The following is a 113264-nucleotide window of genomic DNA, read 5'->3' on the forward strand; positions in this document are numbered from 1 at the left end:
AGAGCCGCCGGCGGCGAACCGCCCTCGTTGATGACCGCTTTCTACGGATAAGCTCCGGCCAAGTCAACACGCCAAATCAACCTGTGCGAACTTTTTACGACAAAAATTACGTCACCTTGCGGAAGACCCAACGGAGCCCAGACAGCGCTCCACTGGGCTGCCGAACGCGGATCAGTCCGCTCTGCCGCGCTTCAATCGGCCGGCGGTTCCGCAATCCACTGCCCGCCGCGACGCGTTCGCCTTATCCCGCTACGTCGATCACTACCCGCCCCCGCACGTGACCATCGATGATCTCGTTCGCCAGATCCTGGATCTTCGACAAGGGCTCGACCTGGGTGATGGCTTCAAGCTTGTTCAGGTCGAGATCACGCGCCAGACGCTCCCAGGCCCGGTTGCGCTGATCCTGCGGCGCCATCACGGAATCCACCCCGATCAAGGCAACGCTCCTCAGGATATGCGGAAGCACCGTTCCGGGCAGATCGGCCCCCCCGGCAAGACCGCAACAGGCGATCGCCCCTCCCCTCATTGTTTGCGCCAGGGCATTGACGAGCGTGGTGGAACCCACGGCATCGACGCCACCCGTCCAGCGCTCCTTCTGCAAAGGTCCGGCTTTTGCGGCGAGCTCCTCGCGGCCGATGAAGGCACTCGCGCCAAGGCCGCTGAGGTAATCATGCGTTTCCGGCCTGCCGGTTGCCGCCGTGACCTTGTATCCCCGCGCGGCCAGAAGGCTGATCGCAACCGATCCGACGCCGCCCGCTGCACCGGTCACCAACACCTCACCTTCACCCGGCTGGATGCGGCCCCAGTCTTCGAGCGCATCGACGCAAAGCGCTGCCGTATAACCGGCGGTTCCGATCGCCATGGCCTGCATGGGCGTAAACGCATCCGGCAAGCGGGTCAGCCATTCCGGCTTCAAGCGCTGGAAGCGGCTGTAGCCACCCCATTCGGTTTCCGACAGGCCCCAACCATTGACCACGACCTTGTCGCCTTCTTTCCAGTCGGGCGAGCGGCTTTCCACCACCGTGCCGGCCAGATCGATGCCGGCCACCATGGGCAAACGCCGTGCGATGCGGCCCTTGCCGCTGACGGCGAGGCCGTCCTTGTAATTGAGTGTCGAGTACGCGATCTCGACGAGCACGTCATGATCCGGCAGGTCCGATTGCGAAAGATCGCGAAACGCGACGCTCTGGCTGTCTTCGGCCTTGTCGATAACGAGGGCGCGGAAAGTGTCGGACATGATGGTTCTCCCTAAACGTCTGTGAAACCGGACAATCAGCCGGCGCTGCGTGCCGCACGCGCGGAAAGCGTCGCGCTGTACATGGCACGGAGATAATCGAGCAGCTGCTCCAGGGCGGCGACGGCGGCCTCGGCATCGCGGCCGCGAATGGCTTCCAGCAGGGCGCGATGAAGCGTCACGACCTGCTGGCGCTCACGCATGCGCACCACGATCATGTTGGTGATCGGGATAAACGCCTCGATCACCGTATACATCATCAGGTCGAGCGGCCCGTTGCGGCTTGCCCGCACCAGAGCGCGATGGAAGCGAACATCGGACGCGCAGAACTCTTCGTCGCTGGTTGCGCTGTCGCTTTGAAGGGCGATCTCGGCTTCCATCGCTGAAAGCTCGTCCTGCGTATGATTGGCGGCGGCCAGGCGGCAGCAGATCGCCTCGGTTTCGCGCCGCGCCGTGATGATCTCGTCGATATCAAAGGCACCGACACCCACCAGCAGCGTTGCAGCCGCCGTGATCGTGCCGGACAAGCCAGCCGGATCCGGCCGCATCACGAAGGTGCCGCCCGATGGACCGCGCTTGGACTGAATGAGGTTCTGTGCCGCTAGGCGCTTCAGCGCTTCGCGCACCGTTGGACGCGAGATCCCATAGCGACGCGCCAGCTCTTCTTCGGTGGGCAGACGTTCGTTGATCTTGAGGCGGCCGTCCAGAATGGCCTCGCGAATGCTGTCAGCCACCTGCTTGGCAACGCTGCCGCGCACCACGCTGTCATAGTTCAGAACCATCGTCTTTCCTCGTTCCGGCCGAGCATGTCAGAGGCTGACGCTCGAATCCAGTTTAAATATAGGTCTGACGAATAGGTCTTTTTCTGCGTGCCGTCATGAAGGCCCCGCCCGAGCAGCTGAAAGGCTCCGCACGGGTTGCATGTGGAACCCGGTTTCCGTAAGAAAAGCGCCATCACATGGACCCGGTGCAAGAGCCGGGTGGCTATTCCGGCCGCCGATCCGCCGGACAACAGAACACGTGGCTCCTTCCTTTCTGGCTGCTTTCTTCGAGCAGCTCCATGTGCCTGCTTCCTGGTTTTACATGAACAATTTCGTTTCCCGCTCCCGCTTCGAGTGGTTCAACAGCGTGGCCGAAGCACGTCGCGACGTGCTGGCCGGCATCGTCGTTGCGCTCGCCCTCATTCCCGAGGCGATCGGCTTTTCCATTATCTCCGGCGTTGATCCGCGCGTCGGCCTTTATGCCTCCGTGGCCATCGCCATCGTGATCGCGTTCCTTGGCGGCCGCCCCGGCATGATCTCGGCCGCAACGGCCGCGGTGGCCGTGGTTGTGACGCCGCTCGTGCGCGACCACGGCGTCGAATATCTGTTTGCCGCCACCATCCTGATGGGTCTGATCCAGATCGTCGCCGGCGTGTTGCGTCTCGATCTCCTGATGCAGTTCGTGTCGCGCTCGGTGATCACCGGCTTCGTCAACGCACTTGCGATCCTGATCTTCATGGCGCAGCTGCCGCAGCTCACCGGCGTGACCTGGCACACTTATGCGATGGTGGCTGCCGGGCTTGCCATCATCTACCTGTTTCCGCGCCTCACCACGGCCGTGCCCTCGCCGCTCGTGGCGATCCTGGTTCTGGCAGCCGTCAGCATCGGCTTCGGGCTGCCTGTGAACACGGTCAGCGACATGGGCCAGCTGCCCGAAGGCCTGCCGTCCTTTGCCTTGCCCAACATTCCGCTGACGCTCGAGACGCTGTGGATCATCCTGCCCTACTCCCTGACCATGGCGGCCGTCGGCCTGCTGGAATCCATGATGACCGCGCAGATCGTGGACGACATGACGGATACCGACAGCGACAAGCAGCGTGAGTGCATGGGCCAGGGCGGCGCCAACATCGCCGCAGCCTTGGTCGGCGGCATGGGCGGCTGCGCCATGATCGGGCAGTCCGTCATCAACGTCACGTCGGGCGGCCGCAAGCGGCTTTCGACCTTCGTGGCCGGCGCCTTCCTGTTGTTCCTCCTGGCGGTTCTCGGCCCGATCGTCGGTCGCATCCCGATGCCGGCGCTGGTGGCCGTCATGATCATGGTCTCGATCGGCACGTTTAGCTGGAATTCGATCCCCAACCTGCGCCGCCACCCACCGACCTCCTCGATCGTGATGCTCGTCACCGTGGCGGTTGTCGTGGTCACGCATGATCTGGCGCAAGGCGTGCTCGCCGGCGTTCTCCTGTCGGGCATCTTCTTCACCGGCAAGGTGCGCCGCATGTTCACCGTGGAGCGGCTGGATGCAACGAGCGGAGCCTCGCCCGTGCTTTACCGGGTGAGCGGCGAGATCTTCTTCGCATCCGTTGATCGCTTCACCCGCGCCTTTGTGCCGGAAAACGGCCAGCGCGTGGTGATCGACGTGTCCTCAGCCCATTTCTGGGACATTTCCGGCGTCGGCGCGCTCGACAAGATCGTTGCCCGCCTGCGCCGCGACGGTTCGGAGGTCGAGGTCATCGGCTATAACCGCGCCAGCGCCGATCTGATCGACCGCTTCGCCCTTCACGACAAGACCGGCGTCGAGCTGGGCGTCGTGCCCCACTGACACCCTCTGATCGGCTGCTGATCCAAAACCGGCACCAGCAGCGCTCTTGAAGGCCAAATGCAAAAAAGCCGCCCCGGGTGCCCGGAGCGGCTTTTTCTTTGAGCCTGATGGTTCGAAGACATCAGCCCTCTGCAGCGGTGTCCATCCAGGCCTTGTGCTTGGTTTCGTCAGCCAGCGCCTTCTGGAAGAAGCTCTTCGCTTCCGGCGTCGCAGCCGTGTTCTTCGACGCCTGATCATAGGCCATCTTGGTCTCGATCTCGTTTGTCGACATCGCCTTCAGGATGGTCTTGTCGCCGATCATGGAGGCCAGCGCGACCTTGCCGGTGGTCAGATATTCCTTCATGTCGCCTTCCTTCGGCGCTTCCACGCCCAGCGTACCCGCCATGCGGGTGAGTTCGGCGACATGGCTGTCGTGATCTGCCTTGAACTCGCTGATCTTGGCCTTGAAAGCAGGATCTTCCAGCTTCTCGATGGTCGAGACATAGGCTGCAATCGCATCATGCTCGAGGATCAGCAGGTTCTGGATCAGCTTGGGAAAAGTGTCTTCCGTTCCAACAGTCGTAACCAATTCGATCTCCTGATGTTTGCTTGAAGATGCGGAACGCCGCCAAGCGTTCCGTTTGAAAATGATGCTCGTAATACCAGCCGACCAAAGGACTTGCCCGCCCGCGATCGCAGCCGCTTATTCGCCGCTGCTCACGCGTGCTTTGGCATCATCCAGGATGCGTTTGATCTCGCGCGTCTGCGCGCCTTCCACGGCAAAGGCCGCCTGCGGCACGGCGCCGGGGTCTTCCTGCTGGCTGGAAGGTGCGAGCCGCTCATCGAGCGCCTTGGTCAGCGCCTCGTCCGGATTTCGCAAAAGATGCGTCAGGATCAGCGTGAGCACCTCGCGCTGACCGTTGAGCGTACCTTCGATCTCAAAGGGGGTGAGTTCGGACATGGCTATTTGCGCGCCACATTGGTTGCGCCCGCGTCGCGAAACGCTGCCTCGGCGTCGTCCAACCGGTCACGGCTGATATCGGCGGACACGAGCAGCGCGCCGTTCAGCGCCGGTTCTTCCGCCGATCCGGCCTGCGGCTTGGCTTGCGCCACATCACCGCCCGAGGCCTTCGATCCGGCGCTGTTTTCAGATGACTGCGGCTCGATGAAAACGTCCGAGCGGTCCATTCCATATTCCTGAACCAGATGCTCGACGGCAATTTCCGCCTCGCGACGGGTCGCGAACGTGCCGGTGAGTGTCGTGGTGCTGTTGTCGGACATATCTGCCTCCATTGTGTCGCGGGAAGAAGCCACAAAACACCCTGTTGGTTCCCACGATCCATGTTGGGCCAGCGCCGTCGGACCGAGGCTGTCCGGTTGGAACAACAGCGTGGCGTTTCAGTTCTCCCAAGCACCCCATCACCACAACGCAGCACCGATCTCAGCTGGAGAACGACATGTCCGATACGCGCTATCCTGAACTCAAGGCGCCGCATCCCAAGCAGCAGCAATCCATGCCCGGCGAAACCGACAAGATGGATCCGCGTCCCAACCACGGTGAAGACAGCTACAAGGGCAGCGGCCGCCTGGAAGGCCGGGCCGCGATCATCACCGGCGCGGATTCCGGTATTGGCCGCGCCGTGGCGATCGCCTATGCCCGCGAAGGCGCCGACGTGCTGATTTCCTATCTCAGCGAAGACAAGGATGCGCAGGACACGGCAAAGCTCGTGGAAGAAGCCGGCCGCAAGGCGATCCTGATGCCGGGCGACATTGCCGAAGAAAGCCACTGCAAGGCGATTGTCAAACGTGCCGTGGATGCGTTCGGCCGGCTCGACATTCTCGTCAACAATGCCGCGCATCAGGCGACGATCGACGACATCGCCGATCTGACCGCAGAAGAACTGGACAAGACCTTCCGCACCAACATCTACAGCCAGTTCTTCCTGTCGAAGGCAGCGCTCGAGCACATGAAGGAAGGCGCGTCGATCATCAACACGACGTCCATCCAGGCCGAAGACCCCTCCCCCGGCCTGCTGGCTTATGCCGCCACCAAGGGCGCGATCTACAACTTCACGCAAGGACTGGCGCAGATGGTCGCCGAAAAGGGCATCCGCGTGAACGGCGTCGCACCCGGCCCGATCTGGACGCCGCTGATCCCCTCCACCATGCCACCGGAAAAGGTCGAGAAGTTCGGCGCCAACACCCCCATGAAACGCGCCGGCCATCCCGGCGAACTGGCAGCCGCCTATGTGTACCTCGCCTCCGACGACGCCAGCTACACCACAGGCGCCATCATCGCCGTCACTGGCGGTCGTCCGATGTAAGAACGGACTGCAGCAACGAACCGGCGGTAACCTCACCGCCGGTTCGTTGTCATCGCTCCATGAAAGCACGGGCCATGCTGTCGCGCACCGGCTTCGTCAGGTAATCGAAAAACGTACGCTCCGCCGTCTGGATCAGAATCTCGGCGGGCATCCCAGGCGTGGGATGGAAGCCGTGCACGCGGGCGATCTCGTCGGGCGATAACGCCACGCGAGCCAGGTAGACCTCCTTGGCACCGTTCGGCGTGCTCGATAGCGAATCTGCCGAAACATAGAACACTTCGCCATTCAGCACGGGCGTCGTGCGCGCGCTCAGCGCCACCAGCCGAACCGTCGCATGCTGCCCGACCTTCACATTGTCGATCTGATTGCGCGGAACCTGCGTTTCAATGATCAAAGGCGCATCGGAGGGCAGGATCTCCAGGATCGCTTTGCCGCTTTCGATCACGCCGCCGGTGGTATGATAATAAAGCCTGACGATCGTGCCCGCGACCGGCGCATCGATGGTGGATCGGCGCAACACGCTTTCGGCTTCGCGTGATTGCTCGCGGATCGAATCCAGCTCGCTCTGCGCCTTCTGCAACTCGTCGAGTGCTGCCTGCACATAGGTGTTGCTGACCTGCTCGATCTGCTGCCGCGACTTCACGACCTGCGCACCCGTTTCCGCGATCTCCGCGACCAGCCGGCCGATCTGCCCCTCGCTATCGGCAATGGCGCGCTGGATGGACTTGATCTCGGTCGCCCGCATCAGCCCCTTCTTCAGAAGTACCTGCTTGCCGTCGAACTCCTCGTTCAGCAACAGAAGCTGCTTTTCCATTGCTGAGCGCTGAAGGTCATAGCCCCGGCTGCGAAAATCGAGCGAAGCAATGTTTTGCTCGAGCAAGACAACATCGCTGTTGAGCTTGGCTGTCCAGGCCTCGAAGTTCAGCCGCTGTGTTTCGACGACTTCCACGATCTCGGCATCGGCATTGTCGCGCACGATGTCCGGCCACGTCACGGCAGGCGCGCGATGCACCTGTGCCCGCAACCGCGCCACCAGCGCTTCAAGCCGCGCGCGGCGCAGATAAAGCTGCCGACCATTCGCCTGCGCCGCCGTCTTGTCCAACCGCACCAGCGGCTGACCCGCAACGACCTTGTCGCCTTCGTTGACCAGAATTTCCTCGATGATGCCGCCTTCCAGATGCTGCACGATCTTGTTCTGGCCGGTGGCGACGAAGCTGCCCTGCGAGATCACGGCGGCCGCAAGCGGCGCGGTAAAGCCCCAGGCGCTGAAGCCGCCGAAGATCACGGCAAGAATTGCCATGCCGAAGATCGTGTGCTTGCGGATCGAACGCGGAACCTCCGCATACCATTCCCCTCCGTGAACTGTGGCTAGATCCGTCATCGCGTCACGCCTTCTGGCTCAATCGATCTGGATGTTGGAGAAAGGCCCGCCTTCGAGATTCATGCCGCGCGAAGCAAGCGCGCCCAGAACCTCCTGCCTTGGCCCGAACAGAACCACTGTGCCGTTGACCAGCACCAGCACCTTGTCGACGCTTTGGAGCAATGCCGGTCGCTGCGTGATCGTCACCACCGTGATCTTGTTCTGCTTGGCATGATCGAGCGCGCGCGCCAGCGCCTGCTCACCGAAACTGTCGAGGTTCGAATTCGGCTCGTCTAGGATCACCATCTTCGGCGATCCGAAAAAGGCGCGGGCGAGCGCAATGCGCTGCTTCTGGCCGCCAGACAACGGCGAGCCGTCCGACGCCACCACCGTCTCATAGCCATGGGGAAGCGAGGCGATCAGCTCATGCACATCCGCGAGCTTGGCGGCCTGGTAGATGTCCGCATCGCTGGCGTCCTCGCGCATGCGGCCGATATTGGCCTTGATCGTGCCGGGAAACAGCTGCACGTCCTGCGGCAGGTAGCCGATATTCTCGCCGAACTGGCGCTGATCCCAGTTCCTGAGATCCATCAAATCGAGGCGCACAGCGCCGGAAGTCGGCAGGATGGAGCCAACCAGCATCTTGCCGAGCGTCGTCTTGCCTGCCCCCGAATTACCGATGATCGCAAGCGAGTCACCCGGCTGCAGCGAAAAGGTCACGCCGTTCAGCACCACGCGCTTGGTGCCGTTCGGCACAAAAAGAAGACGCTCCACATCGAGCCGCCCTTCCGGCTTTGGCAGCTTCAAGCGCTCGAAGTTCATCGGCGACGACTTCAAAAGCGTCGCGATGCGCTGATAGCTCGCGCGCGATTGCACCACCTGATGCCAGCCTTCGATTGCGCCTTCGATCGGCCCAAGAGCACGCCCGGCAATGATCGACGCCGCGATCACCATGCCGCCAGTCAGCTCGCCCTCGATCGAAAGATACGCGCCCCAGCCAAGCATCGACACCTGCGTCAAAAGCCGGATCGCCTTCGACAGGGACGCAAAGCCGATATTGCGATCCTGCGCTTCCACCTGCGCACTGAGCGAAAACGCCGTGTCCCTTCCCCACAGCCGCACCGTTTCCGGGATCATTGCCAGCGCGTTGATGATCTGCGAATTGCGCGACATGGCATCCAGGTGAAGGTTCGACTTCACGAGATGACCGTTGGCTTCAGCAAAATGCGCATGGGTCGCGCGCTGGTTGAAGATCGCAACGATCAGAAGCAGCACGGAAGACAGGATCACGATCGAGCCGAGATGCGGATGCACCAGAAACACCGCCACCAAAAAGATCGGCGCAACCGGTGCATCGAGCAGCGAAAGAAGTGTCCCGGAGGTCAGAAAGGCCCGCAGCTGCTGCAGATCGCCGAGCACCTGATATTCACGACCGTTGCTTTGCAAGGACGCCCGCGCCGCCGCACTCAGAATGGGCGCGCCAAGTTGCGCCGCAACTTCCACCGCCGTGCGCATCAGGATAAACCGCCGCAGCGCATCCAAGACCGCCTGCATCAGAACCGCACCCACGATCACCGTGGTCAGCATGATCAGCGTATCGATTGATCGGCTGGACAGAACGCGGTCGGAAATTTGGAAAAGATAGATCGGGATCGCCAGAACCAGCACATTCGTGGCCAGCGTGAACACCATCACGATCGCCAGGTTATGCTTGACCGCCTTGATGCCGGCTTGCAGCGACTGGGAATAGTCGACCGGGCCGAGGCGCTTGTGAAAAGCACCACCACCGCCACCTCCCCCTCCACCTCGGCCAGTGTCGGAAGGGCCGCGCCCGCCATGCGCCGGCTCTTTCTTCGCCGTTTTCACCGGCCCCCGCTCGCCTTCGAGCACCACCATGCCAGACGGCTTGGCCTCGCTCTTCATCTCAGGCTGCGCTGGTTCCGTCGGAGTTTCGGGCTGAGCACGGTTTTCAGGCTGCGGCGAAACCGACGTGCTCGTTTCGGCGGCCGGTGTTGCTTGCGGCGCCACTTTTTCTCGGCTTCTGCCGCTGCGCTGGCGCATCTCCTGCTCGAACAATTGGTCAAGCATGCCGTCGATCCCCGACAGCGTTTCGTTGATCGCTTCCGTTGGCTGGCGCAGCATCTGCGTTAAACGCCTGGGCGCAGCGCTTGCAGCACTCCGATGCTCACGGTCTTGCGCCACGTCAACCGGCTCATCCTCGCGAAACGGTTGGAAATCTCCGCGATCAACCATCAAACACCACCTTCAACTCAACATGGAGTACATGGGATCGACCGCGCCGTGATGGTCGACGATCGTCGGCTTGCTCAAACCGTCGGTCCAGTGATCGGCGGGCGATGTGACGCTGCTGTCCTGCAAAAAGGCCACGGCCTCGTTCACAAGATGATCGGGGTTCTGCATCCCGAAGCCCGGCTTGCTTGATACGAATTCCGCCTGCACCAGCATGGCATCGGAATAGGTGTGACCACCGGCATAGATCTTGCCGGAGAAGTCCACATCGGTGATCCCGGCCAGGTTGATGACCTGATTGCTGCCGGTGGAAACCGTCCAATGCGCGCTCGTGTCGGCCTTCACCTTGTCCATCGCCAAAGCAATCTGGTCGCTGTCGCCCAGAATGTTGGTCTGCTTGATATATTGGAGGTTGAGGAAGTCGCCCGTGACGTAAAGCACGCGAAGGCCGGCCATCCCGGCAAACATTGCGTCACCCATTACGCCGGCCGGCAAGCTCTCATTGCCGGCAGCGAAGTTCGCAGCGGCCTGCCCATACGCATTCGGCAGGCCCTCGACCACACCGCTGCCCTGCAGGTTGTGGATCGTGGCCTGGTTCCAAAGGAGGTTGTTTTGCGTGGACAGCTGGAACTGCCCGGTGGTGTGAAAACCATCCACGCCGCCAACCAGATCATTGTCGAGCAGCACATTCGTTTGCTGGATGATGTTGGCGTCATAAATGCTGCCGCCAACGATGATCAGATCATAGAACCGGCCGATCTGCTGAAGAAACAGGTCGTTCAGCTGCATGTTGTCGCCCGTCGACAGAGTGGTGCGAAACCCGCTCGAAGACAGCACTGCGACATCGCTGTCGCTCATGAAGGAGAGTTGCTCCACCCAGGCCATGATGGTGAGGTCGCCATGCAGCGTCGTGATGGCCCATTGCGTTGGGAACTGACCGGGCGCGACGAGGTTCGCCTCATGCGGCGGGCCGAGATCCGTTTGCTTGAACATCGCGATGTTGAAGGCCTGCGTCGGATCGCTATCGGCCAGCTGCCAGCCATTCACCAGCGTGCCGATCGCATCCTGATCGGCAAAGACGTTGATCTGGATGATCGCGTCGAGCTGATGATAGTCGCCAACCGCGGCCATCACATGCGCAGCCGTCCACTGATTGGAAATCTGCGCGGTGTTCACCAGCGTATTGCCGCCGGCCGACACATCAACAAACGAGTCTGCCGAAGCGCCGGCGCCATGAGCCATGCTGCCGGAAGCACTCGTTCCAGTCGAAGCGGTGTCGCCGCCAAGCCGGATCGAACTCGGCAGCGTGGCATCACCCTCGCCCTCTTCGGGAGTGGTCTTGAGATAATCGTCCAGCTTCGGAAGCGGGTCGGTGACCGCGACGCCGTTGACGAAACTCTGGCCGAGCGGATCACTCGACACGAACAGCGACAGGCCCTCGCTCTCGACGCTCGGATGATGAACGGCAAAGTCGCGCAACATCACGGCAACATCATCGATGAAGCCGGCAAGAGCCGCCGTGTTGTCCGTCACCCCTGCCGTATCGAGACCCCACAACGGCGAAAGATCATGCGCGGCATCCATGAGATGCGCCAGTTGCGCATCGGGATCACCGATCCGGTGGAAATTGAGCCCGTGATTACCGACGGAAGCGTAATCCTCATCCGACAAAACGGCTGTCTGGTGGATCAAGCTTGCAATCGGACCCTGCGGGTCGAGCTGCCCATGGCCGCTACGCGATACAGGTGCGGCATGGAGCGAGCGCGTTGGATCATCATCGTGATCCGCCAAGCGCGCCGACTTTGTCGGAAGCGGCCGATAGGTCACCATCGTGTCGTGCACGACGCGAACCAGGTCGGTCGGCTGCGAAAGGTACAGAACGCCGGGATCGAAATCCTCGAGATCGAGCGGCGCTTTCAAGGAAACGGGAGACCCGCCGAAGTGTGTGGTATCCCGATCGTGCTGCTGCTTTGCCGTGAACTCCGTATAGGACTTACGAAGACGCCCGGCTTCAACGGTGACGTCGAACAAGCCGACGAAATGGGCGATGGCTTCGGTTGTCTTGTCGAGAAACACGGCTCAAGCTCCTTGTCGATCTCGCCACGAAGGCGATGTCTGGAGAAATAGGCCGCGCAGAAGCTGCGCGGCCCCGTCTTGATGCTTGCGATGCTTAGCTGTTGTGGTGATCGCCGTCTTCGCCGGCGGTCATGCTGGACAGGTTGCCACCGACCACCGTCATGTCGACGGCGTTCTGCTGCAGGTTTGCGCCCATCGACAGGTTCATGTTGAACGCATTGGTGTCGATGATCGCGTCCGCCGAGGCCGTGCTCGTGCCGGTGACATAGCCGTCATCGCCGTTGCTCGAACCCCAGGTGCCGCCAGCGCCGCCGAACCCGCCGTCGCCGTTGGTCGCCCAGCCGCCGAAGCCGCCATCGCCACCAGCGCCACCGAAGGCCGAGCCGCCGAGCGCCGAACCGCCGGTGCCGTCAGCCCATGCGCCGCTGAGCGCATCGCCACCCGAGCCGCCAAACGCCGAAGCCGGACCACCGAAGGCGTCGCCGGACTGAGCCCAGCCGCTATGTGCTGCGCCGCCGAAGCCATCGCCGCCTGCTCCGCCGTAGCCGCCGGTTGCACCAGCCGAGCCCGATCCGGAGCCGGAACCGGAGCCCATCGCCGAGCCCGAACCGCCCGTGCCCGAACCGCCGACATCGCCGCTGTCAGCACCGTGGCCACCGGCGCCCGAGGCACCGCCGCCACCGCCGCCGCCACCGCCGCCGCCGCCACCGGCACCGCCGCTGTTGGACGAGCCGGCCTGGTCGTTGCTGCCATTGTCATGTTGGCCGCCGCCGAAGCCCTTGTTGCTGAAGATGTCCCACGGATTACCGGATGAGGCATCATCGGCCCCAACGCTGTTGCTGCCGCCATCGCCACCGCGAGCACCGTCGCCGCCATCACCACCACGACCTGAATCGCCGCCGTCGCCGCCGCGTCCCGAGGAACCATGAGCATTGCTGTCGCCACCTTCGGCCCCGGCAAAGCCTGCGCCCAGACCAAGGCCCAGTCCCAGCCCGAGTGCTGCGCCACCGGCGCCGGCCATGCCGCCGCTTGCACCACCACCGCTGGCGCTGCCGGTCGATGCACTGCCGCTCAGACCCTGGCCACCGGTTGCGTTAGCCGAAGCACCGGCACCACCATTGGCGGTGCTGTTGGCCGAGCCACCCTGGCCCATGCCGCCCAGTGCGGTGCCGCCGAACGTCGTTCCGCCATTTGCTCCGGAACCGCCCAGAGCCTTGGCAAAGCTGCCGCCGTCGCCACCTGCGCCACCGCCACTGATGCCGTCGCTGGCATTGGCGTGACCACCCCAGGCGCTGCCATTCTGGTCGAAATCGCCATTATTGGCGACGGAAGCACCATCGGCGCTGTCGTTGTCATTGATGTTGGCAACCTGGTTGATCAGGGTTCCAACCGCATCGGCACCGGTCATGCCGTTCAGGGCATTGTCGAAGGTCGTGTTGAACACCGAGCCGATCGAGGCTTGACCGCTCAGATCAACATCGATCGTGTCATCGTCGGTGGGCTCCCAACCCGACATGTCCATGCCGAGATCGACATCAACCGACACATGGGTGTCGGTCAGGTTGTGATTGGCATTCAGATTGCCGTTACCGTTCAGGTTCAGGCTGCCATTGGCGTTGAGATTGCCGTTACCGTTCAGATTACCGTTTCCGTTTCCGTTGCCATTCTCATTGCCGTTGCTGTTGCTGTTCCAGGATTCACTGGACTGGCTCTGGCCCTGACCCTGCAATTGACCCTGGCCCTGCAACTGGCCCTGGCCCTGGCCTTGATCCTGGTTGTGCTGCTCGGCCGGAGGCGGTGTGGTTCCACCACCGTGATTGCCGCCATTGTGGCCGCCGTTGCCACCGTGGCCACCGCCGCCGCCTGCACCACCACCGCCACCAGCACCACCGTTGGTGGTCATGCCAAACACCGAGTTCTGCGTATTCTTCGTAGCCATCTTCATAATCCTGAATTAGGCCGCGGCACCGGAACGCCATTCATCTCATAGGGCGTTATGCGGACCCTGCGGCAGGTTCATTTTCACTGCCTTCCTTCCGGATATTCGATCGAGGGGACGAACGACCGCTGATCCGGCATGCGTTGATTGTGTGATCCTCCTCACCGGGAGAGCGCAGGTCATCAATCGCTCGCCCATTGGGACAAGCCGCAACCTGAAGTTCATGTGGATGTGTCCCGCTGCCCTCCAGATCGGAACGAGAGCAACCTGACAGGCCTTTACTCGCGGCGGAAGAGGTTAATTCGAGCTAGATCAGCACTAGTGCTTGCCGTACTTGTCTAGCAGCCAACAATAGTCAAAGGCACTGACCTATTACAGGTTTTCCACCACGCCGACCAATAATTAGATATCTAACGAACAATCGATCCTCACCCGACAGCCAGCCACTTTGAGCGTGCACTTTAGGATCAACTCATGGATAAATATCAGCTTTTGAGCTTCGTAAGCTGACTGAATGATTGCAGCACGAAAACTAAATCGTTCCGGCTATATCCAGCTTACAAGAAGAGCGTTACGTTGTTTTCAGTCTATCAGAGTTAAAGATATCTTAAAGATTTATAGGGAGTTGCGGAAGGCGAAGGTGTCTGAGGTTGGGGAACGCAGTACCGTGTAGAGGGGGAGTACCGATGTCTGATAAGATGCAATCTGATGCAGGAAGTGAACGGGATGGAGCGGGCCGCCTTGTCCGCAAGCGCAACACCTTCTTGTTTGTGAGCGCCAAGCCGGTTCTGTCCGACTGCCTGCTTCACGCCATCGAGGCGGAGTTTGCCGATGTGGCAGCCGTGCAGGTCGCTGACCTGACGCGTGCCTGCGAACCGTCGCAAACCAATATTCCATTGATCTTCATTGATCTGGCCATGTTCGATCAGCTTGCGGACTGGATCCCCAAGCTCACAAACGCGCATCCGGGGGCGCTGCTTGCTTTGGTGCAAACCGATGCAAGGCGCAGCGTTCCCATTGACGATATCCTGCAGTCAGATGCGATTTGCGGCGTTTTGCCGATGCACCTCAAGTTGGACATCTGGCTTTCGGTCATCCGCCTGCTGCTGATCGGCGGCGAATACATACCCGCCGCGCTGCTGCGGACACAGAGCCGCGAAAGGATCGACGCTCCACAAGTGCTGCCGAGGGCGCCTGCCCCACCTGGGCCGTTCGACCCGCGCGAACTCAGCGGTCTCACAGAACGCGAAATGCAGATCCTCGAAATGGTTGCGCGCGGTTTACAGAACAAGGTCATCGCAGCTCAGCTGCAATTGTCCGAACATACGGTGAAGATCCACCTCCACAACATCATCACCAAGCTTGGAACTTCAAACAGAACACAAGCCGCAGCCATCTTCCATCGAAGTCGCGGCGGCGACATGGACGGCGCTTCGTCCCTGCCTCTCTTAAGCGCTCGGTGACATCGTGCTTTTCAAGGATGTCCTCCAGCTCGTTGGTCATCTGAACTACACCTGGACCAACACGGAAAGCCTCCTGATCTACCTGATCGCCGGACTTGCGCGCACCGACAAAGAAACCGCGATCATCATCTTCCTGACCTTGAACACGACCAAGGCACGCATCGATCTGGTGGAGCGGCTGGCCAAGATGTCGAACACGGCGCCGGACGACCGCAGGGCGGTTCTGGAACTGACCAGCCGATTGAGCCGTCAGGCACGCCTGCGCAACAAATACACCCATTGCATCTATTCCTTCGACCAGACCGGCACACGCGCGAGCACGCAGTTGATGCGTCTGGTGGAAAGCAAGGACGCTGTGCGCTACGGCAAGGTCGAGGCGCTGGATAATCCGGAGATGCTGCGCATCTCGGAAACAATCGCGGCGATCCAGAGCATCAACAAGGACATCTGGACGCTGGTGGAAACCAGGGACTTTCCGCACTAAAGCCTGCACGGGAGGAAGATCGGGCTTGAGCAGACGCGACCTATATGCGCGTCCACTCCGCGCCCCCGCCCGCATTGGGCTTCTGGCGGGCATAAAAAGTGTAGGGCGTTTTCGACCACGGCTTGATTGCATCGGTGACATTGTCGAGCACCAGGTCACCATCAGAGGTGCGAACGGTCAAAACCGTATGCCCGGCGCCGCGCAACGTTCCCACCGTCAACAGAAGCGTGGATGCCGGCCAGCCACGCTTGAGAAGCTCGGCCTTCTTCATGATGGCGAGATCCTCGCAATCGCCTCCACCGGCTTTCGTCGGCAACTCCCAGCGGTCGCCGTCGAGCCCCGGTTTGTCGTCGCGCTGCCTGAAGCCGCGATTGACCTGCTCATTGACGGCCTTGAGCTCGGCCGATCGCTGCGCGGTCATGGTCATTGCCGCTTCATCACCATCGGTGGAGCACAAACGGGGCTGCTCGTCGCAGAACGTGTAGAAGGCTGGCGGGGCGAAAGCGTAGCCTAGCGGCTTCATCACTGATGGCGTGGGCGTAATGCTCCCGGTGGTTTCGGAGCAGCCTGCAACGGCCAAAAGGAAGGCAATGACAATCACGCTACGAATCATGACGATCTCCGGCCCCGTCCAATAGGCTAGATCGCATGGGTTAATCAAATATTAAGATTTACTTGCAGGCACCAAACAGAGCGACTAGCGTTTCTATGGTGTTACCGATGATGGTAGCATTCATCATACGCCAAAGAGGGGACGGGCGCATCATTCCTTTAGGAGGAAGAGCATGGACTCGTTCGCAAAAAAGGCGGGCAGCCTCGGTGCTGCACTGCTGATCTCAACAACATCTCTCGTGACCACAAGCCTGCCGGCCGCATCTCAGTCGCTGCGTCCCATCGTGGCGGCTGAGCAATGCAAAAGACTGACGCGCGCCAACATCGCCTTGTGCTGTGCCGCGCTCAACCGCACGACGATCCTGTCTCGCGCGCAGCTGGCGCAATGCCCGCCGCTCACGACATCGCTCGTGTCCCAGGCCCGACAAGCATCCGACAACGACACCATCGGACGCGGCAGCCGCGGCACAAGCCGCGACGACGGCCCCGGTGGACGCGGCAATACCGGCAACAATGGTGGTCCGGGTAACAACGGTGGTCCCGGCAGCAATGGCGGCCCCGGCGACAATGGCGGCCCCGGTGACAACGGTGGTCCCGGCGGTAACGGCGGCCCAGGCGACAACGGCGGCCCAGGTGACAATGGCGGTCCTGGTGACAATGGCGGTCCGGGTGGCAACGGAGGCAACGGCGGCTCCGGCGGAAACGGAGGCAACGGCGGCGGCGGCGGCTCGGGCGGAAACGGCGGCGGCTCGGGCTCCGGTGGTTCCGGAGGCGGCTCTGGTGGTTCCGGTGGTAGTGGCGGCAGCGGCGGCGGCTCCGGCGGAAGTGGCGGATCTGGTGGCACTGGTGGCGGTTCTGGCTCGAGTGGCGGAAATGGCGGATCCGGCGGCAGCGGCGGCGGTTCTGGCAATTCCGGTGGGGCTGGCGGCAGCGGCGGCGGTTCCGGCGGCTCGGGTGGTGCAGGCGGCAGCGGGTCCGGTGGTGCAGGCGGTTCCGGTGGAGCCGGCGGCTGAGCTCCGAGCAACAAAAAGGGAGGCCAACCAGCCTCCCCTTTCGTTCCATACCAGCGCTGTATCGCGCCCTACGCTTCCTGGATCGCTGACAGCTTCCAGTCCGCGCCGCGCTCGCGCACGAAGGTCCAGAGCTCCGTTGTTTCGCTGAGCTGTTCGTCGCCATCCACCAGCTTGCCGCTGTTGCGGTCGAGCAGGCGATCACGCGATTCATAGCGTAGCGCAGCCGTTGCGTAATCCTGTGTGCCTTCGTTCCAGCTTTCGGCGATATCGGCCTGCAGCAGCGTGACATCCGTGACCTCGTTAAGCACGCCGTTCTGGGCATTTTCGGCCAGTTCTTCGGAGAGGTAGGACACCATTTCCGGCGTCACCAAGCGGCGCAGTGCTGCATGATCTTCGCGCGAAAACGCGGCCTGCACTTCCGCCAAACGCTGCTCGAACGTGTCGAGATCGGCCTGGTCGAGCTGGATGTCGCGGCTTTGAACCGCAGCAGCTGATGCAGCCCCGCCGCCGATCGATGGGATCGGGAACGAACGATTGTTCTGCGGCTGTGCCTCGGCTTCGCGACGCGCCTGCCAGTTCGGGTTCTGGTTCGGTGCGCTACCGGCTGCCGAACGGCCGGCACCCGCATAAGCAGGGCTCGGCTGCGAGCGCGAGCGGAAGAAGCGCATCGCGAGCATGATGAGACCGCCGATCAGCAGGATTTGTAACAGCATGCCGAACATGCCGGCCATGCCGCCGAAGCCGTGGCCCATCAGCATGCCGAACAGGCCGCCGATCAAAAGACCGCGCATCAGGCCACCGCCCAGACCACCCAGCAAACCGCCGCGTTGCTGCTGCGCAGCGCCGTTTTGACCCTGACGCGAAGCAGCACCGGGCTGCGCCGTGTTGGGCGTCATCGAGCGCTCGACCGGACCGTTCTGCCGTGGCGCGGTGTTGGTCGCGGGTGCGGACTGGAAGGTCCGTCCGCCACGGCTGCCAAAGCTGCCGCCGCGCCGCGCTTCGGCGTGGTCAACCGCGACCATGGACAGGGCAAGAAACAGCCCCATGAATAGAGCAGTCAGGCGTTTTCCACGCGAACCAAGCACAGGCAGCATCCTCCATGATGATAGCTGTGCGGCATATAAGCGATCGCGATCGAAAATATTAGTGCGCGATCAGGCCAATCGCAGCGCCATGACGCCTCCGACGATCAAAATTCCGGCAACAAGGCGCCATGGACCCAGTCCTTCGCGCAAAACAACAACGGAAATGATCATCGCAAACAGGATCGAGCTTTCGCGCAAGGCCGCAACCGCGCCGATCGGCGCCAGCGTCATCGCCCACATCGCAATGCCATAGGATGCGGCCGACAGAGCCCCCACTGCCAGCCCGATCTTCCACGACCGCGCCATTACCGGCAGGATCACGGGTCCGCGAAGACACATGGCCAAGAGAAACGAAATCGTCCCATCCGTGATGAACAGCCACACCGCATAGGAATAAGCGGAGCTCGCCAGACGAACACCGTTGCCGTCGGCGAGCGTGTAGCAGGCGATGAAGAAGGAGGTCGAAAAGGCGTAAGCCAGCGCTTCGCGGTTGAGCTTCTGCAGGCCGCCGCCGCGCAACGACATGAGAATCGTGCCGGCGCATAGAAGCCCGATACCGAACACCGCCCAGCTGCCCGGATATTCGTTGATCAGAACCATCGCGCCGATCGTCGTCAGCAAGGGCGCGCTGCCCCGTGCGAGCGGATAAACCTGCGCGAGATCGCCGGCGGCATAGGCCTTGATCAGGCAAAGCTTATAGCCTTGCTGAAATGCGGCCGAAGCGAAGATGAAGGGCCAGACGCCCCAGTGGGGAAAGTCCACGAAGGGCGAGAGAATGAGCGCCATCGTGCCCATGCCGGAGCTCATCAGCGTGATCGAGGCGAAGCGGTCGAGCTGGACCTTCACCATCGCGTTCCACACCGCATGCATGGCGGCCGCCACAAGCACGGCCGTGAAGACGGCCGGGCTCAACCGCGTTTCCCGTGGAACCGAAGGCTGAGGCTTGGATGATGACTGGCTGATGGCATGCAGGAGGCTCGGTTCGCCGCCTGCATAACCAATGTCCCTCCTATCCGCAAAGGACAGGACGGGCCGATCTCTTCGGCCAGTTCACCTGCGATCAGTCCCTGCTTGCGATCAGTCGGCCAGCACCATGAGATCGCGCGGCGCGAAAGCGAGTTCGGCAGGTGTTCCAGATACCGGCGGCGGCATGGTCGGATCGTTGAACGTGTCGAGCGACACCGTACTGTCGCCGATCTTTGTGCGCACCCGGATCACCGAACCCAGGAAATGCACATCGGCGATCGTTGCTGCCAGAGCACCGGTTCGCGCGCCTGCCCGGCCAAGCGAAACGGCTTCGGGTCGAAGCGCCAGCGAGATCATGTCTCCCTTGCGCTTGGGCGCAAGGTCGCGATCAAGCGCAAGCACCTGCCCCGCGACATCGACCGAGCCTGCTTGCGCATCAAGAACGCGCGCTTCCAGCACATTGAGCGTTCCAACGAAGTTGGCGACAAAGCGGGTCGATGGCCGGTTGTAGATCTCGAACGGCGTACCGGCCTGATCGGCCCGGCCATTGTTCATCACCACGATGCGGTCGGATATCGACAGCGCTTCTTCCTGGTCATGCGTCACGAAGATCGTGGTGATGCCGAGTTCCTTCTGGATCGACCGGATTTCTTCGCGCAACGACACGCGCACCTTGGCATCGAGCGCCGACAAGGGTTCGTCGAGCAGAAGGAGCCGCGGCTTGGGCGCAAGCGCGCGCGCCAATGCTACGCGCTGCTGCTGGCCACCCGAAAGCTGATAGGGATAGCGATCGCCCAGCTGCGGCAGGCTGATCAGCTTCAGCATGTCCTGAACGCGCTGTGCGCTTTCGGCCTTCGGCATGCCGGCCACCCGAAGCCCGAAGGCGATATTCTGCGCCACCGTCAGGTTCGGGAACAGTGCATAGGCCTGAAACACCATGCCGATCTTGCGCTGGTTCGGCTTGAGATGGGTGACGTCCTTGCCGCCAACCACAATCCTGCCTTCGCTCGGTTCCTCGAAACCCGCCACCATGCGCAGCATCGTGGTCTTGCCGCAGCCCGATGGCCCGAGAAACGAAATGAACTCGCCGCGGCCGACATCGAGGCTGAAGTCGCGCACCACGGTTGTCGGGCCGAAGCTTTTCTTGACGCCCTGGATCGAAAGATAGGTCTCGGTCATGTCTTCTAGTCCGGGCGGTTGGCGGATTTGGGAGCAAAGCGGGCGAGCATCTGGATCACCGACATGCAGCCCCAGGTCACAACAAAGGTGATCACGGCAAGCGCCGCCGGCTCGTAAGCCCGGTTGGCGCCGATGTTCTGGAGATAAGGCCCAAAGGCCGGACGATTGAGCAGGCTTGCCACGGTGAATTCACCGATCACGATGGCAAAGGTCAGGAAGGCACCAGACAGAACGGCAATCAGCACATTGGGCAGGATCAACCGCATGATGATCGTGCCCCAGCCGGCACCGAGGATCTGCGCGGCTTCGGTCAACGTGCGCACATCGATGGTGCGCAACCCCGTATCCACCGCACGATACATGTAAGGCAGCGCCAGGATCGCGTAGCCGATCACCAGCAGCGCATCGGTCCCGCGCGCCGATCCGAGAAACGGCAGCGGCGAATTCGAGCCATACATCCGGATATACCCGAACACGATGACGATGGCCGGGATCACCAGCGGCAACAGCGTGATGAACTCGATCACAGGCCGAATATGCGGCATGCGCAAACGGATCCAGTAGGCGGTCGGCACCACGATCAACACGCCGAGCAGGATCGTGAAAAACGCGGCGACGACCGAATAGCCGAAGGTCTGCTGAAAGCGCGGATCACCGAACACGACGGCAAAAGCGTCGAAGGAATAAGTGCCGCGCCGCATCCGCATGGCAAATTCCATCGTCGCCAGCAGCGGGATGATGAAATAGGCCGCCCCGAGACCAAAGGTGAGCCAGGCCCAGAACTTGCCCGCCTTCATTTCAGCCACCGTTCCGAGCGCGTGCGGAACCAGATGTAAAAGACATTGGCCATCCCCGTGATGAAGATCATGCCGAAGGCGATGGCGTAGCCCAGATGCGGATTGTGCAGCACGTCACCGCGGATCTGCGCATAAAGCAGGATTGGCACGATGTTGAGCGACGAGCCCGTCAACGCATAAGCCGTGGCGATCGCGCCGAAGGCGTTGGCGAAAAGCAGGATCACCGTGCCGAGAAAGCTCGGCCACAAAACCGGGATCACCACCATGCGCCAATATTGCCATTGGGTCGCGCCCAGCGTCGCAGCCGCCTCGCCCCATTCCTTCTTCAAACCGTCGATCGCCGGTGTGATGATCACCACCATCAGCGGGATCTGAAAATAAAGGTAAGTGAGCGTCAGGCCCGAGAAGGACAGGATGTTGAAGCCCGTCGAATAAAGATTGAAGCCAAAGATGTCGCGCAGGATGATCGTCACAAGGCCAAGCCGCCCGAGCGTCGCAAGAAAGGCGAAGGCCAGCGGCACGCCGGCAAAGTTCGAGGCGACGCCGGAAAAGGTCATTGTTGCGCTGCGTACCCAGCGCGGCAGGCCGCCGCGCACGATCGCAATGGCAATCGCCAGACCAATCAGCGCGCCGATCACCGCCGAGGCAAAGCTGACCTTGATCGAAATCCAGTAGGCGGCGCGAATGGTCGGCTGCCAAAGCTCGGCCAGATTGTTCAGCGTGAACGCGCCGTTCGGCGTCTGAAACGCGCCGAGAATGAGGTAAGCGGTGGGCGCGATCAAAAACAGGATCGCGAACAAGAAAAACGGCGCCACACCCAGCCATTGCGTTGGCAGCCGAACGGCGCGCGCGGTTGGCGGAACAGCGCGCGCTGCATCCGGTTCTGACAGGCTGATCGTCGCCATGGTGGAAGATCCGTCGGGAATAAGGAAAGACCGGGCAGCCCGAAAGCCGCCCGGCCGATCATGCTTTGCTGTTCTTACTGGACGTTGGCGCCCACGACTTGGTCCCAGGCCTTGGTGATCGCTTCCTTGGCAGCGTTCTGGTCTTCAAGCGTCGGGAACTTCGCGGCTTCGTAGGCAGCGGCCGGCGGCAGCTTGTCGAGCATGGCCTGCGGAACCTTGCCCTTGGCAACGAGGTCGTTGAAGCGGATCGGGTGGCAGTAACCGGCGAGCCAGCCGAGCTGCCCTTCGTCCGAGTACAGGTGCTCCATCCAAAGCTTGGCGGCGTTCGGATGCGGCGCGTAGGCGCTGATGCCCTGAACATAAACGCCGGCGACAACAGCCGACTTCGGCACCACGACTTCAACCGGCGGATTGCCGTTGAGCGTATCGCGGCCGGTCAGACCATTGTAATCCCAGTTGATCAGGATCGGCGTCTGGCCCTGCGCCAAGGTCGCCGGCTTGCCGATCACCGGCACGAAATTGCCGGATGCGTTCAGCTCCTTGAAGAAGTCGAGCCCCTTCTCGCTGGCCGAAGCCGCATCCGTGCCGCCGGTGGCGAGACCGGCAGCGTACACGGCCTGGATTGCCTGGTTCGACGCACGCGGATCACCGGCGAGCGCAACGGCATTGGCATATTCCGGCTTCAGAAGATCGGCCCAATCCTGCGGCACGGTTTCAACGAGATCCTTGTTCACCATGAACGACAGGACGCCGTAATAATCGCCGTACCAGTAGCCATCGGCATCCTTGGCATCGTCCGGGATCGAGTCCCAGGTCGAAACCTTGTAGGGCATCAGGAGGTTGTCGGCCTTGGCAGCCGGGCCGAACGACAGACCGACATCGATCACGTCAGGCGCCTGCGGGCCCTTGTTGTCCTTGTTGGCCTTGATAGCCTCGAGCTCGTCGCCCGAACCGGCATCCGGGTTCAACTCGTTGACGGTGATCTCCGGATACTTCTTCTTGAAGGCCGCAATCACTTCGCCATAGCCGCACCAGTCATGCGGCAGCGCGATCGTGGTGAGCTGGCCTTCCTTCTTGGCCGCTGCAACCAGTTCATCCATGTTCTGAGCTGACGAAATCGCCGTTGTCGCCATCATGGCCACGGCCGTCCACGAAAGTACTTTCCCCACCAAACCCGTCATCGTAGCGCTCCGCTTGTTCCCGCCCCACCGGCGTTCGGAAGCGGCCTAGTCCCTGCACATGACAGCACGATGAAGGTTGAAGCAGCCCTCTGACAAAGCCGGGAAAGACCCATCGGCAGGGCCTTGATCACGAAGCCGTCAGAAGCTCGGGCACAACATTGCCGATATTTAACACAACTAGAATGCGGAGCATGGCATTGTGTGCTGCACAATGCGCGACACGAAGGGCTGCAAACGCCTGACGCATCGACGCGCCGACCTGATTTTTAAGCATCTTTTTTAGCCGGAGACTTCAATGGCGGTCTGGAAACAACTGATCCTCGGCCTCATCGTGCTGGTGATCGGCGCCGCCCTTTGGGTCCGCTTCGTGCCTGGCTCGGCTGAAACGCTGGCGAAGCTCGGTCTCGACGTGCCGGCCTGGGCCGCCGTGGAGCCGCAGCAACAGGCCGCCGGCGGCGGTGGCCGTGGTGGCAACCAGCGCTCCGACCGCGCCGCGACCGTTGTTGCACCGCCCGCCACCCGCGCCACGATCAATGATCGCCTGAGCGCGATCGGCACCGGCAACGCCATCCGCTCCGTCAACGTGATGCCCTTCGTGTCGGGCCGCCTCGTCGAGATCCCCGTCACCTCCGGCAACCAGGTCGCGGAAGGCGACGTGATCGCGCGTCTCGATGCCGATGCCGAGCGCATCGCGGTGGACCGCGCCAAGATCGCGCTGGAAAACACGCAGGCCGCGCTGGATCGCTCCAACGCATTGCGCAACTCCAACACCATCACCGCCGTGGCCCAGACCGACGCCAAGCTCGCCGTGGACAATGCGCGCCTTGAACTGGAACAAGCCGAACTGAACCTCGAGCGCCGCTCCATCACCGCCCCGATCGGCGGCGTGGTCGGCATCGTGCCGGTGGAGGTCGGCGATTACGTCACCTCGCAAACCGAGATCGTCACGCTGGATGATCGCTCGGAGATCCTCGTCGACTTCTGGGTGCCGGAGCGTTTCGCAGGTTCGGTCAAGGTCGGCGCGCCGGTCAAGGCCAGCCTCGTTGCGCGGCCCGATCAGAACTTCGAAGGCGTGGTGAGCGCGCTCGACAGCCGGCTCGATCCGGCAAGCCGCACCATGCGCGTGCAGGCCAAGCTGCCCAATCCCGATGACCGGCTGCGTGCCGGCATGTCGTTTGAAGTCAGCATGACCTTTCCGGGCGACACCTTCCCGGCCGTGAACCCGCTGGCCATCCAGTGGAGCACGGAAGGCGCGTTCGTTTGGCAGATCCGAGACAACAAGGCGGAGCGCACCCCGGTCCGCATCATCCAGCGCAACACCGATGCGGTTCTGGTTGAAGCCGATATACCCGAAGGCCGCCCGGTGATCACCGAAGGCCTCCAGGCCCTGCGCAATGGCGCAGCCGTGCAGATCGCCGGCGGCAACCAGCCCCAGCCGGTGGCAACCACTGAGACCCCGGGGAATGGCTCATGACGGACAAACCCGACATGAGTGAAAACGAAAACAAAGATCCGAACGAACCGAAGGTCGATCCGCAGGTCGAACCCAACCCCGAACCCCAGAGCGAGCCGAACGCGGCCAGCCAACCCAGCGGCCCCGCACCGGCACCATCCGAGCCCAAGCCGGAGCCGGAGCCCGAGCCCGAGCCCGAGCCCGAAAACAAAGCAGCGGACCCGATCGCCGATCAAGCGGTGACGCAGGAGCCTGTCTCGCCGGCGAAAGCGGAAACCGGCTCCACCGCGCTGTTCGTGCGCCGCCCGGTTCTGGCATTCGTGTTGAACGTGCTGATCGTGGTGGCCGGTCTCGCCGCCTTCTTCGGCATCGACGTGCGCGAACTGCCCGATGTCGATCGCCCCGTCATCACGGTCAACACCAACTATACCGGTGCCGCTGCCGAAACGATCGACCGCGAAATTACCGCCATTGTGGAAGGCGGCATTGCGCGTGTTTCCGGCGTGAAATCCATTTCCTCCTCCTCGTCCTTCGGCCGCAGCCGCGTGACGGTGGAGTTCAACGACGGCGTCGATCTCGATGTCGCGGCCTCCGACATGCGCGACGCGGTCAGCCGTGTCGTCAACCAGCTGCCCGACGACCTGCAGGATCCGCCAACCGTGGTGAAGGCGGACGCCAACGCCGACGCCGTGATCCGGCTGGGCGTGACGTCCGAAACCATGTCCGTCGAAGACATGACGGTTCTGGTTGAAGACGAGATCGTCGATTCACTGGCCGCCGTTCCGGGCGTCGCCGACGTGCAGGTCTACGGCGACCGCGAAAAGATCTTCCGCATCGACATCGATCAGGCCAAGCTTGCCAGCCTCGGCATGACGGTGGCCGACATCTCCAACGCCCTGAGCTCGATGGCCTTCGATGCGCCGGCCGGTGCCTTGTCGAGCAACGACCAGAACCTGATCGTGCGCGCCACCGCGTCTTTGACGACGCCGGAAGCGTTTGAAGCCGTGATCCTCAACGGCCGCACCCGTCTCGGCGATGTGGCGACCGTGACGCTCGGCCCCGATATCGGCCAGACACAGCTGCGCGCCAATGGCCGCACGGGCGTCGGCCTCGGCATCATCCGCCAGGCCCAGTCCAACACGCTCGACATTTCCGAAGGCGTCCACGCCGCCGTTGATCAGTTGAAGGAAACCCTTCCCGAGGGCATGGACATCTTCATCACCAGCGATGACGCGACCTTCGTTGAAGGCGCCATCCACGAGGTCGAGATCGCACTCGGCATTTCGGCCACCGTGGTTCTCATCATCATCTTCGCCTTCCTGCTCGATATTCGCGCCACCATCATTCCGGCTGTCGCCCTGCCCGTGGCCCTCATCGGCACAGTGGCCGGCATCTATATGGCCGGCTTTTCGCTCAACATCCTCACCCTTCTGGCGCTGGTGCTCGCCACCGGTCTCGTGGTCGACGACGCGATCGTGGTTCTGGAAAACATCGTGCGCCGCCGCAACATGAACATGGGTCCGCGCGCCGCAGCCGTGCTTGGCACGCAGGAAGTCTTCTTCGCCGTCATCGCCACCACCGCGACCCTGATTGCGGTGTTCGTGCCCTTGTCCTTCCTGCCGGGCCAAACCGGCGGCTTGTTCCGCGAATTCGGCTTCGTGCTCGCGTTGTCGGTGATCCTGTCGGCGATCGTGGCTTTGTCGCTTTGCCCCATGCTCGCTTCGCGCATGCTGGGCAACTATACCGAGCATGAGCATACCGGCCTGCTCGGCCGCATCGGCGGCGGTTTGTCCGCCTTCTACCGCCGCAGCCTTCATGCCGCCTTGAACGCGCCCTTGGTCGCGGTCATGGTCGCCTTGCTGGCGGCCGGTGCCGCAGGCGCCATGTTCGGCACCATCCGTTCCGAACTCACCCCGACCGAAGACCGCTCGCAGGCCTTTATCCGCGTTCAAGCGCCGCAAGGTGTCAGCCTGGAATATATGGGCCAGCAGATGCGGGCGATCGAAGACCGCATTCAGCCGCTGCGCGAAAGCGGTGAGATCCGCTCGATCTATTCCATTTCCGGCCAGGGCGGGAACTACAACAGCGGCTTCATGGTCATGTCGCTGGCCTTGTGGGGCGACCGCGAACGCTCGCAGCAGGCGATCCTGCAGGATATCCAAAGCCGCATCAGCGATGTTTATGGCGTGCGCGCCTTCGCCTTCCAGCCGAACAGCCTGGGCATCCGTGGTGCCGGCAGTGGTCTGCAGTTCGCCATCGTCGGCAACAACTATGCCGACCTGACCGCGGCGGCAGAAGCCACCGTGCGCGATCTCGAAAACACGCCTGGCTTCCAGACGCCCCGCCTGTCAACGGAATCCACGCAGCCACAGCTGTTCGTCTCGATCAACCGTGAGCGCGCATCCGATCTCGGCATCGAGATCAACGGTCTGGCCGCAGCCATGCAGGCCATGCTGGATGGGCGTGAAATCGGCTCCGTGTTCATCGAAGACCGTGCCTTCGACGTCAAGCTGGTGTCATCGGCCAACCCGGTCAACGATCCGACCGATCTGGAAAACATCTTCCTGAAAGCCTCCGACGGTCGCTTCGTGCCGATGTCCACCATTGCCACGCTGGAAGAACGCGCCGTGCCGCCTTCGCTTGCCCGCGAACAACAGTTGCGCGCGGTGGCGATCACGTCGTCGCTCGCACCGGATCTGGCTTTGGGCGATGCCTATGCCCAGGCGCAGGAAGTCGCCGCCAAACATATGCCGGCCGGAAGCCGCATCGTGCCCTTGGCCGAAGCCGCAACGCTTGGTGAAACATCGAGCGGCATGCTCACCATCTTCGGCTTCGCACTGGTGATCGTGCTTCTCGTGCTCGCCGCCCAGTTCGAAAGCTTCATCAGCGCCATCATCATCATGGTGACGGTGCCCTTGGGGCTCGCTTGTGCGGTGTTCGCCATGCTGCTGACGGGAACCAGCCTCAACGTGTACAGCCAGATCGGATTGGTCCTGCTTGTCGGCATCATGGCCAAGAACGGCATCCTGATCGTCGAATTTGCCAACCAGCTGCGCGACCAGGGTTACGCTCTGCGCGAAGCGATCGAGGAAGCGTCCAACATCCGGCTGCGCCCGGTCATGATGACCATGCTTTGCACCATTGTCGGCGGCGTTCCGCTGGTGCTGGCATCGGGTGCCGGCGCCGAGGCCCGCATCGCGCTGGGTTGGGTGATGGTGGGCGGCCTCGGTCTGTCTACGCTCGCAACCCTCTTCATCACGCCGGTCGCCTATCTTCTGCTTGGCCGCTTCGTGACACCGAAGGCGGAAGAAGCGGAACGTCTGGAGCGCGAACTTCAGGCTGCCAGCAAGGCGCATCCGACCGCCCATCACGGCGAACCTGGCGGTCATCCCGCTCCCGCCGAATAAGGATCGGCCTCGCGTCTCCCCGGCGCGAAGCCGCATCGAACGCGGCATAAGTCTTGACCGCGCTTGAAGCGTGCAGCATGGACCTCTTTCGATTGACTTGAGGAGCATGCCCGCGTGGTGATCAAGACCATTTCCTTTGAAAACGCGCAGGCCTTGATCGGCAAGGAAGCCGGGCTGTCGGAATGGCGCGATGTGTCGCAAACCATGATCGACCAGTTTGCCGATGCGACCGACGATCATCAGTTCATTCACACCGATCCCGTCCGCGCCGCCGCCGAAGGTCCTTATGGCGGCACCATTGCGCATGGCTTTCTCACCCTGTCGCTTCTGTCGGCCATGACCTATGAGGCCGTGCCAGCGCTGGAAGGCATGGTTGCCGGCGTCAATTTCGGCTTCGACAAGGTGCGCTTCATGTCACCGGTGAAAACCGGCCAGCGCATCCGCGCCCGCTTCATCCTCGATAAGCTGCGCGAACGTCCCTCCGGCATCGTCGAGATCAACTACAATGTGACGATCGAACTGGAAGGCAGCATCAAGCCTGCCCTCACCGCTTACTGGCTCACCCTGATGATGCCCGACCGCACGAAAGACCGCGCGTGACCTCCACCGAACAAGACGGCAGCCGGTCGATGATGCGCTTCGAGGGATCATCCGTTCTGATCACGGGTGCCACCGGCGGCTTCGGCCGCCGCGCCGCCGAGCGCTTTGCCCAGGAAGGCGCAAAGCTCGTTTTGTCCGACATCAACCCGGACGCGCTCCAAGCCTTTGCCAAAACCCTCGACTGTGAAACGGTTCTGCTGGCAGGTGACATCGCCCAGGAAAGCCTGTCCAAGGATCTGGTGAAGCTCGCCGTCGAAACCTTCGGCCGTCTCGACGTCGCATTGAACAATGCCGGCATCGCGCAAAGCTACGTCAAGCTGCCCAACGTTCCCTCAGACGAAGCCCGCCGCGTTCTGGAGGTCGATCTCCTCGGCGTCTTCTTCGCGATGTCCTATCAGATCCCGCAAATGGAACGTCAGTTCCGCCGCACCGGCAAAGGGGGCGCGATCGTCAACGTCGCTTCCGTCGCTGGTCTCACCGGCGCCCCTCGCCTGTCCGTTTATTCCGCCGCCAAACACGGCGTCGTCGGCCTGACCCGATCCGCCGCCGCCGAATGTGCTAACAAGGGTGTACGTGTGAATGCGGTCTGTCCGGCTTTCGCCCGGACCAAGATGGCGATGGACATGCTCGGCATGTCGACCGCTGGAACCGACGCCGCCATCGCCGACCTGACGCGTGGCGTACCGATGAAGCGGCTGGCCGAAGTGGACGAGATCGTCGAGGTCTTCCTGTTCGCCGCCGATCCCCGCAACAGCTTCATGACCGGTCAAGCCATCGCTGCAGATGGCGGCATAACGGCCATCTGATTTGACCGTTTTGCGTTGCCATATCGCTGTTTGCGCGCTCAGACGCCCCTTGCAGCGTCGGAAAGATAGCTGAACGCGTAGTCCGCAAACGACCGCCAGCACTCCACCCGGAACGTGTCGGGCGCAGTCCGCAGAAGCACGATCTCGATCTTGCCGAGCACCGTGCGCGAGCAGGCGCCGACAGGAAAGGCTTGCAAACCAAGGTCTTGCGGGCAACCGGCATTGATCACGTCCGCCGCTTTCGATCCCGAAACGATGATCGCGACATTGCGATGCGAGATATCCACCGCCGAATGCAGAACGGTGACCTCCGCCAAGTCCTTCAGCGGCTCGGCATCCTCGCTTTCGTCGATCACCAACCACTCATCCGGCCCCAGCCACAAGGCCGAACGGCCATCGGCCAAAGCGGAAGTCTTTGGTTTCGTTGGAAGATCCAGTCCCAAAGCCTTTGAGAGCGGAGCTAATCCATCCGGCTCTGCCCGCAGCGAAACACGCCGCGCCGGCTTCGCAGGCTGAAGAGAAACGCCGTTGATCGTCTCCAAGCGATGATCCAGCGCCCCACGACGCTTCACAGTGATCGCCTCAACCATTGAGCCGCTCCCCTTTTTCGTCGAAGAACAAGGGCTTACACACTTCCACCTCGATCACGCCATCAGGCATCGGCACGTGCAAGGTCTCGCCCATTCGGCCGAAGCCACCTTCCACCAGACCCATCGCGATCGAGCGCCCGCAATTCTCCGACCAGTAGCTGGACGTCACAAAACCGATCATTTTCATGGGGATAGGCTGCTTCGGATCATCAACGATCTGCGCGCCTTCTTCCAGAACGGTCTTGGGATCCTTGGTCCTCAACCCAACTAGCTGCCGCCTGCCTGGCGCCACGAGATCGGGACGCGTCAGACCGCGAATGCCGACAAAGTCGCTCTTCTTCTTGCCGATCGCCCAATCAAGCCCCGCATCACCGGGCGTGACCGTGCCGTCGGTATCCTGCCCGACAATGATGTAGCCCTTTTCAGCCCGCAACACGTGCATGGCTTCGGTGCCGTAAGCACAAACATCGTGCTTTTTGCCCTCCTCCCAGATGGCTTCCCAAACCGCACGGCCGTAATCAGCCGGCACGTTGACCTCAAAGCCGCGCTCGCCGGTAAACGACATGCGGAACAGCCGGGTCGGCACACCGCCGCAGATCGTGCCCTCGCGCACCGACATATGCGGCATCGCAGCGTCCGAGATATCGATGTTGTCGACCAAAGATTGCAGGATGTCGCGGCTCTTAGGACCCTGAACGGCGATCACAGCCCATTGTTCGGTGATCGAGGTCAGCCAGACATCGAGATGCGGGAACTCGGTCTGGAGATAGTCTTCCATGTGGTGCATCACACGCGGCGCACCACCGGTTGTGGTGGTCACATGGAAGCGATGGTCGGACAATCGGCCTACAACGCCGTCATCATAGATGAAGCCGTCTTCGCGCAGCATGATGCCATACCGGCAGCGGCCAGCTTCGAGCTTCGCCCATGGATTGGTGTAGAGCAGCTCCATGAACTTGGCCGCGTCCGGGCCCACGATCTCGATCTTGCCGAGCGTGGAGGCATCGAAGATGCCGGCGGAGGTCCGGACGGTCTTGCACTCGCGGTTGACCGCCGCATGCATGTCCTCGCCCTTGCGCGGGTAATACCAGGCGCGCTTCCACTGCCCGACATCTTCGAACACCGCGCCTTGCTGTTCTTCCCAGCCATGCATCGGCGTACGGCGTGTCGGGTCGAACAGCTCACCCTTGGCATGGTTGACGATCGACCCGAAGGTCACCGGCGTATAGGGCGCACGGAAGGTTGTAAGGCCGACAGCAGGGATCGGCTTGTCCAGAACTTCGGCAGCGATGGCGAGACCGTGCAGGTTAGATGTCTTGCCCTGATCCGTCGCCATGCCGTTCGTGGTGAAGCGCTTCACATGCTCGATCGACCGCATGCCTTCGCGCACCGCCTGACGAATGTCCTTGGCGGTCACGTCGTTCTGGAAGTCGACGAAAGCCTTCACGATCTGCTCTGGACCGGAGCCGGGCGACGCACCCAACATGCCGCCGCCCCAGGTCTCGCCTTTGTCGACCTTTGGCTTGGCAGAAATCGTCGCACGAACGGCCTTCTCGCCGGCAGCAAAGCCTTCATCCACGGTGGCATCCAGGCTGTCCGCGCCATTGCAGGCACCGACCGAGATGCAATCCTGAGCGTAGATGCCGGGCAGGAAGCGCAGTGTCGGCTCGTCGAAGGCAACTTTGCCGCGCGATTGCGAGAACAGGTGGACGGAAGGCGTCCAGCCCGATGACATTAGCAGTGCGTCGATCGGCACCTTACGTGCCGGGCCGCCGGACTTCGCCTGCACCGTCATGGAAGAAACACGCAGCCGCCCGTCTGTGCCGGTCACTGTGCGACCGGCATTGATCTCGATGCCCAGAGACCGCGCCTCTTCCACCAGCGCGCTGGATGGATTGTCGCGAATATCCACGATTGCAGCGATGTTGACGCCGGCCTTCTTCAGATCAATCGCGGCGGGGTAAGCGGAATCGTTGGCGGTGAAAACGCCGACATTGCGCCCGACGGCAACACCGTAGTGATTAAGGTAGGTGCGCGCGGCGGATACCAACATGATGCCCGGCCGGTCATTGTCGGCAAACACCATGTGCCGCTCGATCGCGCCAGCTGCCAGGATCACCTTCTTGGCGCGCACCTGCCACAAACGCTCGCGCGGGGTGGTCAGGTCAGGATGCGCGAGATGCTCGGTAACACGCTCCACCAGGCCAACCATGTTCTGCGCGTAATAACCGAAGGCTGTGGTGCGGGTGAGCACGCGGACATTGTCGCGTGCAAGCAGCGATGCCGCTGCAGCCTGCGCCCAGGTCCAACCATCCTGCCCTTCGATCGAGGCGCCGCTTTCATAACGCAGTGCGCCGCCGACATCCGGCTGCTCGTCGCACAAGATCACGCGCTGACCGGACTCGGCTGCGGCAAGCGCTGCCGCCAGACCAGAGGGACCTGCACCAACGATCAGCACATCGCAATGCGCAAAGCGCTGCGCGTAAGTGTCGGGATCGGGTCGCTCCGGCGCAACGCCAAGGCCCGCTGCTTCGCGGATGCGTGGCTCGTATATCTTGGCCCAGGCGTCCTTCGGCCACATGAAGGTCTTGTAGTAGAAGCCGGCCGAGAACATCGGCGACCCGATGTTGTTGACGGCGCCGACATCGTAAGCAAGCGATGGCCAGCGGTTCTGCGACACCGCAGTCAGTCCGTCATACAGCTCCTGCACGGTCGCGCGCACATTAGGCGTCTTGCGAGCAGCATCGCGATGAATGCCCACCAGCGCATTCGGCTCTTCCGGGCCGGCGGAAAGAAAGCCGCGCGGCCGGTGATATTTGAAAGAGCGGCCAACGAGATGCACGCCATTGGCAAGCAGCGCGGAGGCCAGCGTGTCTCCTTGGACGCCGGCATAGGTCTGACCGTCGAAGGTGAAACCAAGCGCGGCCGAGCCAGCAAGTCGCCCCTTGCCGGCGACGCGGTGCGTGGCTGCAAAACGCTTTGTGGTGGTGGTCGCCATCAGGCTTCTCCATCGGTGGATACGCGGTCGCGCGCCGGCGTTTCCACATTCTGATCCGCAGGCGGGATATTCTCCCAAGCGCTGTGTTCCGGCAGGTTCTTCATTACGTCGGCCGGCTTCGGCTCTCCGGCCTTGTAGACTCGGAGGAACTTGTCGGTAACGGAGTCGCGCACTGCGTTGAAGAACCGGCCGCAGCCGTGAATGTGCCGCCAGCGTTCGTAAACCAGCCCTTTCGGATTGGTGCGAATAAAGAAGAAGGCTTCGAAGGCCTCGTCGCTTTCAGCCGCGATGTCTCGAGAACGAGCGATATGCGCTTCGCCGCCGTTGCGAAATTCGAGCTCCGGCCGCTCTTCCTGACAGTAAGGACAGTGGATCAACAACATCGTTCAGTCCTCTAGAGTTCGCCTGGACCGATGGCCGTGCCACGCGGCTGATCGCAAAGCCGCCTTCCCACGGTCAGCAGCGGCCCCATCGCTGCGATACGTTCTTTCATCGACATGTCCGGCTTGACGAGCCCGCCGTCGCCCAGATTGCCGAAGCCGAGATCGAACGGATTAACGGACACCTGCGCCACGCGGACCTGATCGTTTTCGTCTTCCGCCTGTTCACTGAAATACACGACTGGCTGGCCGAGGATCTTCGCGCAAAGCAGATTACCGCGCTCGATGGTGAACGGCCATTGCGTTTCCGAGCCGGTGCGCTGGATGACCTGCACACGAAAATCACTGACCTCCGGCAAGAACGTTTTCCGTTCATCGTCAGCCATGAGAACAGGCCCTGCAACAGTCATGGCCGCAACCAAAGGGATCAATGCGCAACGGCCGCGGCGGCGGCCTCGTCGATCAGCCGACCGGTGCGGAAGCGCTCCAGAGTGAAGGGCGCGTTGATTGGATGCGGATTGTCGTTGGCGATCGTATGCGCAAATACATGGCCCGACCCCGGTGTCGCCTTGAAGCCGCCCGTACCCCAGCCGCAATTCACGTAAAGGCCCGGCACGGGCGTCTTCGCCAGGATCGGCGAGCGATCCGGCGTGACATCCACGATGCCGCCCCACGAACGCAGCATCTTCATGCGCGCAAACATCGGGAACATCTCGCAGATCGCATCAAGCGTGTGGTTGATGATGTGCAGGCCGCCGGTCTGCGAATACGAAATATACTGGTCAGTGCCGGCGCCGATTACCAGCTCGCCCTTGTCGGACTGCGAAATATAAGCGTGCACCGTGTTGGACATCACAACGCATGGGAAGCATGGCTTTACCGGCTCAGACACCAGCGCCTGCAGCGGATAGCTTTCGAGCGGCATGCGCACCCCCGCCATCTCCATCAGCACCGAAGTGTGCCCAGCAGCAACGACACCGATCTTCTTGGCTCCGATAAAGCCTTTGGACGTATCGACACCAATGACATGCCCGTTGGACGAGCGACGCACCGCCGTGACTTCGCAGTTCTGAATGATGTCGACACCGCGTGCGGACGCTGCGCGCGCATAGCCCCAGGCCACCGCATCATGGCGCGCCGTGCCGCCCTTTCGCTGCAAGGCCGCACCCACGATCGGATAACGGGCACGCTTCGAAATATCCAAGGGCGGGCAGAATTCCTTGGCTTCTTCTGGCGTCAGCCAGTCATTCGGAACACCGTTCAAGCGGTTGGCGTGAACATGCCGCTTGAGCACCTGAACGTCATGCACATTATGCGCCAGCATCATGACGCCACGCGGGCTGTACATGACGTTGTAGTTGAGATCTTGGCTGAGCCCGTCCCACAGGTTCAGAGCGTGATTATAAAGACCGGCGCTCTCGTCATAAAGATAGTTGGAGCGGATGATGGTCGTGTTGCGGCCGGTATTGCCGCCGCCAAGCCAGCCCTTTTCCAGCACGGCGATGTTGGTGATGCCGTGTTCCTTGGCAAGGTAATAGGCCGTCGCAAGACCATGCCCGCCTGCGCCGATGATGATGACATCATAGTCCTTGCGCGGTTCAGGCGATGTCCATTGCTGGTCCCAGCCTTTATGGCCACGCATTGCCTCGCGTGCGATCGCAAAGACCGAATATTTCCGCATGGCCGAGCCTCGTCATACCTGGTGGAACATCAAAGCCGACTTTGGAGAGCCGCACTTCATCGCCGCCGCTTGCTTAGCACTAATGAAAACCGGCTTCCATCTGTGCTCTGAATGCGACGGGTTAAGCCGCTTTGCGCCTTCCTGACACGCAGGATCACCAGCACCAAACAAAAGCGACGTAACGGAAAGCAGATGGACAGAATATCGGAAATTGGGTAAATACAGGAATATCGCAGGCAGGGCTGCCGCGATGGCCTGCCCCGCTGCGGCAAGCGGGGCTGAAACTTCATTGAACCCTTTGATCCGGTGGAACCCCGTGCAGGTACTCGTTCGCGACAACAATGTTGAACAGGCGCTTCGCGCCCTGAAAAAGAAGCTGCAGCGCGAAGGCGTTTTTCGCGAGATGAAGATGCGCGATCACTTCGAGAAGCCTTCGGAAAAGCGCACGCGCGAAAAGGCTGAAGCCGTTCGCCGTGCACGCAAGCTGGCCCGCAAGCAGGCCCAGCGAGAAGGTTTGATTGCAGCGCCGAAGAAGGCTGCAGCGGCCCGCCCGGCAGTTCGCTGACTGGCTAAAACAGCCGTTTGCCTAGATTTCGTCTCTTTTATGAGACTTTAACCCTGTGGTGGCGCAGCGTGACTTGCAGCGCTGCCATTTTCATTTTGCCTGGAGCTTTCCTTTCGTCAGACTGGCGAAACGCTCTTTGATTCGGATGCGCGGTATGTCGCGTGTTTTCTGGGGGACCAACTCCGATGCGCTTCTTCGCCGTGCCTGCCCGCCTGCTGCGTTCCACAATGCTGGCTGCAACCGTTCTGCCGGTGCTTGGGCTGGCTGCCTGTCAATCCACAGGACCATTGGGCGAAGTGGCGAACATCCAGACAGCACAGGGTTCCGACGAAAACATTTCCTCGCTGACCTCGGTGATCAACCGCAACCCGCAAGATCCGGAAGCCTACAATGTGCGTGGCTCTGCCTACGGCCGGGCCGGCGACTATCGTCGCGCGATCAAGGATTTCGACCAGGCGTTGGCGCTGAATCCCAACTTCTACCAGGCTTACGCAAATCGCGCGCTGATCAACCGCTATCTCGGCCAGCAGCAGCAGGCGATCGCCGATTACAACCGCTCCCTGCAGATCAACAGCAACTACGCCGCCGCCTATATCGGCCGTGGTGACGTGTATCGCCTGGCTGGAAACAGCCAGCAGGCGCTGCAGGACTATGAACGCGCGATCCAGATGAACACCACCGATCCGCGCGCTTATGCCGGCCGTGGCCTTGTTTACCAGACAGCCGGCCAGCACAGCCAAGCAATCGAGGATTTCGCCACCACCATCTCGCTCGCACCGGACCAGCCGAACGGCTATAACGGTCGCGGTTTGTCTTATCTGGCGCTCGGCGACGACGACAACGCCTTTGCCGACTTCAACGTCGCCATCAAGCTCGATGACGGCGTGGCAGAAAGCTGGACCAACCAGGGTCTGGTTTATGAAAAGCGTGGCGACAACTCACGCGCAGCCAAGTCTTATGCGCGGGCGGCACAGCTCGACCCGAATTACAAGCCGGCCGTCAATGGTCTGGCCCGCACCCGCCGGGGTGGCTGAGGCTTGAGCGGCGTTCGACACGACGTGTACCTCACGAGTTGAGAGGTTTGTAACAGCTTGTGACCTTCCGTCGCCCTCCCGCGGCGGAACCACATGGCTGCCGAGGGATTGTTGGGGCTTCTTCCGTTTGTTGGAGTAGCCATCATGAAATCAGTTATTGCCCTCACCGCCCTCGCTGCAGGCCTTTTCGCCGCACCATCTGCTTTTGCAAACGAACGCATCCAGCTCGGCGTGCTCAGCTGCGACATCCAGGGCGGCACGAGCTTTGTTATCGGCTCGAACAAGGCCGTGGATTGCGAATACACGCCAGCGCGTGGTGGGTCGGTGCAGCGCTATAGCGGCATGATCTCCAAGCTCGGCGTCGACCTCGGCATGACGCAGGGTGGAAATCTCCACTGGGCCGTGTTCGGCATCAACTACAACATCGGTGAAGGCGAGTTGGCCGGAAACTATTATGGCGCCAACGCTGAGGCGAGCCTCGTTGTGGGCGCAGGTGCAAACCTGCTGACCGGCGGTCCGCGCACCAGCTTCACGCTGCAGCCGCTGAGCGTGCAGGCTCAGACCGGCCTCAACGCCGCAGTCGCCGTTCAGGGCCTGGAGCTCACTTACTCCTACAAGTAAGCCTGCAGCCACATCACACATGGGAAAAAGGCCGGCATCGTTGCCGGCCTTTTTCTTTGTTCAGTGTTCCATCGCTTTGACGATGTCTTCGGTCATCTTCTTGGCGTCGCCTAGCAGCATCATCGTTCCGTCCTTGTAGAACAGCGTGTTGTCGATGCCGGCATAGCCGGAACCGAGCGAGCGCTTCACGAACAGACAGGTACGCGCCTGGTCCACGTTCAGGATCGGCATGCCGTAGATCGGCGACGACTTGTCGTCACGCGCCGACGGATTGGTAACGTCGTTGGCGCCGATCACGTAGGCCACATCGGCCTGAGCGAATTCCGAGTTGATGTCTTCCAGCTCGAAGACTTCGTCATACGGAACGTTGGCTTCGGCCAGCAGCACATTCATGTGTCCAGGCATGCGGCCGGCAACCGGATGAATGGCGTACTTCACCTCCACGCCATTGGCCTTGAGCTTGTCGGCGAGTTCACGAAGCGCATGCTGCGCCTGCGCCACCGCCATACCGTAGCCCGGCACGATGATGACTTTGGAGGCATTGGCCATAAGATAAGCGGCGTCATCGGCCGAGCCCATCTTGACGTTGCGCTCAATACCATCATCCGTGGCCGCAGCGGCTTCACCGCCAAAGCCTCCGAGAATGACGGAAATGAAGGAGCGGTTCATGCCCTTGCACATGATGTAGGACAGGATCGCACCCGACGAACCGACCAGCGCACCCGTGATGATCAGCGCGAGATTGCCCAGCGTGAAGCCCAATGCGGCCGCCGCCCAACCCGAATAGGAGTTGAGCATCGACACCACGACCGGCATGTCTGCGCCACCAATCGGGACAATGAGCAAGACACCGAGCGCCAAAGATGCAATCACGATCAGCCAAAACACGGCGTAGCTCTGCGTCGTCACCAGCAAGATGATGAGCAGAACAAGCGCTGCGGCCAGCGCAATATTCACCGCATGGCGGGCCGGCAAAAGGATCGGCTTACCGGACATGCGCCCATCGAGCTTCAGGTAGGCGATGACCGAACCCGTAAAGGTGATGGCACCGATGGCCACACCAAGACTCATTTCCACAAGCGCTTGGCCGTGAATGTCGCCAACAACGCCAATGCCGAAGCTTTCCGGTGCATACATTGCGGCAGCCGCAACCATGACGGCGGCTAAACCAACCAAGCTGTGAAAGGCTGCGACAAGCTGCGGCATGGAAGTCATGGCAATGCGGCGCGCAGTCACCGCGCCGATGCCGCCGCCAATCGCCAGGCCGAGCACGATCAGGGCAAAGCCACCCAGGCTCGGCCGCGCCAAGGCAAGGGTCGTGACGATCGCGATCGCCATGCCGACCATGCCGTAGATGTTACCTTGACGGCTGGTCGTCGGATGCGAGAGGCCACGCAGCGCCATGATGAACAGGACGCCGGAAACGAGATAAAGGAAGGAAGCGACGTTGATGCTCATCGAGCTAGCGCTCCTTCTTCTTGTACATCGCCAGCATGCGCTGTGTGACGAGGAAGCCGCCGAAGATGTTTACGGAAGCAAGGATCAGGGCAATGAAGCCGAAGCTGGTTGCCAGACCGGACGCGGAGATGCCGACCGCCAAAAGCGCACCGACCACGATGACCGAAGAAATCGCGTTCGTCACCGCCATGAGCGGCGTGTGCAGCGCCGGCGTCACCGACCACACGACGTAGTAGCCGACAAAGATCGCCAGCACGAAGATCGCAAGGCGAAACACGAAGGGATCGATCACACCGCCCGATGCGGCATGCACGGCCTGCGCAACATTCTCATGATGCGCGAGCGTCAGATGAAGGTTGGTTATCGCCGCATCAACACGGTCGAGCGCGTCCTGAACTGCTGTGGTTTCCATCACGCTGCTCCTTCCGGCTTCGTGGGCTGCTCGGCATCAGCCGCCAGGCTCTCTTCCGGCGCCGCATCGAGGCCAGGTTCGGTGCTGACGGGTTCGCTGGTCGCCGCTGGCGCAGCGGCGGGTGCCGCAGGCGCAAAATTGGCATGAACGACCGAGCCGCCATGGGTCAGCAAGGTTGCTTTCACAAGCTCGTCTTCTGGGTTCACGACGACCGTCTTAGACGTTTTATCGACCATCGATTCCAGGAAGGCATAAAGGTTGCGCGCGTAAAGCAAAGACGCGGAAGCTGCGATACGGCCCGCGACGTTGGTATGACCAACGATGGTCACGCCGTTGTCGAGCGTGATCACCGCATCCGCGACTGCGCCCTCGACATTGCCGCCGCGCTCGACGGCAAGATCGACAATTACCGAACCCGGCTTCATCGAGGCAACCATCGCGGCAGACACGAGCTTCGGCGCAGGGCGGCCCGGGATTAGGGCCGTGGTGATGACGATGTCCTGCTTGGCGACATGATCGGCAACCATGGCTGCCTGCTTTTCCTGATAGGCCTTGGACATTTCCTTGGCGTAGCCGCCGGCCGTTTCCGCTGCCTTGAACTCGTCGTCCTCGACAGCCACGAATTTGGCGCCAAGCGAAGCGACCTGTTCCTTCGCGGCAGGCCGAACATCGGTAGCGGTCACAATCGCACCCATGCGGCGCGCGGTGGCAATCGCCTGCAGGCCGGCAACGCCGGCACCCATCACGAACACCTTGGCCGCAGGCACGGTGCCGGCGGCTGTCATCATCATCGGCAATGCTCGTTCGTAAACGGCAGCGGCATCCACAACCGCCTGATAACCAGCAAGATTGGCTTGCGAAGACAACACGTCCATGACCTGCGCGCGGGTGATGCGCGGCATGAATTCCATGGCAAAAGCGGAAATGCCAGCGGATGCCATGGCTTCGACTTCGGCCTGCTTGCCATAGGGATCCATGGTGGCAATGACGAGTGCACCGGACTTGTAGCCGCGGATCTCATCGTCCGACGGGCGGCGGACCTTGAGCACGACATCGGCATGCTCACCATCGGCAACACTGCCGATTGCCGCGCCCATTTTGGTGAATTCACTATCGGGAATGCGCGATGACAGACCTGCGCCAGCCTCCACCACCACATCGAGCCCAAGCGCTTTCATGCGCTTGACCGTATCGGGCGAAGCCGCGACGCGCGGCTCCGATGGATCAATCTCTTTTGGAATAAAGACGGTCTGAGCCAACAGCGCGCCCCTTTCGCCGTTGATGTTTCAGGAAGGAAGCGGCTTCAGCTGTTGCTCAAGCCGTTCAAGCGGAGCGCAGGAAGAAAGTCCCACCAGCGCAGAGAATGGCGAACAGGATGATGGAGGAAATGAAGCCGCCGCCCATGAAGAAGCCGAAACCCATCGCGATCATCAAAGCAACAACCACAAGTGTGCCGTACTTGGTCAGCGCAAGGAAACCCTCATAGGTTTTCTCGTGCTCGGAATAATCCATCTCGGCGCCCATTTCGAGCGGCCCACTTGGCGTCTGATCAGCCATCTCTACCCCCACAAGAAAGATTGTTCTCGCACATAGCGAAACTCGGAGATCAGGGCAATGGCGCACTTGTGATGCCCCACGCCGGGATTGATGGTCGACTGCCCGCAGAATTATCCGCCAAGCTGCGGAAACAGACCCACCAGCCCGATGATGATCAGGTAAAGCGCCACGATGTAATTCAGCAGCCTAGGCATGATCAGGATAAGCACACCGGCAATCAGCGAGATCAGCGGCGTCAAAGTCAAAGCGGTTAGGGTCATGACATAATCTCCTTGGATCGCTCTCAAACGAGCGATCACGCCGAAGGTTCAAAGAACCCCGTGCACCCGCGCATGATAGATCAACAAGATCGTCTTGGCGTCGCGAATGCGACCGTCGGAGATAGCAGCCAGAGCATCATCGAAGCCCATCTCCACAACCTCGATGTCTTCGCCCTCATCCGCCAGCCCGCCGCCTTGGAACGGGCGTGACGCTGAATCATATTCGGCCAGAAACAGATGCAGGCGCTCTGTGACAGCACCGGGGCTGGCAAAACAGTCGGTGACCAGTTCCGGTACGCCGATCTCATAACCGGTTTCTTCGGCGACCTCGTGACAGATCGCATCAGCCGGGTCGCGATCGTCGAGAAGACCTGCAGGCACTTCCAGCATCATGCCATCGGCCACACCATTCAGGTAAGCAGGCAGTCGCAACTGGCGGGCCAGGATGATGCTGCGCCGCTTCTTGTTGTAAAGCAGGATGCCTGCACCGCTGCCACGGTCAAACACTTCACGCTTCTGCCGCTGCCATGCACCGTCCGAACGGCGCACATCGATGGTGTAGTTGCGCAGCGTATACCAGTTATCCGACAGGACCTGAACGTCGCGGATCACGACATCACCCTGCTCATCAGAAGCCGGTTCAACCGAGGGATTATGCTTCGGCGGCTTGGTCACGATTCCTCGCACTCGATTGCACAGATCGCACCACGCGCTTCCATCGCATCAACCGGGCGTTCCCGTGCTTTCCCTGCCCTCATTCATTTCCTCGTCGGAGATCACGCCGCCGGGCGATAATATTTCGCTGTCGGCAGGATCGTCAGCGGCGCCAACTCACCCGGCCCCGGTTGCGCAAACAACATCCGCCGCTCAGCCGCAGTGGAACGGAAGAAAGGAAAGCGACGAAGGGTGTTTTCCATGTTTTCCGACGTGCGGGATTGGAACAGGTGAACCGGCACCATCAATCCTGGATAGACACGCGGTGGCAATGCCTGACTGGCATTGAAGATACGCTTGTAGAAAGCTGCATGCTCTTCCTTGATCGCGGTCAGACAATAGGTCGGGTTGAAGTAGCCGCAGGCGACAACGGCAAGCCGCAATGTGAGATAGGGCAGCACGCGATGCTGCTTGGAAACATCAAGGTCGGCTGCAAAGCGGCTCGGATCAACAAAGGTTTCCCCGGCCTCAAGCCGTGGCCGCAACGCATCTCCAAAAACGGTCATGCTTGGGGAACACGGCTGCTCCGCGCTTACATGATGCAATCGTAAGGTGCTGACGAGCGCGCCGTCGATAAACACGCCGAAGCGATAGGAGTTCGGCAGATCATCGTACTCGTCTACCACCATCCGCGATGCGTTTGGTACAACCATCTCGGTTGCCAGATAGGAGTCATAGCGAAGCCGGTATATGGCTTCGATGTCTTCGCCGGTTTCACAGCGTCGATATTCAACGCGATCTAATAGTGCGGCAACGCTCTTCGTGAACGTGTCAGGTTCGCTGCTGGCGCGAACCACATTTGTGCCGGGCTGCTGAACTGCTGCCCCGCTGCATTGAATTCCCATCATGGCCCCCGTCTGCCTGGGCGCGACGTTAGCGTGCCCATCACATCAGTAAAGCCGAAAATTCGAATGGTGCTATTTACCTTTTGTTAACCTTAAGTTTTCTGCTGTGCATATCTATCCTGGAGATCGCGGGAGCAGGCTTGGCGCTCAACCTCGAGCATGTCGTCAGACGTGAAAGGCGTGTCGGCCTTGCCGTGACTTGTCAGCTCGCAGCTGCTTACCGAACGGCCACATGGTGGACGCGATCGTGTCGACGCCGGATGCCGTCAACACGGCTCCGAACAGAAAGCCCTGCAGCAAATCCGGCTCGACGGTATCTGAAAGGATGCGCAACTGCTCAAGCGTTTCAACGCCTTCCACGGTAACCTGCAAGCCGAGTGAACGAGATAGGCTGACGATGCCTTTGAGCAGTGTCAGCGACTTCTCGTCATGAGTCAGATCCATGATAAAGCTGCGATCGATCTTGATCTTGTCGAGCGGCAAGGTGTGAAGATAGCTGAGGCTGGAATAACCAGTTCCGAAGTCATCCAACGCGATCCGAACACCGAGCGCTTTCAGATCATCGAGATAGTGGCGGCTGAGCGACTTATCATCGAGCAGCGCGGTTTCGGTAACCTCTACCTCCAATCGGCAAGGTTCGAGACCGGAGTGATCAAGGGCCATCCTGACCTGCTCAACGATTTTGCCATCGCGCAAATCTTTTGCGGAAAGGTTGACTGACACCCCGATGGTGTCCGGCCAAGTCAGGCATTCACGACAGGCTGTATTCAGCACAAAGATGCTGATCTCGGAGATGATCCCAATCTCTTCCGCAAGCGGTATAAAGACAGCCGGCGATATCGGACCGAGTTCCGGATGATCCCAGCGGCACAGCGCTTCACAACCGTCAATCCGCATCGAGTTGAGACCTACAATCGGTTGGTAAAGCACGCGAAGCTTGCCATTCTCGACAGCGTTGCGCAGGTCAGCCTTCATGATCTGCCGGCTACGGAAGGCATCATCCATGGCGGTTTCGAACAAACGCCACCTGTTCTTGCCCTGCTCCTTGGCTTTGTAGAGCGCGAGATCCGCCTTCACGAACATGGAGTCGACATCGGTCTGCTGAACCTGCGAGATCACCGCTCCGGCGCTGACTTGCATCCGCAGATTATGACCAGCGACGTCAACATCTCCCGAGGCATTCAGGAATATCTCGTCGAGCAGACCGAGGAACTCTCCCTCATCCTCCACCTTGTTGAAGAACAACACGAACTCGTCGCCCCCGAATCGACTGACCATGACCTCTTCAGAGGAGAACGCGCTGAGCTTGCTCGCCACAGCGTAGATCAAGCCATCTCCGATTGGATGTCCCAGCGTATCATTGACGCTCTTGAAGTCATCCAGATCCACCACGACGAGCCCGCATAGACGGCTGCGGTCGCCCCCTGCCATGTGTTCTGTAACCAACTCGTGAAAATAGGCACGGTTCGGAAGCCCCGTCAGGCCGTCATAACGCGCCATGAAACGGATACGTTCTTCCGCATCGATCCTTGCTGTCACATCTTCGAATGTGATGACGCCGAGATCATTGGATCCTTCGCGGGCAGAAAACTCGACATGCTGACCATTGGCGAAACTGACAAGCAGCTTCCGGTCGCGCTTGTCTCGCAGGGCGCGGCCGAGTTGGCTTTCCACGTAGTAACAGTCTTTCGCTTCCATCAGGCCAGCGGCAACACTGCGCCTGAGAAGAGAATGCAGAGTGCGACCGATCATGCGATCAGCCGAATGCATCCGCAGCATGCCTGCAGCCTCAGCATTGGCCACGACAACGACATTGGCGGCATTCACCATCACCAAGCCGTGTGACATCGTGTTCAGCGCTCGATCAAAGCGCTGGGCGATCTGCCGGGCCTGTTTGTGCCCGATGATAGCCGAAAACAGGACGTACCGAACGTGGTCTGCGGTGCCTTTCAAGACGAAAAGAAAGGGAAAGATCAGGAGGCCAAGGACGACGTATGGGGTTTCGCCATGCAGGATCAGTCCGAGCGAGATCGGCGACACGATCGTGACCGCGAAAATGGCAACCATGCTGCGCGAGCCGTAGTTGCGACCTGACACAGTGACAAGTGAGCTAAGTGTGACGGCGAGAGACGCAATCTGCGAGAAGCGGTCGGGAACGATATAGAACGCCGCAAAACAATAGCTGCCCAGAGCCAAGCCTTGCAGGGAACCCAGCAGGATGTAGTTGCGCTCACACTTCCTTGCGCTGTCGTAATCAACCAGCAAGGACAAGCGCACGACGCGCGACATGCTCAGAAAGCGGCTTAAGCCGAGACCAGCCAGAACAATCGTCAGCCAGAGATAAGTCTCAGCACCAGATTTCCAGTACGACATGAACGTCGTGATCGCATGGCAAAAAGATCCGATCAGGATCATGTGCACGTTGTCGTACAAAGACCGTATGAACTGGACGTAGACGTCCTTCGGTATTGTGTCGGGCTTCGTGCTGCTCATTGCCTGGTGCCGCTACTCACCCTTTGATTGCACATCCTGCTTAAGAAAGGTTTAGAGGTTCCTCATCCAACGCAGGGTCGAAGCAGAGGCTGGAAGAAGCTGGCCTGTCGCGATTGCGGACGTCTTTGGCGCCCCTGTCAAGCCAACGGTGCCTTCGGCGTCGAGAACCCGCACCGCGACACTGCCACCTCCCCGGCATCCGCCCTCCTCTCCGACTTATCCATTCGCCGCACTTTTAAGCCTCGCACAACTCTGCTAGTGCGCGGAGTGATTGTTGGATGCTTGGCGTTGCGTAGGTTCCGACATCGCGGATACAATCGTTTCAAGTGCGCCGACACAACGATGCGCCACCGTGGGAGGAGGTCTTCATGAAAGCCTTGCTCGCTTTTGCGAGAGCCGTTGATCGCGTGAACGAATTGATCGGCAAGGTTTTTGCCTGGGCAATTCTGGCCGCGATCCTGGTCAGTGCCGGAAACGCCATTATCCGCAAGGCGTTCAACATGTCGTCCAACGCCTGGCTCGAGCTGCAATGGTATCTGTTCGGCGCCGCGTTCCTTTTGGCTGCCGCTTATACGCTGAAGCAGAACGAGCATATCCGCGTCGACATCGTCTATGGGATGTGGTCGCGCCGCACGCAGCATTGGATCGACCTGTTCGGGCATGTCTTCTTTCTCATGCCGTTCGTGCTGCTGATGATCTACTATTTCTGGCCCTATTTCCTCCTGTCGTACCGCAATGGCGAGACCTCATCGAGCGCCGGCGGTCTTCTAATCTGGCCGGCCAAGTCGCTGTTGTTGATCGGCTTCGTGATGCTGGCGCTGCAGGGCGTGTCCGAGATCATCAAGAAGATCGGGGTCATACGCGGGTTGATTCCCGATCCCGTTCCCTTCGTGTCGGCCCATGAAGCGGCCGAACTGGAAGGCAGTGCGACTGCGGAGGATCTCCGTCCATGATGGCGCTTATTGCCGAGAACATGGCGCCGATCATGTTCGTGTCGCTGATCGTGTTTCTGCTGCTTGGTTACCCGGTCGCCTTTTCGCTTGCAGCCAACGGCCTGCTGTTCTTCGTGATCGGTGTCGAACTGGCACCGCTTTCGGCCGGCAACATCAACCTATCCTGGCCACTCCTATACGCACTGCCCGACCGGTTTTGGGGAACGTTGGCGAATGAAACGCTGCTTGCGATCCCCTTCTTTACCTTCATGGGGATTGTGCTGGAAAAAAGCGGCATGGCGGAGGATCTGCTCGATACGATCGGGCAACTGTTCGGCCCGATCCGCGGTGGCCTGGCCTATGCGGTGATCCTGGTTGGCGCGCTTCTGGCGGCCACCACCGGTGTTGTCGCGGCTTCCGTGATCGCCATGGGCCTGATCTCGCTGCCGATCATGATGCGCTACGGCTATGATCGCAGGATGGCCTCGGGCGTCATCGTGGCGTCGGGCACGCTGGCGCAGATCATTCCGCCTTCGCTCGTTCTGATCGTTCTTGCCGACCAGCTCGGCCGCTCGGTCGGCGACATGTACAAGGGCGCGCTGATCCCCGGCATCATCCTGGTGTGCCTGTATCTCAGTTACATCATGATCATGTCGATCATCCGGCCGAAGTCGATGCCCGCCCTGCCGCCGGAAGCGCGCACGCTCGGTCACGGCGTGACGTCGCTGCTCGTGGCGCTACTGGTTTGCGCCGGCATCGGCTATGCCGCGCATGTGCTCCTGTCGCCGACGCAAGGCGCCGATGCCGATATTCTCGGCGGCGTGGTCGGCGTTCTCGTGATATACATCTTCACAATCGTCGACCGGGCGATGGGCCTGAACATCATGTCGCGCCTGGCGCAGCAGGTGATCGTGGTGCTCATCCCGCCGCTGGCGCTGGTGTTCCTGGTACTCGGCACGATCTTCCTCGGCATTGCGACGCCCACCGAAGGCGGTGCCATGGGTGCGGTCGGCGCCCTGATCCTGGCCGCCTTCAAGGGCCGGCTGAACATGAGCGTGATCACCGGCGCGCTGATGTCGACCACGCGGTTGTCGGCCTTCGTGATGTTCATCCTGCTTGGCGCACGCGTGTTCTCCCTGACCTTCTATGGCGTAAACGGCCATCTGTGGGTGGAGCATCTCCTGACCTCCATGCCGGGTGGCGAAACGGGCTTCCTGATTACGGTCAACCTGCTCGTCTTCTTCCTGGCCTTCTTCCTGGATTTCTTCGAGCTCGCCTTCATCATCGTGCCGCTCTTGGCACCGGCTGCCAGTGCGCTCGGCATCGATCTGATCTGGTTCGGCGTGCTGCTCGGGGTCAATATGCAAACGAGCTTCATGCATCCGCCGTTCGGCTTTGCGCTGTTCTTCCTGCGCTCGGTCGCGGCCCGCGTGCCCTATCTCGACCGGATCACGGGCAAGAAGATCGAGCCCATCACCACCGGCCAGATCTACTGGGGAGCCGTGCCCTTCGTGGGGATTCAGCTCCTGATGGTGGCGCTCGTCATCATCTTCCCGGGCATGGTGATGCACTACAAGGGCAATGCGGAAGCCGTCGATCCAAGCACGATCCAGATCGACATCCCGGGCTTCGGTGATCAGGGCGGCGGCATGCCGAGCTTCGAGCTGCCGGGGCTGGAATCACCGCCCTCCTTCGGTGCGCCGCCAGCCATTCCCGGACAGGATGGCCAGCCGGCCCAGCCCGTGCAACCGGCGGCCCCACCGCCACCGGATCTTTCCCAGCCGCCATCCTTCAACTGAAGATTGTTCGCTGATTAAACACGAGCCCCGGCTGAAAGGCCGGGGCTTTTTCTTGGCTGAAGCAGCTATCGGTCTTCCAGCCGGCGCCCTTCTTCTGCGTATGCGCTTCAAGCAGACACCGGATCGGCAAGTCGTGAAACCGCGCCTCCCAAACCCGGACACGCGCCGGGAATTGGCGGCATGTGCTGGGGTGTCAATCCTTGTCAAAGAACGGGAAAGAGCATGAAAGCACGCGCCGTTTGCGCGCGTGCATGTGCGCCTTCCCGCGCAGATGCTTGGGAAGCGGACGCAAGTTTCCGCGCCTCTTATTAAATATTATACGGCGCGGCCATCTCGCGTCCGTCGGTGCTTTCACCCCGATGCCGGTGGGCGGGCTCGGTGCAGACTAGTCGCCACCTCACCGAGTGCTCCCGCACTGACCAGCACAGGGTCCGGGTTTGGGGAGGGACTGACTACCCTCCAAGTCGAACTACCGTAGTTCAACCAACCCGGACACCGCCGCCCTCCCCTGATCCCCGGTGCGCACCAGAGTTCCCGTGAGGGCGATGGGGGAAGGATAGATGGGGTGGGTGGAGGCGTGGATAGATTTGATGACCGGATTTTTGTTGCGGAAGTAAAATCAAACGCTTGGCGGCAGCCTTCCCGCTTCGTCATCCTCGGACTTGATCCGAGGATCCATGCCGGGCCAGCCGAACCAGCACACCGCACGCATATGCACGGCCGCGCGAAATTCAGCCGTTCAGGCTGCCGCTCCGGCTCCGCCCAAGGATGACGAAGGTGTGGAGTGCGGGGCCTTCTCCCCTTGTGGGAGAAGGTGGATCGACCCGTCAGCGGAAACGGGGTAAGGGGTGCGGCGGTGAGCTAATAAACTGGAACACCGCTCATCCGATTTCGCCACGCTCAGCCATTACCCAAAGCGAGCCGCAGGTCTCATACCCCCTCCGAGCCTCACAATGGGAAAGGGGAAGCTGGCGTTTTCTCCGATGCTCACCGACGGGGAACGGGAAGTCGGAACCCTCTCCGCTTCGTCATCCTCGGGCTTGACCCGAGGATCCATGCCGCAAAAAGGCAGTAGTGAGCACCACTGATCCTTCCGCCACGCGCTGGCAAGCATTCAGGCATAGATCCTCGGGTCTACGCCTGCGCTCGCGCTCCGGCTCCGCCTAAGGATGACGAAGAACGCAAAACGTTTGAGCGCTCCTCCTTTCCAAAACTGAGAGAAGGGAGGTAGGTGGCAGCAGCTGCAGAATTTCTTCTTTCCACCTCTCCAACAAAAAACCCCGGCGCAATGGCCGGGGTTTTCCTGGTCGATTAAGGTTGTCGCTTACAGCTTGTTGGCGCGCTGGAGCGAGACCATGAAGCTGTCGAACGGGTAATCGGCGACCTGCGTGTACAGGTAGTTTTCCTTGCGGAACGCCTTGATCGAATCCCAGATCTTCTTGAAGTCGGCATTGTTGGTTTCGATCTCGGCGAACAACTCGTTCGTCGCATCGAAGCTTGCCTGCATGATCTCGGGGCTGAACGGACGCAGCTGGGCGCCGTTGGCGACGAGCTTGCGGATCGCGATCGGGTTCAGATAGTCGTACTTCTGCAGCATGTTCGCGTCGGTCGCCTGGCACGCCGTGCGCAGCAGCGACTTGTAGCGATCCGGCAGGCCGTCATAGGCCGACTTGTTGAACATGAAGTGGACAGTCGGACCACCTTCCCAGAAGCCCGGATAGTAGTAGAACGGCGCGACCTTCTGGAAGCCGAGCTTCTCGTCGTCATGCGGGCCGACCCATTCGGCCGCATCGATCGTGCCGCGCTCGAGCGACGGATAGATGTCGCCGCCGGCGAGCTGCTGCGGCACGACGCCGAGCTTGGTCAGCACCTGACCGGCAATGCCGGCGATGCGCATCTTGAGACCCTGAAGGTCGGCAACGGTCTTGATTTCCTTGCGGAACCAGCCGCCCATCTGGGTGCCGGTGTTGCCGCCTGGGAAGCCGATCAGGCCGCTCTTGCCGAGGAACTCGTTGTAAAGCTCCATGCCGCCGCCATGATACATCCAGGCGTTCATGCCGCGCGCATTGAGCGCGAACGGAACGGCCGAACCGAGCGCCCAGGTCGGATCCTTGCCGACATAATAATAGCCGACGGTATGCGCGACCTCGACCGTGCCCGCGGAAGCGGCATCCATGGCTTGAAGGCCCGGCACGATTTCACCGGCTGCGAAAGGCTGCAGGGTGAAGTTGCCGTCGGTGGCTTCGCTCATCATCTTGGCGAGATCCGGCGCGCCGCCATAGATGGTTTCGAGCGACTTCGGGAAGGACGAGGCGATGCGCCAAGTGATCTTCGGATTTTCCTGCGCAATGGCCGGTGCGGCAAGCGTTGTGGCTGCAGCGGCTGCGCCCGCGCCCGCAAAGCCTGCCTTGGTGATGAAACTACGACGATCCATGATATTCTCCTCCGCCATCGTCTGAATTCGTGAACACCGAATTCTTGTTTGAAACTCCTCGCGGCGCCAGTCCGGCTGCCGGCTTGGTAGCGCATAGATACACGCTCGACACAGCGTGTCCAGCAGCGCGCCTTAATCCCTTAGCCGCAAAAAGCATCAGGTTGCACAGAACGGCGCCGCAAGGTGGAAAGCCGATGCGCGTGATCTGGAAACAGGAACAAAGACCCCATATGAGGCGCGCAGTGGCCGCGTGCCGCAAACAACGAGAAGCGGCGAGCGGATGACGAGTGGATGACAGATTTTCAGGATAGTTCGGAATCACTGCGCGGCGCGCTGATGCGCACGATCAGCCAGATCCGCGGCGAGCAGGTGACGCTGCGCGAACTCGTGCAGATGATCGGCGAACAAGGGCTGCTTCTCCTATGCGCGCTGCTCACCATTCCGTTCCTGCTGCCCGTTTCGATCCCCGGCGTGTCCACCGTGTTCGGGATCGCCATCATCCTGATCAGCATCGGCATCATCACCAATCGCGCGCCGTGGCTGCCCGAGCGGCTGATGGATCGTCCGCTCGATGCCGACAAGCTGAACGGGATCCTCAAGCGCGGCGCCGACATGGTGGCGAAGATCGAGCGCGTGATCCGGCCGCGTCTGCGGGCCTTGACGGACGGAGCCTTCGTTAATCGGCTGAACGGCTTCGGCATCATGGCCGGCGGCATTCTGCTGATCTTCCCGCTGGGGCTGATCCCGTTTTCCAACACACTGCCGGCTTTCGCGACCCTGTTTCTGTGCCTCGGCATTTCGCAGCGCGACGGGCTGTTCGTGTTGTTCGGGTATCTGACACTCGTGGCGACCGTCATCTACTTCGCCGTGCTGGCCTACCTTGCCTTGGCAGCCGGCCAGGGTCTGGCTTCGTTTTTCAGCGGCTGAACAAGCTTGGCGCAAGGCGACGCCGGGCTTAAATGAGCGATCAAAGCGGTGGATCAGCATGCGCCGCGCCGGAGAGACTTCCATGACCCTGCCCATGATTGCGGTGCCCACCGACAAGCGCGACTTCGACGGTTACACCTGGCATGCCGCGCCGCATCAGTATCTGGAAGCGGCAATGAGCGTGTCGGGCGTGATGCCGGTTCTGGTGCCGGCCTTCGGCGACCGGCTCGACATCGACGCGCTGCTCGACCGGGTCGATGGCGTGATGATCACCGGTTCCAAGAGCAACGTGCATCCGACCCTTTATGGCCAGGAAGCAACGGAAGCGAACGGGCCTTATGATCCCGATCGCGACGCCACCTCGCTGCCTCTGATCCGGCGCGCGATCGAACGCGGCATTCCGCTCCTGGCGATCTGCCGCGGCATTCAGGAGATGAATGTGGCGATGGGCGGCTCGCTGGCGACCGAAATTCAGGAACGCGACGGATCGATGGATCATCGCGCGCCGGAAAGCGAGGATCCGGATCACCGCTTCGCCATTCGCCAGGCCGTGACGATCAAGCCGGGCTCCTGTCTAGCCGATCTGTTCGGCGACGGCGAGATCCAGATCAACAGCCTGCATCGCCAAGCCGTGGATCGCCTTGGCGAGCGCCTGCAGGTCGAAGCCGTGGCGCCCGACAACACGGTGGAAGCCGTGTCGGTGAGGGATGCCAAGGCCTTTGCCGTCGGCGTGCAATGGCATCCGGAATATTGGGCGGCAAGCGACGAGACATCCGCCAAACTGTTTCGCGCGTTTGGCGATGCCGTGCGGGATTACGCCAGCCGCGGGATGCAACAGGCAGCCGAATAAGGTTTAGGCCTTTCGGCTGATCGCAGCGGTTTCGGGAACGGGCGTCAGCGCCTCGCCCCGGTCGAACCAGCTTTCGAGATTGTCCACCAGAAGATCGGCCATTGCCTTGCGCGTATGCTGCGAGGCGGATGCGACATGCGGCAAAAGCACGGCGTTGTCGGCATCGAGCAGCGCCTGCGGCACATGGGGCTCGTTGGCAAACACATCGAGGCCAGCGGCGAGGATCGTCCTGGCTTGGAGTGCTTCGATGAGGGCTTCTTCATCAACCGTGGCGCCGCGGCCGACATTGATGAACACGCCATCCTCGCCCAGCGCCTGAAGGATGGCGGCATCAACAGCGCGGGTGGTTTGCGCGGTGGCAGGCGCGACGTTGATCAGCGTATCGCAGGCAGCCGCGAGATCCCCAAGCGTGGCATGATAGGTATAAGGCACACCGTCCACTGGGCGGCGATTATGGTAGGCGATGGCAACGCCGAAGCCTTCAAGCCGGCGCGCGATGGCCAGACCGATGCGCCCCATGCCGAAAATGCCGACCCGGCGATTGCGCAGCGTTCCCTTGGACAGGGGAAACGGACCATCGGGCCAGGATCCGTCGCGCAGATAGCGTTCGGCCCGGTTGAAATCGCGCAGCGTATTCAAAAGAAGCGCAATGGCCGTGTCGGCGACTTCGTCGGTCAAAACATCGGGCGTGTTGGTGACCACCACGGTCTTCTCGGCGGCATGGCCGGCATCCACCGCATCATAACCGACGCCGTAGCTTGCGATGATCTCGAGGTTGGGCAGCGCATCGATCAACGAAGCGGGCACGCCGAGAAAGCTCGCGGCAATGCCACGCACGCGCTCGCGATCGTCTGGTTGGAGGAGCTCGGCATCGGGACGCGCGATCTCCTTGATGTCGAACCGGTCGGCGAGCCGCGTCAGGACGTGCGAAATCAGCTTGCCGGAAACAAGGATCAAGGGACGATCATTAGTCATGAAGGACGCTCCGTTCGATCAAACATAGCGTTCAGTATGCCAAAGCAGTGATCGGCAACAGAGTCTTCTGCGGGGAATACGGAACCTTGGCTGGGGAGCGCCGTTATGTAAGCGATCGTCCGCTACGATGGTCAACCTGAGATCATGAAAGGAATTCTGCTATGAAGACCAAGCTTCTCGCACTCGCCCTCGCCGCTTCGATGACCGCCGGCGCCGCTTATGCTCAGACCGCTATCGAAACCCCGACCCAGTCGGGCGGCTCGGAAGCCACCACCGAAAACACCGGCAAGGGTGTTCCGGAACTGCCAGGTGAAACCGTTGGCAACAAGAGCGACGGCACGGCTGTTGCTCCGGCAATCCCGAGCGATGCCGTTGTTGGCAGCTTCTACACCGACTCCTCGATGGGCACGATGAAGTCCGACGAAGAGATCAACACCTACTGGCAGGGTCTGACCCCCGAAGAGCAGGCTGCTGTTCGCGCCGGCTGCACGGATGAATTCACCGCTCAGAACAAGGACCTCCCAGAGTCCACGCTGAACGTGTGTAAGAAGGTCAACGGCATGATGTAAGCTTCGGCTTACCCATTGCTTGAAAACAGCGGGCTTCGGCCCGCTGTTTTTGTATGTGCCGTGCAGATCACGCGCGATCACAGCTTTGTATATTACGGCGTCTCGTGAAACTTTTGCAGCGCAGCATCGTTTCTACTGCAGTTGCGAGATGACGATCTTATTTTTCGTAACACCCCTTTTTGAATGACAGGATATTCGTATGTCTATGAAGATGTTTGCTATTGCCGCCGCCGTTCTGAGTGCAACCGCTGGCGTTGCGTCGGCTCAGGCCGTCGGTACCCAGACTGAAGCCAATGTCGGCTTGTTCGACCAGGGCGGCGCCTACTATCGCGGTCCGGACAGCTCGCCGGGCGCTCGTATGGACGGCGCCAACATCGATCGCTCGACCACGTCGTCGATTGGTTCGGTGATGACCAACGGTTCGTCCGCTCAGCCGCGCATCCGCTCGGTTGTTCGCGACAACAAGGCCGTGCCGGCCGATACCCGCAACGAAAGCGGTCTCGGCATGTTCGACAGCGTCAACTAAGTCGATCAGTTCGGAACAAGAAAGAGCGGCCTCCGGGCCGCTTTTTTTTGGCCTCAGCTGCGCTCGACAGGCTCGCCCGTGGATTGGCGCACATGCAGCTCCGGCGTAATCAGATCCTGCGGCAGCTGCACGGTTGCCCCGTTCAAACGGTCGAGCAGCGCGCGTGCTGCCCTGCGGCCGACTTCCCGCTGACCGTTCCAGACGGTGGTGAGCGCCGGTGTTGCGATGGACGCTTCTTCCAGATCGTCATAGCCGGTGACGGAAACATCGACACCCGGCACCAGTCCGGCGCGCGCCAGGCCGTTCATCAGGCCGATGGCCACGAGATCGTTCCAGCACACGGCCGCCGTTGGCTTGTCCGCAATGTCGAGAAAGCGCGGCGCGGCTTCGAAACCGGCAAGCTTCGTGCGTGGTCCGGCGACCCGCCAGCTCGGATCAACGGGAATGCCGGCGCGTTCCATCGCGGCGACATAGCCCTGGTAGCGATCGCGGCCGGTCGAAGTCTGATCGGTGCCGCCCACCATCGCGATGCGGCGATGGCCGAGCGAAATCAGATGGTCAGTAGCGAGCCCGACGCCAAACGCGTCATTGCCGCGAAACACGGGCACTTCGGCTCCAACGACTTCGCGCGCGATCAGCACGACAGGCAGGCCGTTGTCTTCGGCCATTCCGATATCAGCGGCCGGCGTGCCGATCGCCGGTGACATGATCACGCCATCGGCGCCCAGCTGCAGCAGCGTATCGAGAAAGGTGCGCTGCTTTTCGAGCTGGTCGTAATGGTTGGACAGAATGAAGGTCTGACGGCTGCGGTCGAGTTCGGTTTCGATCGAGCGCAGAATTTCGGCAAAGAACGGGTTCATGATGTCGTGAACCACGACACCCACGATGCCGGAGCGCGACGTGCGAAGGCTGGCTGCGCGGCGATTATAGATGTAGCCGATCGCGCGGGCATGCTCCTTGATGCGCTCGCGCGTCGAGCCGGCAACGAGCGGACTGTCGCGCAAGGCGAGCGAAACGGTCGCCGTCGACACGCCAAGCGCATCCGCAATCGTCGACAATTTGATCTTCTGCGCCAGCTTGATCCTCCGAGCCGCACCAGGATCGGGGATAAGACTATGCCCCCTAAATCAGTTGTTGGGGCTTATGCCATGCGACAGACGAAGACGGAACTGTTTTTGCCAAGCACTGTCTGCCGCTATTCTGCGGCGACGGCTTCTTCCAGTTCGACGACGTCGTCTGCATCGGTGTCTGCGACCAGCGCGCCGGTGAGATTGCCCTCGATCTTGCTCAGAAGCTTGAAAAGGGTTTTCTGATCTTTCTTGTCGAGGCCCTTCAAAGCGAGCTTCTCGGTTTTGCGGATGGACTTTTCGATGGCCTTGATGGCATCGCGTCCGGTTTCCGTCAGCGACACATGGGCCTGACGGGCATCTTCGGTGGACTGTGCCTTGAGCAGAAAGCCCTGCCCCGCCAGACGATTGATCGTCTTGGTGATGGTTGGCGGACGCACGCCCAGACGCGCGGCGAGCTGGCTCGGCGTTTGACCATCATCCTGCGCGAGCGCCAGCATGATCTGGTCCTGACCGGCATAAAAGCCGTGAGCGAGCAGCCGCGAGGCAAGCGCCGTGCGCGAAAGCCTTGCACTGGACTGGAGGCGCGTCAGCACCGTCCCTTTTTCCGATTTTGCCATCTTTCCCTCGGGACCGCCTGACTGCGACTTGACCACCCGTGCATGCTACACCTTCTAGAGTGTGAAACTCTAAAGCTGCGCAGGCACTGGACCCTTTCATGGGCAAAGCTCGCTTGCCACGGTGATGTTACAAGCAGATGACGAAAACAGAAGCCGACAAACAAACAAGCACGATCGCCGTTCTGCCGCTCGGCGCAACCGAGCAGCATGGGCCGCATCTGCCGTTCGAAACGGACACGATCATCGCCCAGGGCGTGGTTGAACGGGCGCAAGCCTTGTTGTCGCCGGGCCTCGACGTTCATGTCCTGCCGGTCGAGCCCGTCGGGTATTCGCCTGAACATCTGCATGTCGCCGGCACGAAGAGCCTCACCTTCAACGAAGCCGTGGAACGCTGGATCGGGATCGGTGCAAGCTTGAACAAGGCCGGTGTCCGCCGCTTCGTTCTCCTTAACGCCCATGGCGGCAACTCGCCCTTGATGACGGTGGTGACAACCGAACTGCGTCAGCGCTTCAACATGCTGGCGGTGGCCACGAGCTGGACGCGCTTTTCATTGCCCGAAGGACTTGTGTCACCGGGAGAGAAAGCGCTCGGCATTCATGGCGGGCTTGTTGAAACGGCGGTGATGCTGGCGCTCGCACCGGATCAGGTCGACATGGGAAAGGCGCGGGATTTTCCCTCGCAGCAAAGCGAATTTGGCGCCCGCTTCAAGCATCTGCGTGCTTACGGGCCGCATGCCTTCGGTTGGCTGATGAGCGACCTTTCGGCGGATGGTGTGGTCGGTAATGCAGCCGCCGCAACGCCGGAACTCGGCAATCGCATTCTCGATCACGCTGCGCGCGGCTTCGTTGAACTGCTGGAGGATGTCGCGCGCTTCGACCTTGCGACCTTCGACTAGGGCAGCACTCTTCACCTGCGATCAGGTCGTGCAATCGCCATAACATCGTCCTATATGAACTGCGAAACACTATAACATCCCAAAGAGGTCCGCCATGAGCGAAGCCGCAACGCAGTCCGCATCACAGGCCGCATCACAGGCGCCGGCACAGATCCCGGTGACCGTGCTCACCGGTTATCTCGGTGCCGGCAAGACGACGCTTCTCAACCGCATCCTGAGTGAAGCCCATGGCAAGCGGTATGCGGTGATCGTCAACGAATTCGGCGAGATCGGCATCGACAATGACCTGATCGTGGAATCCGACGAGGAAATCTACGAGATGAACAATGGCTGCGTGTGCTGCACGGTGCGCGGCGATCTGATCCGCGTGGTGGAAGGCCTGATGCGCCGCCCTGGCCGCTTCGATGCGATTGTGGTGGAAACCACCGGGTTAGCCGATCCGGTGCCGGTGGCACAGACCTTCTTCATGGATGACGACGTGCGCGCCAAGACCCGGCTTGATGCCGTGGTGGCGCTGGTCGATGCCAAGCACCTGCCGCTGCGCCTGAAGGATAGCCGCGAGGCCGAAGACCAAATCGCCTTTGCCGATGTTGTCGTGTTGAACAAGGTCGATCTCGTGTCCGAAGACGAGATCCGCAAGGTGGAAGCCACGATCCGCGCCATCAATCCAAGCGCAAAGATCTACCGTGCAACGCGCTCGGGCGTCGATCTCGCCAATGTGCTCGATCGCGGCGCTTTCGATCTGAACCGCGTGCTGGAAAACGATCCGCACTTCCTCGAGGAAGCGCATGATCATGACCACCATCATGACCACGATCACGATCATGTCTGCGGTCCCGATTGCGGCCATGATCATCATCATCATGCGCATGACCATGGACATGATCACCATGGCCACGATCACCACCACCACGGCGATGTGTCGCCGATCCATGATGTGACGGTGCAGTCGGTTTCGCTGCGCGGCGGCGAAATGGATCCAAAGCGCTTCTTCCCGTGGCTGGACAAGGTCACGCAGGCCGATGGCCCCAACATCCTGCGCCTCAAGGGCATCATCGCGATCAAGGACGATCCGGATCGCTATGTGGTTCAGGGCGTTCACATGATCGTGGAAGGCGACCATCAGCGCCCCTGGAAGGACGACGAGAAGCATGAATCGCGCCTTGTTTTCATCGGCCGCGATCTCGATCGAGAGAAGCTGACGCGCTCCTTCGAAGCCTGCCAAGCCCAGTAAACAAGCCAGTCATCAAGCATGCCCACTGTTGCACCTCTCGACCTCAACGGTCACTGCGTGGCCGCCGTCTTTCTGGACGGCGTGCCGCATTTCGCTTTGGCCGATGGCACGATCCACCGGCTCGACCATGGTCATCAATGGACGGAGGTTCATGACGGGCTGCTTTGTGCGAGCGTCGAACAATCCGGCAAAGCGCTGCTGACTGGCGGCGAAGATGGCAAGGTCTGCCGTTCCGGCGGTTCAGCCGAAGTCGAGGTGCTGCACGAAGCGCCGCGCAAGTGGATCACATCAGTGGCTGCCGGACCGCAAGGCGTCGTGGCTTTCGGCAGCGGCCGGACCGCCTACGCGCGCCTTGCCAACGGGACAATCAAGCCGTTCGAGCATCCCCGTTCGGTGGAAGGCCTGGCCTTCGCGCCCAAGGGCCTGCGCTTTGGCGTTGCCCGCTATAATGGCGTAACGCTGCATTTCCCCGGCACGGAAGGCAAGCCGGTGGAGATGGAATGGGCGGGCGCGCATACCGGCGTGACCTTTTCGCCCAACGGCGACTTCCTCGTTACCACCATGCAGGAAAATGCGCTGCATGGCTGGAAGCTGTCGGACGGCCGCCATATGCGAATGACCGGCTATCCCGCCAAGGTGAAGAGCTTTTCGTGGAGCAACAAGGGGCGCTGGCTCGCCTCTTCCGGCGCGCCGGCCGCGATCGTTTGGCCGTTCCAGGGCAAGGATGGCCCGATGGGCAAGCCGCCGCTCGAACTCGGCACGCGCGGCAACACGATGGTGACCTGCGTTGCCTTTCATCCGAGCGAAGAGATCCTGGCTATCGGCTATGCCGACGGCATGGTGCTGGCGGTTCGTGTCGCCGATAACAAGGAAATCCTGCTCAAGCGCGAAGGCAAGGGGCCGATTTCCACGATGAACTGGGACAAGGACGAACGCCGCCTCGCCTTCGGCACCGAGACAGGCGACTGCGGCGTGATCGACATCGCGGGTTAGAACCGAGCTTCAGCGTCATCCCCGGATGTGTCAGGATGACGCTGCGGAATTTTCGTTTCTACTGGAACGGTTCGGCTGAGAACATATTATGAACGAATGGCCATTATCAGCACGCGCGAAAAGCTGGCGATCCTTTCGGACGCCGCCAAATATGATGCATCCTGCGCATCCTCGGGCGCTGCAAAGCGCAACTCTTTGAAGTCGGGCGGCATCGGCTCGACCGAAGGGTCGGGCATCTGCCACGCCTATGCGCCGGACGGTCGCTGTATCTCGCTTCTGAAGATCCTGCTGACCAACTTTTGCATCTATGACTGCTCCTACTGCATCAACCGCTCGTCCTCCAATGTGAAGCGCGCCCGTTTCACGGTGGACGAGGTCGTGCAGCTGACGCTGAACTTCTACAAGCGCAACTATATCGAGGGCCTGTTCCTGTCGTCGGGCGTGATCCGCTCGCCGGACGAGACCATGGGCGAGATGGTGGAGATCGCGCGGCAATTGCGCGAGGTGCACAAGTTCGGCGGCTACATCCACCTCAAGACGATCCCCGAATGCGCGCCCGAATTGCTGGATGCCGCGGGCAAGTATGCCGACCGCCTGTCGATCAATGTCGAACTGCCCACCGATGAAGGCGTGAAGCGGTTGGCGCCGGAAAAGAAGCCGGAAACAATCCGGCTTTCGATGGCCAATTTGCGCGCGCGCATCGAGGAAAAATCCGAGCCGACGATGAAGACCAAGCGCCGCCAACGCTTTGCGCCGGGCGGACAGTCGACGCAGATGATCGTGGGGGCCGACCAGACCACCGACGCGACGATCCTGCAAACCAGCGCGCGGCTTTACGGCTCCTATCATCTGCGCCGTATCTATTTCTCCGCTTTCAGCCCGATCCCGGATTCGTCGTCCGCCCTGCCGTCGATGAAACCGCCCCTGATGCGCGAGCATCGGCTGTATCAGGCCGACTGGCTGATGCGCTTCTATGGCTTTTCGGAACAAGAGATCGTTGCGGATCAGGCCGATGGCATGCTCGATCTGCAGGTCGATCCGAAGCTCGCCTGGGCGCTCGCCAATCGCGGGCATTTCCCGCTGGACGTCAATCGCGCGCCACGCGAAATGCTGCTGCGGGTACCGGGGCTCGGCACGAAGGCAGTGACGAAGATCCTGGAAGTGCGCCGGTATCGTCGCCTGCGGCTGGAAGATGTCGGCAAGCTCTGTGCGTCGGTTGCCAAGGTGCGACCGTTTCTCCTTGCCGAAGGCTGGTCGCCCGGCGGCATGACGGACACGCAGCATCTGCGCCAGAAACTGGCGCCCAAGCCGCAGCAGCTGAGCCTGTTCTGATGAGCGCGCAAGCCAAGCCCCTGCCCTTTTCCTTCGAGGTCCTGCTCGACGGGGAAACGGATTTTGCCGGTTGGCGTGATGGGGCGCGGCGGCTGGCGCTGAACGATGTACAGCCGGATCGCGTGACTTGGTCGACCGGCAGCAATGGCGATCTGTTCGGCTCTCGCGAACCGCTGCCAGACGTGCCGGAGGGCGCGACGATGAACGTGCCGCGCGCGTTCGTGGATCTCGCGGAACTCGTGATCTGCCATTCCGACCCGCAGCGTTTCGCCTTGCTTTACCGCGTGCTGTTCCGGCTGCGCGCCGACCACGACCTGATGAAGATCGCATCCGACCGTGACATCATTCGCTTGAACGAAATGGCGAAGAGCGTGCGCCGCGACATCCACAAGATGCGCGCTTTCGTGCGCTTCCGGCAGATCGTGGAAGCCGGCGAGGAGCGCTATGTAGCCTGGTTCGAGCCGCAGCATCATATCGTCGAGCGCAACGCGCCCTTCTTCCAGCGTCGCTTCACCGGCATGCGCTGGACGATCCTGACGCCGGAGCTTTCGGCCGATTGGGATGGCGACACGCTGCGCTTCGGTCCGGGCGCCGAAAAGCGCGATGCGCCGAGCGACGATGATCTCGAAGCGTTGTGGAAGACCTATTACGCCAACATCTTCAATCCCGCGCGGTTGAAGGTGAAGGCCATGCAGGCGGAGATGCCGAAGAAATATTGGCGGAACCTGCCGGAAGCCTCGCTCATTCCCGATCTGATCGCGGGCGCGGAAAAGTCCGCCCAAGAAATGATCGCCAGGATGCCCACCATGCCTGCTCCCCATCATGAAACCGTACGTGCCAAGCACTGGTCGAAGGCCGAGCCCGAGATCGGCGACGGCGCTGATGCCGACACGATCGACGAACTGCGCGACGCCGCAAAAGGCTGCCGCCGGTGCCCGCTCTGGTCCAACGCCACGCAGACCGTGTTCGGCGAAGGTCCGGACGACGCGCGCATCGTGTTTGTCGGCGAACAGCCGGGCGATCAGGAGGACATTGCCGGCCGGCCGTTCGTCGGACCTGCCGGCAAGATGTTCGATGGTGTGCTCGACGAAGCCGGTGTGGATCGCTCCATCACCTATGTCACCAACAGCGTGAAGCACTTCAAGTTCGAGCCGCGCGGCAAGCGCCGCATCCACGCCAAACCCAATGCCGGCGAAGTCAGCGCCTGCCGCTGGTGGATCGACCATGAATTGAAGCTGATCAAGCCGGATCTGGCGGTCGCACTGGGCGCGACGGCTGCCTTGTCGCTGCTCGGCAAGACCATCGCAGTTACGAAGATGCGCGGTCAGGTGGTGACGCGCGACGATGGTCTGCGTGTGTTCCTGACCATCCACCCCTCCTTCATCCTGCGCATTCCCGACCCGCACGACAAGGAAGCCGAGCGCGGGCGGTTCGTGGCGGATATGCAGGCGGTGAAAGCGCTGATGGCGGCTTGAGCGACCTGGCATCAATGACGGCGTAGATCGAACACGCATTCTCACGTCCGCGTTAGAACGGGTCGCCCTTTGGCTGAAAGCCCTTAGTTGCGATGGGGTAATCGAAAGAACGAAGGATACGACATGAAAAAGCTCGCACTCGCCGCCTCCCTGGTTCTCGCAGCATCGGCTTCCGCCTTTGCCCAGTCCGACATGAAGCAGGGCGTCACGGCTTCCGACCAGGATGTGTCCAACGGCATCGTCAGCGCCGACACCGTGATGGCGGCAAAGAACGGCTGGCTCGTTATTCACCGTACCGACGCCGAAATGAAGCCGGGTCCGGTTGTGGGCTATGCGCCGATCCGCGAAGGCACCACCAATGATGTGGCCGCCATTCTCACCGAAGATGTCGCATCGGGCGACATGCTCATGCTGATGGTGCATTCGGAAGACGGCGGCACGGAACGCGGCAAGTTCGAATACACGCTCGGCGCCACGGAAGACGGCCCGGTGCGTGTCGACGACAAGCTGGTCATGACGACGATCAAGGCGCAGTAACTGCTGCCTCATTCCAAAAGCCCGCTTCGCTTTAAAGCCGAAGCGGGCTTTTTTTTAAGCCGCTCGTTTCAAGGCGGCCGACAGGTTGGCTCAGCCTGTCGTCGGATCCGATTGCATGTCACCTTTGACAGCTTTGCCCGCCACATAAACCTCACGCACGGCGCGATCGTCGCCCAGCGTTTGCAGGAGGAAGAGTTCTTCCGCCAGCGAGCGAACCGTTTCCATGCGCAGCGCCATTGTGGGCGTTGCGGATGCGTCCAGAACAACCAGATCGGCATCGGTGCCGGCGTCCAGCGTACCCACTTTGTCGCTGATCGACAGCGCTTCGGCATTGCCCCTCGTGATCTGCCAGAACGAAAGGAGCGGGTTGAGCTTCTCGCCTTGCAGCGCGATCACCTTGTAGGCCTCGTCCATAGTGCGCAGCAGCGAATAGTTGGTGCCGCCGCCGACATCGCTGGCGACCGCCACGCACAGCGGCTTTTCGCGTTTGCTGTAGCGATGATAGGCAAACAGGCCGGAGCCGAGGAACAGGTTCGAGGTCGGGCAGAACACGGCAACGGAGCCGCTTTCCGACAGCGCATCCGCTTCGCGCTCCGAAAGGTGGATGCAGTGGCCGAACAAGCTTTTGGGGCCCGTTAGCCCGTAATGTTCGTAGATCGCCGTGTAATCCTGCTGGCCGGGATAAAGCGCCATCGTTTCGGCGATCTCTGCGTTGTTTTCGGACAGATGCGTTTGCACATGACAGTCCGGATATTCGCGCGCCAAGGCACCGGCGGCTTCGAGCTGTTCGGGCGTTGAAGTCAGCGCGAAACGCGGCGTGATCGCGTAGCGCTGGCGGCCGCGCTTGTGCCAGCTTTCGATTAGCGCCTTCGTGTCGTCGTAAGACGCCTGCGCGGTGTCGAGCACGGCATCCGGCGCGTTGCGGTCCATCATCACCTTGCCGGCAATCACCATCATGTTGCGCCCCTGCGCCTCGGCAAAGAAGGCCTCGGCCGAAGCCTTGTGCACGGAGCAATAGGCCGCAACGGTCGTGGTGCCGTGGCGGATGCTTTCATCCAGAAACAAGCGCGCGATGCGGCGGCCGTGCTGGGCATCGCGGAACTTGGATTCTTCGGGAAAGGTGTAGGTGTTCAGCCAATCCAGCAGTTCGGTGCCATAGGACGCGATCACCTGCATCTGCGGCATGTGAACATGCGCGTCGATGAAGCCGGGCAGGATCAGATGCGGACGGTGATCGATCACGACGGCATCCACACCAGCCATTTGCGATACCTGATCATGGTCGCCCGCCTGCACGATCATCCCGTCGCGCACCAGCACCGCACCGTCTTCCTGGTAGGAACAGGCGGCGAGATCGTCGCGGCTTTCGGGGCGGCGGTTGAAAAACAGGACGCGTCCGCGGATCAGCGTATCGGTCATAGGTAAGCAGTGTCCATTTCAGTGCGGGCCTTGGCCCTTGCGCGGCACATGGTTTGGCGCGGCAACAAGCCGGATGCAAGCCTTGTCGCCATGACAGGACATTGCAGCAGATGCAGACGAGCTATGCAGTTTGCATTGGAACAGTTCTAAACTGGCCTCGTTCATGTCGTGGAATGTTTCTTTTGAACAAGAAGGAGATTGCTATGAAAATGCATGAAACGAAGAACGACACGCCTTCCAACACGAAGCAGGTTTCAATCGAGCTTTTGAACGCGCGTCTTGCCGACGCCATCGACCTCGCGCTGATCACCAAGCAGGCGCATTGGAACCTCAAGGGCCCCCGTTTCATCGCCATTCACGAGCTCCTGGACACCTTCCGCGCGGCGATCGACGAGCATGTCGACATTATCGCCGAACGCGCCGTTCAGCTTGGCGGCACCGCTTTCGGCACGAAGGAAACGGTATCCGAAACGAGCAAGCTCAAGGCCTATCCGACCGACATCTACAAGATCGAGGCGCATCTGGCGGCCTTGATCGACCGGTATGCCGACACGGCCAATGCCGTGCGCAAGTCGATCGACGAGGCCGATGAAGCCGGCGACGCCGATACGGCTGATATCTTTACCGCTTTCTCGCGCTCGCTCGACAAGAACCTCTGGTTCCTCGAAGCGCATGTGCAGGAAAACGCCTGACACCAAGATGAAGAGCGGCTGGATCCAGCCGCTCTTTTTTTCATCTAAGTTGCTGATGTCGGCTTGCCCAGCCGTCTTTCAGGACCATTTCTAGACGCAGCGTGACGGGTGAATTCCGGTTACGGCCGTGTGATCGCTTGTTTGCGACATGGCCGACTTGCGCCCTTCTTTTCCCACCAATCCTGCGAAATCTTTGTCTTTCCTCATGAATTTTTCGAGGAAAGATCGCATTTTTTTGACCTCTTGGGGTTACGATCCCTTGTTTGCGACGGTATCAATTGCGCCACGCCATGTCGCATCCCATCGGGTGACACGCGCTCAGCGCCTTGTCATACTCGCCTTCAATGAAGCCGGTTTAATTGGCTCAACCACCAACAGAGTGAGGAACATACCGCATGTCAAAAGAACTCGATTTTCTCAGCCGCCACGTCGCTTCCGGCCGCTTGAGCCGTCGCGACTTTCTCGGCCGCGCAGCAGCACTCGGCATCAGCGCCACCTTCGCCAACGGACTTCTGACGAGCGCCGCAAGGGCGCAGACGCCGCAAAAGGGTGGCGCACTGCGCATGGGTCTGGTTGGCGGTGAATCCACCAACAGCCTCGACCCGGCCACCATTCTGACGCAGGTGCCGCAGAACTTTTCCTCCACCTGGGGTGAACTCCTGGTGATCCAGTCGCCCGAAGACGGCTCGCCACAGCCGGTTCTGGCGGAATCCTGGGATTCCTCGCCTGACGCCAGCGAGTGGAGCTTCAAGATCCGCAAGGGCGTGACCTTCCACAACGGCAAGGACATGACCCCGGAAGACGTGGCGCAGACCATTCGCCGCCATGCCGATGAAAACACCAAGTCGGCAGCGCTCGGCGTTCTGGGCGACATCGAAGACATCAAGGTCGACGGCGACAATGTCGTGTTCAAGCTTGCGCGCGGCAATGCCGACCTTCCGCTGCTTTTGACCGACTACCACCTGATCATCCAGCCCAATGGCGGCTTCGACGATCCGGCTGCCGGCATCGGCACCGGCCCCTACAAGGTCGAAGTCGATGAGCCGGGCGTGCGCCACATGTCGACGAAGTATGACGGCTACTGGCGCGACGATGTCGGCCATGTCGATTCCGTCGAGATCATCGTCATGAACGACAACACGGCGCGTATGGCCGCCCTTCAGTCGGGCCAAGTTCACATCATCAACCGCGTCGAACCGAAGACCGTCGCCCTTCTGGCGCGTGCCTCTGGCGTGAAGATCGAAAGCACCCCGTCCAAGGGCCACTACGTCTTCCTGATGCACTGCAACACCGCGCCGTTCGACAATGCCGATCTGCGCATGGCGCTGAAGCTGGCCATTGACCGCGAGCAGATGGTGCAGCAGATCCTGCAGGGCCACGCTTCGGTCGGCAACGACTTCCCGATCAACAAGAGCTATGCCCTGTTCCCCGAAGGGATCGAGCAGCGCGCTTATGATCCGGAAAAGGCGCAGTTCCATTACAAGAAGTCCGGCCACAGCGGTCCGCTCGTTCTGCAAACCTCCGACGTCGCCTTCCCGGGTGCCGTGGACGCGTCGCAGCTGTTCCAGCAGCAGGCCAAGCGAGCAGGCATCGACATCCAGGTCCAGCGCGAGCCAGGCGATGGCTATTGGACCGAAGTCTGGAACAAGCAGCCCTTCTGCGCTTCCTACTGGGGTGGCCGCGCAACACAGGATTCCATGTATTCGACGGCCTATATCGAGGGCGCCGACTGGAACGACACGCGCTTCTTCGACAAGGGCTTCGACAAGATCATCCTCGAAGCGCGCGCCGAACTCGACCAGACCAAGCGCGCAGCGCTTTACCGCGACGCCGCAACCAAGGTGCGCGACGATGGCGGTCTGATCCTGCCGATGTTCAACGATTTCATCGATGCGCGTCGCGAGGAAGTTCAGGGCTGGGTGTCCGATCCCAATCATGAAACCTCCAACCTCAAGGCCGCAATTCGCGTCTGGCTCCAGGCCTGAGCCATATGGGGGGCGCAACTGTCTTGAAACTGATCGCCCAGCGCATTGCGCTGGGCGTTCTCCTCCTTTTAGCCGTGTCGGTGCTGATTTTTGCCGGCACGCAGATCCTTCCCGGCGATGTCGCGCAGTCCATTCTCGGACAGGCCGCAACGCCGCAGGCGCTGGAAAACCTGCGCCGCGAGCTGGGACTGAACGATCCCGCTTACATCCGCTATTTCCGTTGGTTGTTCGGCATTCTGCAAGGCGACCTCGGCACGGCCTTGTCGAACAATCGCGACATTGCGTCGGCCCTGAGCGGCCGTCTCGCCAACACGCTGTTTCTTGCGGCCTGCGCGGCCGTTGTGTCGGTTCCGCTGGCCATTCTGCTCGGCTTGCTGGCGGTGCGCTATCGCAACGGCATCATCGACAAGGCGATTTCCGGTTTTGCGCTGGCGTCGACCTCGCTGCCGGAATTCTTCATCGGCTATCTGCTGATCCTGGTTTTCGCGGTGAAACTGCAATGGTTCCCGGCGAGTTCGACCGTTTACGACAGCATGGGCTTCCTGCAGCGGCTTCAGGCCGTGGTTCTGCCGGCAAGCGCGCTGACGCTGGTCGTGCTGGCGCACATGATGCGCATGACGCGCGCGGCCGTGCTCAACGTGATGCAATCCGCTTATATCGAGACGGCGGAGCTGAAGGGCCTCGGTCCGCTCAAGATCATTCGCCGCCATGCATTTCCCAATGCTATCGCGCCGATCATTAACGTGGTCATGCTCAACCTTGCCTTCCTCGTTGTCGGCGTGGTCGTGGTGGAAGTGATCTTCGTTTATCCCGGCATGGGCCAGTATCTCGTTGATCACGTATCCAAGCGCGACGTGCCGGTGGTGCAGGCGGTCGGCCTGATCTTCGCGGCCGTTTACATCACGCTGAACATGGTGGCCGACATTGCCGCAATCCTTGCTAATCCGCGCCTGAGGCATCCGAAATGAGCATCGCCCGCATTCCTATCGGCGCGTTGATCGGTCTGATCCTCACCGCGATGTTTCTGATCATGGCGATCTTCGCGCCCTGGCTGGCACCGTTCGGCAATGGCGAAATCGTTGGCGAAGTGTGGGCTCCGATGTCGGCGGCCCATTGGCTCGGCACCGACAATATCGGCCGCGATCTGCTGACGCGCATCATCTTTGGCGCGCGCACGACGATCTTTATCGCCGTGCTGGCTACAGCCCTGTCGTTTACGCTGGGCTCCGTGCTCGGCTTCACCGCAGCGGTGGTCGGCGGATGGTTCGACACGATCATGTCGCGCCTCGTCGATCTCCTGATGTCGATCCCTACCCTGATCTTCGGCCTGGTTGTTCTGTCGGTTCTGCCGTCTACCATGCTGACGCTGATCATGGTCATGGGCATCCTCGATTCCACCCGCGTTTATCGTTTGTCGCGCGCCGTTGCGGTGGACATCAACGTCATGGACTTCGTGGAAGCGGCACGGCTGCGCGGTGAAGGCACGATCTGGGTGATCTTCCGTGAGATCTTGCCCAATGCGCTGTCGCCGCTGATTTCCGAACTCGGTCTGCGCTTCATCTACGCCGTCCTGTTCTTGTCGGCGCTGTCCTTCCTCGGCCTTGGCGTACAGCCGCCGAATGCCGACTGGGGCGGCATGGTCAAGGAAAACAAGGATGGCATCGTGTTCGGCATCGGTGCAGCCCTCATCCCGGCTGCAGCCATCGCGGCACTGGCGATTTCCGTCAACCTCGTGGCCGACTGGGTGCTGAACCGGACCACCTCGCTCAAGGGAGGCCGTGGCTGATGGCTGAAGTGCAATCCAAAGCGCGTCCAAAAACGCGTGGCGACGGTCCCCTGCTCGACATCCGCAACCTGCGCATCGAGGCGACCGTTTATCCGCCCGGTGAAAAGCCCCGCAACGTCGTTCTCGTGGACGACGTGTCGCTCAAGCTCGAACGCGGCAAGGTGCTCGGCCTGATCGGTGAATCCGGGGCCGGCAAGTCTACCGTGGGCCTTTCGGCCATGGGCTTCGGCCGTGGCGGTGTCAAACTGACCGGTGGCGAAATCCTGTTGAACGGCCGCGACCTTCGCAAGGCGCGTGCCGGCGGCTTGCGTCAGATGCGGGGGCGCGAAGTCTGTTATGTCGCGCAATCGGCGGCAGCCGCCTTCAACCCCGCGCACAAGCTGATGGACCAGGTGGTGGAAGCCACGCTGGAACATCGCATCATGTCGCGTGCCGCAGCCGAAAAGAAGGCAATCGAGCTGTTTCGCAAGCTCAGCCTGCCCGATCCCGAAACGATCGGCGAGCGCTATCCGCACCAGGTTTCCGGCGGACAGTTGCAGCGCGTGATGACGGCTATGGCACTGTGTTCGGAGCCGGACCTCATCGTCTTCGACGAGCCGACGACCGCACTCGACGTGACGACGCAGATCGACGTGCTGGCGGCCATCAAGGAAGCGATCCGCGATACGCATGTCGCGGCCCTCTACATCACCCATGATCTGGCCGTTGTGGCGCAGGTGTCCGACGAGATCATGGTGCTGCGCCACGGCAAGCTGGTGGAATGGGGCGGCACGCGTCAGATCATCAAGGACCCCCGCCAGGCCTACACGAATGCGCTCGTTTCCGTGCACCAGATCGAGCATCAGGAGCATGCGCCGGGCGAAACCCCGGTTCTTTCCGTGAGAGACGTTTCGGCGTCTTATGGCGGCGGCACGGTCAAGGTGCTGAAGAAGGTCTCGGTTGACGTGTTTCCTGGCCAGACGCTCGCCGTGGTGGGTGAGTCCGGCTCCGGCAAATCCACGCTGGCGCGTGCGATCACCGGCCTGCTGCCACCGCTCGAAGGCTCGATCACCTTCAATGGCCGCACGCTTGCCAACAAGCTCAGCGACCGCTCGCGCGACGATCTGCGCGAGTTGCAGATGATCTACCAGATGGCCGACACCGCGATGAACCCGCGCCAGACGGTTGGCACGATCATCGGTCGTCCTCTCGAATTCTACTTCAACATGCGCGGGCGCGAACGCGATCAACGCGTGGCCGAGCTGCTTGAAAAGATCGAGATGGGCAAAGGCTATGCCGACCGCTATCCCGCCGAACTGTCGGGCGGCCAGAAGCAACGCGTCTGCATCGCCCGCGCGCTTGCCGCAAAGCCGAAGCTGATCATCTGCGACGAGGTCACCAGCGCGCTCGACCCACTGGTGGCGCATGGCATTCTCGAACTGCTGCTCGGGCTGCAGGCGGAAGAAGATGTCGCGTACCTCTTCATCACGCATGATCTCGCCACCGTGAAGTCGATCGCCGACTCCATTGCCGTGATGTATCGCGGTGAAGTCGTGCGCTACGGCTCCAAGAGCACCGTGCTGACGCCGCCATTCGACGATTACACGGATCTGCTGCTGCGCTCTGTTCCCGAAATGGAGATCGGCTGGCTCGAGAAAGCGATCCAGGGCCGAAAAATGGCCGGAGCAGGGAATTGACCTTAGTCGGCTAAGCGACAAATGTTGATTCAAGGACATTCAGCGTCGTTTCGGTCTCTGGTCGAAACGACGTTTTGCTTAGAGGAGTAACCATGTCAGACCTCGACCATCTCAGCCGCCGTGTTGTAACCGGCCAACTGTCGCGCCGTGACTTCCTGGGCCGGGCTGCAGCCTTGAGCGTCTCCGCCACATTCGCCAACACACTGCTGTCGAACGCCGCTCACGCGCAGACCCCCGTTCGGGGCGGTATCTTGCGCGCCGGTTTGCAGGGCGGCGAATCCACCAACACGCTTGATCCCGCGCTGAATCTGAGCCAGGTGCCGTTCAACTTCTGCAAGCAGTGGGGCGAGTTCCTGTTCCGCTTGAACCGCGACGGTGGGCTCGATAACCGCATTGCGGAAGAAGCCGGCCCGTCGGCGGATGCCAAGACCTGGACGCTGAAGATCCGCCAGGGTGTGGAGTTCCACAACGGAAAGATCGTCACGGCCGACGATGTCGCGGCAACCATCGAGCGCCATGCTGACAAGGATTCCAACTCGGGCGCGTTCGGCATTCTCGGCAATATCGATACGATCAAGGCGAGTGGCAACGAGGTTGTTTTCACCCTCAAGGAAGCGGACGCCGAGTTTCCTTATCTGCTTGCCGACTATCACCTGCTGATCCAGCCCAATGGCGGCAAGGACGATCCAACCGCAGGCATCTCGGCCGGCCCCTACAAGGTCACGATCGACGAGCCGGGCATTCGCTATGGCGGTGAGCGCTTCGAGAACTTCTGGGACAAGGAGCATATGGGCTTCGCGGACCAGGTCGAAATCATCGTCATGAACGATCCGACGGCACGCATGGCCGCGCTGCAAAGCGGCCAGGTGCAGTTCATCAATCGCGTCGAGCCCAAGATCGTCGATCTCGTGAAGCGCCTGCAGGGCGTGTCGATCGAGAACGTGTCCGGCAAGGGTTTCTACCCCTTCAACATGTTCTGCGACACAGCACCCTTCGACAACAACGATCTGCGTATGGCGCTGAAGCTTGCGATGGACCGCGAGCAGATGCTGCAAACAATCCTGCGCGGCTACGGCACTGTCGGCAACGACTTCCCGGTCAACAAGGCCTATCCGCTATTCCCCGAAGGCATCGAGCAGCGCGCCTTTGATCCCGATAAGGCCGGCGATTTCTACAAGAAGTCCGGTCATAGCGGCTCGATCCTTCTGCGCACCTCGGATGTTGCCTTTCCCGGCGCCATCGATGCAGCGCAGCTGTTCCAGCAGAGCGCGGCGAAGGCCGGTATCACGATCGACATCCGTCGCGAGCCGGGTGACGGCTACTGGTCGGAAGTCTGGAACAAGCAGCCCTTCTGCATGTCTTATTGGGGCGGCCGCTCAACGCAGAACCAGATGTACACGACCGGCTATGTGTCGAACGCCGACTGGAACGATACGCGCTTCAAGAACCCGCAATTCGACCAGCTGGTGCTGGCTGCACGCGGCGAACTCGACGAGGAAAAGCGCAAGAGCATGTATCGCGACATGGCGATCATGATGCGCGACGAAGGCGGGCTGATCGTTCCCTTCTTCAACGACTTCATCGATGCAGTGGCGACCAACAAGGTCGGCGGCTACGAAAAGCACACCGAAGGCGAACTGATGGACGGTTACGCGCTTGCGGAATGCTGGCTGACCGCCTGATCCACTTTCATCATCGACAAAACGAGGCAGCGGTGATCGCTGCCTCGCTGCTTTTCAGGGAGCCTTGATCATGGCGCTCAACACCAAACTTCTTCTGATCGTTCTCGACGGCCTGCCCTGGCGCAACTGGAAGCGCTTCATGGGCAATCTCGAGGGCTGGGTGCAATCCGGCGATGCGCGCGTATGGAAGATGCGCTCCGTACTGCCCTCGATCTCGGCCTGCTGCTATGCCTCCATCCACACCGGCACGCCGCCGCAGGTGCATGGCGTTTTGTCGAACTCGATCCGCCACCGCGTGACGCAGCCGGACATCTTTTCCGAAGTCACCAAGGCCGGCGGCAAGACAGGTGCGGTGACGCATTCCTACTGGTCCGAATTCTTCAAGCGCTTCCCCTTCGATCAAATCGAAGACCTCGAATATGACGAGCCGGGCAGCCCGATCACGCATGGCCGTTTTCATACGATGGGCGGCTACAATCTGCACAACCAGATGACGCCGAGCGACATGGACCTGTTTGCCCAGCTGACCATGCTGACCAAACGCCACGGCATCGACTACGGCATTCTTCATACCTGCACGCTCGATTCCATGGGTCACCGCTTCGGCCATGACTGCCATGAAATGGATGAGGCGCTGGCGATGATGGACGTGATGCTCGCGGCCTTCCTCCCCCGATGGCTCCAGGCGGGCTATGAAGTCATGGTCACCGCCGATCACGGTCAGACCGATCGCGGTCATCATGGCGGGCATGACGACGAGATGCAGGACTTCGCGCTCTATTACTTCGGCCAGGGCAAGGGCCCATCCGAAGACACGCTGCTCGACCAGCTCCAGCTCGCACCGACCGTGCTCACCCGTTTGGGCGTGCCGGTCCCGGACACGATGAAGGCGAAGTCGTTTTTGAGCTGAGTCCATTCAGCGTCGTGACAAACAAAAAGGCCGCTCATTCGAGCGGCCTTTTTGCCCTCCGATCTCGACGGGGCTTTAAGCCGCCTGTTCGAGATCCGTTTTCCAGGTGCCGGCTGCTGCCAGCGAGTTCATGCGGGCGCGGTGGGTGAAGGCGCGCTGACCGGCTGCGACATTCTCCGACTTGCCGCCCCAGGCCTGGAGTGCGGCGGCCTGCAAGGCGCGGCCATAGGAGAAGGTGAGCTTCCACGGCATGTCGTAATTGGCGTTCATCGCCGAAAGATGCGCAGTGGCTTCCTCATCGGACTGGCCGCCCGACAAGAAGGCGATGCCCGGAACGGCCGACGGCACAGTCGCCTTCAACACGCGCACGGTCTTCTCGGCGACTTCATCGACGCTGGCCTTGCGGGCGTTCTTGCCGTCGATGATCATGTTCGGCTTCAGGATCATGCCTTCCAGCGAAACGCGCGCATCATAAAGCTCGTCGAACACGGTCTTGAGGACCCATTCGGTGACTTCGGCGCAGCGGTCGATCGAGTGATCGGCAGGCGCGCCGTCCATGAGGACTTCCGGCTCGACGATCGGCACGATGCCGGCTTCCTGGCAAAGTGCGGCATAGCGGGCGAGCGCCTGCGCGTTCTGCTTCACCGCGCCCCAGGTCGGAACGCCTTCGGCAATCGCGATCACGCCGCGCCATTTGGCGAAGCGGGCGCCGAGGCCGTAATACTCGGCCAAACGCTCACGCAGGCCATCGAGGCCTTCGGTGATGCTTTCGCCGGGAAAGTTCGGGAGGTCCTTGGCGCCGGCATCGACCTTGATGCCGGGAATGGAGCCGGAAGCCTTGATGAGCTCGGCGAGCGGCGTGCCGTCGACGGCCTTCTGGCGCAGCGTTTCGTCGTAAAGAATGACGCCGGAAATGTACTTGCTCATCGCCTCGTCGGCGCGGAACAGCATTTCGCGGTAATCGCGGCGGCTGTCTGCCGTGGACTCGACCTGGATCGTATCGAAGCGCTTCTTGATGGTGCCGGAGCTTTCATCCGCGGCAAGGATGCCCTTGCCATCGGCAACCATGGCCACTGCGATGTCTTCAAGCCGTTCGCTCATTACCGTCTCCTGATGGGTTGGTTGCGCCAATACCAGAAGCAATGATGAAGTGGAACACTGACTAAAGTGTTGAACCGATTGAAACTTTGCTAAATCGTTTTAGGACAGTAAAGACGCCGCCCGCATCTGGCGACGTCTTCCGTTTTCACTCGCTCAGGCCTGCTTGAGAACCAGCACGCCCGGCAGATCCTTGCCTTCCATCCATTCAAGGAAAGCGCCGCCCGCCGTCGAGACATAGGTGAAGGCCTCTTCCACGCCGGCATGGTTGAGTGCCGACACGGTGTCGCCGCCACCGGCAATGGAAACGAGACCACCGGCTTTCGTGCGCTCGGCTGCATGATGTGCGGCTGCCACTGTCGCCTTGTCGAAGGGTGCGATCTCGAAGGCGCCGAGCGGGCCGTTCCAGACCAGCGTCTTGGCCTTGTCGATCCACTGATTGACCGCCTTCACGGTGTCCGGACCGACATCGAGGATCATGGCATCGGCCGGGACAGAATCCACGGGTACGACTTCGTTCGCGGCATTGGCCTTGAACTCGCGTGCGACGACTGCGTCGGTCGGGAGAACGATGGCGCAGCCTGCCTTTTCGGCAGCGGCGAGAATGGTCTTCGCGGTATCGGCGAGATCATGCTCGCAGAGCGACTTGGCGACATCCACCCCTTGCGCGGCGAGGAACGTATTGGCCATGCCGCCGCCGATGACGAGCGCATCCACGCGTGTCACGAGGTTCTGAAGCAGATCGATCTTGGTGGAAACCTTGGCGCCGCCGACGATCGCGACAACCGGCTTTTCCGGCGACCCCAGGCCCTTCTCCAGCGCATCGAGCTCGGCCTGCATGGTGCGGCCGGCATAAGCGGGCAGAAGATGCGCAAGACCTTCGGTGGAGGTATGGGCGCGATGGGCGGCCGAAAACGCGTCGTTGACGAAGATGTCGCCGGATTTGGCGAGCGCCTTGGCAAACTCCGGATCGTTCTGTTCCTCGCCCTTGTGGAAGCGGGTGTTCTCGAACAGGAGGATATCGCCGCCTTCGATCGCGTTGGCGGATGCTTCCGCCGTGTCGCCGATGCAGTCGTCCACGAAGGCGACAGGGCGGCCGAAAATGCCGGCTGCGGTTTCAGCAATCGGCTTCAGCGAATATTGCTGGTCGGGCGCGCCTTTGGGGCGGCCGAAATGGGCGAGCAGGATGATGCGCGCGCCCTTGTCGGCCAGTTCGGTAATCGTCGGCCTCACGCGCTCGATGCGGGTAGCGTCGGACACCTTGCCATCCTGCATCGGCACGTTGAGATCAACGCGCACCAGCACGCGTTTACCTTTGACATCCGCATCGTCCAGCGTCCGAAAAGCAGCCATATCTCCGAAACTCCCTACCTGATTTGTGCGCGGAATAGACCGCAGGCGCTTCCTTCGCGCAAGCCGCAGAACACAGCCAAAATCGATTAAACCCGGTGCCAAGAAAAAGGGCGCCCGGCTGGTGCCGAACGCCCTTCATTCAGGCTTATGGTCGAGCAGATCCTAGATCAGCTTACCCATCGCAACCGCCGTGTCGCACATGCGGTTCGAGAAGCCCCATTCGTTGTCGTACCAGGCCAGAACGCGCACGAAGTTGCCTTCGAGAACCTTGGTCTGGTCGAGCGCGAAGGTCGAGGAATGCGGATCGTGGTTGAAGTCGATCGAGACATTCGGCTGATCGGTCACGGCGAGGATGCCCTTGAGCTTGCCGCTGGCGGCAGACTTGATGGCGTCATTGATTTCCTCGACGCTGGTCTGGCGCGAAGCCACGAACTTCAGGTCGACCACGGACACGTTCGGGGTCGGAACGCGGATCGAGGAACCGTCGAGCTTGCCCTTCAGTTCCGGCAGAACGAGGCCGACGGCCTTGGCGGCACCGGTCGAGGTCGGGATCTGCGACAGCGCTGCGGCGCGGGCGCGGTAAAGATCCTTGTGCATCGTATCGAGCGTCGGCTGATCCCCCGTATAGGAGTGGATCGTCGTCATGAAGCCCTTCTCGATGCCAACGGCTTCATGCAGCACGTAGGCGACCGGCGCGAGGCAATTCGTGGTGCAGGACGCGTTTGAGATGACGACGTGGTCCTTGGTCAGCTTGTCGTCATTGACGCCGTAAACGACCGTCAGGTCGGCGCCATCGGCCGGAGCCGACACGATCACGCGCTTGGCACCGGCCTGGAGGTGGGCCGAAGCCTTTTCCTTCGAGGTGAAGATGCCCGTGCATTCGAGCGCGATGTCCACGCCGAGTTCGCCATGCGGCAGCTCGGCCGGGTTCTTCACCGCGGTGACCTTGATGCGCTTGCCATCAACCACGAGGAAGTCGCCGTCGACTTCGATCTTGCCAGGATATCTGCCGTGCACAGAATCGAAGCGCAGCAGATGCGCATTCGTTTCCACGGGGCCCAGATCGTTGATGGCGACGACTTCGATGTCGGTGCGGCCGCTCTCATGAATAGCGCGCAGGATGTTGCGCCCGATGCGGCCGAAGCCGTTGATGGCAACTTTGACTGTCATTCCACTCTCCCAAAAAGCCGTTGGATCAGGCGATCAGTTTCGGTGTTCGTGCGATCAGGCAGCGAGGCGCTTCTGCGCAGCTTCGGCCGCCGCATCCGCGGTGATGCCGAAATGCGGGTAAAGATCCTCGATCTTGCCGCTGGCGCCGAAGGTGCTCATGCCGATGAAGATGCCGTCCGAGCCGATCAGGTGATCCCAACCCTGGCGAACGCCAGCTTCGATCGCGATCTTGACCTGAGCATTGCCGATAATGGCGCGCTGGTATTCCTCGCTCTGCTTGGCGAAGAGTTCCATGCACGGAACCGACACGACACGGGCAGCAATGCCGGCAGCCTTCAGCTTGTCGAACGCGCCCATTGCGATCTCGACCTCGGAACCCGTTGCGAAGATCGTGACCTGTGCGTCGCTGTCGCCGGCAAGCTCGTAAGCACCGCGCGCCGACTTGTTCTCGTCGGTGTGTTCGGTGCGCAGAACCGGCAGGTTCTGGCGCGTCAGTGCCAGCGTCGACGGCGTGTCCTTGGACTCCAGAGCAGCCTGCCAGCATTCCACGGCTTCCACCGCATCGGCCGGACGCATGACATAGTGGTTCGGGATGCAACGCAGCGCAGCCAAATGCTCCACCGGCTGGTGGGTCGGGCCGTCTTCGCCGAGACCAATCGAGTCATGCGTCATGACGAAGGCGACGCGGATATGCATCAGCGAAGCCAGGCGCATGGCCGGACGAGCGTAATCCGAGAAGGTTAGGAAGGTGCCGCCATACGGAATAACGCCGCCATGCAGCGCCAGGCCGTTCATGGCAGATGCCATGCCATGCTCGCGAATGCCGTAATAGATATAGCGGCCGGAGTAATCATCCGCCGTCAGCGGCTTGGTCTGGCTGGTCTTGGTGTTGTTGGAGCCGGTCAGATCGGCCGAACCGCCGACCGTGTCCGGCACCACGCCGTTGATGACCTCGAGCGCCATTTCCGACGACTTGCGGGTCGCGACCTTGGGCTTCTCAGCTGAAAGCTTCTTCTTGTACTCGATGATGGCTTCGTTGAAGCCGGCCGGCAGATCGCCGCGGAAACGGCGTTCGAACTCGCCCTTCAGCTCGGCGTCGAGCGTGTTGAAGTGCTCCTGCCAGCTCTTGCAGGACTTGGCGGCGTTGAGGCCGGTCAGGCGCCAGGCGTCGAGCACATCGGACGGAACGGAGAACGGCTCGGAATCCCAGTTCAATGCTTTGCGGGTGCCGGCGATTTCTTCCGCACCCAGCGGCGAACCATGCGCCTTCGAGGTGCCGGCGCGCGTCGGCGCACCGAAGCCGATCGTGGTGCGGCAGGCGATCATGCTCGGCTTGTCGGAAGCTTGGGCTGCCTCGATCGCCTGGGCGATCGCTTCGGGATCATGGCCGTCGATGCGCTGCGTGTGCCAGCCGGATGCTTCGAAGCGGGCGCACTGGTCGGTTGAGTCCGACATCGAAACGGCGCCGTCGATCGTGATGCGATTATCGTCCCAGAACACGATCAGCTTGGACAGCTTCAGGTGGCCGGCAAGCGAAAGCGCTTCCTGGCTGATACCTTCCATGAGGCAACCGTCACCAGCCAGCACATAGGTGTAGTGGTTGATGAGGTCGTCGCCATAGGTCGTGTTCAGGTGGCGTTCGGCAAGCGCGAAGCCGACCGAGTTGGCTAGGCCCTGGCCGAGCGGACCGGTGGTGGTCTCGATGCCATCGGCATGCTTGTATTCAGGATGCCCCGCGGTCTTGGAACCGAGCTGGCGGAAATTCTTGATCTCGTCGATCGTCATGTCCTCGTAGCCGGTCAGATAGAGCAGCGAGTAAAGGAGCATGGAGCCGTGGCCGGCCGAAAGAATGAAGCGGTCGCGGTTCGGCCAGTTCGGGTTCTTGGGATCGAAGCGCATGAAGCGCGTGAACAGGACGGTCGCAACGTCGGCTGCGCCCATCGGCAGGCCGGGATGGCCGGAATTCGCTTTTTCGACCGCATCCATCGACAGGAAGCGGATCGCATTGGCCATCCGGTCGTGTTTGTCGCGTGAAGTCATGGCGATGCTCGCTCTCGTGATGCGGTTCAACGGGACAGGGTGGCCAGTCATTTTAAAGGCCACGGGATCGCCGGGACACATAGCAGGCAGCCATTGGGAGTCAATGAAAGCTCGCGCGAGCCGGCGGTGTTGGCCCTCGGTTCCAACAGATCGTGATGGCAAAATGATGAGGCCCTGCACGTCGCTCCTCATGCAGGGAAAGACCAGCGCGTCCTCTTTACGGGGGATAGCTTCACCCGTTGATTGACGTTGCACCCTCAAGCCGCCAAGATTCTTGCGCAATTGGCCGGCTGATCGTTATTCTTGATTCGGCGGAGAGGGAAAGCTGGATCGCAGCCCCGAACCGGGTCTTTGAGATGGGGTACATGTCGGAAGCCACTTTAAACGATGCCTTGACGCGGCTGGGTCATGCCATGACCGCGCTGGAAGATGCGGTGTCATCCCGCATCGAGCGCGAAGGCGATTACCTGGAAGCCGAGGCGGAAGTGCAGCGCATGAATGCCGACCGTGCCCGACTGGCCGGCGAGCTCGACAAGTCCGAAGCGCGCGCCGAACGTCTGGAAGACGCCAACAAGGAAGTTTCGCGTCGCCTTGTTACGGCGATGGAAACGATCCGCGCCGTGCTCGACCGATAGGAAGAACCGAGATGCCGCAAGTCACCGTGACAATCGATGGCAAGGCCTATCGGATGGCTTGCGACGAAGGTCAGGAAGACCACCTGATCGATCTTGCCGAACGCTTCGACCGCTATGTCAGCCACCTCAAGGGCAGTTTCGGCGAGATCGGCGATCAGCGGCTGACCGTGATGGCCGGCATCATGATCATGGACGAACTCACCGAACTGCAAAAGCGCATGCAGGGCATCGACAACGAGATGGACACGCTTCGTGCATCGCGCGACGAAGCGCTCACCAAAGCGAACCAGACCGAGACCGCTCTGACGGATGCTTTGGTCGATGTTGCCGGGCGCATGGAAACACTGGCTCAGCAGGTTTCAGCCAAGCCGGCTTGAACCGCCACTGCCGCACCACCATTCTCTTGTTATGACGCAGCGCCGCCATTGGCGCTGACAGGCGAGGTTTGCTCTTGGTGCGATTGGCGAACAGAACGAAACGGATGGGCCAAGCGCTCGGCGCGGCGGCTATGCTTTCCATCGCCACCCCGGTTCCTGTTCGCGCCGAAAGCTTCAAGGCTGAATATGTCGTCACCCTTTTCGGCCTGACGATCGCCCGCACCAGCTTCACCAGCACGCTCGATGCCGACAGCTATGCAGTCGACGGCACCATCTCGAGCTCCGGTCTTGGCGCGATCTTCGATGACACGAAGGGCGTCGTCCACACATCCGGTCGTTTGAGAAAGAACGAGCCGCAGCCGACCACCCATATGCTGGATTATTCGTCCGGCAAGAAAAAGCAGCGCACCACCGTGCGCTTCGAAAACGGGCAGGTCGTCGCCACGGAAAACGTGCCGCCGCCCAAGCCGCGCCGTCATGGCTGGGTGCCGCTGGGCGCCGGTGATCTCACCGATGTGGTGGATCCGCTGACCGCCACGCTGGTGCGCGCCGCTTCGCTCGACGAGGTCTGCAACCGCACCGTCCATATCTACGATGGCGAGCTGCGCGCCGACCTGACACTGACCTACGCCAGCAAGGCGCCTGTGACTGTCGGTGACTTCAAGGGCGAGAGCGTCACCTGCACCGTCCGCTTCAAGCCGATTTCCGGTTATCGCAAGGGCTCCAAGACGATGGAGTATCTGTCCGCTGGCCACGACATGAGCGTAACCTTCGCCAGGATGGGCGACACGTCCTTCTTCGTGCCGCTGCGCGGCGAGGTCGAAACTCGCATCGGCACCGTTTACTTCCGAGTCGGCAAGATCGGCTAGAGCGCCGTGCGTCCTCTTGCACGCACAAAGGACGCTTGAGCACTTTGATCCTTTGCATCGTGCTTTCCGAAAATCGAACATGATTTTCGGGCTGATGCCGTAGGCAGCCAACACCTCGCCTGCTACTGCGGCTTTGTAGCAGGAGGGCGATAGAATGGCACGAGCGACACTGATCGGCTTTACGGCCGTGGCGATGTGGGCCTTGCTTGCCATGTTCACGGCCGCTTCCGGTTCCGTGCCGCCTTTCCAGCTGTCCGCCATGACCTTTGCGATCGGCACGCTTGTGGGCCTCGCCGCTCGCGCCTTTCAGCCGGCACCGAAAGGCCTGGAGATTCCGTGGCAGGTCTGGCTGGTCGGCATCGGCGGCTTGTTCGGCTACCACTTCTTTTATTTCACCGCGCTGCGTGCCGCACCTGCGGTCGAGGCCAGTCTGATCGCCTATCTCTGGCCGCTGCTGATCGTGCTGGGTTCGGCCCTGATGCCCGGCGAAAGGCTGCGCTGGTTCCACATCGCCGGCGCGCTGCTTGGGCTGGTGGGAACCGCGTTGATCGTCACCAAAGGCAGCGGCATCGCCTTTGAAGCGCAATACAGCTTCGGCTACCTGATGGCCGCCGTCTGTGCCGTGCTCTGGTCCGCCTATTCGCTCCTGTCGCGCCGCTTTCCCGCGGTGCCGACAAGCATTGTGACCTGGTATTGCCTTGCCACCGCGATCCTCTCGCTGCTGTGCCATCTGCTTCTGGAAACCACGGTCTGGCCGCAGGGCGCGACCCAATGGCTCGCCGTGCTTGGCCTCGGCCTGATGCCGGTGGGTGCCGCCTTCTACACCTGGGATTACGGCGTAAAGCACGGCAACATCCAGGTGCTGGGTGCCGCCAGCTATGCCGCACCGCTTCTATCAACGCTGGTGCTGATTGCGGTGGGTGGCGCCGAACCGAGCGGGCGCATCCTTGCAGCCTGTCTTGCAATCACCGGCGGCGCCGTGCTGGCGTCCAAGTCCATGCTGTTTGGCCGCAAGTCCAAAGCGCCGGCATAGGCGCTCAACAAGCGTCAGAACGCCTAGGGCTTAGCGAAGAGATCGCGCAGCACAGCTTCGCGCGAGAAGGCCAGTTAGCTTCGCCGGTTTGGTGGCGTCCTTCAAAACTTATCCTTGAGACGCCGCAGTTCGGCGAAAACGCCGCTGTCGCTCGCATCTTCCATGCCGAGCGTCTTGCGGATCGCCGGATCGGCCCAGCGCAGAAAGGGGTTGGTGTCGAGCTCGTCACCGATCGTCGTCGGCAAGGTCATCTCGTTGCTTGCGCGCAGATGCTCGACCTCTTGCGCGCGCCGCTGCAGAACCTCGTTATCCGGATCGACACTGAGCGCAAAGCGGGCATTGGCTTGCGTATATTCGTGGCCGCAATACACAACCGTATCGCGCGGCCATTCGGCGATCTTCTTCAGAGACTCGAACATGACCGGCGGCTGGCACTCGAGCAATCGACCGCAGCCCATCGCAAATAGCGTATCACCGGTGAAGGCAAGCTTGGCTTCCGGAATGAACAGGCTGACATGGCCGGCCGTGTGCCCCGGTGTCGACACGACATGGATCGTGTAATCCCCGAACTGCAGCGTGTTGCCGTCATCATAGGTCTCATCGAGACCGGGAATGTTGTCGCGCTCGGCAGCAGGACCATAGATCGGCATGCCGTAGCGCTCTTTGAGCCCGAGATTGCCGGCAACATGATCCCCGTGGTGGTGGGTAATCAGCAGCATGGTCGGCTTCCAGCCGGTCCGCTCGATGGCGGCTACGATCGGCTCTTCTTCCGGCGCGTCGATGATCAGCGTCTGCTCGCTATCGGGATCATGCACGAGCACGCCGTAATTATCGCTGCGGCAGATGAATTGTTCGATCGAAAGCGGCATGGAAGATCTCCCTTGTTCAATCCATGACATATGGCGCTGGGGATGGGCTTCCAGCGCTTGGTTGAACTTGGCGCATGCCGCATCTAGGTTCGGTTGATGAACACCGACATCGTCGACCTGCGCGCGTTCTACGCTTCCGCTCTCGGACACCTGGCCGAGCGCGCCATTGCCATGGCGCTGGCCGCCGTTTGGGCGCCGCTGCCGAACGAACGACTGGTCGGGCTCGGATACACCCTGCCCTGGCTGGAACGCTTCGGCGGCGATGCAGAGCGGGTCTTCGCCTTCATGCCGGCGCGACAGGGCGCCGTGAATTGGCCGGCTGGCGCACCATCGGCCACGGCCTTGGTGTCGGAAGAAGATCTGCCGCTTCCCGACTCATCGGTCGACCGCCTGCTTCTCGTGCATCTGCTCGAACATTCCGAAAACCCAAACGAAACGCTGACGGAGATCTGGCGCGTTTTGGCACCCGGCGGGCGGCTGGTGCTCGTGGTGCCGCATCGCCGGGGCGTGTGGGCGCGCATGGAACAGACGCCCTTCGGAACGGGTCGGCCTTATTCCCGCACCCAGTTGATGACGCTTCTGCGCGAAGCCAATTTCACGCCGGGCGCCTGGGGCGACGCCCTGTTCTTTCCGCCCTCCACCAGCCGCTGGATGATGCGCCTCGCCCAGGTTCTGGAGCGCGCGGGCAGACGGTTCTGGCCGATCTTTTCAGGCGTGATCGTGGTGGAAGCGCAGAAGCGGTTGTACCAGGGCATCCCCGTGGCCAAGCGGGTAACCCGCCGTGTGCTGGTGCCCGCGCTGAGACCGCAGGGTGCGGTACGGGTGGCTCAATCCTCGCCAAGCAAGGCGCCGAGGTCCTGACCGGCGGAGAAGATGCGCAGGATTTCGATCTTGTCGGCCCGAACCTGATACAAGATTGTCTGACGCTTCCTGAACGAGAAAGAGCGACGACCTTCGCCGAGATCATCGCGAAGGCGGCCCAACTCGGGCATGTCACCGAGCTTCGCGCATGCGGCGATTACTTCCAAGACGTAGGCTCGAGCACGTATTGGATTGTCGCCAGCAATAAAGTCATGGATCTGATCAAGATCCTCATCCGCTTCCGAAGTGATCAATACAGGCAGATTCACTCCGCAGCTTCGCTTCCGGACGAGCGCTTGCGAAAACGGGCTTCGACTTCTTCGATTGAATAGCGTCGCGGATCGGCAGCGGCTTTATCCAACGCAGCTCTTAACCGAGCCAAATCTCGTTCCCGCTTTTGCAGAAGGTTTAAGGCGTCCGCCACCACATCAGCGGCGTTATCATCGCCGCGCCGTTCAACTTGTTCACGCACAAAATCAGCATGGTCGCCCGACAAATCCACAATCAACTGCTCGTCGCGCATGGGCATCGCTCCAGTTTGCTCCAGCCAAAATAGCACACCCGGCCGATCACGTCAGCGGCGCAGCATGAACACCGCTTGCTGGCCGAAGAAGTTCCAGAACCACCAGGGCATGGACAGGCCGATCTCCTGGCCGCTGCCGTTGAGGGCGGCTGCGCTTTCCACCTTGGCGCCGACTTCGTCGCAAAGTTTCACGAAATCGCGGATGGTGCAGAAGTGGATGTTGGGCGTGTCGTACCAGCTGTAAGGCAGATGGCGGTTGACGGGCATCTGGCCCTTGAAGGCGAGGCCGACGCGGTTCGGCCAATAGCCGAAGTTCGGGATCGACACGATGACCTTGTCGCCGATGCGCAGGAGATGCTCCAGCACGGCTTTCGGGTTCTTGGTCGCCTGCAGCGTCTGGCTTAGAATGACGTAATCGAAGCCGCGATCGGGATAGAACACCAGGTCGGTATCGGCATCGCCTTGGATCACGGAAAGGCCACGCGCCACGCATTCATTGACGCCGCGCTGCGACAGCTCCACGCCGCGTCCATCCACCTGTTTCTCGCCGGCGAGCTTTTCCAGAAGGAGCCCGTCGCCGCAGCCGACATCGAGCACCTTCGCACGCGGCTCGATGTAAGAAGCGACGACATCGAGGTCGAAGCGCGCCTGGCGCTCGCCGATGGTGAGTTTCGGTGGCTCCTGGCTCATTGATCAGCCTCCGGAAGGCCATAAGCGCGGGCGGCCGAGTTGATGAAGCCGTTGATAGCCGCAAACAGTTCCGGCTCGTCGAGCAGAAAGGCGTCATGACCGCGATCGGTTTCAATCTCAACGAAGGACACGGAAGCGCCGGCTGCATTCAGCGCATGTACCACCGACCGGCTTTCCGAGGTCGGAAACAGCCAGTCGGAGGTGAAAGACACGAGGCAGAAGCGGGTCGATGTGCCGGCAAAGGCGTCGGCCAGGCGGCCGTCATGATCCGCTGCCAGATCGAAGTAATCCATGGCGCGCGTCATGTAGAGGTAGGAATTGGCATCGAAGCGATCGACAAAGGTCATGCCCTGATGGCGCAGATAGCTTTCGATCTGGAAATCGGCATCGAAGCCAAAGGTAAGATGGGCGCGGTCCTGCAGGTTGCGCCCGAACTTGCGGTGCAAGGCCGCCTCACTGAGATAGGTGATGTGCGCGGCCATGCGCGCGACCGCGAGGCCCTTTTCGGGTCGCTTGTCTTCCTCGATATATCTGCCGCCGCACCAGTCGGGGTCGGCCATCACGGACTGCCGACCAACCTCGTTGAAGGCGATGTTTTGCGAGGAATGCCGCGGGCCGGTGGCGATCGGCAGGGCGCTGAACACGCGATCGGAATGGCTCGCCGCCCATTCCAGCACCTGCATGCCGCCCATGGAGCCGCCGATCACGCAAAACAGCTGGTCGATGCCGAAATGATCCACCAGCATCGCCTGCGCGCGCACCATGTCGGGAATGGTGATGACCGGCAGATCGAGCCCATATGGCTTGCCGGTCGCCGGGTTGATTGACGCGGGACCGGTTGAGCCGAGACAGCCGCCAATCACATTGGAGCAGATCACGAAGAAGCGGTCGGTATCGACGATCCTGCCCGGACCGATCAGCACATCCCACCAGCCGGCCTTGCCGGTGACGGGATGGGCGTTGGCGGCATGCTGATCGCCGGTCAGCGCATGACAAACCAGAACGGCGTTGGTTCGCGCCTCGTTGAGCGTGCCATAGGTCTGATAGGCGATCTGGAACGGCGTGAGTTCAACGCCGGCATCGAGCCTGAGGGGTTTGTCGGGGCCGAAGCGCAGAACCTCGCTGGTGGGATTATTCGCTTCATCGGCGGCAAGGAGCCGGCGCGAACGCGCGTCCTTCGGCATCGTAATCATGGTCGGGCAACCCCAGGGAAAGATCGATGTAGCTAGGGAAGGACGCCCCGTTCTGTCAATGGGTCGGCAACGGGCACGCGGCTTTCGCCTCGACAAGCGCTGACGCGAGGTTTATTGCGCCGGTGAACACTTTTGCATTGAAAAGACCTTCAACCGACACGAGCGCCGTCATGAGCACCGAAGCCGTCCAGGATCGTCCCACACCCAAGCCCGGCGTGATGGACATCGCGGCCTATGTGCCCGGCAAATCGAGCGCGCCGGCCGGCGTAAGCAAGGTTCACAAGCTGTCATCCAACGAAAACCCGCTTGGCGCTTCCGAGCAGGCGATGGCCGCCGTGCGCGATGCATCGGGTCACATGGAGTTTTACCCGGACGGTTCGGCCACGGTTCTGCGCGAGGCGATCGGGGAAGCCTATGGTCTGAACCCCGCCAACATCCTGTGCACCAACGGTTCGGACGAGGCGATCGGCCTTCTGGCGCAGGTCTACCTGCAGCCGGGCGATGAAGGCGTGTTCACCGAACACGGGTTCCTCGTTTACCGCATCTACATCCAGTCGGCCGGCGGAATACCGGTGGTGGTCAAGGAAAAGAACGAGACAGCCGAGGTCGACGCGATCCTGGCAGCGGTGACGCCGCGCACGAAGATCGTCTTTCTTGCCAATCCCAACAACCCGACCGGCACATACATCCCGTTCGACGAAGTCCGCCGCCTTCATGCTGGCCTGCCGAAGACCGTGCTTATGGTGCTCGACGCCGCCTATGCCGAATATGTCCGCCGCAATGATTACGAATCCGGCGTAGAACTCGTTTCGTCGGCGCAAAACGTGGTTATGACGCGGACCTTTTCGAAGATCCACGGCCTTGGCGGCATGCGCGTCGGCTGGCTGTACGGCCCGACGCACATCATCGATCCGCTGAACCGCGTGCGCGGTCCCTTCAACGTCAATGCAGCGGCGATCGCGGCGGGCGTTGCGGCGATCCGTGACCGTGCCCATGTCGAAAAAACCGTACACCACAACGAAACCTGGCTGCCGTGGCTGACCGAAGAGCTGACCAAGCTCGGCCTTCGCGTCACGCCCAGCGTCGGCAACTTCATCTTGATCCATTTCCCGTCTGCGGAAGCGCATTCGGCGGCGAAGGCGGACGATTATCTCAGCGCGCGCGGATATATTCTGCGGCGCGTCGCGGGATATGGCTTCCCTAACGCGCTGCGCATGACCGTGGGCTCCGAAGAAGCCAATCGTGGCGTCGTCGCGGCCTTGAGTGACTTTCTCAAGACCTGAAGAAACAATCCATGTCTGAAATCCTGTTTGAGAAGATTGCCCTGATCGGCATCGGTCTCATCGGCTCCTCGTTGGCGCGCGTGATCCGCCGCGAGGGCCTCACCAATCACCTCGCCATCTCCACTCGCAGCCAGGCGACGCTCGATGAAGCGCGCGCGCTTCATCTCGGGGACAGTTACTGCCTCGATCCGCGCGATGCCGTTCACGATGCCGACCTCGTCATCATCTCGGTGCCGGTGGGATCGTCGGGCGCAGTCGCCGAACAGATCGCACCGGCCCTTAAGCCCGGCGCGATCGTCAGCGATGTGGGTTCCACCAAGGCTTCTGTGATCGCGCAGATGCAGCCGCATATGCCCGATCACGTGCACTTCATTCCCGGTCATCCGATCGCGGGCACGGAAAAGTCCGGTCCGGCGGCGGGCTTTGCTGAACTGTTTCAGGGTCGCTGGTGCATTCTGACGCCCCTGCCCGGAACCGATCAGGCCGCGGTGGAGCGCCTCGGCCGCTTCTGGGAAGCGTGTGGCTCACGGCTCGACACGATGGATCCCAACCACCACGACAAGGTGTTGGCCATCGTTTCGCACCTGCCGCACATCATCGCCTACAACATCGTCGGCACGGCGGATGATCTGGAAACGGTCACGCAATCCGAGGTCATCAAATATTCGGCGTCCGGCTTCCGCGATTTCACGCGGCTTGCGGCGTCCGATCCAGTGATGTGGCGCGACATCTGCCTGCACAACAAGGATGCGATCCTTGAAATGCTGGCGCGGTTTTCCGAAGACCTGGCATCGCTTCAACGGGCGATCCGGTGGGGCGACGGTGACAAGCTGTTCGAGATGTTCACCCACACGCGCGACGTGCGTCGTTCGATCATCGAGGCAGGCCAGGAAGTGGACCTGCCGGACTTCGGTCGACAGGCTGCGACGAAGAACTAGGTTTCCGTCACGCAATATCCGAACGCGAAACCGCCTCGCGATTTTGCTGGAATTGCTTCAAGGCCGCAGCGGCGGAATATCGCCAAGCGTGATGAACGCGATCGATGCCCTGCCCTTGGCAATCGTCAGGGGCAGGGACGGAGCGCTGCCGAGCATCGTCAAACCAGATGACGCCATTTCAATTTCGCGGCGCTGCTCGGGAAACAGGGCACTCAGCACACGCGCGATCGCGACCGGCTGTCGCGCAGTCAGCGTCAGCTGCGCGTCGATCAGGCCCGATGAATCCACCGACAAGGGACCGGACAGGCCGATCGAGGCGTCAGGACCGAAAGACAGGGTCAAGGCGCGGATCTGGGTCTTGTAGCCGAGGTCGATCGCGCCCGGCGACGTGGCGAGCGTGACGCCATCGAACACGGTCATGTTGCCTTCCGCATTCAAGCTCGGCGCATCTTCGGCCTCCGATGCGCCGGTCAGCCGTAGGTTGGAGAAGCGGGCGGCAAGGTCCACGTCGTTGTTGTTGGCGCGCATGTGGATCTGGCTGTTTTCTGCCTTGAACAAGCCAGCCCCCCCATTGCCCTTTGCGACCACCACGTTGCGGCCTTCAACCGAAACAGCGGAGGGTAGCGGTTCGGCGAGCCTGATGCTGGCATGCATCAGGTCCCAGGAAAGAGACAGGGGAACGAGGCCGGGCAGAACGGCTTCCATCGGGCCGTCGAGTTCACCCACGATCGTGCGCGGATCATAAACCTGCGCAGCCGAGCGGAACGCGCCGGCCTTCAACTGCACGTCGCGCGCAGGCGTGGAATAAAGCACGCTGTTGCAGAACAGGCCGATGCGGAAGGGAAAGCCCTGCACGGTCTGATCGACGCAATCCGCCTCGCCGCCAGCCGCGCGGATATCGCGCAAGGAGTGGTTTGCCGAGCTTTCCAGCCGTCCGGCCAGATAATACCAGCCCGCGATATAGGCGCAGATGACCACGAGAACCACCAGCGCAAGCACCAACACGCGCCGGAAGATCGGGGAAGCCTGCTGGTTGCTTGACGTCATGGAAAGGTCTGCTTTTTCTTGTCGAACAGCGGAAAGATCGGGCTGGCTGGGTGGTTCTGGCGAAGGGCTCGAATCCGAATGGGAGTTCAAGATCATTTCTTCCGGCGATATGGGCGATTTTTGGGTGTTTGGCTATGGTTCGTTGATTTGGCGGCCGGGCTTTGCGCATGTGGAAACAAGACGGGCCCGTTTGCACGGCTTTCGCCGCGCTTTATGCGTTCGCTCCGTCGGGCATCGCGGCACGAAGGAACGGCCGGGCCTGGTTCTCGGCCTTGATCGCGGCGGCTCCTGCGTCGGCCTCGCCTTTCGTGTGCCGGGAGCGCTGCGCGAGGAGGTCATGGCCTATCTGCGCGAGCGCGAGCTGGTCACCAAGGTCTACGAAGAACGCGTGCTTTCCGTCACATTGGACGATGGAAGCCGCGTGCCGGCCCTTGCTTACGTGGTCGACCGCAACCATGCGCAATATGCCGGCGGGCTCGAAGCCCAGGAAGCCTGCGCCATCGTGTCCGGCGCTGTTGGTCACTCCGGCCCGAACGAAGATTACGTGCTCAACACGGTGGAGCACCTGAAGGCGCTGCGCATTCGCGATCCATGGCTGGAACAGGTGGCGGCCCTGCTGCCGCCGGTGAGGCACGTCAGCGTGTGATCGAAACGCCGAGTTCGTTCAGCCGCTTCACCGCCGTGGGCGGCAGCGGCGGCGGGTTGGGTCCGGTTGCCGCTTCCACCAGCATCTGATCACAGGCCGCTTCCGTTTCAGCGATCAAACGTTCGAGAAACGCCTTGCGGTCCAAACCCGGCGGGATCGGCGGAAGAAAGCGGGCATGAATCGTGCCGGGATAGCGCATGAACTTGCGGCGCGGCCAATAAAGACCGGCGGCATGCGCCACGGGAACCACCGGCACGTTCAGCTTGCTGTAAAGCTCGGCGATGCCCCATTTGTAGGCCGGCTCGTCGCCGGGCGCACGTCGGGTGCCTTCGGGATAGATGATCAGCTGGCGATTGCGCTTCATCTCGCGCGACGTTGCGGCGACAACGGCGCGCAGCGCCTTGGCGCGCTCGCCACGATTGACGGGTATCATCTGCATCTTGGCCACATACCAGCCGAACAAAGGGATCCACATCAGCTCCCGCTTGAGGATGAACAGGGGATCCTTCAGATAAGGAAAGAAGGCCAGCACGTCCCACAACGACTGATGCTTGGGCGCCAGGATGAAAGACGTCTCCGGCAGGTTCTCCTGTCCCGTGATCTCGCTCTTCGTGCCGGCGATGACGCGCTGCAGCCAAAGGCTCGAGCGGGCCCAGAACTTCGGCACGAACCACGCCTTCAAACGCGGCAGCAGAAAGTAGATCGGGGTGAAGACGATCATCAGAACGATGAGGTTCACATAGAAAGCGACATTGTAGAAGAAGGAGCGAAGTGCAGTCATGCGGTGCCCTGCAGCGGCAGATGGGTCCTGCTGGGTAGAGCATTTCGCGCGGCAGTGGAATGACCAAGGCCGCTAAATTTGCCTGATGGGCTGAGACCCGCGCCGATCAGTCCACCCCACTCGAAGTGCTATAAGGCAGGCCTGTCCAGCCACGGGTCAAAGCGCCGAGGAACTTGACATATTCGGTCGCGATCACGCGCAAAGCATCCGGATCGGTGAACCAGCTGCCAGTGCTCGGCGAGGTGTTCACCACCGGATAGGGTTGAATGTCCACATCATGCAGGATGCGCCGCATTTCCAGCAGGCTGCGCGGCATATGATAGTTGTTGGTCACGAGAATGACGCTGCGGTAGTGATTGGCCTGCATCCACTTGCCGCTTTCTTCCGCATTGCCGATCGTGTCCATCGCGGCATGGTCGATGTCGACGCAGCAGGAAAAAAGCTCACGATCGCCGCCGGTGGCAGCCCGCAGATCATCGCGCCCTGCCTTCGGATTGACGCCGCTGATCAACAAACGGTCGCCCCTGCCCTCGTTGAGCAGGCTGACGCCGGCATCGAGACGGTAGAGGCCTCCGGTCAGAACGATGATGGCATCGGCCTTGCGGGGATTTTCCGGTGTATCGAGGGTGGCCACATGGGTGGCAAAGGCGAGAAAGCCGACACCCAGCATGAAGATGGCAAACACGCAAAGCGACACAAGCCAACGCAGGATGCGCGGCATGCGCCGGCGCGGACGCCGTTCGCTTTGTCGCAAAACATCCAGGCCCCGTTGGGTCGCCCGGTCCCCTTCCATGCTTTTCATCACGCTCATTCTATACCCGAACGCTTGCCACGGAGATTTGCTCCCCTGCAGCCATTTGGCTGTACATGGTCGTTCTAGTCCGAAGCTTGCTGCGAGAGATCGATCTCGCTGAGATAGCGGACAACCGTGAAGTGGCTGGTGGCAGCGGTCAGCGCGCCGATCAGAAGCACGATCAAACCGACCCCGAGATAGCCCGACAGGCCGATGGCGAAGTTGCCGAACAAGGCGGTTGCCTGATCGGCTTCCGGCGTTGCCAGATTGCGCGACGACCACCAGCCGAACCCGACAAACACCAGAACCGCTAGCACGCCACCAACCAGCGCGCCCTTCATGCCGGTGAGCAGGAAGTGGCGGCGAAATTCGGCGGCAATGAAGCGGGCTTCCGCGCCCACGAAGTGCAGCACTTCGATGATGTGCCCGTTGCCGGCCATGGCGCCGCGCGTGGCGAACACGACCGACAGAACGGTGGCCGACAGCATCAAAACGAGAACCGATAGGCCGATCGTCACCGTGGTGCGCGCCATTGCCACGAGACGATCCACCCAGGTGCGGTGATCATCAAGCGATGATGTCGGGATTTCAGAGGCCAGCAGGCTGCGCATGGAGTCGAAATCCGGCGGATAGGATTCGTCGATCGTCACCACCACGAGACGCGGCACCGGCAGGTCGTCGATGTTCAAACCGGCTCCGAGCCATGGTTCCAGCAGGCGCGAGGTCGCAGCGCGATCCACCACCGTTGCGGACCGCACGCCGGCAAAGCCGGATGCGATGCGGCTGGCATCAACCAGCGCCTGTTCCATGTCCAGCCCGTCGCGTGGGCGGATCTGGATCGTTGCTTCGCGCGAAATCTGGCTTTCCCACATCGAAGCCGTGTCGCGCACGAGTGAAACCGCGCCAAGCGTGAGGCAGGACAGAAAGGTCATGATCGCGATCACGAAGATCAGCGCGCGTCCCGCGATGTTCTGTTCCGGCACGATCGGTGCCGCGCGGCGACGCGGCGGCGCAGGTGCTGCGGTCACACGGCCGCGCCGAACCTGGTTCGTTTCGGCAGCCACGTCCTCGTCGTCGAAATCGTCGTGAGGCTCAGTCATGGATATCGAGCCGCCCTTCCGACAGAATCATGCGACGCGCATCGACCTGTTCCATGAGTTGAAGGTCGTGCGTGGCAATCACCACGGCAGTGCCAAGGCGGTTCAGTTCGATGAATAAGCGCAGCAAACGGCGGGCGAGCGGCGGATCGACGTTGCCGGTCGGCTCGTCAGCCAGCAGGATTTCGGGCTGCTCGATCAGGGCACGGGCAATCGCCGCGCGTTGCTTTTCACCGCCCGACAGGATCGGCGGCAGCACATGCATGCGTTCGCCCAGTCCCACCCATTTCAGAAGATCGATAACGTCGTCGCGATAGCTCGATTCATCGCGACCGCGAATGCGCAACGGCAGCGCGACATTCTCATAGGTGGTCATGTGATCGAGCAGGCGGAAATCCTGGAACACGACACCGATGCGGCGCCGCAGATGCGGCAGTTCCTTGCGGGTGATCAGCGCGCGATCCTTGCCGAACACGGTGATCAGGCCGCGTGTCGGCTTCAGCCCGAGAAACAGCAGCCGCAACAAGGTCGTCTTGCCCGCGCCCGATGGGCCGGTCAGGAACTGGAACGACCGTTCGGGGATATCCAGCGAGATATCGCGCAGGATTTCCGGTCCCATTCCGTAACGCAGGCCGACATTTTCGAAGCGGAACACGGGGGCTTAATCGTCCTTCAAGGTTGCAGCTTTTCAGCCAATCGACAGGCTTCAGCATGGTTAAACGTGGTTAAGGCGACGTTAAAACCGATGGCGAATACGCAAATGGTTAACCATTCCGGCGTAGGTCAGCGGGCGTGAAGGAGCACGCCGCACCATGAGATCCGACGCGACACCACGCTTGGTTTCCGGCGAAATCATGACAGCTGCCGTCCGACGCGGCTTGCCGAAGCCCGTTGTCGAGGTCGTCAATGCCGAAATCATCGATGTGGCGGATGAACCTTCATCTGCCCCACCCCTCCAGCCGCGCCCGAACCCCACCTTTGCCGTTCTGCAAAATCAACCGCAGCCGAAAACGGCGCAGCGGGGTGGAATGCTGTTCTGGACGGCCGGTCTGACGCTGATTGCATCGGCCTTCTGGATTTCCGGCGGCCACACGCTGGCGCCCGGTGCCTTCGCAATGGGATCGCCCGTAAAGCTCGCCATCGCCCATGTGGAAAGCCGCGTTCAAACCCATACCGGCCATTCCACCTTGATGGTGGATGGGGAAGCGCGCAACGACGGCACGAGTGTTGCAGCCATGCCGCCAATCGCCATCACAGTCACCGGACCGGATGGCGCTGTGACGCACTATACGCTATCGACCAACGCGCAGCCGGTCGCGGCTGGCGACCTTTATCTGTTTTCCAGCCGGTTGCGGGTTCCGCCCGGCGGAGTAAAATCGGTCGCAGTCACCTTGAAGCCCGCCGAATAGGCGGGTTTGTTGTTTTCCCTGCCCGAGCGGCAGGTTTGTTGCTTGTGAGGTTCCATGCCGGTTGTTCGCGAAAAAGACATCGAGGTTCTGTTCAGCGCCGAGGAGATCGCGCGCCGCAACCTCGAACTGGCCAAGGAAATCACGGCGCATGAATACAAGGACCTCCTGGTCATCTCGATCCTGAAGGGTTCCTTCATCTTCGCCGCCGACCTGATCCGCGCCATGCACGAGATGGGTTCGGCTCCAGAAGTCGAGTTCATGTTCATCTCGTCTTACGGCGCCGGCACAACGAGCGGCGAAGTGCGCGTGTTGCGCGACATCGATAATGATGTCACCGGCCGCGACGTTCTTCTGGTCGACGACATTCTGGAATCCGGTAAGACGCTGAAGTTCACACGCGATCTGCTTCTGTCGCGCGGCGCTAAGAGCGTGTCGCTCGCCGTGCTGCTCGACAAGACGTCGCGTCGGCAGATCGAACTCAACGCCGATTATGTCGGCTTCAACTGCCCAGATTATTTCGTGGTGGGCTACGGCATGGATGTCGCGCATGCCTTCCGCGAACTGCCTTATGTCGGCATCGTCAAGGGCGACGCCGCTTAAGCGCGCACGTCTTCCCACTCATCCGCATGGCGCTTGAAGGCGCCGGCGACATACCAGCAGGTTGCGCGGATCTTCACGCCTTCCTGCCGCGCATCCGCAACCAGCCGGTCAACGAGCTTGGCTGCAAGATCGCCGCCGCGGTTGGCTGGAGGAACGAAGGTGTGGGTGGCGATCCACTGTGTGGGCGAGGTCTTCACGAGCGTCAGCTCCGCTTCTCCGCCATCGGGCATGGTCTTGAAATAACGGCGGCGCTGTGCGTCGTCTTCCATATTGAAGTCGGCGATCTCGGTCACGGGCCAGTCTCCGTCGTTGAAACCAATCAGATGGTTGCCGCGTCAAACGCAAACAAGAAAAAGCCCGCGCATTTCGGCGCGGGCTCTTTTTACGTGACGACCAAACTTACTGGGTCGTGGTCATACGCTGCTGGTCGCGCTCGGCGTCCCAGGTATCAGCATTGTACTCAGGCTGAGCCTCGAGCTGTTCCTTGGTGAAGGTGGTGTAGAGGTAACGATCACCATCTTCGTCCTGCATGAACTTCAGATCGTCCATGGCAACAGCAACCGGCTTTTCGCCGATCCCGAGGAAGCCGCCAACGTCGATGATGATCGCGTCGACCTTGCCGTCCTTGGTGAGAACAACGTCGCCGATGTCGCCGACATTGGCGTCTTCAGCACCGTATACGGTCGTGCCTTCGAGGTTTTCTGCCGTCAGTTCTTCAGCCGGAACTTCCGTCATCGTCGCACGATCAGCTGCTGCCGTGTTGTTTGCAGCGGTGTCGTTCGTTGCGGCCGGAGCTGCAGCCGTGTCGTTCATTGCCGGAGCCGCAGCCGTGCCACCTGCTGCCGGAGCAGCGGCCATGCCGGTCGTTGCCGTGCCTGCAGCCGGAGCCATCGACGAGTCGGTGCCGGTCGTTGCAGGCATTGCCGTGCCACCATTGTTGGCAGCATTCGTGTTGGCAGGCTCATAAGCGCGGCGATCGAAAGCCGGCAGTTCCTTCAGGGCGTCAGACGTGGTCGGAACAACGATCCAGCGATCGCCATCCTTCTCAGCCCAATCGATGTCGTTGTACGACAGGGCAACGTTCTTCTCGCCGATGCCGAGGAAGCCGCCAACACCAACGATCACGGATTCGATCTGGCCGCTGTCGCTGAGTACCAGGTCGTTGACGTTACCGATGTTCTCGGCGTCGTCGCCGGTGCCGTTGTATACGGTTTCGCCGATCAGGTTGCTGGCGAGCTGACCATCAGCCGGGACAACGGCTGCTTCCATCGGTGCGTTGGTCTCGCCAGCAGCCGGAGCGGTCGCGGCTGGGGCGTTCGTCGTTGCCGGTGCGTCGGCCGGTGCCGGGGTTGTCGCGGTCTGGGCGAAAGCGCCCGTGGCGATAACAGATGCAATAGCGGTCGTGGCTAAAAGCTTGCGGATCATAGTAAGCTCTCCTTGTTCGTGTTTTAAGGGATCAGACCGCGACACATCAGCAAGCCAATTTGTCCAGTGCGGCCGTTCCGAGGGGCAAACGGCGTGTTCTCGAAATCGTTCCGGATTGATAGAAGCGTTTTCGAAAACAGAAAATTGTCCGGCCTGTTGATTTTCTGCCTACCCACTCTTCAACGACCACCTAAACCTCTATCTCTGTTCCGGTCCCCGCTTGTGGTGGACGGCGATCAACCACAAGGGCGTCGAGACGATGCATTTTCTTGCAGTTCTCAATCGGGATGGCGGCACGTTGCGCACCACCGACCTGGATGCCTTTGCCGAGCGCAGCCGCGCAGCGCTGGAAAAGGAGGGCCATACGCTCGAGGTGGAGATCGTGTCCGGCAAGGACATCGTGCCCGCTTTAAAGAAAGCATCGCAACAGGGATCGGTCGATGTGGTGATTGCGGGCGGTGGCGACGGCACCATTTCGGCCGCGGCTGCCTGCCTGATGAACAGCGACACGGCGCTCGCCGTTTTGCCAGCAGGAACCATGAACCTGTTCGCCCGTAGTCTTCAGATCCCAATGGGCCTGGACGCTGCCATGACCGCCTTTGCAACCGGTCAGGTCCGGGCCGTCGATCTTGCGACGGCAAACGGCAAGCCGTTCGTGCATCAGTTCTCGCTCGGCCTTCATGCCAAGCTCGTCGATCTCAGAGACAAGATGGAATATGCGTCACGTTTGGGCAAAATGCGCGCTTCGATGCGCGCGGCCTTCTTGACCGTGTTTCAGCCGCCGCGCGTCAACATCACCATCAAGACCGATCAGGCGGAGATCGTCGCCCGCACGACGGGGATCGGCATCACCAACAATCTGTTTGGCGAAGGCCACCTGCCCTATGCCGACCGCCTCGATCAGGGTGTGCTGGGCGTTTACCTGACGACGGCGCAGACTTCGCGCGAGATCGTCAGTTTCCTCGTCAACCTCGCGAGGGGACGCTGGAAGAATAATGCGCGGGTGGAAATCCACGAGACCACGGCGCTGACGATGACGGTGCGCGGCCGTCGTCGCAAACCCTATCGCTGCGTGATTGATGGTGAATCAGGGGATCTCGCGCGTGAAACAGTGATCAAAATTCATCCCGGAGCCCTGAAAGTACTAACGCCCGCTCAATGAGCGGGCGTTATATCTTCTAACAAAGAAGCGCGATGGATCAGTTGACGACGGCGGAGTTGCCTGCCGGTTCCGTCTGCGTCGAGGGCGCGACGGCATTGTCGGGCTCGGGATCGATGGACTGGCCGAACATCTCCGCTCCGAACCAGGCAACAGCTGCAAGAACCAGAGCGCAGATCAGGACGATCAGCACGGGCTGGCCGAGCTTGCCCTGACGGGCCTTGTCCGGCGAAACGTCCTTGTCCACTACCGGCCTGCCGGCGTTATGCTTATCCATATCGGTCTCCCACCATAATTATTAAATTCAACATTCCTCAATGCGGCGCGAGCCACTTTGTTCCCTGGCTGCCCCAAGGAGAGGGAAGGCATTCCTGAAATAGCTGAGGTAAGCCCTTTCCAACACAGTCCTTGTTCCTAGCTAAGGCTGTGAGTCCTGGTAGAACGATCCCCATATTGTCGGTAGCCGAAGACCAGTATCGCACGCTTCCACAACACGTCCGTGACGTGTTGGACAGCGAATCGCGCATTGAAGTCCTGCGTTCGCTCGACAATACCTCCGGTATCAAGGACGCCGACTTCGACGCCATGACAGCCTTGGCGTCGCAGGTCATGCAAACACCCATTGCATTGGTGTCGCTGGTTGGACGCGACAAGCAGGAGTTCCGCTCCAGGATCGGCACCGATCTGGAAGGAAGCCCCGCAGAGATTTCTTTCTGCGCGCATACGATCGCCGAAGAGGGTGACGCACCCTTTCTCGTCGAGAATGCCACGCTTGATGCACGCTTTGCTAAAAACGAGCTTGTCACCGGTCCGCTCCACATCCGCTTCTATGCCGGCAGTCCCCTGATCGTCGGCGGCGAGAAGGTCGGCTCGCTTTGCGTTCTGGATACCGTCCCACGCGAGCGGCCCGACGATGCGCGGCTTGCTCAGCTCAAAAGCATGGCGACGCTGGTTTCATCCCTGCTGCAGCTCAAGGACAGCGCACGAAAGGGCGATATCGCCCGAACGGCTTTGGTCCAGGAAAAGAAGCGCCACACGCTGGCCCTTGAAGCCGCTTCCATAGCGAGCTGGGTCTGGGATCTGCGCAGCAACAGGATCGATTGCGACGAATTGCTGCCGCAGATGCTGGGGCTACCCGTCGCAAACCGCATTCGCGCAAGCGACCTGCTGCGTGCCATCGATCGCCGCGATCGTCGTCATTCCGTTCTGCAGTTGCGGCAAGCGCTGCAAACAGGCCGCGATTATATGGGTGAATATCGAGTTGGGAACACACAGCCCACCCGCTGGCTGGGTGCCAGAGGCCGCGTCCTCGATCATGATGCGCAGGGACGGCCGACGCTCGTTTTTGGCGTGAACTTCGACATCACCGCGACCAAGACCTCGGAAGAGCGGCAGCGCCTTCTTCTGCGCGAGATCAATCACCGCGTGAAAAACACGCTGGCGACGGTGCAGGCTCTTGCGACGCAAACCCTGCGTCACACCCGAGAACCACGCGATTTCCTGTCCGCCTTCAACGGCAGGCTTCAGGCGCTTGGACTGGCGCATGGTCTGTTGTCGGACATGGAATGGGGCGGGATCGATCTGGCTGAAGTCATCAGTCTTCAGGCGATGCCCTTTACCGACAAGGCCGATCCGCGCATCTATTCGATCGGGCCGTCCATCTCGCTGTCCCCTGACCAGGCGCTTGGTCTGGGGCTGATCCTGCATGAACTTGGCAGCAACGCGCTGAAACATGGCGCGCTTTCAACCCAGACTGGCCATGTCGATGTCTCGTGGCAGCTGGAAGGGACGCGTGACCATCCACGCGTCACGCTGCACTGGGAAGAATGCGGTGGACCGGTCGTCACCGAACCCAGACGCTCGGGCTTCGGCTCCATCTTGATCAAACGCAGCCTGGACAAGGTACTGGGTTCGAAGGTCGATCACCGCTTTCTGCCGGAAGGTGTTCAGGCCGAGATTTCACTTCCGCTGGAATAAGTGCAAGGCGAAGGCGGGCTGGGGTTCATCCCGCTTCTTCAGCCAGTGAGCAGATAAAAGTGAGCAGACATAAAAAAAGGCCGCGCAGGATGTGCGCGGCCTTTTTTCGGATCAAGAAAATCTATGCGCCAGGATCATCGGCGTTGCGGCGTCTTTGATAAAGCGAGTAGGCCACCCCAAGAACGAGCGGTGTTACGACTGCAGCAGCGCCGGTGGCCTTGCCACGACGTCCACGCAGCATGCTCGGCAAAGCGGCAATCGCTGCCGTCGCGCCAAGGCTGACCATGTCGGACTTGCGCTTTTCGGCGATCCGACGCTGTTCGGCACGCGCACGCGCCTGATGCGCCATCAAGACGATCACACCAATCACCAGGAAGCCGACACCGAGGATCAGTGCGGCAGCCAACGGTCCGACCATACGCGCAAGCTGGATGTAACCGCCGATCAGCAAGAAGCTGGCGCCAAGAAGCACGAAGAGCAGCGCCACCACATAGGCAAGCACTGCACGCTTCGTGCGTTCAACGGTCAGCCCGATCTCGCCGGTAGCGAAGGCCGCGATGAGCGGTCCAAGCACAGGACTTACCGACGGTTGATCAGCGCCAAGACGTAGCCGACTGCTGCGGCAACGGCCAGCGCGGTAAGCGGCTTTTCCTGAACGCGGGCAACGACCTGATCTTCGAGATCATGAGCATTGGTGCGAAGACGATCGACGCTCTGCTGTGCGACGGCCTTGGCCGTATCAAGGGACTGGCTGCCCGCGGCGCCGATCTGCTTGGTCAAGTTCGCCAGGTCGGAACGCAGGCGAGCGATCTCGGCTTCGAGGTCCTGCGGCGTACGGTCTGCATTCTGATTTGTCTGCGATTCAGCGTTCGGCGAGTTGGCCATAAATGACTCCTGTTACATCAACGCTGCTATAACGCGTTCGAAGCAGCTATGTTCCCGCGAGGAACCATCATTGAAGCTCCACGTTTGGGGGCTCGCTACGGACAGGTTAAAGCATCAGGATGAACCGGACTATCAAGCGCGCGCCGATCGTCCGGCTTCCACCGCGATCCAACACAGAAATCGTGATCGCCCGCTCGGCACAGGTTGCCATGATCATCGTTGGTGTGCTGGCGGTGATCGCAGCACTGTATGCCGGCAAGTTCATTCTGGCGCCGATCTTCCTAGGCGTCACGATCGGCCTGATGCTCGGACCGGTTGCAACACGGGTCGAGCGTTATGCCGTGTCTTCGAGCCTGACCGGCGTGATCGTCGTCCTTATCTTCCTCGCCCTTTTGAGTGGACTGGTTTTTGCCGTGGCAGCGCCGCTGTCTTTCTGGGTCGAGCGCATACCGGCCATGTTCAGTGACCTGCGACTGCGTTTGACGGAATTCCAGGGACCGATCGAAACCATCCGCACGATGCGCGAACAGCTGCGTTCGGTCACTGGCGGCAGCGAAAGCCTGCCTGTTTCGGTCGACGACGACTCTGCGGTTGCCAGCCTCGCGATCCTGGCGCCAAGCGTGTTCGCCCAGATCCTGCTGTTCTTCGCCAGCCTGTATTTCTTCATCGCCACCCGGCACGAAACGCGCAAGGCCATCTTGCAGCTATGCATCCGCCGTCGGCTGCGCTGGCGCGTCGCGCATATCTTCCGCGACATCGAGCGCTTGGTGTCGCGCTATCTTCTTTCGATCGCGCTGATCAATATCGCCCATGGCGCAGCCGTGGTGGTGGCGATGTGGGTGCTCGACGTGCCCTCCCCCATTCTGTGGGGCGCGATCGCCGCCCTGTTCAACTTCGTTCCCTATCTCGGACCCGCCCTGACTGCCGTGATCCTGTTTGCTGTCGGTTTGGCGGAATTTGACACGTTCACGGCAAGCCTGCTGCCCGTGATCATCTATCTGGCGATCCACTTGATCGAAGCGCAGTTCGTCACGCCCATGGTGATCGGCCGCGCCATGACGCTGAACCCGTTTGCGGTGTTGATCGCGCTGGCCTTCTGGATCTGGCTGTGGGGACCTATCGGCGGCTTCATCGCCATTCCCGGCCTGCTGATCCTGTATGCCGTGGTGTGGAACCTGATCCCGGGGATCGCGGCCGACAACGCGGTGAGCAGAAGCGATGATCACGTGCTTTGATCGCTATCCGCAACATGTCTTATTTAAATGACAAAATTGCGTTCTCCAGCGATGCAACGGGCATAACGCTATGGAGATTCGTGATTGGCAGATCAGTTCCTCAAAGGGCTTCGGGTTTTGTTGCTCGAAGATGAGTTTCTGATCGCGCTTGATGTCGAGCAGATCTGCTACGACGAAGGCTGCGCCGAAGTGCAGACCTTTCGCGATCTGTCCGAAGTCAACGACGCCGTTTTGAACGCGAACAGCTTCGATCTGGCAATCGTGGACGTCATGATGGGCGAAGGCATGACCCTGCCGCTGGCAGACAAGCTGCGCAGCCGTGGCGTCCCGTTCGTGTTTTCAACCGGTCTGTCGCGGACCGAAGACACGTTCCGCGACTTCAGCGATGTTCCGGTCGTGACCAAACCCTATGCGAGCCATCAGTTGACGGCTGCGATGCAGGCGGCACTCAGCACAAGGCGCAGCTGAAACCGCGCCTTGCTCGAGATCAGACGCCGGCGCCTGATCCCATCACGTGAGCGGCAATGGCATCGGGACCATAATCCGCCTCGCCTGAAACCTTCAGGATGTCCTGCAAACGCGTGCGAGCACGGCTGACGCGGCTCTTGATGGTGCCCACGGCGCAGTTGCAGATTTCGGCAGCTTCCTCGTAGGAAAAGCCGGATGCGCCGATCAGGATGATCGCTTCGCGCTGATCCTCTGGCAGCTTTTCGAGCGCTGCACGAAAATCTTCCAGATCGAGCGAGCCATGCTGCGACGGATGGATTGCAAGCCGGGCCGTCATCGCGCCGTCGCTGTCCTGAACTTCGCGGCCGCGCTTGCGCATCTGCGAATAGAACTCGTTGCGAAGGATCGTGAACAACCAGGCTTTGAGGTTGGTGCCGGGCTGGAAGCTCGATTGCTTGTCCCACGCCTTCACAAGCGTTTCTTGAACAAGATCGTCGGCCTTGTCGGAATTCTGCGTCAACGATACGCCGAACGCGCGCAGGCTGGGAATTGCGCCAAGCAAGTCTTGCTTGAACTGCAGGCTGTCCGACATCGTCAGTCCTTTTTCCGACCCGAGTCCGCTGCTTCCAGCTTGCTCAACAGGTCCATGAAACGATCCGGAACATCATCCGACACGATCCCGTCATAGAACTGCTTCAGCTTGCGTCCTATTTCGGTGTTGGTTCCAAGCGGATCAAGATGACCACCCTGCCGCGCAGCCTCGTGCTGCTCGGTATTTTCCTCGTCGCTCATTCCAAAACCGCCTCTCAGATCGATAGAAGGGTGTGCAGTTATCGCGCTCGCAAGCAAGCGATCGTTCAGTCTAGGCACACGCAAGCGGGTCTAAACGAGGGGATCGCAAAAATGTTCCTTTGCGCCGGAACTTTTTTCCGCGAGCCCTGTTATGAGTGAGACCCAATTTGTGGGCGCGACTTTTTTGTTCCAGGGATAATCACAGAATGAGCCTTTCCTCGTCGATCGCTCCGCACTTGCCGTATCTGCGGCGCTTTTCGCGGGCAGTGTCCGGTTCTCAGACCAGCGGTGACGCGCTCGTGGCCGCCATGCTCGAAGCGATTATCGCCGACGTCAGCATTTTTCCGGAAGCGAGCAGCGACAAGATCGCCCTCTACAAGATTTTCGCCAAGCTTTTCACATCCATCGCCGTTCGCGTTCCCGACGAAGCACCGGCATCGGCATGGGAAAAGAGCGCGGTCGCCAATCTGTCTGCTTTGGCACCTCGTCCGCGTCAGGCTTTTCTCCTGGTTGCAGTGGAAGGCTTCACGGATGCCGAGGCCGCCGAAATCCTGGATGCTCCGTCCAACGAGTTCGCTGACCTTCTGACGGAAGCCAGCAACGAGATCTCGCGTCAGGTTGCCACGGAAATCATGGTGATCGAGGACGAGCCGCTGATCGCCATGGATATCGAAGAGATGGTTGAAAGCCTCGGCCACCGCGTGGTGGGCGTTGCCCGTACCCATGCCGAAGCAACCGAGCTCTTCCACCGTACCCAGCCGAAGATGGTGCTGGCCGACATTCAGCTCGCCGATGGCAGCTCGGGTATCGATGCGGTCAACGAAATCCTGGCCGATCGCGCTGTGCCGGTGATCTTCATCACCGCCTTCCCCGAGCGCCTGTTGACGGGCGAACGCCCCGAACCGGCTTTCCTCGTGACCAAGCCGTTCAACCCGGACATGGTCAAGGCGCTGATCAGCCAGGCGCTGTTCTTCGACCAGCAAAAAGCCGCCGCTTAAGAAACGTTCAGGCACCGTTCAGGGAAGTTGCCTTAACAAGGAATTGAAAGTTTTTAGAGAAAGCGCAGCCTCGATGCTGTGCTTCTTTAAGCTTGTTTCCGGGAACAGCGTCCTCCCAAGCGCGTTCCCCTCGGCGTAAGGAGTAAAAACGATGCTCTACTGGTTTATTGTATCCGCCGTTGTTGCCGCGATTGCCGGCGCTTTGAGCGTGAGCGTCACTGCGACGTCGATCGGCATGGCACAGGTTCTGATCATGATGCTGTGCGCATTCGTGGTCATCTCCCTGTTTACAGGTGTCATGCGCCGCGTGCGCTGATCCCCGCGATCCGAACAGAAAAAGGGCGCCTCGAGCGCCCTTTTTGTTGTCTGGAGGAAACTCGAACTGCAGCTCCGCGGATCATGGGATTGGCAGGCGCTGAAAAAAAGAAAGCCGGCCTCAAAGGGCCGGCTTTTTTAAGTCTGAGAACCGAGGGGGATCGTTCTCAGTCAAGACACGACGGTCGTTGGGGGTGGGGGCGATAGGTACGACCCGCCGTGTTCGCTCCAACAACAGGCAGCGAGAAACTTGGTTCCGCACAAAAGCAAATAAATACGGTGCCTCGGATTTGTACGTCGCAACCAAGCATTGTTCCTGCTCTTGGCAGCATCAAAACACCTGCATGGGACGAACATAAATCGAGATCGTAATATTTTGTGGAACCACAAACATTGATGCTCCGTTACTAGCAGCAAATGAGGTGTTCAAAATGGAACATATTGCTGCTGTCCTTCTCCTGATCGGTTGTTCTGACGACATGAGCGCGTGCCGGGAATTGCCTGTGCAAACCGCGATCTTCGAGACCGCCCAGGAATGCGAAGCCGAGATCAACCCGGCCATTGCCGGCATGACGACGACCTATACCCAGCTGATCGGGAAATGCGTTCCCGTCGATCCTGCGATGGAAGAAGAAGACGCCGAATTGGTCTGGAACCTTCAGGCTGATGGCACGTTGTATGCTGCCGTAGAGGTTCCGGATGTCATGGTCGCTCAGAACGCCGCCGCCAAACAGGATCGCTACGTAGCACAAGAGTAACTTGCTATTGTTTGGCCCTTGTCCAATGATCCGCGGCAGGGGACGCGTTTAGGAGAGAGCAGACTATGAAGAACACCATTTTCGCGTTGGCCGCGCTCGGCACGGTAGCTGGTTGTACAACGGCTGAGCAGAGCGCAGTTGTCGGCGCAGCCGGTGGCGCTGCCATCGGCGGTCTGGCAACCGGCCGTACCTCGGGCGCCCTGATCGGTGCTGGTGCCGGCGCAGTTGCCGGTTATGTCATCGGCAAGGCCGCGACCCCGGGCTATTGCCTGTACGAAGACCGCCGCACCGGCCGTCGGTACGAAGCCCGCTGCTGATCCGGCGTGCTTCGACGGAAATAAAGAAGAGGCCCTCCGGGGCCTCTTTCTTTTTGTGGATGCCCCCGCCCGTTCAGGCTGCGGCCTTCATTGCGCCCGGACCGGGGATGGCGCCGGGCGGGCACTTGCCCAGGATGATCATGCCTAGCACTTCATCCTGCGTGACCTCGGTGGTCTTGGCCGTTCCAACCACTTGACCATTCTTCATGACGCAGACCCGATCGGCCAGATCGAACACATCATGGATGTCGTGGCTGATCAGGAAGATGCCGATCCCCTCCGACTTCAACTGCTTCACCAACTCGCCGACCTGCGCCGTTTCCTGCGGCCCAAGGGCGGCTGTCGGCTCGTCCATGATCAGGATGCGGGCATTGAAAAGGATGGCGCGCGCGATCGCGACCGACTGGCGCTGACCGCCCGACAAGCGCGCCACAGGATCCTTGAAGCGCTGAAAGCGCGGATTGAGGCGGCCCATCACCTTGCGCGCTTCGGCTTCCATAGCGACATCATCCAGCGTGCCCCAGGACGTCATCAGCTCGCGTCCAAGAAACAGATTGGCGGCAGCGTCGACATTGTCGGCCAGAGCCAGCGTCTGGTAGATCGTCTCGATACCGTATTTCTTGGCATCACGCGGGCTGTTGATCGCAACCTCCTCGCCATTGACGAGGATCGTGCCGGTATCGCGCTTGTAGGCACCCGACAGGATCTTGATCAGCGTCGACTTGCCGGCGCCGTTATGGCCGAGCAGCGCCACCACTTCGCCGGGATAAAGGTCGATCGACGCATCATCCACGGCGCGGATGCCGCCGAAAGCGATGGATATGTCACGCATCTCGACGAGCGGAACTTCGGGTGTGGGTGCGAGGGGAACCATGTTTCGCCTCCTAGACGCGCTTGCGGTACATGGTGTCGAGCCACACGGCGAGCACCAGAACGAAGCCGACAATGATGTTTTGCAGCGGCGTGTCGATGCCAAGCAGCACCATGCCGGACTGTAGCGATTGCATCAGCAGCGCGCCGAGCATGGCACCCAGCACCGTTCCAGCGCCGCCGGCAAGCGACGTGCCGCCGATCACGGCAGCCGCAATCACCAGCAGCTCGTCGAGTGTTCCGAGCGCATTGGTCGAGGCGTTCAGGCGTGCCGAGGATATCGCGGCACCGACGGCCGCCAGAAGCCCCATCAGCATGAAGATCTTCATCGTCACCCAGCGTGTCGCGATACCAGCTAGCGCCGCGGCTTCCGGATTGCCGCCGATCGCGAAGACATAGCGGCCGAAGCGGGTGCGGCGCGTCAGGAAAGTCATGACGATACCGACCGCGATGGCCATCAGCACGGGGATGGCGATGCCATGGGCGATGAACAGGCCGCCTTCCGGTGGGACGATCGCGTTTTCCTGCATGTAGCGACGCACAATACCGATCGGCCAGCCATAGGAATTGGCGATCCACACAGCTCCCAGGATCACGGCGCAGGCGACCGCGCCGAGAAAGGCTTCGGCCCAAAGGGGGCGCAGCGGAAAATGGAAGCGCTGGCGCTGGACGCGGTCCGAGCGCAGCATCCAAACGACGCCAACGCAAGCGATGAGGCCGACGATCCAGCTCCAGGTCGCGCCGATCGAGCCTTGTGGGCCGCCGCCCATCAGGCGGTAGGTTTCATCCATGGGCGCAACGGTCTGGCCCGAGGTCAGCCACCACGCGCCGCCGCGCCAGATCAGAAGGCCGCCAAGCGTCACGATGAAGGCGGGAACGCCCATATAAGCAATGACATAGCCATGCAGCGCACCGATGGCAGCACCCACAAGGAGGCCTGAGCAAAGGGCCAGGATCCAGAGCCAGGGGCTGCCGAGCGGGATGCCGAAAACCTGCGGCAGCCATTGCGCCTGCATGACGCCCATGACCATGCCGCAAAAGCCGAGGATCGAGCCGACCGACAGGTCGATATTGCGGGTCACAATCACCAGCACCATGCCCGTCGCCATGATCGCGACGGAAGCGGATTGAACGGACAAATTCCAGAGATTCCGAGGGGTTAGGAACAGACCGCCGGATAGAATATGCAGCCCGACCCAGATGATGACGAGCGCGCTCACCATACCGAGCATGCGCACATCAAGCTCGGTGGCTTTCAGAAAACGGGCGAAGGGGCCGAGGTCGGAAGCGCGTGCGCGGTCAACCGGAGTGGTGGTGGTATCGGTCATGTCTGCTCCTCCAGCCGCGCTGGATACACGCGACTTGGCGCACCATTTGGCTAAATGGCAGCACAAAACGGGGCGCTTGAAGCGCCCCGCTGTCTCGTTTCAGCGATTTAGTCGCAGCCCTTCACGCCTTCGACGGCACCCTGGCAGGCAGCCTCTTTCGAGATCCAGCCGGCATCGATCACGAGGTTCAGATTATCCTTGGTGATCGCAACGGGGGTGAGGAAGAGCGAAGTCAGTTCGGTACCCGAAGGCGACTTGAACGGCTTCACATCGGCGATGTCGGTCATCGCTTTTCCGTCGGCCATCTGCGAGGCGATTTCGGCGGCGGTCTTGCCGAGCTCGCGCGAGTCCTTCCACACGGAAACGGTCTGCGTTCCCTGCGCGATGCGGTTCAGCGCGGCGTGGTCGGCGTCCTGGCCGGAAACCGGCACGGAACCGGCGAGCCCCTGGGCGCTCAAGGCAGCGATGGCACCGCCGGCGGTGCCATCATTGGCGGCGACGACGGCATCGACCTTGTTGTCGTTGGCGGTGAGGAACTGCTCCATGTTCTTCTGGGCGTTCGCAGGCAGCCAGCCATCGGTATAGGCTTCGCCGACATTCTTGATCTTGCCGGAATCGATGGCGTCCTTCAGCACTTCCATCGCGCCGGAAAACAGGAAGTCGGCATTGGGATCGGCGCCGTTGCCCTTGATGAAGACGTAGTTGCCTTCAGGCTGCACCTTGAACACTTCGCGGGCCTGCATGCGGCCGACTTCGACATTGTCGAAGGTGAGGTAGAAGGCGTCCTTGCTGTCGATCAGACGATCATAGCCGACCACCGGAATGCCTTCGTCGACGGCTTTCTGAACGGCCGGACCGATGGCGCTGGCATCCTGCGCCAGGATGATCAGGGCGTTGGCACCCTGCGAGATCAGCGATTCCACATCGGTCAGCTGCTTGGATGCCGAGGACTGGGCGTCGGCGGAGATGTATTTGTCGCCGGCGGCCTCGATGGCCTTCTTCATCGCGGCTTCATCGGTTTTCCAGCGCTCTTCCTGGAAGTTCGACCAGGACACGCCGATGATCTTGTCCTTCGCCTGCGCCATACCGACAAAGGCAAATGACACGGTTACACCCGCCAGAAAGGCGGTTGCCAAACGATTCATGATTTCCTCCCTGCACGCAAAGAGCGCGCGTCGTTCCTCACCAAAGCCCGCGTAAACCGGCCTTCGCAAAAGTGTGACCCAGTCAAAGGGCCGCTGTCAACGTAGCCCTTTGGAGCATGCGGGAGATGACGGTGGAGAAGGAAAGCCTGCGCGAAGGGCGGCAAGGCCGGATCGTCGCAGGCCGACGGCATCACCGCCCTGCCCTGCCTGCACTGTTCGGCCGATCGGAGAGCGCTTATTCCTCGCTGATGGAATAACCGGCGCCGCGCACGGTGCGGATCACGTCCGGCATGCGGTTGGTGTTCACCGCCTTGCGCAAACGGCCGACATGCACATCGACGGTGCGCTCGTCGATATAGATCGTTTCGCCCCACACATTGTCGAGCAGCTGACCGCGCGAAAATACGCGGCCGGGATGACGCATCATGAATTCGAGCAGCCGGAATTCAGTCGGCCCGAGCTTCACTTCGCTTTGCTTGCGAAACACACGATGGGATTCGCGATCGAGAACGAGGTCGCCGACCTTGAGCACGCTCGACAGAACTTCCGGCTTGGCACGGCGCAGAAGCGCACGCACGCGCGCCAGAAACTCGGGCGTCGAAAAGGGCTTCACGAGATAATCGTCCGCACCGGTCGCCAGACCCCGCACACGGTCGCTTTCCTCGCCACGCGCCGTCAGCATGATCACCGGCAGGCGCTCGGTCTGGGGGCGAACCCGCAAACGGCGGCAGATTTCGATGCCGGACACGCCCGGCACCATCCAGTCGAGCACGAGAAGATCCGGCACATGCTCCTGAAGGCGCAGATCGGCTTCATCGCCGCGGGTGACGATCTCGACCTGATAGCCTTCGGATTCGAGATTGTACTGGAGAAGGACGCCCAACGGCTCCTCATCCTCCACGATCATGATTTTCGGTGCGATCATGTCTGGACCAATCTCAAATCACAGCCGAGGGCGTGCCGGTTTCATCGACCTTGGGCCGGTTCGCCGGAAGCTGCGTGCCCGTCATGACGTAGTAGGCGTTCTCGGCGATGTTGGTGACATGATCGCCGATGCGCTCCAGGTTCTTGGCGCAGAACAGAAGATGCGTGCAGGCGGTGATATTGCGCGGATCTTCCATCATGTAGGTCAGGAGTTCGCGGAACACGGCCGTGTATTGCACGTCGATCTTTTCATCGTCCGCGCGCAGCGGCTTCAGGGCTTCGGCATCGCGCGCGATATAGATGTCGACCACGCGTTCCAGCTGCTGGTGAACCAGCGCGGCCATCGTTTCGATGCTGTGCGTGAAGGTTTGTGGCGCGGTGCTTCTGTCGACGGCAGACACACGCTTGCCGAGGTTCTTGGCAAGATCGCCGATGCGTTCGAGATCCGAAGCGATACGGATCGCGCCGACAACCGTGCGCAGATCGTCGGCCATCGGCTGGCGCTTGGCGATCAGCGTGATGGCGCGTTCGTCGAGCTCGCGCTGGCGGGCATCCATGACCGCATCATCGGCAATCACGCGGCGCGCTTTTTCCTGCTCGCCTTCAAGCAGTGCGGAGGTCGCGGCGTCCACCATGGCAGCTGCGAAATGGCCCATGTCGCGGATGATCCGGTCGATCGCGGCCAGTTCTTCGTCGAAGGAGGTAACGGTATGTGCAACCATGATCCTGCTCCCTCCCCCGATCAGCCGAAGCGACCGGTGATGTAGTCCTGCGTGCGCTTTTCGGCCGGGCTGGTGAACATCATCTCGGTCGGGCCTTCCTCGACTAGAATCCCGAGATGGAAGAAGGCGGTGCGCTGCGACACGCGCGCGGCCTGCTGCATGGAGTGCGTCACGATCACGATCGTATAATTGGCACGCAGCTCGTCGATCAGCTCCTCGATCTTGGCGGTCGCGATCGGATCAAGCGCCGAGCACGGCTCGTCCATCAGGATCACTTCGGGCGAAACCGCGATGGCGCGCGCGATGCAAAGACGCTGCTGCTGGCCGCCGGACAGGCCGGTGCCGACTTCATGCAGGCGGTCCTTCACCTCGTTGAAGAGCGACGCCTTCTGCAAGCTTTCCACCACGATCTGCTCGAGATCGGTCTTGGACTTGGCGAGGCCATGAATGCGCGGGCCATAGGCGACATTCTCGAAGATCGTCTTCGGGAACGGGTTCGGCTTCTGGAACACCATGCCGATACGGGCGCGCAGTTCCACGACGTCGAGCTTGGGATCATAGAGATCCTCACCATCGAGCTGGATCGTGCCGGACACGCGCGCGCCCTCGATCGTGTCGTTCATGCGGTTGAGGCAGCGCAGAAAGGTCGACTTGCCGCAACCCGACGGACCGATAAAGGCAGTGACGGCCTTTTCCGGAATGTCGATCGACACATCGAACAGCGCCTGCTTCGGACCATAAAAGACGCTGACGTCCTGCGCATGGACGCGCACCTTGCGGGGCTCGGGATCGGGCGTGCGAACGGTTTGGAAGGTCTTTGGCAACGCGGCCGAACTCTGGTTGGATGACGAAGCCGGGGCAAGGGTCGCGTTCATTTTCTGCGTCTCCGGGGCATTAAACATCATGCGCGCCTTTCGAAGCGCGACCGCAGAACAATCGCGATCGCATTGAGGGCCAACATTACACTGAGAAGAACGATGATCGCCGCAGCCGTCTTCGGCTCGAAGTAATTGCGGTTCTCGTTGCCTTCCCAAAGAAAGATCTGGACCGGCAGAGCGGTCGACTGGTCGAGCGGCGTCACCGGCAGGGTCGTCACGAAGGCGTTCATGCCGATCAACAGCAAGGGTGCCGTTTCGCCGATCGCCTGCGCAACGCCGATGATCGTGGCCGTCAGGATGCCGGGATAGGTTACCGGCAGAACGTGGTGGAACACGGTCTGGGTGCGCGAAGCACCAAGCCCCAGCGCCGCCTGGCGAAGGGACGGCGGCACGGCGCGCAGCGAGGCTCGCGTGGCGATGATGACGGTCGGCAGGGTCATGAGGCTCAGCACCAGACCACCGGCCATCGGTGCCGACAGGGGCAGATGGAAGTAGTTGATGAACACTGCCGCACCCAGCAAACCGAACACGATCGACGGCACGGCTGCGAGATTGTTGATGTTGACCTCGATCAGATCGGTCAGCTTGTTCTTGGGCGCAAACTCTTCAAGGTAGATCGCGCTTGCCACGCCAACCGGTACCGCCAGCACGATCACGATGATCATCATGTAGAGCGAGCCGATAAACGCGCCGAGCAGACCGGCTTCGGCCGGAGCGTTGCGCGAATCCGTGTTGGTGAACAAAACGGACGAGAACGCCATGCGGATGCGGCCATCCTCGTAGAAGCGGTCGGCCAGCATGCGGGCGGCTTCCGGCAGCTGCTGGCGATCGCTGGCGAGCGAGCGGTCGATGTCACCCTTCAACCAGACATCGACATTGGCCGAGGCAAGCAGCTCGATCGGCACCGTCTTGCCGAGAAGATCCGGGTTTTCCACGAACATGTCGCGCAAACGGTAGCGCTCGTTCTGCGACACGAGGAACTGAACGTCGCGCGCGCTCATCTCGACATCGGGCGCTTCGGCGCGGATGCTGTTTTCGATGATGCGGTTCCAGTTCACCATCGTCACCTTGCGCTGCCAATCGAGATTGGCGCGTCGCAAGGCGGCAGGCGACTGGTCGGTGTCTGCAACAGGCTTTGGATCGACCTTGATGATGGCGGGATCGAAGGTGACGTCGACCTTCACCACCGGCTGCCAGAAGGCCGGCAGACCTTCATGAAGGATGGTGCTGAACAGAAAGAGCACGAAGCCGATCGCAACCGTGACCGAGGCGATGCCGTAGAAGCGGAAGCGTTTTTCCGCGTTGCGGCGACGGCGCAGGCTGGCCTGGATGCGGCTGCGGTTGGGTGAACCGGCGGATGCGGCGGGAGAGGACATGGCGGAAACACTCATGATCTTACTCGTACTGCTCCCGATATTTGCGCACGACGTAGAGCGCGATCACGTTCAAGCAGAGCGTCATGCCGAACAGCGTCAGGCCAAGCGCAAAGGCGACGAGGCTTTGCGGGCTGGCGAAGTTGGTGTCGCCTGTCAGCTGGTTGACGATCGACACGGTGACGGTGGAGGTCGCCTCGAACGGGTTGAAGCGCAGGATGGGCGCATTGCCGGCCGCGAGCACCACGATCATGGTTTCACCGAACGCCTTCGACACGGCGAGCAGAAAAGCGCCGACGATGCCGGGCAATGCCGCGGGAAGCACCACGCGCTTGATCGTTTCCGACTTGGTGGCGCCCATGCCAAGCGACCCGTCGCGCATCGCGCGCGGCACCTGCGTGATGATGTCGTCCGACAGGGATGACACGAAGGGGATGATCATGATCCCCATCGCGATGCCGGCCGTCAACGCCGATGTTGCGCGGATCGGCACGCCGATCATTGCGCCCAGCGCCGACAAAGCCGGTCCGAGCGTGACGAGCGCGAAGAAGCCGTAGATCACCGAGGGGATGCCGGCGAGGATCTCGATCATCGGCTTGGCAAAGGCGCGCACTTTGCGCGGCGCATATTCAGCCAGATAGATCGCCGACATCAAACCGAGCGGAATGGCCACCAGCATGGCGATGGCCGACACCATGATGGTGCCCCACAAAAGCGGCAGCAAACCATACTGGCCGTAATCGCCGCTGGCAGTGGCGGCAAAGCGCGGCGCCCACACGGTGCCGAAGAAGAAGTCGGCCGGCGAGATGAAGGAAAAAAAGCGCAGCGCTTCGCGCAGAAGCGAAGCGATGATGCCGACGGTGGTCAGGATCGCGATGCCCGAGCAGATGGCGAGCAGCACCTTCACGATCGTTTCGAACTCGTTGCGGGCACGAAGCCGCGGCGCGATCCGCGCACGCATGGCGACGAGGCCGATGATGCCCACACCCGCCGCCACGGCTACCATTGCCCAGAAGGTCAGCAGGCGGAATTCATGCAGCGCCTGTCCGGCGGCGTTCTCATAAGGCTGGGCATCGCCCACCACGCCGAAGCCGGTGGAAATCTGCTCGACGCGGCGAAGCGCATCGCGCAGCTGCGTTGGATCGCCGTTCACCACCTCGGCCGGCAAAAGCGACAGCGTGTAGGAGCGCACGACATCGTCGCCCACGAAGAACCAGATCAGGAGAATGGCGAGCGCGGGCACGAGGCACCAGAGCGCGACCATCAAACCGTGATAGTTCGGGCGCGAGTGCATCTTCAACGTGCTGCCGCCGGCAACCGCGCGGCTGCGCGAAAGGCCGACCTGATAAGACAGCGCCAGGAGAAGGAGTAGCAGAGCGGCGACGACCAGGCTGTTCACGAACCCACTCCATCAGGAAACATCGGGCAGCGCATGACTGTGCGCATCGGACTTGGCAAGGGGATGCGAGCGGTACCGCGCCAAGAATGCACGGAAAAAGGCGGAGCGCCAACGCGCCCCGCCTTCTCATCATTCCAGCTTACTTGGCTGCTTCGAGGGTCTTGCCGTCTTCAAACGCCTTGAGAACCTCGGCGCGCTCTTCGTCCGGCATCGGGATCAGGCCAGCGCTTTCCAGCGTACCGCCAGAACCGGTCATGCCGTCGGACAGGAAGAACTCGGTGTATTCCTTGATGCCCGGGATCGTGCCGATGTGCTCGCCCTTCACGTAGAAGAACAGAGGGCGTGACACCGGATATTCGCCGGAAGCGACGGTCTCGAGCGAAGGCGTGACGCCC

At 61.1% G+C, this 113264-nt stretch carries 112 protein-coding genes, 1 pseudogene and 1 other annotated feature (1 of these 114 running past the window's edge); of the genes and pseudogenes, 49 read left to right on the forward strand and 64 right to left on the reverse strand.

The annotated features are described in order from the left end of the window. Window positions 1–241: 241 nt before the first annotated feature. Both JYU29_RS17175 and JYU29_RS17180 read right to left on the reverse strand, forming a co-directional pair. Complete coding sequence (locus tag JYU29_RS17175; RefSeq protein ID WP_213986096.1) at window positions 242–1237, reverse strand: MDR family oxidoreductase; 996 nt, start codon at window positions 1235–1237, stop codon at window positions 242–244. A gap of 35 nt (window positions 1238–1272) precedes the next feature. Continuing rightward, window positions 1273–2016 carry a FadR/GntR family transcriptional regulator gene (locus tag JYU29_RS17180; RefSeq protein WP_213986097.1) on the reverse strand — a complete coding sequence of 248 codons (744 nt, stop codon included), beginning with the start codon at window positions 2014–2016 and terminating at the stop codon, window positions 1273–1275. Between the two features lie 175 nt (window positions 2017–2191). Next, window positions 2192–2248: a sequence feature (sul1 is cis-regulatory element that is thought to sense ions involved in sulfur or methionine metabolism; They are found in Alphaproteobacteria), on the forward strand. A gap of 69 nt (window positions 2249–2317) precedes the next feature. On the opposite strand from JYU29_RS17180, the gene JYU29_RS17185 reads away from it, so the two are divergent. Further along, window positions 2318–3814, forward strand: a complete 1497-nt coding sequence (locus tag JYU29_RS17185; RefSeq protein ID WP_213986280.1) for a SulP family inorganic anion transporter — start codon at window positions 2318–2320, stop codon at window positions 3812–3814. 121 nt (window positions 3815–3935) lie between these two features. Here JYU29_RS17185 and JYU29_RS17190 read toward each other — a convergent pair whose 3' ends face one another. From JYU29_RS17190 to JYU29_RS17200, 3 genes are all read right to left on the reverse strand, one after another. Continuing rightward, window positions 3936–4382, reverse strand: a complete 447-nt coding sequence (locus JYU29_RS17190; protein ID WP_213986098.1) for a DUF2383 domain-containing protein — start codon at window positions 4380–4382, stop codon at window positions 3936–3938. 114 nt (window positions 4383–4496) lie between these two features. Then, on the reverse strand, window positions 4497–4754 hold the full coding sequence (locus tag JYU29_RS17195) for a hypothetical protein (RefSeq protein ID WP_213986099.1): 258 nt from the start codon (window positions 4752–4754) through the stop codon (window positions 4497–4499). Window positions 4755–4756: 2 nt separating this feature from the next. Continuing rightward, entirely contained in the window at window positions 4757–5074 is a 318-nt protein-coding gene (locus JYU29_RS17200; protein WP_213986100.1) for a hypothetical protein, read from the reverse strand. Window positions 5075–5250: 176 nt separating this feature from the next. Here JYU29_RS17200 and JYU29_RS17205 point away from each other — a divergent pair, with 176 nt between their 5' ends. Continuing rightward, window positions 5251–6117 (forward strand): SDR family oxidoreductase, encoded by an 867-nt coding sequence (locus JYU29_RS17205; protein ID WP_213986101.1) that lies wholly within the window; start codon window positions 5251–5253, stop codon window positions 6115–6117. Window positions 6118–6166: 49 nt separating this feature from the next. On the opposite strand, the gene JYU29_RS17210 is transcribed toward JYU29_RS17205, so the two are convergent. The 4 genes from JYU29_RS17210 to JYU29_RS17225 all read right to left on the reverse strand — a co-directional run bounded on the left by JYU29_RS17210 (window position 6167) and on the right by JYU29_RS17225 (window position 13742). Further along, entirely contained in the window at window positions 6167–7498 is a 1332-nt protein-coding gene (locus JYU29_RS17210) for an HlyD family type I secretion periplasmic adaptor subunit (RefSeq protein WP_213986102.1), read from the reverse strand. 18 nt (window positions 7499–7516) lie between these two features. Further along, window positions 7517–9619 carry a type I secretion system permease/ATPase gene (locus JYU29_RS17215; RefSeq protein ID WP_213986103.1) on the reverse strand — a complete coding sequence of 701 codons (2103 nt, stop codon included), beginning with the start codon at window positions 9617–9619 and terminating at the stop codon, window positions 7517–7519. A 123-nt stretch (window positions 9620–9742) separates the two neighbouring features. Continuing rightward, a complete protein-coding gene (locus JYU29_RS17220; protein ID WP_213986104.1) occupies window positions 9743–11803 on the reverse strand; it encodes a type I secretion protein in 2061 nt (686 codons plus the stop codon). Window positions 11804–11897: 94 nt separating this feature from the next. Beyond that, on the reverse strand, window positions 11898–13742 hold the full coding sequence (locus tag JYU29_RS17225; protein WP_213986105.1) for a hypothetical protein: 1845 nt from the start codon (window positions 13740–13742) through the stop codon (window positions 11898–11900). An 833-nt stretch (window positions 13743–14575) separates the two neighbouring features. Here JYU29_RS17225 and JYU29_RS17230 point away from each other — a divergent pair. Together JYU29_RS17230 and JYU29_RS17235 are read left to right on the forward strand one after the other, a co-directional pair. Then, window positions 14576–15205 (forward strand): helix-turn-helix transcriptional regulator, encoded by a 630-nt coding sequence (locus tag JYU29_RS17230; RefSeq protein ID WP_347879920.1) that lies wholly within the window; start codon window positions 14576–14578, stop codon window positions 15203–15205. A gap of 1 nt (window position 15206) precedes the next feature. Beyond that, entirely contained in the window at window positions 15207–15689 is a 483-nt protein-coding gene (locus JYU29_RS17235; RefSeq protein ID WP_213986282.1) for a hypothetical protein, read from the forward strand. 40 nt (window positions 15690–15729) lie between these two features. Here the strand turns inward: JYU29_RS17235 and JYU29_RS17240 are convergent, their stop codons facing one another. After that, entirely contained in the window at window positions 15730–16302 is a 573-nt protein-coding gene (locus JYU29_RS17240) for a transglutaminase-like cysteine peptidase (RefSeq protein WP_213986106.1), read from the reverse strand. A 172-nt stretch (window positions 16303–16474) separates the two neighbouring features. Between JYU29_RS17240 and JYU29_RS17245 the strand changes: the two genes are divergently transcribed. Further along, on the forward strand, window positions 16475–17314 hold the full coding sequence (locus tag JYU29_RS17245; RefSeq protein ID WP_213986107.1) for a hypothetical protein: 840 nt from the start codon (window positions 16475–16477) through the stop codon (window positions 17312–17314). 68 nt (window positions 17315–17382) lie between these two features. Here JYU29_RS17245 and JYU29_RS17250 read toward each other — a convergent pair whose 3' ends face one another. From JYU29_RS17250 to JYU29_RS17275, 6 genes are all read right to left on the reverse strand, one after another. After that, window positions 17383–18360, reverse strand: a complete 978-nt coding sequence (locus tag JYU29_RS17250) for a Tim44 domain-containing protein (RefSeq protein ID WP_250157567.1) — start codon at window positions 18358–18360, stop codon at window positions 17383–17385. 108 nt (window positions 18361–18468) lie between these two features. Further along, window positions 18469–19311 carry an EamA family transporter gene (locus JYU29_RS17255; RefSeq protein ID WP_213986109.1) on the reverse strand — a complete coding sequence of 281 codons (843 nt, stop codon included), beginning with the start codon at window positions 19309–19311 and terminating at the stop codon, window positions 18469–18471. 165 nt (window positions 19312–19476) lie between these two features. After that, complete coding sequence (locus JYU29_RS17260) at window positions 19477–20544, reverse strand: ABC transporter ATP-binding protein (protein ID WP_213986110.1); 1068 nt, start codon at window positions 20542–20544, stop codon at window positions 19477–19479. A gap of 5 nt (window positions 20545–20549) precedes the next feature. After that, complete coding sequence (locus JYU29_RS17265) at window positions 20550–21341, reverse strand: ABC transporter permease (RefSeq protein WP_213986283.1); 792 nt, start codon at window positions 21339–21341, stop codon at window positions 20550–20552. Then, window positions 21338–22246, reverse strand: coding sequence for an ABC transporter permease (locus tag JYU29_RS17270; RefSeq protein WP_213986111.1), 909 nt, complete (start codon window positions 22244–22246; stop codon window positions 21338–21340). Before JYU29_RS17270 ends, JYU29_RS17265 begins: the two co-directional genes overlap by 4 nt. Window positions 22247–22320: 74 nt before the next feature. Continuing rightward, complete coding sequence (locus JYU29_RS17275) at window positions 22321–23427, reverse strand: ABC transporter substrate-binding protein (protein ID WP_213986112.1); 1107 nt, start codon at window positions 23425–23427, stop codon at window positions 22321–22323. Window positions 23428–23722: 295 nt separating this feature from the next. Here JYU29_RS17275 and JYU29_RS17280 point away from each other — a divergent pair, with 295 nt between their 5' ends. From JYU29_RS17280 to JYU29_RS17295, 4 genes are all read left to right on the forward strand, one after another. Beyond that, a complete protein-coding gene (locus JYU29_RS17280; RefSeq protein ID WP_213986113.1) occupies window positions 23723–24901 on the forward strand; it encodes an efflux RND transporter periplasmic adaptor subunit in 1179 nt (392 codons plus the stop codon). Next, window positions 24898–28287, forward strand: coding sequence for an efflux RND transporter permease subunit (locus JYU29_RS17285; RefSeq protein ID WP_250157557.1), 3390 nt, complete (start codon window positions 24898–24900; stop codon window positions 28285–28287). Before JYU29_RS17280 ends, JYU29_RS17285 begins: the two co-directional genes overlap by 4 nt. Before the next feature lie 114 nt (window positions 28288–28401). Continuing rightward, on the forward strand, window positions 28402–28887 hold the full coding sequence (locus JYU29_RS17290; RefSeq protein ID WP_213986114.1) for a MaoC family dehydratase: 486 nt from the start codon (window positions 28402–28404) through the stop codon (window positions 28885–28887). Then, window positions 28884–29693: an SDR family NAD(P)-dependent oxidoreductase gene (locus JYU29_RS17295; protein ID WP_347879921.1), complete on the forward strand. Its 810-nt coding sequence runs from the start codon at window positions 28884–28886 to the stop codon at window positions 29691–29693. The genes JYU29_RS17290 and JYU29_RS17295 overlap by 4 nt, the downstream gene beginning before the upstream one ends. A 38-nt stretch (window positions 29694–29731) precedes the next feature. Here the strand turns inward: JYU29_RS17295 and JYU29_RS17300 are convergent, their stop codons facing one another. The 5 genes from JYU29_RS17300 to JYU29_RS17320 form a co-directional block, all read right to left on the reverse strand. Beyond that, window positions 29732–30283, reverse strand: a complete 552-nt coding sequence (locus JYU29_RS17300) for a sarcosine oxidase subunit gamma (protein WP_213986115.1) — start codon at window positions 30281–30283, stop codon at window positions 29732–29734. Then, window positions 30276–33281, reverse strand: coding sequence for a sarcosine oxidase subunit alpha (locus tag JYU29_RS17305; RefSeq protein WP_213986116.1), 3006 nt, complete (start codon window positions 33279–33281; stop codon window positions 30276–30278). Before JYU29_RS17305 ends, JYU29_RS17300 begins: the two co-directional genes overlap by 8 nt. Further along, complete coding sequence (locus JYU29_RS17310; protein WP_213986117.1) at window positions 33281–33664, reverse strand: sarcosine oxidase subunit delta; 384 nt, start codon at window positions 33662–33664, stop codon at window positions 33281–33283. Before JYU29_RS17310 ends, JYU29_RS17305 begins: the two co-directional genes overlap by 1 nt. A gap of 11 nt (window positions 33665–33675) precedes the next feature. Next, window positions 33676–34020, reverse strand: a complete 345-nt coding sequence (locus tag JYU29_RS17315) for a hypothetical protein (protein ID WP_213986118.1) — start codon at window positions 34018–34020, stop codon at window positions 33676–33678. A 68-nt stretch (window positions 34021–34088) separates the two neighbouring features. Next, complete coding sequence (locus JYU29_RS17320; protein WP_213986119.1) at window positions 34089–35342, reverse strand: sarcosine oxidase subunit beta; 1254 nt, start codon at window positions 35340–35342, stop codon at window positions 34089–34091. 316 nt (window positions 35343–35658) lie between these two features. On the opposite strand from JYU29_RS17320, the gene rpsU reads away from it, so the two are divergent. From rpsU to JYU29_RS17335, 3 genes are all read left to right on the forward strand, one after another. Continuing rightward, window positions 35659–35907 carry a 30S ribosomal protein S21 gene (gene rpsU / locus JYU29_RS17325; protein ID WP_213986120.1) on the forward strand — a complete coding sequence of 83 codons (249 nt, stop codon included), beginning with the start codon at window positions 35659–35661 and terminating at the stop codon, window positions 35905–35907. 185 nt (window positions 35908–36092) lie between these two features. Continuing rightward, window positions 36093–36941 carry a tetratricopeptide repeat protein gene (locus tag JYU29_RS17330; RefSeq protein ID WP_213986121.1) on the forward strand — a complete coding sequence of 283 codons (849 nt, stop codon included), beginning with the start codon at window positions 36093–36095 and terminating at the stop codon, window positions 36939–36941. Window positions 36942–37085: 144 nt separating this feature from the next. Beyond that, complete coding sequence (locus JYU29_RS17335; RefSeq protein ID WP_213986122.1) at window positions 37086–37562, forward strand: DUF992 domain-containing protein; 477 nt, start codon at window positions 37086–37088, stop codon at window positions 37560–37562. A gap of 60 nt (window positions 37563–37622) precedes the next feature. Here JYU29_RS17335 and JYU29_RS17340 read toward each other — a convergent pair whose 3' ends face one another. The 8 genes and pseudogenes from JYU29_RS17340 to JYU29_RS17375 all read right to left on the reverse strand — a co-directional run bounded on the left by JYU29_RS17340 (window position 37623) and on the right by JYU29_RS17375 (window position 45223). Beyond that, on the reverse strand, window positions 37623–39020 hold the full coding sequence (locus JYU29_RS17340; RefSeq protein WP_213986123.1) for an NAD(P)(+) transhydrogenase (Re/Si-specific) subunit beta: 1398 nt from the start codon (window positions 39018–39020) through the stop codon (window positions 37623–37625). A 4-nt stretch (window positions 39021–39024) separates the two neighbouring features. After that, window positions 39025–39342 (reverse strand): annotated as a pseudogene (locus tag JYU29_RS17345) (proton-translocating transhydrogenase family protein); the annotation flags it as partial. An 89-nt stretch (window positions 39343–39431) separates the two neighbouring features. After that, entirely contained in the window at window positions 39432–40691 is a 1260-nt protein-coding gene (locus JYU29_RS17350; RefSeq protein WP_213986125.1) for a Re/Si-specific NAD(P)(+) transhydrogenase subunit alpha, read from the reverse strand. Between the two features lie 64 nt (window positions 40692–40755). Further along, window positions 40756–40989 (reverse strand): aa3-type cytochrome c oxidase subunit IV, encoded by a 234-nt coding sequence (locus JYU29_RS17355; RefSeq protein ID WP_213986126.1) that lies wholly within the window; start codon window positions 40987–40989, stop codon window positions 40756–40758. A gap of 110 nt (window positions 40990–41099) precedes the next feature. Further along, window positions 41100–41249 (reverse strand): DUF3096 domain-containing protein, encoded by a 150-nt coding sequence (locus JYU29_RS17360; RefSeq protein WP_189503139.1) that lies wholly within the window; start codon window positions 41247–41249, stop codon window positions 41100–41102. A 48-nt stretch (window positions 41250–41297) separates the two neighbouring features. Next, a complete protein-coding gene (locus tag JYU29_RS17365; RefSeq protein WP_347879922.1) occupies window positions 41298–41924 on the reverse strand; it encodes an NUDIX domain-containing protein in 627 nt (208 codons plus the stop codon). A gap of 101 nt (window positions 41925–42025) precedes the next feature. After that, the gene (locus tag JYU29_RS17370) at window positions 42026–42811 is read right to left on the reverse strand and encodes an N-acyl amino acid synthase FeeM domain-containing protein (protein ID WP_250157558.1); all 786 of its coding nucleotides are present in this window, start codon (window positions 42809–42811) and stop codon (window positions 42026–42028) included. Window positions 42812–42973: 162 nt separating this feature from the next. After that, the gene (locus tag JYU29_RS17375) at window positions 42974–45223 is read right to left on the reverse strand and encodes a putative bifunctional diguanylate cyclase/phosphodiesterase (RefSeq protein WP_431192876.1); all 2250 of its coding nucleotides are present in this window, start codon (window positions 45221–45223) and stop codon (window positions 42974–42976) included. 446 nt (window positions 45224–45669) lie between these two features. Between JYU29_RS17375 and JYU29_RS17380 the strand changes: the two genes are divergently transcribed. Then, on the forward strand, window positions 45670–46254 hold the full coding sequence (locus tag JYU29_RS17380) for a TRAP transporter small permease subunit (protein ID WP_213986128.1): 585 nt from the start codon (window positions 45670–45672) through the stop codon (window positions 46252–46254). After that, the gene (locus JYU29_RS17385) at window positions 46251–48032 is read left to right on the forward strand and encodes a TRAP transporter large permease (protein WP_213986129.1); all 1782 of its coding nucleotides are present in this window, start codon (window positions 46251–46253) and stop codon (window positions 48030–48032) included. The genes JYU29_RS17380 and JYU29_RS17385 overlap by 4 nt, the downstream gene beginning before the upstream one ends. 1324 nt (window positions 48033–49356) lie before the next feature. Here the strand turns inward: JYU29_RS17385 and JYU29_RS17390 are convergent. Next, window positions 49357–50466, reverse strand: coding sequence for a TRAP transporter substrate-binding protein (locus tag JYU29_RS17390; protein WP_213986130.1), 1110 nt, complete (start codon window positions 50464–50466; stop codon window positions 49357–49359). 291 nt (window positions 50467–50757) lie between these two features. Between JYU29_RS17390 and JYU29_RS17395 the strand changes: the two genes are divergently transcribed. Further along, window positions 50758–51393: an exopolysaccharide biosynthesis protein gene (locus JYU29_RS17395; protein WP_213986131.1), complete on the forward strand. Its 636-nt coding sequence runs from the start codon at window positions 50758–50760 to the stop codon at window positions 51391–51393. An 82-nt stretch (window positions 51394–51475) separates the two neighbouring features. Then, window positions 51476–52243, forward strand: a complete 768-nt coding sequence (locus tag JYU29_RS17400; RefSeq protein ID WP_213986132.1) for a gamma-glutamyl-gamma-aminobutyrate hydrolase family protein — start codon at window positions 51476–51478, stop codon at window positions 52241–52243. A 3-nt stretch (window positions 52244–52246) separates the two neighbouring features. On the opposite strand, the gene JYU29_RS17405 is transcribed toward JYU29_RS17400, so the two are convergent. Beyond that, window positions 52247–53218, reverse strand: coding sequence for a 2-hydroxyacid dehydrogenase (locus tag JYU29_RS17405; protein WP_213986133.1), 972 nt, complete (start codon window positions 53216–53218; stop codon window positions 52247–52249). A 161-nt stretch (window positions 53219–53379) separates the two neighbouring features. Here JYU29_RS17405 and JYU29_RS17410 point away from each other — a divergent pair, with 161 nt between their 5' ends. Together JYU29_RS17410 and JYU29_RS17415 are read left to right on the forward strand one after the other, a co-directional pair. Then, entirely contained in the window at window positions 53380–53787 is a 408-nt protein-coding gene (locus JYU29_RS17410; protein ID WP_213986134.1) for a hypothetical protein, read from the forward strand. A 199-nt stretch (window positions 53788–53986) separates the two neighbouring features. Beyond that, a complete protein-coding gene (locus JYU29_RS17415; protein WP_213986135.1) occupies window positions 53987–54313 on the forward strand; it encodes a hypothetical protein in 327 nt (108 codons plus the stop codon). A 53-nt stretch (window positions 54314–54366) separates the two neighbouring features. Here JYU29_RS17415 and JYU29_RS17420 read toward each other — a convergent pair whose 3' ends face one another. Both JYU29_RS17420 and JYU29_RS17425 read right to left on the reverse strand, forming a co-directional pair. Next, entirely contained in the window at window positions 54367–55389 is a 1023-nt protein-coding gene (locus tag JYU29_RS17420; RefSeq protein ID WP_213986288.1) for a LacI family DNA-binding transcriptional regulator, read from the reverse strand. Window positions 55390–55508: 119 nt separating this feature from the next. After that, window positions 55509–56000 (reverse strand): MarR family winged helix-turn-helix transcriptional regulator, encoded by a 492-nt coding sequence (locus tag JYU29_RS17425; RefSeq protein ID WP_213986136.1) that lies wholly within the window; start codon window positions 55998–56000, stop codon window positions 55509–55511. Between the two features lie 137 nt (window positions 56001–56137). Here JYU29_RS17425 and JYU29_RS17430 point away from each other — a divergent pair, with 137 nt between their 5' ends. The 6 genes from JYU29_RS17430 to JYU29_RS17455 all read left to right on the forward strand — a co-directional run bounded on the left by JYU29_RS17430 (window position 56138) and on the right by JYU29_RS17455 (window position 62467). Then, window positions 56138–56896, forward strand: coding sequence for a creatininase family protein (locus JYU29_RS17430; RefSeq protein WP_213986137.1), 759 nt, complete (start codon window positions 56138–56140; stop codon window positions 56894–56896). A 94-nt stretch (window positions 56897–56990) separates the two neighbouring features. Next, window positions 56991–58130 carry a CobW family GTP-binding protein gene (locus JYU29_RS17435; RefSeq protein ID WP_213986138.1) on the forward strand — a complete coding sequence of 380 codons (1140 nt, stop codon included), beginning with the start codon at window positions 56991–56993 and terminating at the stop codon, window positions 58128–58130. Window positions 58131–58148: 18 nt separating this feature from the next. Continuing rightward, complete coding sequence (locus tag JYU29_RS17440; protein ID WP_213986139.1) at window positions 58149–59123, forward strand: WD40 repeat domain-containing protein; 975 nt, start codon at window positions 58149–58151, stop codon at window positions 59121–59123. Window positions 59124–59219: 96 nt separating this feature from the next. Then, window positions 59220–60455 carry a putative DNA modification/repair radical SAM protein gene (locus tag JYU29_RS17445; RefSeq protein ID WP_213986140.1) on the forward strand — a complete coding sequence of 412 codons (1236 nt, stop codon included), beginning with the start codon at window positions 59220–59222 and terminating at the stop codon, window positions 60453–60455. Then, window positions 60455–61930: a UdgX family uracil-DNA binding protein gene (locus JYU29_RS17450; RefSeq protein ID WP_213986141.1), complete on the forward strand. Its 1476-nt coding sequence runs from the start codon at window positions 60455–60457 to the stop codon at window positions 61928–61930. Before JYU29_RS17445 ends, JYU29_RS17450 begins: the two co-directional genes overlap by 1 nt. A gap of 123 nt (window positions 61931–62053) precedes the next feature. After that, on the forward strand, window positions 62054–62467 hold the full coding sequence (locus tag JYU29_RS17455) for a DUF7282 domain-containing protein (RefSeq protein ID WP_213986142.1): 414 nt from the start codon (window positions 62054–62056) through the stop codon (window positions 62465–62467). A 90-nt stretch (window positions 62468–62557) separates the two neighbouring features. Here JYU29_RS17455 and guaD read toward each other — a convergent pair whose 3' ends face one another. Beyond that, a complete protein-coding gene (gene guaD, locus JYU29_RS17460) occupies window positions 62558–63886 on the reverse strand; it encodes a guanine deaminase (RefSeq protein ID WP_213986143.1) in 1329 nt (442 codons plus the stop codon). Between the two features lie 203 nt (window positions 63887–64089). Here guaD and dps point away from each other — a divergent pair, with 203 nt between their 5' ends. The 7 genes from dps (at window position 64090) to JYU29_RS17495 (ending at window position 72617) form a co-directional block, all read left to right on the forward strand. Beyond that, window positions 64090–64578 carry a DNA starvation/stationary phase protection protein Dps gene (dps, locus tag JYU29_RS17465; RefSeq protein ID WP_213986144.1) on the forward strand — a complete coding sequence of 163 codons (489 nt, stop codon included), beginning with the start codon at window positions 64090–64092 and terminating at the stop codon, window positions 64576–64578. A gap of 395 nt (window positions 64579–64973) precedes the next feature. Beyond that, window positions 64974–66563, forward strand: coding sequence for an ABC transporter substrate-binding protein (locus JYU29_RS17470; protein WP_213986145.1), 1590 nt, complete (start codon window positions 64974–64976; stop codon window positions 66561–66563). A gap of 5 nt (window positions 66564–66568) precedes the next feature. Continuing rightward, window positions 66569–67531: an ABC transporter permease gene (locus JYU29_RS17475; RefSeq protein WP_213986146.1), complete on the forward strand. Its 963-nt coding sequence runs from the start codon at window positions 66569–66571 to the stop codon at window positions 67529–67531. Beyond that, the gene (locus tag JYU29_RS17480) at window positions 67528–68349 is read left to right on the forward strand and encodes an ABC transporter permease (protein ID WP_213986147.1); all 822 of its coding nucleotides are present in this window, start codon (window positions 67528–67530) and stop codon (window positions 68347–68349) included. The genes JYU29_RS17475 and JYU29_RS17480 overlap by 4 nt, the downstream gene beginning before the upstream one ends. Then, window positions 68349–70025: an ABC transporter ATP-binding protein gene (locus JYU29_RS17485; protein ID WP_213986148.1), complete on the forward strand. Its 1677-nt coding sequence runs from the start codon at window positions 68349–68351 to the stop codon at window positions 70023–70025. Before JYU29_RS17480 ends, JYU29_RS17485 begins: the two co-directional genes overlap by 1 nt. Before the next feature lie 92 nt (window positions 70026–70117). Further along, window positions 70118–71707: an ABC transporter substrate-binding protein gene (locus tag JYU29_RS17490; RefSeq protein ID WP_213986149.1), complete on the forward strand. Its 1590-nt coding sequence runs from the start codon at window positions 70118–70120 to the stop codon at window positions 71705–71707. A 70-nt stretch (window positions 71708–71777) separates the two neighbouring features. Further along, window positions 71778–72617, forward strand: coding sequence for an alkaline phosphatase family protein (locus tag JYU29_RS17495; RefSeq protein ID WP_213986150.1), 840 nt, complete (start codon window positions 71778–71780; stop codon window positions 72615–72617). A 75-nt stretch (window positions 72618–72692) separates the two neighbouring features. Here JYU29_RS17495 and JYU29_RS17500 read toward each other — a convergent pair whose 3' ends face one another. The 4 genes from JYU29_RS17500 to tkt all read right to left on the reverse strand — a co-directional run bounded on the left by JYU29_RS17500 (window position 72693) and on the right by tkt (window position 78278). Continuing rightward, window positions 72693–73718: a class I fructose-bisphosphate aldolase gene (locus tag JYU29_RS17500; RefSeq protein ID WP_213986151.1), complete on the reverse strand. Its 1026-nt coding sequence runs from the start codon at window positions 73716–73718 to the stop codon at window positions 72693–72695. Window positions 73719–73871: 153 nt separating this feature from the next. Further along, window positions 73872–75068, reverse strand: a complete 1197-nt coding sequence (locus tag JYU29_RS17505) for a phosphoglycerate kinase (RefSeq protein WP_213986152.1) — start codon at window positions 75066–75068, stop codon at window positions 73872–73874. Between the two features lie 162 nt (window positions 75069–75230). Next, window positions 75231–76238 carry a type I glyceraldehyde-3-phosphate dehydrogenase gene (gap, locus tag JYU29_RS17510; RefSeq protein WP_213986153.1) on the reverse strand — a complete coding sequence of 336 codons (1008 nt, stop codon included), beginning with the start codon at window positions 76236–76238 and terminating at the stop codon, window positions 75231–75233. A 54-nt stretch (window positions 76239–76292) separates the two neighbouring features. Beyond that, window positions 76293–78278 carry a transketolase gene (gene tkt / locus JYU29_RS17515; RefSeq protein ID WP_213986154.1) on the reverse strand — a complete coding sequence of 662 codons (1986 nt, stop codon included), beginning with the start codon at window positions 78276–78278 and terminating at the stop codon, window positions 76293–76295. Window positions 78279–78643: 365 nt separating this feature from the next. On the opposite strand from tkt, the gene JYU29_RS17520 reads away from it, so the two are divergent. From JYU29_RS17520 to yddG, 4 genes are all read left to right on the forward strand, one after another. Next, window positions 78644–78913, forward strand: coding sequence for a DUF4164 domain-containing protein (locus JYU29_RS17520; RefSeq protein ID WP_250157559.1), 270 nt, complete (start codon window positions 78644–78646; stop codon window positions 78911–78913). 11 nt (window positions 78914–78924) lie between these two features. Next, window positions 78925–79290 (forward strand): cell division protein ZapA, encoded by a 366-nt coding sequence (locus tag JYU29_RS17525; protein WP_213986156.1) that lies wholly within the window; start codon window positions 78925–78927, stop codon window positions 79288–79290. 104 nt (window positions 79291–79394) lie between these two features. Next, the gene (locus tag JYU29_RS17530; protein ID WP_213986157.1) at window positions 79395–80159 is read left to right on the forward strand and encodes a DUF3108 domain-containing protein; all 765 of its coding nucleotides are present in this window, start codon (window positions 79395–79397) and stop codon (window positions 80157–80159) included. A gap of 154 nt (window positions 80160–80313) precedes the next feature. Then, on the forward strand, window positions 80314–81192 hold the full coding sequence (gene yddG / locus JYU29_RS17535) for an aromatic amino acid exporter YddG (protein WP_213986158.1): 879 nt from the start codon (window positions 80314–80316) through the stop codon (window positions 81190–81192). A 101-nt stretch (window positions 81193–81293) separates the two neighbouring features. On the opposite strand, the gene gloB is transcribed toward yddG, so the two are convergent. After that, entirely contained in the window at window positions 81294–82061 is a 768-nt protein-coding gene (gene gloB / locus JYU29_RS17540) for a hydroxyacylglutathione hydrolase (RefSeq protein WP_213986159.1), read from the reverse strand. A gap of 96 nt (window positions 82062–82157) precedes the next feature. Here gloB and JYU29_RS17545 point away from each other — a divergent pair, with 96 nt between their 5' ends. Beyond that, window positions 82158–82922 carry a class I SAM-dependent methyltransferase gene (locus tag JYU29_RS17545; protein WP_213986160.1) on the forward strand — a complete coding sequence of 255 codons (765 nt, stop codon included), beginning with the start codon at window positions 82158–82160 and terminating at the stop codon, window positions 82920–82922. Here JYU29_RS17545 and JYU29_RS17550 read toward each other — a convergent pair. From JYU29_RS17550 to metX, 4 genes are read right to left on the reverse strand one after another with little or no spacing between them, the layout of a single operon-like run. Next, window positions 82889–83191, reverse strand: a complete 303-nt coding sequence (locus JYU29_RS17550) for a type II toxin-antitoxin system RelE/ParE family toxin (RefSeq protein ID WP_213986161.1) — start codon at window positions 83189–83191, stop codon at window positions 82889–82891. The genes JYU29_RS17545 and JYU29_RS17550 overlap by 34 nt on opposite strands. After that, window positions 83188–83445, reverse strand: coding sequence for a ribbon-helix-helix domain-containing protein (locus JYU29_RS17555; RefSeq protein WP_213986162.1), 258 nt, complete (start codon window positions 83443–83445; stop codon window positions 83188–83190). The genes JYU29_RS17550 and JYU29_RS17555 overlap by 4 nt, the downstream gene beginning before the upstream one ends. A 51-nt stretch (window positions 83446–83496) precedes the next feature. Beyond that, window positions 83497–84135, reverse strand: a complete 639-nt coding sequence (gene metW, locus JYU29_RS17560) for a methionine biosynthesis protein MetW (RefSeq protein ID WP_213986163.1) — start codon at window positions 84133–84135, stop codon at window positions 83497–83499. Continuing rightward, complete coding sequence (metX, locus tag JYU29_RS17565; RefSeq protein WP_431192880.1) at window positions 84132–85319, reverse strand: homoserine O-acetyltransferase MetX; 1188 nt, start codon at window positions 85317–85319, stop codon at window positions 84132–84134. Before metX ends, metW begins: the two co-directional genes overlap by 4 nt. A gap of 179 nt (window positions 85320–85498) precedes the next feature. On the opposite strand from metX, the gene hisC reads away from it, so the two are divergent. Then, window positions 85499–86611 carry a histidinol-phosphate transaminase gene (gene hisC, locus JYU29_RS17570; protein ID WP_213986165.1) on the forward strand — a complete coding sequence of 371 codons (1113 nt, stop codon included), beginning with the start codon at window positions 85499–85501 and terminating at the stop codon, window positions 86609–86611. 11 nt (window positions 86612–86622) lie between these two features. Beyond that, window positions 86623–87549, forward strand: a complete 927-nt coding sequence (locus tag JYU29_RS17575; RefSeq protein WP_213986166.1) for a prephenate/arogenate dehydrogenase family protein — start codon at window positions 86623–86625, stop codon at window positions 87547–87549. A gap of 57 nt (window positions 87550–87606) precedes the next feature. Here JYU29_RS17575 and JYU29_RS17580 read toward each other — a convergent pair whose 3' ends face one another. Further along, window positions 87607–88596, reverse strand: coding sequence for a DUF2125 domain-containing protein (locus JYU29_RS17580; RefSeq protein ID WP_213986167.1), 990 nt, complete (start codon window positions 88594–88596; stop codon window positions 87607–87609). 109 nt (window positions 88597–88705) lie between these two features. Between JYU29_RS17580 and JYU29_RS17585 the strand changes: the two genes are divergently transcribed. Continuing rightward, window positions 88706–89242: a gamma-glutamylcyclotransferase gene (locus tag JYU29_RS17585; RefSeq protein WP_213986289.1), complete on the forward strand. Its 537-nt coding sequence runs from the start codon at window positions 88706–88708 to the stop codon at window positions 89240–89242. On the opposite strand, the gene JYU29_RS17590 is transcribed toward JYU29_RS17585, so the two are convergent. From JYU29_RS17590 to ftsE, 4 genes are all read right to left on the reverse strand, one after another. Continuing rightward, a complete protein-coding gene (locus JYU29_RS17590; protein ID WP_213986168.1) occupies window positions 89232–90023 on the reverse strand; it encodes a lysophospholipid acyltransferase family protein in 792 nt (263 codons plus the stop codon). The genes JYU29_RS17585 and JYU29_RS17590 overlap by 11 nt on opposite strands. A 106-nt stretch (window positions 90024–90129) precedes the next feature. Next, on the reverse strand, window positions 90130–90744 hold the full coding sequence (locus JYU29_RS17595) for a YdcF family protein (RefSeq protein WP_213986290.1): 615 nt from the start codon (window positions 90742–90744) through the stop codon (window positions 90130–90132). A gap of 155 nt (window positions 90745–90899) precedes the next feature. Next, window positions 90900–91916 (reverse strand): cell division protein FtsX, encoded by a 1017-nt coding sequence (locus tag JYU29_RS17600; protein ID WP_250157560.1) that lies wholly within the window; start codon window positions 91914–91916, stop codon window positions 90900–90902. Beyond that, a complete protein-coding gene (gene ftsE / locus JYU29_RS17605; RefSeq protein WP_213986169.1) occupies window positions 91909–92568 on the reverse strand; it encodes a cell division ATP-binding protein FtsE in 660 nt (219 codons plus the stop codon). The genes JYU29_RS17600 and ftsE overlap by 8 nt, the downstream gene beginning before the upstream one ends. A gap of 199 nt (window positions 92569–92767) precedes the next feature. Here ftsE and JYU29_RS17610 point away from each other — a divergent pair, with 199 nt between their 5' ends. After that, the gene (locus JYU29_RS17610) at window positions 92768–93322 is read left to right on the forward strand and encodes a hypothetical protein (RefSeq protein WP_213986170.1); all 555 of its coding nucleotides are present in this window, start codon (window positions 92768–92770) and stop codon (window positions 93320–93322) included. Between the two features lie 54 nt (window positions 93323–93376). Then, window positions 93377–93922: a hypoxanthine phosphoribosyltransferase gene (hpt, locus tag JYU29_RS17615; protein ID WP_213986171.1), complete on the forward strand. Its 546-nt coding sequence runs from the start codon at window positions 93377–93379 to the stop codon at window positions 93920–93922. On the opposite strand, the gene JYU29_RS17620 is transcribed toward hpt, so the two are convergent. Then, entirely contained in the window at window positions 93919–94215 is a 297-nt protein-coding gene (locus tag JYU29_RS17620; RefSeq protein WP_213986172.1) for a GNAT family N-acetyltransferase, read from the reverse strand. The two genes, hpt and JYU29_RS17620, sit on opposite strands and share 4 nt — an antisense overlap. 106 nt (window positions 94216–94321) lie before the next feature. Then, a complete protein-coding gene (locus tag JYU29_RS17625; RefSeq protein WP_213986173.1) occupies window positions 94322–95347 on the reverse strand; it encodes a PRC-barrel domain-containing protein in 1026 nt (341 codons plus the stop codon). 259 nt (window positions 95348–95606) lie between these two features. On the opposite strand from JYU29_RS17625, the gene JYU29_RS17630 reads away from it, so the two are divergent. Continuing rightward, window positions 95607–96509 (forward strand): diacylglycerol/lipid kinase family protein, encoded by a 903-nt coding sequence (locus JYU29_RS17630; RefSeq protein ID WP_213986174.1) that lies wholly within the window; start codon window positions 95607–95609, stop codon window positions 96507–96509. Between the two features lie 37 nt (window positions 96510–96546). Here JYU29_RS17630 and JYU29_RS17635 read toward each other — a convergent pair whose 3' ends face one another. Continuing rightward, window positions 96547–96783 (reverse strand): hypothetical protein, encoded by a 237-nt coding sequence (locus tag JYU29_RS17635; RefSeq protein WP_213986175.1) that lies wholly within the window; start codon window positions 96781–96783, stop codon window positions 96547–96549. 176 nt (window positions 96784–96959) lie between these two features. Here JYU29_RS17635 and JYU29_RS17640 point away from each other — a divergent pair, with 176 nt between their 5' ends. Then, on the forward strand, window positions 96960–98483 hold the full coding sequence (locus tag JYU29_RS17640) for a sensor histidine kinase (protein WP_250157561.1): 1524 nt from the start codon (window positions 96960–96962) through the stop codon (window positions 98481–98483). A 121-nt stretch (window positions 98484–98604) separates the two neighbouring features. Here JYU29_RS17640 and JYU29_RS17645 read toward each other — a convergent pair whose 3' ends face one another. Together JYU29_RS17645 and JYU29_RS17650 are read right to left on the reverse strand one after the other, a co-directional pair. Beyond that, the gene (locus JYU29_RS17645) at window positions 98605–99057 is read right to left on the reverse strand and encodes a hypothetical protein (RefSeq protein ID WP_213986176.1); all 453 of its coding nucleotides are present in this window, start codon (window positions 99055–99057) and stop codon (window positions 98605–98607) included. A 5-nt stretch (window positions 99058–99062) separates the two neighbouring features. After that, window positions 99063–99368 (reverse strand): hypothetical protein, encoded by a 306-nt coding sequence (locus JYU29_RS17650; protein ID WP_213986177.1) that lies wholly within the window; start codon window positions 99366–99368, stop codon window positions 99063–99065. Window positions 99369–99487: 119 nt separating this feature from the next. Between JYU29_RS17650 and JYU29_RS17655 the strand changes: the two genes are divergently transcribed. Both JYU29_RS17655 and JYU29_RS17660 read left to right on the forward strand, forming a co-directional pair. Beyond that, window positions 99488–100603, forward strand: coding sequence for an AI-2E family transporter (locus JYU29_RS17655; RefSeq protein ID WP_213986178.1), 1116 nt, complete (start codon window positions 99488–99490; stop codon window positions 100601–100603). A gap of 84 nt (window positions 100604–100687) precedes the next feature. Further along, window positions 100688–101071: a response regulator gene (locus tag JYU29_RS17660; protein WP_213986179.1), complete on the forward strand. Its 384-nt coding sequence runs from the start codon at window positions 100688–100690 to the stop codon at window positions 101069–101071. A 19-nt stretch (window positions 101072–101090) separates the two neighbouring features. Here JYU29_RS17660 and JYU29_RS17665 read toward each other — a convergent pair whose 3' ends face one another. Both JYU29_RS17665 and JYU29_RS17670 read right to left on the reverse strand, forming a co-directional pair. Continuing rightward, the gene (locus tag JYU29_RS17665) at window positions 101091–101642 is read right to left on the reverse strand and encodes a sigma-70 family RNA polymerase sigma factor (protein ID WP_213986180.1); all 552 of its coding nucleotides are present in this window, start codon (window positions 101640–101642) and stop codon (window positions 101091–101093) included. A gap of 2 nt (window positions 101643–101644) precedes the next feature. Then, window positions 101645–101842, reverse strand: coding sequence for a NepR family anti-sigma factor (locus JYU29_RS17670; RefSeq protein ID WP_213986181.1), 198 nt, complete (start codon window positions 101840–101842; stop codon window positions 101645–101647). A gap of 206 nt (window positions 101843–102048) precedes the next feature. Between JYU29_RS17670 and JYU29_RS17675 the strand changes: the two genes are divergently transcribed. The 4 genes from JYU29_RS17675 to JYU29_RS17690 all read left to right on the forward strand — a co-directional run bounded on the left by JYU29_RS17675 (window position 102049) and on the right by JYU29_RS17690 (window position 104230). Next, window positions 102049–102840: a response regulator gene (locus JYU29_RS17675; protein ID WP_213986182.1), complete on the forward strand. Its 792-nt coding sequence runs from the start codon at window positions 102049–102051 to the stop codon at window positions 102838–102840. Window positions 102841–102991: 151 nt separating this feature from the next. Continuing rightward, window positions 102992–103156 (forward strand): DUF1328 domain-containing protein, encoded by a 165-nt coding sequence (locus JYU29_RS17680; RefSeq protein WP_213986183.1) that lies wholly within the window; start codon window positions 102992–102994, stop codon window positions 103154–103156. Window positions 103157–103586: 430 nt separating this feature from the next. Further along, a complete protein-coding gene (locus JYU29_RS17685) occupies window positions 103587–103913 on the forward strand; it encodes a hypothetical protein (RefSeq protein ID WP_213986184.1) in 327 nt (108 codons plus the stop codon). Between the two features lie 65 nt (window positions 103914–103978). After that, window positions 103979–104230: a YMGG-like glycine zipper-containing protein gene (locus tag JYU29_RS17690; RefSeq protein ID WP_189505642.1), complete on the forward strand. Its 252-nt coding sequence runs from the start codon at window positions 103979–103981 to the stop codon at window positions 104228–104230. 73 nt (window positions 104231–104303) lie between these two features. On the opposite strand, the gene JYU29_RS17695 is transcribed toward JYU29_RS17690, so the two are convergent. From JYU29_RS17695 to JYU29_RS17735, 9 genes are all read right to left on the reverse strand, one after another. Next, complete coding sequence (locus tag JYU29_RS17695) at window positions 104304–105104, reverse strand: ATP-binding cassette domain-containing protein (protein ID WP_213986185.1); 801 nt, start codon at window positions 105102–105104, stop codon at window positions 104304–104306. Between the two features lie 10 nt (window positions 105105–105114). Continuing rightward, the gene (locus JYU29_RS17700) at window positions 105115–106428 is read right to left on the reverse strand and encodes a sugar ABC transporter permease (RefSeq protein WP_213986186.1); all 1314 of its coding nucleotides are present in this window, start codon (window positions 106426–106428) and stop codon (window positions 105115–105117) included. A gap of 107 nt (window positions 106429–106535) precedes the next feature. Further along, the gene (gene xylF, locus JYU29_RS17705) at window positions 106536–107513 is read right to left on the reverse strand and encodes a D-xylose ABC transporter substrate-binding protein (protein WP_250157575.1); all 978 of its coding nucleotides are present in this window, start codon (window positions 107511–107513) and stop codon (window positions 106536–106538) included. Between the two features lie 295 nt (window positions 107514–107808). Next, a complete protein-coding gene (gene phoB / locus JYU29_RS17710) occupies window positions 107809–108498 on the reverse strand; it encodes a phosphate regulon transcriptional regulator PhoB (RefSeq protein WP_213986188.1) in 690 nt (229 codons plus the stop codon). A gap of 13 nt (window positions 108499–108511) precedes the next feature. Beyond that, window positions 108512–109219, reverse strand: a complete 708-nt coding sequence (phoU, locus tag JYU29_RS17715; RefSeq protein WP_213986189.1) for a phosphate signaling complex protein PhoU — start codon at window positions 109217–109219, stop codon at window positions 108512–108514. Window positions 109220–109239: 20 nt separating this feature from the next. Then, entirely contained in the window at window positions 109240–109992 is a 753-nt protein-coding gene (gene pstB / locus JYU29_RS17720; protein ID WP_347879924.1) for a phosphate ABC transporter ATP-binding protein PstB, read from the reverse strand. Between the two features lie 128 nt (window positions 109993–110120). Beyond that, a complete protein-coding gene (pstA, locus tag JYU29_RS17725) occupies window positions 110121–111488 on the reverse strand; it encodes a phosphate ABC transporter permease PstA (RefSeq protein ID WP_213986191.1) in 1368 nt (455 codons plus the stop codon). A 4-nt stretch (window positions 111489–111492) separates the two neighbouring features. Beyond that, window positions 111493–112869, reverse strand: a complete 1377-nt coding sequence (gene pstC, locus JYU29_RS17730) for a phosphate ABC transporter permease subunit PstC (RefSeq protein WP_213986192.1) — start codon at window positions 112867–112869, stop codon at window positions 111493–111495. 139 nt (window positions 112870–113008) lie between these two features. Next, window positions 113009–113264, reverse strand: partial view of a PstS family phosphate ABC transporter substrate-binding protein gene (locus tag JYU29_RS17735; RefSeq protein WP_213986193.1) — the end only. The gene runs 770 nt beyond the window's last position; the window shows 256 of its 1026 coding nt (coding positions 771–1026); its start codon lies off the right edge, out of view; its stop codon occupies window positions 113009–113011.

It is taken from the genome of Tianweitania aestuarii, assembly GCF_018457165.1.
Taxonomy (GTDB): domain Bacteria; phylum Pseudomonadota; class Alphaproteobacteria; order Rhizobiales; family Rhizobiaceae; genus Tianweitania; species Tianweitania aestuarii.

Coding starts and splice junctions, on each gene's coding strand:
- hpt (WP_213986171.1), top strand. CDS start 93,377: ATGCCGGTTGTTCGCGAAAAAGACATCGAGGTTCTGTTCAGCGCCGAG.
- JYU29_RS17575 (WP_213986166.1), top strand. CDS start 86,623: ATGTCTGAAATCCTGTTTGAGAAGATTGCCCTGATCGGCATCGGTCTC.
- JYU29_RS17380 (WP_213986128.1), top strand. CDS start 45,670: ATGAAAGCCTTGCTCGCTTTTGCGAGAGCCGTTGATCGCGTGAACGAA.
- JYU29_RS17680 (WP_213986183.1), top strand. CDS start 102,992: ATGCTCTACTGGTTTATTGTATCCGCCGTTGTTGCCGCGATTGCCGGC.
- JYU29_RS17405 (WP_213986133.1), bottom strand. CDS start 53,218: ATGACTAATGATCGTCCCTTGATCCTTGTTTCCGGCAAGCTGATTTCG.
- JYU29_RS17610 (WP_213986170.1), top strand. CDS start 92,768: ATGACAGCTGCCGTCCGACGCGGCTTGCCGAAGCCCGTTGTCGAGGTC.
- JYU29_RS17700 (WP_213986186.1), bottom strand. CDS start 106,428: ATGACCGATACCACCACCACTCCGGTTGACCGCGCACGCGCTTCCGAC.
- JYU29_RS17355 (WP_213986126.1), bottom strand. CDS start 40,989: ATGGCTGATCAGACGCCAAGTGGGCCGCTCGAAATGGGCGCCGAGATG.
- phoU (WP_213986189.1), bottom strand. CDS start 109,219: ATGGTTGCACATACCGTTACCTCCTTCGACGAAGAACTGGCCGCGATC.
- JYU29_RS17500 (WP_213986151.1), bottom strand. CDS start 73,718: ATGAGCGAACGGCTTGAAGACATCGCAGTGGCCATGGTTGCCGATGGC.
- gap (WP_213986153.1), bottom strand. CDS start 76,238: ATGACAGTCAAAGTTGCCATCAACGGCTTCGGCCGCATCGGGCGCAAC.
- JYU29_RS17310 (WP_213986117.1), bottom strand. CDS start 33,664: ATGTTGTTGATCCACTGTCCTTACTGTCAGGAAGAGCGGCCGGAGCTC.
- gloB (WP_213986159.1), bottom strand. CDS start 82,061: ATGCCGCTTTCGATCGAACAATTCATCTGCCGCAGCGATAATTACGGC.
- JYU29_RS17505 (WP_213986152.1), bottom strand. CDS start 75,068: ATGGCTGCTTTTCGGACGCTGGACGATGCGGATGTCAAAGGTAAACGC.
- JYU29_RS17455 (WP_213986142.1), top strand. CDS start 62,054: ATGAAAAAGCTCGCACTCGCCGCCTCCCTGGTTCTCGCAGCATCGGCT.
- phoB (WP_213986188.1), bottom strand. CDS start 108,498: ATGATCGCACCGAAAATCATGATCGTGGAGGATGAGGAGCCGTTGGGC.
- JYU29_RS17180 (WP_213986097.1), bottom strand. CDS start 2,016: ATGGTTCTGAACTATGACAGCGTGGTGCGCGGCAGCGTTGCCAAGCAG.
- JYU29_RS17430 (WP_213986137.1), top strand. CDS start 56,138: ATGACGAAAACAGAAGCCGACAAACAAACAAGCACGATCGCCGTTCTG.
- metX (WP_431192880.1), bottom strand. CDS start 85,319: ATGCCGAAGGACGCGCGTTCGCGCCGGCTCCTTGCCGCCGATGAAGCG.
- JYU29_RS17375 (WP_431192876.1), bottom strand. CDS start 45,223: ATGATCCTGATCGGATCTTTTTGCCATGCGATCACGACGTTCATGTCG.
- JYU29_RS17370 (WP_250157558.1), bottom strand. CDS start 42,811: ATGATGGGAATTCAATGCAGCGGGGCAGCAGTTCAGCAGCCCGGCACA.
- JYU29_RS17650 (WP_213986177.1), bottom strand. CDS start 99,368: ATGGCCAACTCGCCGAACGCTGAATCGCAGACAAATCAGAATGCAGAC.
- JYU29_RS17225 (WP_213986105.1), bottom strand. CDS start 13,742: ATGGCTACGAAGAATACGCAGAACTCGGTGTTTGGCATGACCACCAAC.
- JYU29_RS17520 (WP_250157559.1), top strand. CDS start 78,644: ATGTCGGAAGCCACTTTAAACGATGCCTTGACGCGGCTGGGTCATGCC.
- JYU29_RS17410 (WP_213986134.1), top strand. CDS start 53,380: ATGAAGACCAAGCTTCTCGCACTCGCCCTCGCCGCTTCGATGACCGCC.
- JYU29_RS17490 (WP_213986149.1), top strand. CDS start 70,118: ATGTCAGACCTCGACCATCTCAGCCGCCGTGTTGTAACCGGCCAACTG.
- JYU29_RS17205 (WP_213986101.1), top strand. CDS start 5,251: ATGTCCGATACGCGCTATCCTGAACTCAAGGCGCCGCATCCCAAGCAG.
- JYU29_RS17445 (WP_213986140.1), top strand. CDS start 59,220: ATGGCCATTATCAGCACGCGCGAAAAGCTGGCGATCCTTTCGGACGCC.
- JYU29_RS17265 (WP_213986283.1), bottom strand. CDS start 21,341: ATGAAGGCGGGCAAGTTCTGGGCCTGGCTCACCTTTGGTCTCGGGGCG.
- JYU29_RS17685 (WP_213986184.1), top strand. CDS start 103,587: ATGGAACATATTGCTGCTGTCCTTCTCCTGATCGGTTGTTCTGACGAC.
- JYU29_RS17250 (WP_250157567.1), bottom strand. CDS start 18,360: ATGGGGCTGTTTCTTGCCCTGTCCATGGTCGCGGTTGACCACGCCGAA.
- JYU29_RS17675 (WP_213986182.1), top strand. CDS start 102,049: ATGAGCCTTTCCTCGTCGATCGCTCCGCACTTGCCGTATCTGCGGCGC.
- JYU29_RS17485 (WP_213986148.1), top strand. CDS start 68,349: ATGGCTGAAGTGCAATCCAAAGCGCGTCCAAAAACGCGTGGCGACGGT.
- JYU29_RS17555 (WP_213986162.1), bottom strand. CDS start 83,445: ATGCGCGACGAGCAGTTGATTGTGGATTTGTCGGGCGACCATGCTGAT.
- JYU29_RS17330 (WP_213986121.1), top strand. CDS start 36,093: ATGCGCTTCTTCGCCGTGCCTGCCCGCCTGCTGCGTTCCACAATGCTG.
- JYU29_RS17580 (WP_213986167.1), bottom strand. CDS start 88,596: ATGACGTCAAGCAACCAGCAGGCTTCCCCGATCTTCCGGCGCGTGTTG.
- JYU29_RS17280 (WP_213986113.1), top strand. CDS start 23,723: ATGGCGGTCTGGAAACAACTGATCCTCGGCCTCATCGTGCTGGTGATC.
- JYU29_RS17285 (WP_250157557.1), top strand. CDS start 24,898: ATGACGGACAAACCCGACATGAGTGAAAACGAAAACAAAGATCCGAAC.
- JYU29_RS17240 (WP_213986106.1), bottom strand. CDS start 16,302: ATGATTCGTAGCGTGATTGTCATTGCCTTCCTTTTGGCCGTTGCAGGC.
- tkt (WP_213986154.1), bottom strand. CDS start 78,278: ATGACTTCACGCGACAAACACGACCGGATGGCCAATGCGATCCGCTTC.
- JYU29_RS17260 (WP_213986110.1), bottom strand. CDS start 20,544: ATGACCGAGACCTATCTTTCGATCCAGGGCGTCAAGAAAAGCTTCGGC.
- JYU29_RS17585 (WP_213986289.1), top strand. CDS start 88,706: ATGGGCGATTTTTGGGTGTTTGGCTATGGTTCGTTGATTTGGCGGCCG.
- JYU29_RS17665 (WP_213986180.1), bottom strand. CDS start 101,642: ATGTCGGACAGCCTGCAGTTCAAGCAAGACTTGCTTGGCGCAATTCCC.
- JYU29_RS17195 (WP_213986099.1), bottom strand. CDS start 4,754: ATGTCCGAACTCACCCCCTTTGAGATCGAAGGTACGCTCAACGGTCAG.
- yddG (WP_213986158.1), top strand. CDS start 80,314: ATGGCACGAGCGACACTGATCGGCTTTACGGCCGTGGCGATGTGGGCC.
- JYU29_RS17400 (WP_213986132.1), top strand. CDS start 51,476: ATGACCCTGCCCATGATTGCGGTGCCCACCGACAAGCGCGACTTCGAC.
- JYU29_RS17415 (WP_213986135.1), top strand. CDS start 53,987: ATGTCTATGAAGATGTTTGCTATTGCCGCCGCCGTTCTGAGTGCAACC.
- JYU29_RS17635 (WP_213986175.1), bottom strand. CDS start 96,783: ATGGATAAGCATAACGCCGGCAGGCCGGTAGTGGACAAGGACGTTTCG.
- JYU29_RS17470 (WP_213986145.1), top strand. CDS start 64,974: ATGTCAAAAGAACTCGATTTTCTCAGCCGCCACGTCGCTTCCGGCCGC.
- JYU29_RS17435 (WP_213986138.1), top strand. CDS start 56,991: ATGAGCGAAGCCGCAACGCAGTCCGCATCACAGGCCGCATCACAGGCG.
- JYU29_RS17590 (WP_213986168.1), bottom strand. CDS start 90,023: ATGACTGCACTTCGCTCCTTCTTCTACAATGTCGCTTTCTATGTGAAC.
- hisC (WP_213986165.1), top strand. CDS start 85,499: ATGAGCACCGAAGCCGTCCAGGATCGTCCCACACCCAAGCCCGGCGTG.
- JYU29_RS17320 (WP_213986119.1), bottom strand. CDS start 35,342: ATGCGGAAATATTCGGTCTTTGCGATCGCACGCGAGGCAATGCGTGGC.
- JYU29_RS17305 (WP_213986116.1), bottom strand. CDS start 33,281: ATGGCGACCACCACCACAAAGCGTTTTGCAGCCACGCACCGCGTCGCC.
- JYU29_RS17440 (WP_213986139.1), top strand. CDS start 58,149: ATGCCCACTGTTGCACCTCTCGACCTCAACGGTCACTGCGTGGCCGCC.
- JYU29_RS17335 (WP_213986122.1), top strand. CDS start 37,086: ATGAAATCAGTTATTGCCCTCACCGCCCTCGCTGCAGGCCTTTTCGCC.
- JYU29_RS17245 (WP_213986107.1), top strand. CDS start 16,475: ATGGACTCGTTCGCAAAAAAGGCGGGCAGCCTCGGTGCTGCACTGCTG.
- JYU29_RS17595 (WP_213986290.1), bottom strand. CDS start 90,744: ATGCCGCGCATCCTGCGTTGGCTTGTGTCGCTTTGCGTGTTTGCCATC.
- JYU29_RS17630 (WP_213986174.1), top strand. CDS start 95,607: ATGCATTTTCTTGCAGTTCTCAATCGGGATGGCGGCACGTTGCGCACC.
- JYU29_RS17200 (WP_213986100.1), bottom strand. CDS start 5,074: ATGTCCGACAACAGCACCACGACACTCACCGGCACGTTCGCGACCCGT.
- xylF (WP_250157575.1), bottom strand. CDS start 107,513: ATGGCGCAGGCGAAGGACAAGATCATCGGCGTGTCCTGGTCGAACTTC.
- metW (WP_213986163.1), bottom strand. CDS start 84,135: ATGAGCCAGGAGCCACCGAAACTCACCATCGGCGAGCGCCAGGCGCGC.
- JYU29_RS17360 (WP_189503139.1), bottom strand. CDS start 41,249: ATGACCCTAACCGCTTTGACTTTGACGCCGCTGATCTCGCTGATTGCC.
- JYU29_RS17385 (WP_213986129.1), top strand. CDS start 46,251: ATGATGGCGCTTATTGCCGAGAACATGGCGCCGATCATGTTCGTGTCG.
- JYU29_RS17300 (WP_213986115.1), bottom strand. CDS start 30,283: ATGGTTGAGGCGATCACTGTGAAGCGTCGTGGGGCGCTGGATCATCGC.
- dps (WP_213986144.1), top strand. CDS start 64,090: ATGAAAATGCATGAAACGAAGAACGACACGCCTTCCAACACGAAGCAG.
- JYU29_RS17210 (WP_213986102.1), bottom strand. CDS start 7,498: ATGACGGATCTAGCCACAGTTCACGGAGGGGAATGGTATGCGGAGGTT.
- JYU29_RS17175 (WP_213986096.1), bottom strand. CDS start 1,237: ATGTCCGACACTTTCCGCGCCCTCGTTATCGACAAGGCCGAAGACAGC.
- JYU29_RS17530 (WP_213986157.1), top strand. CDS start 79,395: ATGGGCCAAGCGCTCGGCGCGGCGGCTATGCTTTCCATCGCCACCCCG.
- JYU29_RS17495 (WP_213986150.1), top strand. CDS start 71,778: ATGGCGCTCAACACCAAACTTCTTCTGATCGTTCTCGACGGCCTGCCC.
- JYU29_RS17390 (WP_213986130.1), bottom strand. CDS start 50,466: ATGGATCGTCGTAGTTTCATCACCAAGGCAGGCTTTGCGGGCGCGGGC.
- JYU29_RS17545 (WP_213986160.1), top strand. CDS start 82,158: ATGAACACCGACATCGTCGACCTGCGCGCGTTCTACGCTTCCGCTCTC.
- JYU29_RS17270 (WP_213986111.1), bottom strand. CDS start 22,246: ATGGCGACGATCAGCCTGTCAGAACCGGATGCAGCGCGCGCTGTTCCG.
- JYU29_RS17690 (WP_189505642.1), top strand. CDS start 103,979: ATGAAGAACACCATTTTCGCGTTGGCCGCGCTCGGCACGGTAGCTGGT.
- JYU29_RS17525 (WP_213986156.1), top strand. CDS start 78,925: ATGCCGCAAGTCACCGTGACAATCGATGGCAAGGCCTATCGGATGGCT.
- JYU29_RS17450 (WP_213986141.1), top strand. CDS start 60,455: ATGAGCGCGCAAGCCAAGCCCCTGCCCTTTTCCTTCGAGGTCCTGCTC.
- JYU29_RS17185 (WP_213986280.1), top strand. CDS start 2,318: ATGAACAATTTCGTTTCCCGCTCCCGCTTCGAGTGGTTCAACAGCGTG.
- JYU29_RS17395 (WP_213986131.1), top strand. CDS start 50,758: ATGACAGATTTTCAGGATAGTTCGGAATCACTGCGCGGCGCGCTGATG.
- JYU29_RS17625 (WP_213986173.1), bottom strand. CDS start 95,347: ATGATCCGCAAGCTTTTAGCCACGACCGCTATTGCATCTGTTATCGCC.
- JYU29_RS17275 (WP_213986112.1), bottom strand. CDS start 23,427: ATGACGGGTTTGGTGGGGAAAGTACTTTCGTGGACGGCCGTGGCCATG.
- pstA (WP_213986191.1), bottom strand. CDS start 111,488: ATGAGTGTTTCCGCCATGTCCTCTCCCGCCGCATCCGCCGGTTCACCC.
- JYU29_RS17425 (WP_213986136.1), bottom strand. CDS start 56,000: ATGGCAAAATCGGAAAAAGGGACGGTGCTGACGCGCCTCCAGTCCAGT.
- JYU29_RS17475 (WP_213986146.1), top strand. CDS start 66,569: ATGGGGGGCGCAACTGTCTTGAAACTGATCGCCCAGCGCATTGCGCTG.
- JYU29_RS17670 (WP_213986181.1), bottom strand. CDS start 101,842: ATGAGCGACGAGGAAAATACCGAGCAGCACGAGGCTGCGCGGCAGGGT.
- JYU29_RS17215 (WP_213986103.1), bottom strand. CDS start 9,619: ATGCTGCGCCAGCCAACGGAAGCGATCAACGAAACGCTGTCGGGGATC.
- guaD (WP_213986143.1), bottom strand. CDS start 63,886: ATGACCGATACGCTGATCCGCGGACGCGTCCTGTTTTTCAACCGCCGC.
- JYU29_RS17695 (WP_213986185.1), bottom strand. CDS start 105,104: ATGGTTCCCCTCGCACCCACACCCGAAGTTCCGCTCGTCGAGATGCGT.
- JYU29_RS17340 (WP_213986123.1), bottom strand. CDS start 39,020: ATGAGCATCAACGTCGCTTCCTTCCTTTATCTCGTTTCCGGCGTCCTG.
- JYU29_RS17480 (WP_213986147.1), top strand. CDS start 67,528: ATGAGCATCGCCCGCATTCCTATCGGCGCGTTGATCGGTCTGATCCTC.
- JYU29_RS17655 (WP_213986178.1), top strand. CDS start 99,488: ATGAACCGGACTATCAAGCGCGCGCCGATCGTCCGGCTTCCACCGCGA.
- JYU29_RS17600 (WP_250157560.1), bottom strand. CDS start 91,916: ATGACTGAGCCTCACGACGATTTCGACGACGAGGACGTGGCTGCCGAA.